General features: G+C 69.1%; 110 protein-coding genes, 3 tRNA genes and 1 pseudogene (2 of these 114 running past the window's edge). 55 read left to right on the top strand and 59 right to left on the bottom strand.

The genetic code is table 11. From position 1 onward, the window contains the following. The 4 genes from Q9R19_RS09555 to Q9R19_RS09540 form a co-directional block, all read left to right on the top strand. Window positions 1-860, top strand: partial view of a DNA topoisomerase IB gene (locus Q9R19_RS09555; protein WP_311256154.1) — the 3' portion only. The gene continues 121 nt to the left of window position 1, outside the view; the window shows 860 of its 981 coding nt (coding positions 122-981); its start codon lies beyond the left edge, outside the window; the stop codon is at window positions 858-860. An 85-nt stretch (window positions 861-945) separates the two neighbouring features. Further along, the gene (locus Q9R19_RS09550; protein ID WP_311256153.1) at window positions 946-1167 is read left to right on the top strand and encodes a hypothetical protein; all 222 of its coding nucleotides are present in this window, start codon (window positions 946-948) and stop codon (window positions 1165-1167) included. After that, window positions 1154-2494, top strand: coding sequence for a Vms1/Ankzf1 family peptidyl-tRNA hydrolase (locus Q9R19_RS09545; RefSeq protein ID WP_311256530.1), 1341 nt, complete (start codon window positions 1154-1156; stop codon window positions 2492-2494). The genes Q9R19_RS09550 and Q9R19_RS09545 overlap by 14 nt, the downstream gene beginning before the upstream one ends. 45 nt (window positions 2495-2539) lie before the next feature. After that, complete coding sequence (locus Q9R19_RS09540) at window positions 2540-3379, top strand: alpha/beta hydrolase (protein ID WP_311256152.1); 840 nt, start codon at window positions 2540-2542, stop codon at window positions 3377-3379. A 15-nt stretch (window positions 3380-3394) separates the two neighbouring features. Here the strand turns inward: Q9R19_RS09540 and Q9R19_RS09535 are convergent, their stop codons facing one another. Continuing rightward, window positions 3395-3574, bottom strand: coding sequence for a hypothetical protein (locus tag Q9R19_RS09535; RefSeq protein WP_311256151.1), 180 nt, complete (start codon window positions 3572-3574; stop codon window positions 3395-3397). 37 nt (window positions 3575-3611) lie between these two features. Between Q9R19_RS09535 and Q9R19_RS09530 the strand changes: the two genes are divergently transcribed. Together Q9R19_RS09530 and Q9R19_RS09525 are read left to right on the top strand one after the other, a co-directional pair. Further along, the gene (locus Q9R19_RS09530; protein ID WP_311256150.1) at window positions 3612-4532 is read left to right on the top strand and encodes a DnaJ domain-containing protein; all 921 of its coding nucleotides are present in this window, start codon (window positions 3612-3614) and stop codon (window positions 4530-4532) included. Window positions 4533-4577: 45 nt separating this feature from the next. Further along, the gene (locus Q9R19_RS09525; protein ID WP_311256149.1) at window positions 4578-5237 is read left to right on the top strand and encodes a histidine phosphatase family protein; all 660 of its coding nucleotides are present in this window, start codon (window positions 4578-4580) and stop codon (window positions 5235-5237) included. On the opposite strand, the gene Q9R19_RS09520 is transcribed toward Q9R19_RS09525, so the two are convergent. The 4 genes from Q9R19_RS09520 to Q9R19_RS09505 all read right to left on the bottom strand — a co-directional run bounded on the left by Q9R19_RS09520 (window position 5198) and on the right by Q9R19_RS09505 (window position 9266). After that, on the bottom strand, window positions 5198-6649 hold the full coding sequence (locus tag Q9R19_RS09520) for an MFS transporter (RefSeq protein ID WP_311256148.1): 1452 nt from the start codon (window positions 6647-6649) through the stop codon (window positions 5198-5200). The genes Q9R19_RS09525 and Q9R19_RS09520 overlap by 40 nt on opposite strands. Window positions 6650-6651: 2 nt before the next feature. Then, the gene (locus Q9R19_RS09515) at window positions 6652-8157 is read right to left on the bottom strand and encodes a cellulase family glycosylhydrolase (RefSeq protein WP_311256147.1); all 1506 of its coding nucleotides are present in this window, start codon (window positions 8155-8157) and stop codon (window positions 6652-6654) included. Between the two features lie 126 nt (window positions 8158-8283). Further along, window positions 8284-8892 carry a helix-turn-helix domain-containing protein gene (locus Q9R19_RS09510; protein WP_311256146.1) on the bottom strand — a complete coding sequence of 203 codons (609 nt, stop codon included), beginning with the start codon at window positions 8890-8892 and terminating at the stop codon, window positions 8284-8286. A 143-nt stretch (window positions 8893-9035) separates the two neighbouring features. Next, complete coding sequence (locus Q9R19_RS09505) at window positions 9036-9266, bottom strand: hypothetical protein (protein ID WP_311256145.1); 231 nt, start codon at window positions 9264-9266, stop codon at window positions 9036-9038. A gap of 109 nt (window positions 9267-9375) precedes the next feature. Between Q9R19_RS09505 and Q9R19_RS09500 the strand changes: the two genes are divergently transcribed. Next, window positions 9376-10149, top strand: a complete 774-nt coding sequence (locus Q9R19_RS09500; protein WP_311256144.1) for an alpha/beta fold hydrolase — start codon at window positions 9376-9378, stop codon at window positions 10147-10149. On the opposite strand, the gene Q9R19_RS09495 is transcribed toward Q9R19_RS09500, so the two are convergent. Further along, the gene (locus Q9R19_RS09495; RefSeq protein WP_311256143.1) at window positions 10094-10876 is read right to left on the bottom strand and encodes a class I SAM-dependent methyltransferase; all 783 of its coding nucleotides are present in this window, start codon (window positions 10874-10876) and stop codon (window positions 10094-10096) included. The genes Q9R19_RS09500 and Q9R19_RS09495 overlap by 56 nt on opposite strands. A gap of 86 nt (window positions 10877-10962) precedes the next feature. Between Q9R19_RS09495 and Q9R19_RS09490 the strand changes: the two genes are divergently transcribed. After that, window positions 10963-11355 carry a cupredoxin domain-containing protein gene (locus Q9R19_RS09490; protein ID WP_311256142.1) on the top strand — a complete coding sequence of 131 codons (393 nt, stop codon included), beginning with the start codon at window positions 10963-10965 and terminating at the stop codon, window positions 11353-11355. A gap of 51 nt (window positions 11356-11406) precedes the next feature. Here Q9R19_RS09490 and Q9R19_RS09485 read toward each other — a convergent pair whose 3' ends face one another. Together Q9R19_RS09485 and dnaB are read right to left on the bottom strand one after the other, a co-directional pair. Next, window positions 11407-12447, bottom strand: coding sequence for a beta-propeller fold lactonase family protein (locus tag Q9R19_RS09485; RefSeq protein WP_311256141.1), 1041 nt, complete (start codon window positions 12445-12447; stop codon window positions 11407-11409). Window positions 12448-12515: 68 nt separating this feature from the next. Next, complete coding sequence (gene dnaB, locus Q9R19_RS09480) at window positions 12516-13904, bottom strand: replicative DNA helicase (RefSeq protein WP_311256140.1); 1389 nt, start codon at window positions 13902-13904, stop codon at window positions 12516-12518. Between the two features lie 496 nt (window positions 13905-14400). Between dnaB and Q9R19_RS09475 the strand changes: the two genes are divergently transcribed. The 3 genes from Q9R19_RS09475 to Q9R19_RS09465 all read left to right on the top strand — a co-directional run bounded on the left by Q9R19_RS09475 (window position 14401) and on the right by Q9R19_RS09465 (window position 19090). After that, the gene (locus Q9R19_RS09475) at window positions 14401-15564 is read left to right on the top strand and encodes a hypothetical protein (protein WP_311256139.1); all 1164 of its coding nucleotides are present in this window, start codon (window positions 14401-14403) and stop codon (window positions 15562-15564) included. Between the two features lie 505 nt (window positions 15565-16069). Further along, window positions 16070-17341: a hypothetical protein gene (locus Q9R19_RS09470; RefSeq protein ID WP_311256138.1), complete on the top strand. Its 1272-nt coding sequence runs from the start codon at window positions 16070-16072 to the stop codon at window positions 17339-17341. Window positions 17342-17428: 87 nt separating this feature from the next. Then, window positions 17429-19090: a chaplin family protein gene (locus Q9R19_RS09465; RefSeq protein ID WP_311256137.1), complete on the top strand. Its 1662-nt coding sequence runs from the start codon at window positions 17429-17431 to the stop codon at window positions 19088-19090. 181 nt (window positions 19091-19271) lie between these two features. On the opposite strand, the gene rplI is transcribed toward Q9R19_RS09465, so the two are convergent. The 4 genes from rplI to rpsF all read right to left on the bottom strand — a co-directional run bounded on the left by rplI (window position 19272) and on the right by rpsF (window position 20991). Further along, on the bottom strand, window positions 19272-19724 hold the full coding sequence (rplI, locus tag Q9R19_RS09460) for a 50S ribosomal protein L9 (protein ID WP_311256136.1): 453 nt from the start codon (window positions 19722-19724) through the stop codon (window positions 19272-19274). Between the two features lie 11 nt (window positions 19725-19735). Further along, window positions 19736-19990, bottom strand: a complete 255-nt coding sequence (gene rpsR, locus Q9R19_RS09455) for a 30S ribosomal protein S18 (protein WP_071641238.1) — start codon at window positions 19988-19990, stop codon at window positions 19736-19738. Window positions 19991-20104: 114 nt separating this feature from the next. Continuing rightward, entirely contained in the window at window positions 20105-20617 is a 513-nt protein-coding gene (locus Q9R19_RS09450) for a single-stranded DNA-binding protein (protein ID WP_311256135.1), read from the bottom strand. 5 nt (window positions 20618-20622) lie between these two features. Next, on the bottom strand, window positions 20623-20991 hold the full coding sequence (gene rpsF, locus Q9R19_RS09445) for a 30S ribosomal protein S6 (RefSeq protein WP_311256134.1): 369 nt from the start codon (window positions 20989-20991) through the stop codon (window positions 20623-20625). Window positions 20992-21147: 156 nt separating this feature from the next. Here rpsF and Q9R19_RS09440 point away from each other — a divergent pair, with 156 nt between their 5' ends. Next, a complete protein-coding gene (locus Q9R19_RS09440; RefSeq protein WP_311256133.1) occupies window positions 21148-22152 on the top strand; it encodes a hypothetical protein in 1005 nt (334 codons plus the stop codon). Then, a complete protein-coding gene (locus tag Q9R19_RS09435) occupies window positions 22149-23348 on the top strand; it encodes a hypothetical protein (RefSeq protein ID WP_311256132.1) in 1200 nt (399 codons plus the stop codon). The genes Q9R19_RS09440 and Q9R19_RS09435 overlap by 4 nt, the downstream gene beginning before the upstream one ends. Window positions 23349-23456: 108 nt before the next feature. On the opposite strand, the gene Q9R19_RS09430 is transcribed toward Q9R19_RS09435, so the two are convergent. The 6 genes from Q9R19_RS09430 to Q9R19_RS09405 form a co-directional block, all read right to left on the bottom strand. After that, complete coding sequence (locus Q9R19_RS09430; RefSeq protein WP_311256529.1) at window positions 23457-25187, bottom strand: ABC transporter ATP-binding protein; 1731 nt, start codon at window positions 25185-25187, stop codon at window positions 23457-23459. A 20-nt stretch (window positions 25188-25207) separates the two neighbouring features. Next, window positions 25208-26212, bottom strand: a complete 1005-nt coding sequence (locus Q9R19_RS09425; protein WP_311256528.1) for an ABC transporter permease — start codon at window positions 26210-26212, stop codon at window positions 25208-25210. 28 nt (window positions 26213-26240) lie between these two features. Continuing rightward, the gene (locus Q9R19_RS09420; protein WP_311256131.1) at window positions 26241-27317 is read right to left on the bottom strand and encodes an ABC transporter permease; all 1077 of its coding nucleotides are present in this window, start codon (window positions 27315-27317) and stop codon (window positions 26241-26243) included. A gap of 86 nt (window positions 27318-27403) precedes the next feature. After that, window positions 27404-29032 (bottom strand): ABC transporter substrate-binding protein, encoded by a 1629-nt coding sequence (locus Q9R19_RS09415; RefSeq protein WP_311256130.1) that lies wholly within the window; start codon window positions 29030-29032, stop codon window positions 27404-27406. 162 nt (window positions 29033-29194) lie between these two features. Continuing rightward, window positions 29195-30622, bottom strand: coding sequence for a CCA tRNA nucleotidyltransferase (locus tag Q9R19_RS09410; protein WP_311256129.1), 1428 nt, complete (start codon window positions 30620-30622; stop codon window positions 29195-29197). Window positions 30623-30655: 33 nt separating this feature from the next. Continuing rightward, window positions 30656-31261, bottom strand: coding sequence for a TetR/AcrR family transcriptional regulator (locus tag Q9R19_RS09405; protein ID WP_311256127.1), 606 nt, complete (start codon window positions 31259-31261; stop codon window positions 30656-30658). Between the two features lie 76 nt (window positions 31262-31337). Between Q9R19_RS09405 and Q9R19_RS09400 the strand changes: the two genes are divergently transcribed. After that, window positions 31338-32609, top strand: coding sequence for an NAD(P)/FAD-dependent oxidoreductase (locus Q9R19_RS09400; protein ID WP_311256126.1), 1272 nt, complete (start codon window positions 31338-31340; stop codon window positions 32607-32609). 22 nt (window positions 32610-32631) lie between these two features. On the opposite strand, the gene Q9R19_RS09395 is transcribed toward Q9R19_RS09400, so the two are convergent. Next, on the bottom strand, window positions 32632-33690 hold the full coding sequence (locus tag Q9R19_RS09395) for an LLM class flavin-dependent oxidoreductase (RefSeq protein ID WP_311256125.1): 1059 nt from the start codon (window positions 33688-33690) through the stop codon (window positions 32632-32634). A gap of 28 nt (window positions 33691-33718) precedes the next feature. Beyond that, window positions 33719-35350, bottom strand: a complete 1632-nt coding sequence (locus Q9R19_RS09390) for a methyltransferase (RefSeq protein WP_311256124.1) — start codon at window positions 35348-35350, stop codon at window positions 33719-33721. A 55-nt stretch (window positions 35351-35405) separates the two neighbouring features. On the opposite strand from Q9R19_RS09390, the gene Q9R19_RS09385 reads away from it, so the two are divergent. From Q9R19_RS09385 to trxA, 4 genes are all read left to right on the top strand, one after another. After that, window positions 35406-37586, top strand: a complete 2181-nt coding sequence (locus Q9R19_RS09385) for a DUF6049 family protein (protein ID WP_311256123.1) — start codon at window positions 35406-35408, stop codon at window positions 37584-37586. Next, complete coding sequence (gene murJ, locus Q9R19_RS09380) at window positions 37583-39196, top strand: murein biosynthesis integral membrane protein MurJ (protein WP_311256122.1); 1614 nt, start codon at window positions 37583-37585, stop codon at window positions 39194-39196. The genes Q9R19_RS09385 and murJ overlap by 4 nt, the downstream gene beginning before the upstream one ends. A 107-nt stretch (window positions 39197-39303) precedes the next feature. After that, window positions 39304-40278: a thioredoxin-disulfide reductase gene (gene trxB / locus Q9R19_RS09375; RefSeq protein WP_311256121.1), complete on the top strand. Its 975-nt coding sequence runs from the start codon at window positions 39304-39306 to the stop codon at window positions 40276-40278. 63 nt (window positions 40279-40341) lie between these two features. After that, window positions 40342-40665, top strand: a complete 324-nt coding sequence (trxA, locus tag Q9R19_RS09370; RefSeq protein WP_311256120.1) for a thioredoxin — start codon at window positions 40342-40344, stop codon at window positions 40663-40665. Between the two features lie 156 nt (window positions 40666-40821). Here the strand turns inward: trxA and Q9R19_RS09365 are convergent. From Q9R19_RS09365 to rpmH, 11 genes and pseudogenes are all read right to left on the bottom strand, one after another. After that, window positions 40822-41337 (bottom strand): annotated as a pseudogene (locus Q9R19_RS09365) (GrpB family protein). A gap of 14 nt (window positions 41338-41351) precedes the next feature. Continuing rightward, complete coding sequence (locus Q9R19_RS09360) at window positions 41352-41684, bottom strand: tryptophan synthase subunit alpha (protein WP_311256119.1); 333 nt, start codon at window positions 41682-41684, stop codon at window positions 41352-41354. Window positions 41685-42114: 430 nt separating this feature from the next. Further along, window positions 42115-43095, bottom strand: a complete 981-nt coding sequence (locus Q9R19_RS09355) for a ParB/RepB/Spo0J family partition protein (protein ID WP_311256118.1) — start codon at window positions 43093-43095, stop codon at window positions 42115-42117. Next, on the bottom strand, window positions 43095-44027 hold the full coding sequence (locus tag Q9R19_RS09350; RefSeq protein ID WP_311256117.1) for a ParA family protein: 933 nt from the start codon (window positions 44025-44027) through the stop codon (window positions 43095-43097). Before Q9R19_RS09350 ends, Q9R19_RS09355 begins: the two co-directional genes overlap by 1 nt. Before the next feature lie 225 nt (window positions 44028-44252). Further along, window positions 44253-44555, bottom strand: coding sequence for a GIY-YIG nuclease family protein (locus Q9R19_RS09345; RefSeq protein ID WP_311256116.1), 303 nt, complete (start codon window positions 44553-44555; stop codon window positions 44253-44255). 272 nt (window positions 44556-44827) lie between these two features. Continuing rightward, window positions 44828-45460: a 16S rRNA (guanine(527)-N(7))-methyltransferase RsmG gene (gene rsmG / locus Q9R19_RS09340; protein WP_311256115.1), complete on the bottom strand. Its 633-nt coding sequence runs from the start codon at window positions 45458-45460 to the stop codon at window positions 44828-44830. 194 nt (window positions 45461-45654) lie between these two features. After that, a complete protein-coding gene (locus tag Q9R19_RS09335) occupies window positions 45655-46146 on the bottom strand; it encodes a R3H domain-containing nucleic acid-binding protein (RefSeq protein WP_311256114.1) in 492 nt (163 codons plus the stop codon). Further along, complete coding sequence (gene yidC / locus Q9R19_RS09330) at window positions 46143-47222, bottom strand: membrane protein insertase YidC (protein WP_311256113.1); 1080 nt, start codon at window positions 47220-47222, stop codon at window positions 46143-46145. The genes Q9R19_RS09335 and yidC overlap by 4 nt, the downstream gene beginning before the upstream one ends. 3 nt (window positions 47223-47225) lie before the next feature. Continuing rightward, the gene (gene yidD / locus Q9R19_RS09325) at window positions 47226-47576 is read right to left on the bottom strand and encodes a membrane protein insertion efficiency factor YidD (RefSeq protein ID WP_311256112.1); all 351 of its coding nucleotides are present in this window, start codon (window positions 47574-47576) and stop codon (window positions 47226-47228) included. Beyond that, window positions 47573-47923, bottom strand: a complete 351-nt coding sequence (gene rnpA / locus Q9R19_RS09320) for a ribonuclease P protein component (protein WP_311256111.1) — start codon at window positions 47921-47923, stop codon at window positions 47573-47575. Before rnpA ends, yidD begins: the two co-directional genes overlap by 4 nt. A gap of 21 nt (window positions 47924-47944) precedes the next feature. Then, window positions 47945-48082, bottom strand: a complete 138-nt coding sequence (rpmH, locus tag Q9R19_RS09315; RefSeq protein ID WP_045250217.1) for a 50S ribosomal protein L34 — start codon at window positions 48080-48082, stop codon at window positions 47945-47947. Window positions 48083-48399: 317 nt separating this feature from the next. Between rpmH and dnaA the strand changes: the two genes are divergently transcribed. The 8 genes from dnaA to Q9R19_RS09275 all read left to right on the top strand — a co-directional run bounded on the left by dnaA (window position 48400) and on the right by Q9R19_RS09275 (window position 59091). After that, the gene (gene dnaA, locus Q9R19_RS09310) at window positions 48400-49788 is read left to right on the top strand and encodes a chromosomal replication initiator protein DnaA (RefSeq protein ID WP_311256110.1); all 1389 of its coding nucleotides are present in this window, start codon (window positions 48400-48402) and stop codon (window positions 49786-49788) included. A 410-nt stretch (window positions 49789-50198) separates the two neighbouring features. Beyond that, the gene (dnaN, locus tag Q9R19_RS09305) at window positions 50199-51341 is read left to right on the top strand and encodes a DNA polymerase III subunit beta (protein WP_311256109.1); all 1143 of its coding nucleotides are present in this window, start codon (window positions 50199-50201) and stop codon (window positions 51339-51341) included. A 3-nt stretch (window positions 51342-51344) separates the two neighbouring features. Continuing rightward, entirely contained in the window at window positions 51345-52010 is a 666-nt protein-coding gene (locus Q9R19_RS09300; protein ID WP_311256108.1) for an HAD family hydrolase, read from the top strand. Window positions 52011-52109: 99 nt separating this feature from the next. Continuing rightward, complete coding sequence (recF, locus tag Q9R19_RS09295; protein WP_311256107.1) at window positions 52110-53297, top strand: DNA replication/repair protein RecF; 1188 nt, start codon at window positions 52110-52112, stop codon at window positions 53295-53297. Further along, window positions 53290-53775, top strand: a complete 486-nt coding sequence (locus tag Q9R19_RS09290) for a DciA family protein (RefSeq protein WP_311256106.1) — start codon at window positions 53290-53292, stop codon at window positions 53773-53775. The genes recF and Q9R19_RS09290 overlap by 8 nt, the downstream gene beginning before the upstream one ends. Before the next feature lie 117 nt (window positions 53776-53892). Beyond that, on the top strand, window positions 53893-55959 hold the full coding sequence (gene gyrB, locus Q9R19_RS09285) for a DNA topoisomerase (ATP-hydrolyzing) subunit B (RefSeq protein WP_311256105.1): 2067 nt from the start codon (window positions 53893-53895) through the stop codon (window positions 55957-55959). 146 nt (window positions 55960-56105) lie between these two features. Next, entirely contained in the window at window positions 56106-58667 is a 2562-nt protein-coding gene (gene gyrA, locus Q9R19_RS09280) for a DNA gyrase subunit A (RefSeq protein WP_311256104.1), read from the top strand. Window positions 58668-58686: 19 nt separating this feature from the next. Continuing rightward, window positions 58687-59091 (top strand): DUF3566 domain-containing protein, encoded by a 405-nt coding sequence (locus Q9R19_RS09275; protein WP_311256103.1) that lies wholly within the window; start codon window positions 58687-58689, stop codon window positions 59089-59091. A gap of 187 nt (window positions 59092-59278) precedes the next feature. Here the strand turns inward: Q9R19_RS09275 and Q9R19_RS09270 are convergent, their stop codons facing one another. Next, window positions 59279-60001, bottom strand: coding sequence for a VIT family protein (locus tag Q9R19_RS09270; protein WP_311256102.1), 723 nt, complete (start codon window positions 59999-60001; stop codon window positions 59279-59281). A 118-nt stretch (window positions 60002-60119) separates the two neighbouring features. Here Q9R19_RS09270 and Q9R19_RS09265 point away from each other — a divergent pair, with 118 nt between their 5' ends. The 6 genes from Q9R19_RS09265 to Q9R19_RS09240 all read left to right on the top strand — a co-directional run bounded on the left by Q9R19_RS09265 (window position 60120) and on the right by Q9R19_RS09240 (window position 63857). Continuing rightward, window positions 60120-61478, top strand: coding sequence for a sensor histidine kinase (locus Q9R19_RS09265; RefSeq protein WP_311256101.1), 1359 nt, complete (start codon window positions 60120-60122; stop codon window positions 61476-61478). A gap of 106 nt (window positions 61479-61584) precedes the next feature. Further along, window positions 61585-62301: a response regulator transcription factor gene (locus Q9R19_RS09260; protein WP_311256100.1), complete on the top strand. Its 717-nt coding sequence runs from the start codon at window positions 61585-61587 to the stop codon at window positions 62299-62301. Next, complete coding sequence (locus tag Q9R19_RS09255; protein ID WP_311256099.1) at window positions 62298-63107, top strand: DUF4097 family beta strand repeat-containing protein; 810 nt, start codon at window positions 62298-62300, stop codon at window positions 63105-63107. Before Q9R19_RS09260 ends, Q9R19_RS09255 begins: the two co-directional genes overlap by 4 nt. 80 nt (window positions 63108-63187) lie before the next feature. Beyond that, window positions 63188-63261: transfer RNA gene (locus Q9R19_RS09250), tRNA-Ile, on the top strand. A 38-nt stretch (window positions 63262-63299) separates the two neighbouring features. After that, window positions 63300-63372, top strand: a tRNA-Ala gene (locus tag Q9R19_RS09245). A 140-nt stretch (window positions 63373-63512) separates the two neighbouring features. Then, window positions 63513-63857 carry a TfoX/Sxy family protein gene (locus Q9R19_RS09240; RefSeq protein ID WP_311256098.1) on the top strand — a complete coding sequence of 115 codons (345 nt, stop codon included), beginning with the start codon at window positions 63513-63515 and terminating at the stop codon, window positions 63855-63857. Between the two features lie 146 nt (window positions 63858-64003). On the opposite strand, the gene Q9R19_RS09235 is transcribed toward Q9R19_RS09240, so the two are convergent. Both Q9R19_RS09235 and Q9R19_RS09230 read right to left on the bottom strand, forming a co-directional pair. Then, window positions 64004-64309: a hypothetical protein gene (locus tag Q9R19_RS09235; RefSeq protein ID WP_311256097.1), complete on the bottom strand. Its 306-nt coding sequence runs from the start codon at window positions 64307-64309 to the stop codon at window positions 64004-64006. A gap of 199 nt (window positions 64310-64508) precedes the next feature. Beyond that, window positions 64509-65099 (bottom strand): hypothetical protein, encoded by a 591-nt coding sequence (locus tag Q9R19_RS09230; protein WP_311256096.1) that lies wholly within the window; start codon window positions 65097-65099, stop codon window positions 64509-64511. A 170-nt stretch (window positions 65100-65269) separates the two neighbouring features. On the opposite strand from Q9R19_RS09230, the gene Q9R19_RS09225 reads away from it, so the two are divergent. Further along, a complete protein-coding gene (locus tag Q9R19_RS09225; protein WP_311256095.1) occupies window positions 65270-65851 on the top strand; it encodes a hypothetical protein in 582 nt (193 codons plus the stop codon). Between the two features lie 351 nt (window positions 65852-66202). On the opposite strand, the gene Q9R19_RS09220 is transcribed toward Q9R19_RS09225, so the two are convergent. Then, window positions 66203-66802 carry a hypothetical protein gene (locus Q9R19_RS09220; RefSeq protein ID WP_311256094.1) on the bottom strand — a complete coding sequence of 200 codons (600 nt, stop codon included), beginning with the start codon at window positions 66800-66802 and terminating at the stop codon, window positions 66203-66205. A 171-nt stretch (window positions 66803-66973) separates the two neighbouring features. On the opposite strand from Q9R19_RS09220, the gene Q9R19_RS09215 reads away from it, so the two are divergent. Next, window positions 66974-67552, top strand: a complete 579-nt coding sequence (locus Q9R19_RS09215) for a hypothetical protein (RefSeq protein ID WP_311256093.1) — start codon at window positions 66974-66976, stop codon at window positions 67550-67552. 40 nt (window positions 67553-67592) lie between these two features. On the opposite strand, the gene Q9R19_RS09210 is transcribed toward Q9R19_RS09215, so the two are convergent. Then, the gene (locus Q9R19_RS09210; protein ID WP_311256092.1) at window positions 67593-68174 is read right to left on the bottom strand and encodes a TetR/AcrR family transcriptional regulator; all 582 of its coding nucleotides are present in this window, start codon (window positions 68172-68174) and stop codon (window positions 67593-67595) included. A gap of 95 nt (window positions 68175-68269) precedes the next feature. Here Q9R19_RS09210 and Q9R19_RS09205 point away from each other — a divergent pair, with 95 nt between their 5' ends. Beyond that, window positions 68270-68983: an SDR family oxidoreductase gene (locus Q9R19_RS09205; protein WP_311256091.1), complete on the top strand. Its 714-nt coding sequence runs from the start codon at window positions 68270-68272 to the stop codon at window positions 68981-68983. A 62-nt stretch (window positions 68984-69045) separates the two neighbouring features. Then, entirely contained in the window at window positions 69046-70176 is a 1131-nt protein-coding gene (locus tag Q9R19_RS09200) for an aminotransferase class V-fold PLP-dependent enzyme (RefSeq protein ID WP_311256090.1), read from the top strand. Window positions 70177-70187: 11 nt separating this feature from the next. Here Q9R19_RS09200 and Q9R19_RS09195 read toward each other — a convergent pair whose 3' ends face one another. Further along, complete coding sequence (locus Q9R19_RS09195; protein WP_311256089.1) at window positions 70188-71339, bottom strand: ROK family transcriptional regulator; 1152 nt, start codon at window positions 71337-71339, stop codon at window positions 70188-70190. A gap of 209 nt (window positions 71340-71548) precedes the next feature. Between Q9R19_RS09195 and Q9R19_RS09190 the strand changes: the two genes are divergently transcribed. The 4 genes from Q9R19_RS09190 (at window position 71549) to Q9R19_RS09175 (ending at window position 75958) form a co-directional block, all read left to right on the top strand. Then, window positions 71549-72832, top strand: coding sequence for an extracellular solute-binding protein (locus Q9R19_RS09190; RefSeq protein ID WP_311256088.1), 1284 nt, complete (start codon window positions 71549-71551; stop codon window positions 72830-72832). Window positions 72833-72915: 83 nt separating this feature from the next. Further along, window positions 72916-73830, top strand: coding sequence for a sugar ABC transporter permease (locus Q9R19_RS09185; RefSeq protein WP_311256087.1), 915 nt, complete (start codon window positions 72916-72918; stop codon window positions 73828-73830). Then, on the top strand, window positions 73830-74753 hold the full coding sequence (locus tag Q9R19_RS09180; RefSeq protein WP_311256086.1) for a carbohydrate ABC transporter permease: 924 nt from the start codon (window positions 73830-73832) through the stop codon (window positions 74751-74753). Before Q9R19_RS09185 ends, Q9R19_RS09180 begins: the two co-directional genes overlap by 1 nt. Further along, window positions 74750-75958 carry a family 20 glycosylhydrolase gene (locus tag Q9R19_RS09175; RefSeq protein ID WP_311256085.1) on the top strand — a complete coding sequence of 403 codons (1209 nt, stop codon included), beginning with the start codon at window positions 74750-74752 and terminating at the stop codon, window positions 75956-75958. The genes Q9R19_RS09180 and Q9R19_RS09175 overlap by 4 nt, the downstream gene beginning before the upstream one ends. Window positions 75959-76007: 49 nt before the next feature. On the opposite strand, the gene Q9R19_RS09170 is transcribed toward Q9R19_RS09175, so the two are convergent. Further along, window positions 76008-76598, bottom strand: a complete 591-nt coding sequence (locus Q9R19_RS09170) for a histidine phosphatase family protein (protein ID WP_311256084.1) — start codon at window positions 76596-76598, stop codon at window positions 76008-76010. 85 nt (window positions 76599-76683) lie between these two features. After that, window positions 76684-77139: a hypothetical protein gene (locus Q9R19_RS09165; protein WP_311256083.1), complete on the bottom strand. Its 456-nt coding sequence runs from the start codon at window positions 77137-77139 to the stop codon at window positions 76684-76686. Window positions 77140-77247: 108 nt separating this feature from the next. Between Q9R19_RS09165 and Q9R19_RS09160 the strand changes: the two genes are divergently transcribed. Continuing rightward, window positions 77248-77670 (top strand): NUDIX domain-containing protein, encoded by a 423-nt coding sequence (locus Q9R19_RS09160; protein WP_311256082.1) that lies wholly within the window; start codon window positions 77248-77250, stop codon window positions 77668-77670. 14 nt (window positions 77671-77684) lie between these two features. Here the strand turns inward: Q9R19_RS09160 and Q9R19_RS09155 are convergent, their stop codons facing one another. Together Q9R19_RS09155 and Q9R19_RS09150 are read right to left on the bottom strand one after the other, a co-directional pair. Next, window positions 77685-78167 carry a YbaK/EbsC family protein gene (locus Q9R19_RS09155; protein WP_311256081.1) on the bottom strand — a complete coding sequence of 161 codons (483 nt, stop codon included), beginning with the start codon at window positions 78165-78167 and terminating at the stop codon, window positions 77685-77687. 2 nt (window positions 78168-78169) lie between these two features. Further along, a complete protein-coding gene (locus tag Q9R19_RS09150; protein ID WP_311256080.1) occupies window positions 78170-78664 on the bottom strand; it encodes a DNA helicase in 495 nt (164 codons plus the stop codon). 138 nt (window positions 78665-78802) lie between these two features. Here Q9R19_RS09150 and Q9R19_RS09145 point away from each other — a divergent pair, with 138 nt between their 5' ends. Both Q9R19_RS09145 and Q9R19_RS09140 read left to right on the top strand, forming a co-directional pair. Then, the gene (locus tag Q9R19_RS09145; RefSeq protein WP_311256079.1) at window positions 78803-79360 is read left to right on the top strand and encodes a peptidylprolyl isomerase; all 558 of its coding nucleotides are present in this window, start codon (window positions 78803-78805) and stop codon (window positions 79358-79360) included. A gap of 18 nt (window positions 79361-79378) precedes the next feature. Then, window positions 79379-80266: a rhomboid family intramembrane serine protease gene (locus Q9R19_RS09140; RefSeq protein ID WP_311256078.1), complete on the top strand. Its 888-nt coding sequence runs from the start codon at window positions 79379-79381 to the stop codon at window positions 80264-80266. Window positions 80267-80413: 147 nt separating this feature from the next. On the opposite strand, the gene Q9R19_RS09135 is transcribed toward Q9R19_RS09140, so the two are convergent. After that, window positions 80414-80656, bottom strand: coding sequence for a cell division protein CrgA (locus Q9R19_RS09135; RefSeq protein WP_311256077.1), 243 nt, complete (start codon window positions 80654-80656; stop codon window positions 80414-80416). 36 nt (window positions 80657-80692) lie between these two features. Between Q9R19_RS09135 and Q9R19_RS09130 the strand changes: the two genes are divergently transcribed. From Q9R19_RS09130 to Q9R19_RS09120, 3 genes are read left to right on the top strand one after another with little or no spacing between them, the layout of a single operon-like run. Continuing rightward, the gene (locus tag Q9R19_RS09130) at window positions 80693-81478 is read left to right on the top strand and encodes a class E sortase (RefSeq protein ID WP_311256076.1); all 786 of its coding nucleotides are present in this window, start codon (window positions 80693-80695) and stop codon (window positions 81476-81478) included. 11 nt (window positions 81479-81489) lie between these two features. Beyond that, window positions 81490-81645 (top strand): hypothetical protein, encoded by a 156-nt coding sequence (locus tag Q9R19_RS09125; RefSeq protein ID WP_311256075.1) that lies wholly within the window; start codon window positions 81490-81492, stop codon window positions 81643-81645. After that, a complete protein-coding gene (locus tag Q9R19_RS09120) occupies window positions 81642-82265 on the top strand; it encodes an aminodeoxychorismate/anthranilate synthase component II (RefSeq protein WP_311256074.1) in 624 nt (207 codons plus the stop codon). The genes Q9R19_RS09125 and Q9R19_RS09120 overlap by 4 nt, the downstream gene beginning before the upstream one ends. Window positions 82266-82290: 25 nt before the next feature. On the opposite strand, the gene pknB is transcribed toward Q9R19_RS09120, so the two are convergent. The 7 genes from pknB to Q9R19_RS09085 are packed head-to-tail and all read right to left on the bottom strand — an operon-like array spanning window position 82291 to window position 91196. Further along, window positions 82291-84024: a Stk1 family PASTA domain-containing Ser/Thr kinase gene (gene pknB, locus Q9R19_RS09115; RefSeq protein ID WP_311256073.1), complete on the bottom strand. Its 1734-nt coding sequence runs from the start codon at window positions 84022-84024 to the stop codon at window positions 82291-82293. Between the two features lie 41 nt (window positions 84025-84065). Next, window positions 84066-85829, bottom strand: coding sequence for a protein kinase domain-containing protein (locus Q9R19_RS09110; protein WP_311256072.1), 1764 nt, complete (start codon window positions 85827-85829; stop codon window positions 84066-84068). Then, window positions 85826-87280, bottom strand: a complete 1455-nt coding sequence (locus tag Q9R19_RS09105; protein WP_311256071.1) for a penicillin-binding transpeptidase domain-containing protein — start codon at window positions 87278-87280, stop codon at window positions 85826-85828. Before Q9R19_RS09105 ends, Q9R19_RS09110 begins: the two co-directional genes overlap by 4 nt. A gap of 30 nt (window positions 87281-87310) precedes the next feature. Continuing rightward, window positions 87311-88693 (bottom strand): FtsW/RodA/SpoVE family cell cycle protein, encoded by a 1383-nt coding sequence (locus Q9R19_RS09100; RefSeq protein ID WP_311256070.1) that lies wholly within the window; start codon window positions 88691-88693, stop codon window positions 87311-87313. After that, on the bottom strand, window positions 88690-90003 hold the full coding sequence (locus Q9R19_RS09095; RefSeq protein ID WP_311256069.1) for a protein phosphatase 2C domain-containing protein: 1314 nt from the start codon (window positions 90001-90003) through the stop codon (window positions 88690-88692). The genes Q9R19_RS09100 and Q9R19_RS09095 overlap by 4 nt, the downstream gene beginning before the upstream one ends. A gap of 15 nt (window positions 90004-90018) precedes the next feature. After that, window positions 90019-90507, bottom strand: a complete 489-nt coding sequence (locus Q9R19_RS09090; protein ID WP_311256068.1) for an FHA domain-containing protein — start codon at window positions 90505-90507, stop codon at window positions 90019-90021. Next, window positions 90504-91196: a DUF3662 and FHA domain-containing protein gene (locus tag Q9R19_RS09085; RefSeq protein WP_311256067.1), complete on the bottom strand. Its 693-nt coding sequence runs from the start codon at window positions 91194-91196 to the stop codon at window positions 90504-90506. Before Q9R19_RS09085 ends, Q9R19_RS09090 begins: the two co-directional genes overlap by 4 nt. A 300-nt stretch (window positions 91197-91496) precedes the next feature. On the opposite strand from Q9R19_RS09085, the gene Q9R19_RS09080 reads away from it, so the two are divergent. The 3 genes from Q9R19_RS09080 to trpS all read left to right on the top strand — a co-directional run bounded on the left by Q9R19_RS09080 (window position 91497) and on the right by trpS (window position 94803). Further along, a tRNA-Leu gene (locus tag Q9R19_RS09080) sits at window positions 91497-91580 on the top strand. A gap of 278 nt (window positions 91581-91858) precedes the next feature. After that, window positions 91859-93556 carry an ATP-binding protein gene (locus Q9R19_RS09075; RefSeq protein ID WP_311256066.1) on the top strand — a complete coding sequence of 566 codons (1698 nt, stop codon included), beginning with the start codon at window positions 91859-91861 and terminating at the stop codon, window positions 93554-93556. Window positions 93557-93750: 194 nt separating this feature from the next. After that, on the top strand, window positions 93751-94803 hold the full coding sequence (gene trpS / locus Q9R19_RS09070; protein ID WP_311256065.1) for a tryptophan--tRNA ligase: 1053 nt from the start codon (window positions 93751-93753) through the stop codon (window positions 94801-94803). A 23-nt stretch (window positions 94804-94826) separates the two neighbouring features. On the opposite strand, the gene Q9R19_RS09065 is transcribed toward trpS, so the two are convergent. The 4 genes from Q9R19_RS09065 to Q9R19_RS09050 all read right to left on the bottom strand — a co-directional run bounded on the left by Q9R19_RS09065 (window position 94827) and on the right by Q9R19_RS09050 (window position 98723). Beyond that, a complete protein-coding gene (locus tag Q9R19_RS09065) occupies window positions 94827-95888 on the bottom strand; it encodes a YbdK family carboxylate-amine ligase (protein WP_311256064.1) in 1062 nt (353 codons plus the stop codon). A 92-nt stretch (window positions 95889-95980) separates the two neighbouring features. Next, window positions 95981-96154 (bottom strand): CsbD family protein, encoded by a 174-nt coding sequence (locus tag Q9R19_RS09060; protein WP_311256063.1) that lies wholly within the window; start codon window positions 96152-96154, stop codon window positions 95981-95983. Window positions 96155-96369: 215 nt separating this feature from the next. Further along, window positions 96370-97758, bottom strand: coding sequence for a hypothetical protein (locus tag Q9R19_RS09055; RefSeq protein ID WP_311256062.1), 1389 nt, complete (start codon window positions 97756-97758; stop codon window positions 96370-96372). Continuing rightward, window positions 97755-98723 (bottom strand): hypothetical protein, encoded by a 969-nt coding sequence (locus Q9R19_RS09050; protein ID WP_311256061.1) that lies wholly within the window; start codon window positions 98721-98723, stop codon window positions 97755-97757. Before Q9R19_RS09050 ends, Q9R19_RS09055 begins: the two co-directional genes overlap by 4 nt. 328 nt (window positions 98724-99051) lie before the next feature. Between Q9R19_RS09050 and Q9R19_RS09045 the strand changes: the two genes are divergently transcribed. Then, window positions 99052-99258: a cold-shock protein gene (locus Q9R19_RS09045; RefSeq protein ID WP_311256060.1), complete on the top strand. Its 207-nt coding sequence runs from the start codon at window positions 99052-99054 to the stop codon at window positions 99256-99258. A 125-nt stretch (window positions 99259-99383) separates the two neighbouring features. On the opposite strand, the gene Q9R19_RS09040 is transcribed toward Q9R19_RS09045, so the two are convergent. The 5 genes from Q9R19_RS09040 to Q9R19_RS09020 all read right to left on the bottom strand — a co-directional run bounded on the left by Q9R19_RS09040 (window position 99384) and on the right by Q9R19_RS09020 (window position 103967). Further along, window positions 99384-100706: a hypothetical protein gene (locus Q9R19_RS09040; RefSeq protein WP_311256059.1), complete on the bottom strand. Its 1323-nt coding sequence runs from the start codon at window positions 100704-100706 to the stop codon at window positions 99384-99386. A gap of 46 nt (window positions 100707-100752) precedes the next feature. Continuing rightward, window positions 100753-101220: a hypothetical protein gene (locus Q9R19_RS09035; RefSeq protein WP_311256058.1), complete on the bottom strand. Its 468-nt coding sequence runs from the start codon at window positions 101218-101220 to the stop codon at window positions 100753-100755. 114 nt (window positions 101221-101334) lie between these two features. Then, window positions 101335-101997, bottom strand: coding sequence for an HAD hydrolase-like protein (locus Q9R19_RS09030; RefSeq protein ID WP_311256057.1), 663 nt, complete (start codon window positions 101995-101997; stop codon window positions 101335-101337). A 41-nt stretch (window positions 101998-102038) separates the two neighbouring features. After that, entirely contained in the window at window positions 102039-102734 is a 696-nt protein-coding gene (gene nucS, locus Q9R19_RS09025; RefSeq protein ID WP_311256056.1) for an endonuclease NucS, read from the bottom strand. A 9-nt stretch (window positions 102735-102743) separates the two neighbouring features. Then, the gene (locus Q9R19_RS09020; RefSeq protein ID WP_311256054.1) at window positions 102744-103967 is read right to left on the bottom strand and encodes an MFS transporter; all 1224 of its coding nucleotides are present in this window, start codon (window positions 103965-103967) and stop codon (window positions 102744-102746) included. Window positions 103968-104025: 58 nt separating this feature from the next. On the opposite strand from Q9R19_RS09020, the gene Q9R19_RS09015 reads away from it, so the two are divergent. Then, the gene (locus Q9R19_RS09015; protein ID WP_311256053.1) at window positions 104026-105096 is read left to right on the top strand and encodes a LacI family DNA-binding transcriptional regulator; all 1071 of its coding nucleotides are present in this window, start codon (window positions 104026-104028) and stop codon (window positions 105094-105096) included. Window positions 105097-105235: 139 nt separating this feature from the next. Here the strand turns inward: Q9R19_RS09015 and Q9R19_RS09010 are convergent, their stop codons facing one another. Beyond that, window positions 105236-106846 (bottom strand): hypothetical protein, encoded by a 1611-nt coding sequence (locus Q9R19_RS09010; protein WP_311256052.1) that lies wholly within the window; start codon window positions 106844-106846, stop codon window positions 105236-105238. Between the two features lie 273 nt (window positions 106847-107119). Between Q9R19_RS09010 and Q9R19_RS09005 the strand changes: the two genes are divergently transcribed. The 4 genes in view from Q9R19_RS09005 to Q9R19_RS08990 are tightly spaced (each overlapping or abutting the next) and all read left to right on the top strand, a layout consistent with a single transcriptional unit that may run on beyond the window. Next, entirely contained in the window at window positions 107120-110074 is a 2955-nt protein-coding gene (locus Q9R19_RS09005; protein ID WP_311256051.1) for a Na+/H+ antiporter subunit A, read from the top strand. Further along, entirely contained in the window at window positions 110074-110661 is a 588-nt protein-coding gene (locus Q9R19_RS09000; RefSeq protein WP_311256050.1) for a Na(+)/H(+) antiporter subunit C, read from the top strand. The genes Q9R19_RS09005 and Q9R19_RS09000 overlap by 1 nt, the downstream gene beginning before the upstream one ends. Beyond that, on the top strand, window positions 110658-112211 hold the full coding sequence (locus tag Q9R19_RS08995) for a Na+/H+ antiporter subunit D (protein ID WP_311256049.1): 1554 nt from the start codon (window positions 110658-110660) through the stop codon (window positions 112209-112211). Before Q9R19_RS09000 ends, Q9R19_RS08995 begins: the two co-directional genes overlap by 4 nt. Then, on the top strand, window positions 112208-112305 hold the start of the coding sequence (locus Q9R19_RS08990; RefSeq protein ID WP_311256048.1) for a Na+/H+ antiporter subunit E. 508 nt of this gene lie beyond the right edge of the window; only the first 98 of its 606 coding nucleotides appear in the window; its start codon is at window positions 112208-112210; the stop codon falls past the right edge of the window. Before Q9R19_RS08995 ends, Q9R19_RS08990 begins: the two co-directional genes overlap by 4 nt.

Below are 112305 nucleotides of genomic sequence, written 5' to 3'. Positions count from 1 at the left end.
GGCTGCGCTCGCTGGCCGTTCCCCCGGCGTGGCGCGACGTCTGGCTCAGCCCGCACGAGAACGGGCACATTCTCGCCACCGGCCTCGATGACGCGGGCCGCCGCCAGTACATCTACCACCCCGCCTGGCACGAGCGGATGGCCAGGGAGAAGTTCGATCGGATGCTGCAGCTGGCCGCCGTGATGCCGGGCGTGCGCGGCGGCGTGACCCGCGACCTCCGCCAGGACGGCTTCGGGCGGCCGCGGGTGCTCGCCGGCGCGTTCCGGATGCTGGACAGCGCCCTGCTGCGCGTCGGCTCGGAGCAGTACGCCCGGGAGCACGGCAGCATCGGCCTGGCCACGCTGCGGGGCTCGCACGCGCATGTCCGCGAAGGGCGCACCGTCGAGCTCGCGTTCCCCGGCAAGAGCGGTCAGCCATGGCAGTCGCGGATCGACGACCCCGACCTCGCCGATCTGATCGCCGGCCTCAAGCGCCGCGGCGGGCGCTCCCTGCTGCTGAGCTGGCAGGACGATGGCGCCTGGCATCCGCTGCGCCCCGCCGACATCAACGACGACGTCCGCGACCGCACCGGCGGCGACTTCACCGCGAAGGACTTCCGCACCCTGCACGGCACGATCTCGGCGGCGGTGGAGCTGGCGCGGATCGGCCCGCGCGATGCGGCGAATGCACGCCGCCGGGCCGTGTCGGCCGCCATCAGGAATACGGCGTCGATCCTGGGCAACACGCCCGCCGTGGCACGCTCCGGTTACGTCGACCCGCGTGTGCTGGATCTGTACGACGACGGGATCGTGGTGGATCCGAAGCGCCGGGTCGAACCGCAGCTGATCGAGCTGCTGTCGCCGGGCGCGTCCTCGCGGTGAAGCGGCCGACGCCGGGATGTCAACCCGGTGTGCGTTCCCCGGCCCGCCTCCTAGCGTCGGTCGGACACCGATGAAGGAGGAGACGATGAGCGACGCACAGCGCGGCAGCACGACGCACGGGCCGAACCTCGACGATCAGCTCGAGCAGGAGTCCCGGGGGATGGTGCAGGGCCATGGCGCCCCGCACGCCGAGCCGTTCCGGGAGACCGAGCCCCTTCCCGATGACACCGATGCGCCGGAGGTGCAGCAGGCTTTCGAGCGCGAGGACCCCGAGGACGAGGCCGGTGACGACGATGAACTCGCTTGAACTGAGCGGATTGGACCTGCACGAAGCACTCAGTCGTCCCGACGCCTGGACGACCGTGTACGCCGATGGCCCGCAGGGCGACCCGCCGCCCGCCGTGGAGAGCAGAATGCGGTCGCTGCGCGACCGGATGCAGCAGGCGGGAGTGCCGGAGGAGGACGCGGATGCCGTGATCGCCGCACTCTCCGAGGACACCGGCGTGCCCGCCCCGTCGGCGCGCTGGCTGCTCGTGCGCGGCGGCCTGGTGGTGGCCGACGAGGCGTTCGCCGCCCCGCGTCGCGGACCCGAGCGCGTCACGCACGGCGGCTTCCCCGCGATCGTCCCGCTGCTGCGGCATCGCGCCGGCAACCCCCTGATCCTGGTCGTGGCGACCGGAAAGGACGGCGCCGAGATCACCCTCGAGCGCCTCGGCCGGTCGGAGCCGGAGCACGTCGAGCAGGTGGAGGGCGACGAGCATCCGATCACCAAGGCCAATCCCGGCGGCTGGTCGCAGGCGCGCTATCAGCGCAGCGTCGAGGAGGTGTGGCTGCGCAACCAGACCGAGATCGGCGAGATCGTGGACGAGATCGCGCGCACGCGCGGGCCGGAGCACATCTTCGTCACCGGCGACGCGCACGCGCGCGGCCTGCTGCTCGAGGCGATCGGCGCGGACACGCTGGAGCTCGTGGTGGAGGTGGACGTCATCACCAGGGCTGCCGGTGCGGATGACGGCGCGCTGACCGCGGCGATCGACGAGACCGTCGCGGCCGCGCACGATCAGCGCGTCGCCTCCGTCCGCGATCGCGCCGCCGAACGCGACGGCGAGCTCGGCGCATCCGGCACGGGCGCGGTCGTCGCCGCACTGCAGCAGGCGCAGGTCGAGACGCTGCTGCTGGACGAGCGCATGACGGATGCCGAGACCTCGCTGCTCGCGCTGCCGGAGACCCCGTGGGTGGCGGCGACGCCCGCCGACTCCTACGACGCCGGCCCCGGCACTCCGGTCGCCGCGGCGGAGGGGCTCGTGCGCGCGGCGGTGCTCACCGACGCGGATGTGCTGTTCATCGAGGACGAGCCCGACGAGGGCGAGCCCCGTCCCGACGACGCGCCCGAGGCGCCGCTCGCCGTGCTGCGGTGGTCGTCGGCACCCGATGACGGGGCGTCCGGTGACGGGGCGTCCGGTGACGGGACATCCGGTTCCCGGCCGGCCGACTCGGACAACGCCGACGGGCATCCGAGCCAGGCCGAGGGAGAGGATCCCGATGAGGCCGGCGGGCATCGCGATCCGCATCTGGAGGGGCATCCCTCGCAGGCCGAAGGCGAGGAGCGCGACGCGGACGGCGACGAGCGGTGAGCCGGTCCGCGCCGCGCGGCCTGCGCGCAGGAGCATGATGGAGGGGTGACCGACACCCTCTCCTCGTTGCGCAACCTGCCCGCCGCGCAGTTCGTCGAGGTCGGCGACGGCGTCGCGCTGGCCACGTACACGTGGGGCGATCCGGACGCCCCGGTCGTGCTGCTCGTGCACGGGTTCGCCTCGAGCACCGCCGACACCTGGCTGCACACCGGGTGGGTGCGGATGCTGGAGCGCGAGGGCTACCGGGTGCTGGGCGTGGACCAGCGCGGTCACGGCGGCAGTCAGAAGCCGCACGACGCAGCGGGCTACCCCGTGGCGAACCTGGCTCGCGACATCGAGGCGGTGCTCGACACGCATCTGGTCGACGAAGCGCTGTACGCCGGTTACTCTCTGGGCGCGCGCGTGGGCTGGCAGGTGCTGCAGGATCTCGGCGACCGCATTCCGCGCGCCGTGCTCGGCGGCGTGCCCGACGGCATCCCGCTGGACCGTCTCGACACGGATCAGGTGCTGGCGTACGCGCGGGACGGCGTTCCGGTCACCGACCCTGCCACGCAGAGCTACATCCGGCTCGCCGAGCGCGTCCCGGGCAACGATCTGTACGCGCTGCTGGCACTGGCCGAGGGCATGCGCGCCTCGCGCTCGATCGACCCCGATCCGGCGCAGGCGCCGCAGCAGCCGGTGCTGTTCGCGACCGGCTCCGAGGATGCTGTGATGCCGGGCTCACGCCGCCTGGCGCAGGCGACACCGCGGTCGAGCTTCTTCACCATCCCCGGCCGGCACCACTTCAACGCCCTCGGGTCGAAGGCCTTCCGTCTGGCCGCGCTGGAGTTCCTGCGCGGGGAAAAGTCCTTCGTCGGACTCACGACCCCGGAGGCGGGTCGCTGAGCTGTCGAAGCGTCGTCAGTCGCGCGCCTCGCGGGTGAGCGCGCGGATGCCGAAGTAGACGAGAACCGCGACCACCGCGACGAGCACGAGCTTGACGACCACCCACAGCAGCGAGAACAGGGCGGTCACCAGCCACCACGCGATGACGATGGCGATGATGGCGCCGAGGATGCTCCAGATCGTGCTCTTGGTCATGGCTCCAGCGTAGTCAGGTCGCCTGACCGTCTAACGTGTGAACGTGACGTTCGAGGGGCCACTGGCAGCATCCGCCTACGAGGTGCTGGGCGTTTCGGCCGTCGCCGACGACGATGAGCTGCGGAGGGCCTACCGGCTGCGGCTGCGCGAGACGCACCCCGACACGGGCGGCGAGGCCGCGCTGTTCATCCAGGTGCAGCGGGCGTGGGAGCACGTCGGCACGCCCGAGGGCCGGGCGGCGTACGACCGCGGGCGCGCCGAGGTGTCGTGGGCGGCGCCATCGGCATCCGCTCCCCCGGCCGGAACGCGGCCGCGCACGAAGTCGTACGGCCGGGCCGGCGGGTGGCGTCGCCTGCGCTACCTGCGGATGCTGACCGACCACCTCGAGCGCACGGTGACCACCCGCGAGGCCTACGATCCCGCCGTCGTGCGGTCGGCGCCGTGGGAGGCGCGGCGGATGCTGGCCGCCGCGCTGGCCGAAGAGAGCACGGCAGCCGCGATCGCCGAGCTGGGCATCGGCTTCACGGCATGGCACGACGTGGTGGCAGGAGCGGATGCCGCGCAGAAGCTCGACCACGCGGTGCTCGGCCCGCGCGGGCTGTACGGCCTCGCGTCGGACGACTTCGGTGGCGCGGTGCGGTTCCGGCAGGGGGAGGTCATCGGGCGCTCCGTCGGCGACGCGACTCCCGTGGCCGAGCTGCTCGCCCGCATCCGCTCGCTCTCGCGGGCGGCGCGCGTGCGCTTCGCCGGGGCGATCCTGATCCTCCCCGACGACGACCTCGACGAGGCGGTCACCGTGCTGGGTGCGGTGCGCGGCGTACCCGTGGCGGTGGTGCGCCGCAGCGCGCTGCGACCGGTGCTGCGCTCCGGCATTGCGGGCGCTCGTCCTCTCGGGATGACCGAGGCCTTCGACGTGCGCACCCGACTGGCGCAGGCGGTGCGCGTGCTCGTGCCGTGAGCGACGGAGAACATTCCGGTGCGGAGGCCGGAGTACGGTGAGCGTGTGGATGCAGAAACCGACCCGCTCCCCGATCGCCCCGCACCCGACAGCCCGCGGGGAAAGCTCGTGCTGCTGCGGCACGGCGAGACGGAGTGGTCGCGCACCGGAAGGCACACCGGTCTCACCGACATCCCGCTGACCGCGCACGGCGAGGAGCTGGCCCGCGCCGCGGGCGAGCTCGTGCGCGGCTACGACTTCCGGCTCATCCTCAGCTCGCCGTTGCAGCGGGCCCGCCGCACCGCCGAGCTGGCGGGACTGGATGCCGACATCGATCCGCTGCTGGTCGAATGGGACTACGGCGGCTACGAGGGGCGCACGACGAAGGACATCCGTGCCGAGCTCGGCTACAACTGGACGGCGTTCGCGCACGGGGTGATCCGCGGGGCCACTCCGGGCGAGACCGTCGAAGAGGTCGCGGCCCGGGCATCCCGGGTGCTCACCCGCGTGCTGCCGGCGATGGCGCACGGCGACGTCGCCCTGATCGCACACGGCCATTATCTGCGCATCCTCACCGCCGTGTTCCTGCGGCAGGCGCCGCGGTTCGCGGCATCCATCTCACTGGATGCCGGGTCGGCGTCCGTGCTCGGGTTCGCACGCGAGCAGCCGGCGATCCTGGCCTGGAATCACGGTCCGGAGCTGCCGCTGGCGCCGTCCGAGTCGTAGACCGGCCGGCCGCCGTCGACGACCACGATCGGCGCGGCGAGCGGCGCCTCCGGCGAGCGCCGCGAGCGCGAGTACTCGCTCAGATCCGCCTCGACTGTCCGGCTGTAGGGCAGGAAGGCCAGCGCCACCGCGCCCAGCAGCACGAAGATGATCGGCACCCCGGCCGTCGCGAAGCGGATGCCGAACTGCGCCGCCTCGGTCTGCACCTGGGCGTTCTGGTCGTAGCCGAACGCCGAGATGAGCCAGAGGAACAGGGCGGTCTGCGTGCCGATCAGCGGCGCGGAGAGGATGGCGCGCAGAGCGGTGAACGAACCGGTCTTGCGCGTGCCGGTGAGGCGCTCGTTCTCGTCGATCAGGGCGGCCTCCAGCGGTGCGCCGGCCGTCATCATGATCTGCCTGCCGCTCATCAGCACGACGTAGCACAGCAGCACCTGCCACCATTCGGTCACGAGGAACAGCGCGCCCAGCCCCACCACGTAGGGCAGCATGCCCACGTACACACTGGTGCGGCTGCCGATCCGCTTGATCATCCGCGCGTACAGCGGCAGCAGCACGAGCACCACGATCATCGAGCCCATGTCGGTGATGGTCGCCTCGGTGCCCGAACTGCGGATCACGTGATCCATGAAGTACAGGAAGGCGGTGAAGTACATCCCCATCGGGGCCGTCGCCGTGATCCCGTAGCAGAACCACGCCCAGAACGAGCGCATCCGCAGGATCGATGCCGCGTCGCTGCGCAGCTGGCGCAGCGACGCGTGCTCGTCGCCGGCGTCGCCCTTCTCGTACAGCTCGGGCGGGTCCTTCAGCTTCACGAGCGGGATCACGTAGATCACGGCATTGACGAGCACGACGCCCATCAGCATCACGGCCATCGTGGTGTGCTCGGTGATCGCATCACCGACCAGCAGCTGGGTCGCCACGACCGTCGCCACGGCCGAGCAGGCGTTGCCGATCCAGGTCTTGCCCACCTCCACGTCGATGCGATCCTCGCGCGACGGCGCCGCGAGGTAGATGTAACTGGTGGCCGAGATCAGGTAGAAGGTCGAGGCGATGTCGAACAGGAACAGCTGGGTGAGGAACACCAGGAAGGTCGTGGTCTGCGGCCAGTCAGGGCTCGCCCAGGCCATCGCGACCAGACCGAACAGCATGAACGGCACGGTGACCCGCATCACGCGCAGGAACTTGCCCTTGCCGGGGCGGTAGCGGATCTTGTCGAGGATGACGCCGAACACGGGATCGTTGAGCACGTTCCAGATGTTGAAGGCGAGATACACCCAGCCGACGTACTCCGGTGAGAGCCCGATCACGTCGGTGTAGAACTTCACGTACACGTTGTGGATGACCACGGACGACATCCACGTGGCCGGAAGCGGCGTCGACAGCAGAGCCTTCTGCCGGAACGTGAGCGCCATGGTCACTCCACGGTGATCTCGAAGTCGCCCGACCCGGCGTCGAGCAGGATCCACTGCCCGTGCCGTCGCACCTCGACGGTGGCGCCGTCACGACGGGCGGTGGCCTCGCCGCGCGGCGCGAAGAACACCGACGGGGCCTCGAGGTCGGCTCCGCGCCAGCTGGCGGTGAGCACGCCGTCGTCGACGCGCCACTGCGCGGCATCGCCCGCGAAGGCGAGCGGGCGCGGGCGGGTCAGCGCGCGCGCCGCCTCGGAGTCGGCGAAACCGGGCTGCCAGCACCAGTACGTCCACGACCAGCCGTGTGCGTCGAACAGGTCCTGCAGGAACCGCGCGTGCCCGGCCACGCCCTCACCCAGGTCGAGCGCACCCCATTCGCCGACGATCACGGGCACACCGAGGCGCGTGGCGGTCTCGGCATGACGGGCGAAGATCGTGCCGGCGCGGGTGTCACTGGACAGCGCGATCGCCGGGGTGTCGACCGTGAGATCGTAGCCGTGCGGCGAATACGCCCAGTTGGCGTCGTCGAGCGGCGGCTGTCCCGACGGGATGCCGAGGTTGGCGAAGTAGTCGTGCTCGCGCAGGATCATGCCGAGGGTGTCGTGCTCGCGCACCGCCTGCGACACCCGCATCATCAGCGGAGCGACGAAGTCCTGCTCGAACCGGGCGACCAGCGGATGGATGAGGTCGCCGATGCCGCGGTGCACACGCTCGTCGTCGAGTCGGCCCAGCTGGGCGAACTTGGCGGCGGGGTCGGCGAAGTCGGCGAACACCTGCTCGGCGTCCTGCCCTGTGATCTGCGCGAAGGCGCCGATCAGCGCGGCGAAGATCTGCGGGGCGGGGCTTCCCGGTGCGGGCTCGTTGAGCAGGTCGTAACCGATGAGGGCCGGATGCCGGTGCAGACGCTGCGCGACGTGCGACCACATCGCGGCGAACCTGTCCTGCAGGCCGATCCCGCCCGGGCCCGCGGCGTTCGCCCAGAAGCGGTCGAGCGCCTCGTGCACGGCGGGGCTGGACAGATAGGCGTCACTCCACAGCTCGGTGGCGGCATAGGGCTGATCGGTCAGGGTCGCCCAGTCGGGCGCACCGTCGCCGAATCTCTGCGAGTACAGGTCCTGATGCGCGTCGAGCACGGCGACCATGCCGAACGCGTGGATGAGGTCCAGCTGCTCCGAGATCCAGTCCAGGTAGGCCTCGTCGTACTCCCCCGGGCGGGGTTCGACGGCCGACCAGATCACGCCGAGCCGGATCAGCGAGAACCCGCGCCGGGCGAGATCGGCGATGTCGTCGCGGGTCCAGTCGCCGGCGAAGCCGCGCTCCGCATACGATCCGGTGGGCTCCTGGCCACCCTTGGCGACGAGGTTGATCCCGTGGAAGACGCGGTGGCGGCCGAAGGCGTCGCGCAGCACGGATCCGTCCGCGCTGATCGCATGACCGCCCTCCGTGCGAACGCGGTGAGCGCCCACGGCGTCTTCCACGGCGTCGCCGGACTGTGACTGGTTGTGCTTCATTGCTCTCCCGGTGCGAACGTCGCTGTCGGCACATCGAACTGGGACGGACGTCCCACTTCGATGACCGTATCGCGCCGGTAGCCGGCGATCAAGCACACCGCTCCCCGGCCGCCGCTGCGCGCGCGCTCAGCCGCCGCTGCCCTCGGGATCCCGCTCGGCCAGTGCGGCGACAGCGTCGGCCGCGGCGACGACGGCGGCATCGAGTGCGGCGTCGTCACGCGTGACGAGCCAGTTGAGCGTGAGACCGTCCGAGAGCACCAGCAGCAGGCGTGCCACAGTCGGCAGCGGCACGGACCAGCGGATGCCGGTGCGCTCGGTCACCAGGGTGAGCGATGAGAGCACGATGCGGATGTACTGGTCGTACAGCTCCTGCGCGAGCGCCGGCCGGGTGCGCAGCGCGTACTGCGTGAGCTCGAGCATGGCCTGTTCGTGCGCCGGATCGGCGCGCAGGTGCTCGGCGTAACCGCGCAGAGCCGCCGTCAGCAGCTCCACGAGCGACTTGCCCTCGGGCTGGGCGGGCGCGATCGCCTTCTCCTCCCGCGCGAGCACGTCGATGATCAGCCGGTCGATCAGCTCGTCACGCGATTCGAACGCGTAGTGGAAGCTCGCCAGCGACATCCCGGCTTCGGCGACGATGGCGCGGGTCGACGCGGCATGGATCCCGCGTGCCGCGATCACGCGCAGCGCCGCCGCGACGAGCTCACTGCGACGGACCTCTACCGGGGTTCTGGGCATCTCTCCTCCGTCGGGTGGCAGCCGCTCCCGATGCGCACGATCAGCATCGACCACACAGTACTCCGTCGGCCGGCACCGTCCGGTGCCGCGGACGGAGGGCTGAGCGCGGTGCCGGCCGCTCACCGGCATCCGCTCACCCGGCCTCAGAGACGCTGTCGTGTTCTGTCGCGGTCGCGCTGTCGACCGCCGCCGAGGAAGCGGTGTCCGTATGCCCACCAGCCGCCGACGAGCATGCTGAAGACCACCCCGACGACCAGCAGCCACTGCGGGACTCCGGTCAGACCGTAGACCACCCAGATGATCGCGGCGAGCAGTGACGCGACCAGACCGATCGACGTGGCCGGGTCGGGCTGGGATGAGTTCTCCGTGTTCATGACGCACCTCCTGGTTCACGATTGTCCTCGGCGCGAGGCGCCGGTGACCATGACGCGTGTCACCGGTCCCGGATCCCGAGGTGTCGGCGGCTGGTGGTTGGATGACGTCATGGAGATCGCCACCTCAGCAGACGGAACCCTCATCGCCTTCACCGCCCTCGGGCAGGGGCGCACGATCGTGATCGTGAACGGTGCGCTGTCGACGGCCGCCGATGCCGTGCCGCTGGCCCAGGCACTGGCGGATGCCGGTTTCCGGGCGATCACGTGGGATCGACGAGCGCGCGGCGCCAGCGGAGACCGGCCCGGATCGGGCCCCGACGATGAGGCCGCCGACCTCGACGCCGTCATCGATGCGGCGGGCGGAGCGGATGCCGTGCTCGGCCACTCCTCGGGAGCGGTGCTCGCACTGCACGCCGCCACACGGGGCGTGCCGACCGGGGCGCTGTTCCTCTCCGAGCCGCCGATCGACTTCGACGGCTCGGGGTTCGGCGGCGAGCTGCCGGAGAAGCTGCAGGCGCTGGTCGACGCGGGTAGGCCGGAAGAGGCGATCGCCGCGTTCCAGCTGGATGCCGTCGGGCTGCCGGCCGCGATGGTCGCGGCCGGGCGCGAGAGCGGCCAGCTCGCCGCGCTCGCACCCCTGGGCCAGTCGACGGTGTACGACGCGCGGCTGACTCTGCGACTGCGGCAGCCGACTGCCGCCCTGTTCGACATCGCTCAGCCGGTCACGGTGCTGCGAGGCGCGCAGACCTTCCCGTTCCTGATCGGGGCGGCCGATCGACTTGCGGCGGAGACGCCCGGAGCCGAGCTCGTGATCGTCGCCGAGTCGGTCATGCACCGCCTCGATCCCGCGGCGACGGCGAGGGTGATCGCGGAGCGGCTCTGAGCGGAGCGGGTCTGAGCGCGGAGCGGGTCTGAGCGCCGCTCTGCCGTCCGATCCACGTCACCAGCGTCGAGCCGAGGGTGTACGTCTCGCCGTCGCGCTGCTCTTCGACCAGAGCGGGGCGGGTGCCGTGGCTGACGGTCTGCAGGTCGGGGAACGCGTCGGCCACGAGCGTGTCGACGTCCTGCGTGCTCAGTGCGCTCTCCAGCAGGGCGGGACGGCGTTCGCCCTGCGCGTCGACCTCGTAGCGATCGGCCACGATTCCGAGAGCGACGACGCCGCCGGGCGCCAGTGCCGACCGGATCCGCGCGAACAGGCCGCCGATGGCTGCAGTTCCCGGCAGGTGCTCCACGGCCGAGAACGCGAAGATCAGGTCGGCGGGCTGCTCGAAGGTCACATCGGCCAGGTCGGCCCGCTGCACGTGCAGCGTCCTGGAGCCCGAGGCGGGGGTCAGCGCTCTCAGCCGCTCGACCGCGGAGTCGAGCAGATCGATGGCGTGCACCTGGGAGCCGTCGGGGAGCCGCTCCAGCAGCGGCACGACGTGCCGGCCGATCCCTGCGCCGAGGTCGTAGGCGACGACGGGCCGGTCGTCGGCGACCAGCGCGATCGCCTCGTGGATGAGCGGATGCGGCCGCGCCAGCCAGGTTCCCTCGTCGCCGAGCGACGCGTTCGCGTAGAGCTCGTCGTGGTAGCGGATGGTCTCTCGGCGCGCGTCGTGGAAGTCGGGCATCCACCCTCCTCGGATCGGCGGAACGGGCTTCTGATCGATTCTGCCCTCTCAGCGAGCCTGCCGGCGGGATCGCCGATGATGGACTCATGGCCCTCTCCGCGCGCATCGTCCGTCGTCCGCTCGTCGCGCTGGCGGGCGCGACCGCCGCGCTGCTCGTCCTCGCGGCGTGCTCGTCGGCGCCGGATGTCACGCCGACCGGCGAGACCACCGAGGTGGCCGTGTCGGTGGAGGGGATGCGGTTCGTCCCCGACACGATCGAGGTTCCCGTCGGGAACAAGCTGGTCATCGAGTTCACGAACACCGGCGACATGGTGCACGATCTGGTGCTCGCCGACGGCTCGAGCACGGACCACCTCGCTCCCGGCGCGAGCGAGACGATCGATGCCGGAGTGATCGGCGCCGACATGGACGGCTGGTGCTCGGTGAGCAATCATCGCGCCCAGGGGATGGTGCTGAAGGTGAAGGCCGTCACGCCGTAGCATCCCGGCATCCGCTCCCGCGCCGGTCATCGTTCCGACCGGCGGCCTCGGTCAGACGAACCGGACCCAGTTGGCGCCGCGGCCGGTCTCGGTGCGCTGGAGCAGGTCGAGGCGATCGCCCTGCACCGCGTACAGCGACACCGTCGTCGACCTCTCGCCGGCCGCGACGAGGTGAGCGCCATCGGGACTCAGGGCGAAGCCGCGCGGCTGCGGCTCGGTGACCTCGAACCGCCCCGCAGCCGAGACCGAGCCGTCCACGGCGAGCGCGAGCGCACCGAGGGTGCTCTCCGTGCGTTCGGATGCCCAGAGCCGGCGCTCGTGGTCGCCGAAGTGCAGATCCGCGCCCCAGATGAAGTGGTTCGCGCGGGGGTCGGCGCCGAAGACGCTGCGACCCAGACCGGTCGCCGTGTCATAGGCGGTCGCGGAATCGCGCAGGCTGAGCGTGCCCGTCTTCGTGTCGCGAGCGAAGTGCAGCACCTCTGCGGTGAACTCGGTCAGGACGTACACGGCATCCTGCGCCGCATTGAGCACGAGGTGCCGCGGGCCGCTGCCGCGGGGCGCCGCGACGGCCGGCGGGTCCAACGGCGTCAGCTGCAGATCCTCGTCAACGGCGTACTGCGCGACGAGGTCGTCGCCCAGCGAGACGAAGTACGCGAAGCGGCCGTCGTCGCTGGGCAGCACCGAGTGCAGGTTGGCGTACTCGATGCGCGACACCGCGGCTCCGATCACGCCGTCGACGACCGGGCAGCTGACCCCGTACCCGCCGCCGTAGGAGGCGCCGAGCAGGCCCGTGCCGTCGGGCGTGAGGGCGAGGTAGGTCATCCCTCCGTCGGGCAGGTCCAGGCGGGTGAGCGGAGTGAGCTCGCCGCTCTCGCGATCGAGCGAGAGCGTCTGGATGCCGGCCGGCAGGCCGGAATCGCTGCCCTTCACGGCCGCGTGCACGAGACCTCGCGTGGAGTCGACGGCGAAGGTCGAGCACCCGGGGAGCCCGGGTGTCACGGCAAGGCGCTCAAGCCGGCCTTCGGCCAGTCGGAAGGTCGAGATGCTGCCGTCTGCGGAGTTGGCGACGAGAACGAGAGGCGAGTCGGTCACGTCTCGATGCTATGCCGATCACGGCCGGGGAATCATCTTGCCGGCGTGGTGACCGCGGTGAGCGGGACTCAGTTGAAGCCGCCGCCGCCGCCGAAGTCGCCGGGCGCCATGTCCTTGAAGCGGGAGTAGTGACCCTGGAAGGCGACGGTGATGGTGGCGGTGGGGCCGTTGCGGTGCTTGGCGACGATCAGGTCGGCCTCGCCGGGGCGGATGTCCTTGTCGTAGGCCGCTTCGCGGTGCAGCAGGATCACCATGTCGGCATCCTGCTCGATCGATCCCGACTCGCGCAGGTCGCTGATCGCCGGCTTCTTGTCGGAACGCTGCTCGGCGCCACGGTTCAGCTGGCTCAGCGCGATCACCGGCACCTGCAGCTCCTTGGCGAGCAGCTTGAGCGCACGCGAGAACTCCGAGACCTCCTGCTGACGCGACTCCACGCGCTTTCCGCTGGTCATCAGCTGCAGGTAGTCGATGACCACCATCTTCAACCCGGCGCGCTGCTTGAGGCGCCGACACTTGGCGCGGATCTCCACGAGGGTCATGTTCGGACTGTCGTCGATGTACAGCGGGGCGTCGTTGATGCGCCCTCGGGTCGCCGCGACCGTGGTCCAGTCGCGCGGGTCGAGCGTTCCCTTGCGCATGTTCTGCAGCGGGATCGCTCCCTCGGCGCTGAGCAGGCGCATCGCGATCTCGCTCTTGCCCATCTCGAGGGAGAAGAAGATCGACGGCTCGTTGTGGGATATGGAAGCAGCCCTAGCAAAATCCAGAGCCAGCGTCGATTTGCCCATAGCCGGCCTGGCGGCCACGACGATCATCTGGCCGCCGTGCAGGCCGTTGGTCAGCTCGTCGAGTTCGCGGAAGCCGGTCGGGATGCCCGTGAGAGAGCCATCGCGGCCATTGGCGGCCTCGATCTCCTCGACGGCCGCATCCACGGCGATCGTGAGTGGCACGTAATCTTCGGCGGTCTCGGACCCGGTGACCGAGTAGATCTCGGCCTGAGCGTTGTTGACGATGTCGGTGGCGTCACCCTCGCCGGAGTAGCCCAGCTGCACGATGCGGGTGCCGGCATCGACCAGGCGCCGCAGAATCGCTCGCTCCGAGACGATGCTCGCGTAGTAGCCGGCGTTGGCCGCCGTGGGCACGATCGAGGTGAGCGTGTGCAGGTAATCGGCGCCGCCGGCCCGGCCCAGCTCGCCGGTCTTGATCAGCTCGTCGGTGACCGCCACCACATCCGTGGGCTCGCCGTGCGAGTACAGCGACAGGATCGCCTCGAAGATGAGCTCGTGCTTGGGCACGTAGAAATCGGCGCCCTTGAGGCTCTCGATCACATCGGCGACGGCGTCCTTCGAGAGCAGCATGCCGCCCAGCGCGCTCTGCTCGGCGAGCAGGTCGTGCGGAGGGGTCCGCTCGGCGGGGCGTGAACCGCCCAGACGCTCGTCAGAGATATCCGCGATCGACAACCCGTGCTCCTCCTCCGTCGCGCGGTTGAAGCCCTGACGCGACCCACGACCGGAGGCTGTCTCCGTTCGCTGAACCCAGCGAATCACGAGCCTCGGACATCCGGTCTCCCCCAAGGTAGAAGCCGCGTTATCCCCATGCAACAGGCCCTGTGGATAACTATGTGGAGAGGGTGCGGACAACTCGGGAGTGTCTGTGCAGAACGGCTGTGGACAACTCGGTGGAGAGTACGAATCCTGACCCCATAAACGCCGCTGGACCTGGTGTTTCTGTATTCACACCCCTGTGGATGGGATTCGACCTCAAGCGAAGATTTAAGGTTTGCCGCCGTCGGCGCACGTGTGCAGAACCTGGGGAAAGTCAAGTCCGAATCGTGGCCGCGTCCCACCTCTGTGCGCGCCCCGCCCTCATGTGGACATCCGGCCGCGCACAGGGTATCGTCACAGCGATCGTCCGGCGCGTGATGCTGCTCGCCGCACGATCTGGGGAAGGAAGTCCGTGCGGTTCGCATCTGCCGATCACCGCAGCGCCCGGATGTGGTTGCTGTGCGGGTTCGGCATGCTCGTCTGGGCCGTGCTCACGGTGCTCTTCAGCGGAGCGGCGGCGCACGCCGACTCCGACGCGCACCGGCCCGCCGGATCGCACTCATCGCACGCCACGAGCGCGCATGCCTCGTCGGGCCACGCGGATGCCGCCAAGCGAGCGTCACAGAAGGCCCAGCACGAGACGCGCACCCCCGGGGCTGTCCCGGCCACGACGCGCTCCCACCAGAAGCCACGCGAACGTGCCCAGCAGCACCTGCCGGAGCGCACCGAACGGGCCGCCGCGAGCGCCCGGCACCGCGCCGCTCCGGCGCAGAAGACGAGCCACCCCAGCGCGATCGCACGCACCACGGCTCAGGTGAAGGCGGCGGCCGCGCAGCACAGCACCGCGCCGGCCCGGGAGCACAGCCGTGCGGCCGTCCGCGAGCAAGGCCGCTCCACCGCGGCGTCGCACTCCGCCTCCGTCGCCACCCAGCTGCTCCGCGTCGTGCGGAACGAGACGCGCAGCCATCCCGCGCACGCCGGCGCCCACCGTCACGCGTTCGCCCACCAGCACGCGTTCAGCCACCAGCGCGCGGTCAGCCACCAGCGCGCGTTCAGCCACCAGCGCGCATTCGCCCGCCAGGACTCGCATCGCCCGACCGACCGCGCTCATCGCGGTGAGCACCGCGGTCACGGCTGGAAGCACCACGACCACGACTGGAAGCATGCGTCGCACGCGCGCACGGCCTCCGCTGCCTTCACGCACGACAGGGCGCAGCACGCGGCATCCGATGACGCCACTGCTCCCCGCGCGCAGCAGCGCGCCGTCGGCATCCCGGCGACTGTCGTGAAGCCGACGGCGATGGCACTGCCGACGCAGACCGTCGTAGCGCCGCCTGCTGCGGGCGCACCCGATGACTCGAGCACCGGGCACCTCATCCTGCTGCCGCAGCAGCTGCATCCCGCGTCGCCGGACGCGGCCTCCTCGGGGGCCGGTTCGGGAGGTAGCGGCGGGATGCTGCCCGGTGAGGTGGTGCTGAACGGCTGGCGCGATGAGGTCCTGCTAGCCACAGCGCGACCCGATCACGAGATCGCGCCCTCGGGCCCGGCGGAGAGCACAGACGTCTCCCCCGACTGACTCGATGAGTTCGGCGCCACTGACGGCGGCCACTCATCGCGGCGGTGCACAGCCGACCGCGCACGTGCGCTCACGCGCATCCGCAATCGAGTTCGAGTTCGGTCAGGAGACCTGATCATGCGCTTCACCGCGCCACCCCGCGCCCTCGGCGACGAAAGCCCGACGCCCACGGCCTGATGACTTCCGTCGGCCTCATGTCGTCTTCGGGGGAAGACGACGCTCCGACGGATCGGATGCCGAAGCGCGCATCGTGACGACTCCCAGCGTCCCGCGCGCGCAGGCGTCCCTGCGGCATCGTGGGGATCCCCTCCCTCACGGTTCCGCACTCCGAGCGGTCTCCGGCCCTTCCTGCGCCGGCCGCTCGAGGCGGGTGCCTCTCTCCCTCAAGGGAGGCACCCGCCCTTCCTTCCGCCTGCACGTGCCCTGGACACGGCCGTGCCGAAGGAGTAGGTTCGCAAGCAAGGCGGAACACGCCCGGACGTGAGCTTTCTGAGGGGGAGGCAGCGTGCACGATGAAGTGATCCCACGCCGTGCCACGGCAGTGCTCCTCTGGGGCGCGCTCGCGGTGCTCGGCTGGGCGCTTCTGAGCCTGTTCTCATCTGCGGGCACGGCGCACGCCGACGACCAGTCTGACTCGCCGCTCTCCTCGCTCACGCAGTTGGTCAAGACGACGGTGGCTCCCGTCACGGATGCCGTCAAGCCCGTCACCGAGATCACGAAGACGGTGGCGGATGCCGCGAAGACCGTGACGGATGCTGTCGAGCCCGCCACGGAGGCGCTCAAGCCCGTGACCACGACCCTGAAGCCCATCACGGATGCCGTCAAGCCCGTCACCAAGGTCGTCACGCCGGTCACGGATGCCGCGAAGCCGATCGTGCGCGATGTGCGCGAGGTCGCAGGGAACGTGGTCGCGCCCGTGGCGAAGGCCGTCGCCGATCCTGTCGCGCAGGTGGTTCCCCGGGTCGTCGGCAGCGTGACCGAGACGGTCGCCGCCGTGCCGGTGGTGGGCGCGCCGGTCGCGAAGGTGCTCGACGATGCATCCGACCTGGTGCAGCCGGTGACGACCCCGATCACGGACGTGCTGCAGAACGATCCGGTGTCCGCGATCGTGGATCCCGTGCTCGACATCGTGGAGACAGTCCCCGTGGTCGGAGAGGTCGTCGACGACCTGGATGTCCCCGGCATCCTCGACAGCGTCACCGGCACCGTCGACGACACGACGGGAACCATCGGCGACACCGTGTCGCAGACTGTGCCGCCGCTCGTCGACGCGATCTCACCGAGCATTCCGGCCGCCCCGGGAACTCCGGGCGCGACGCCCGGCCCCAGCCCTGCGCCGGACCTCGTGCCTGGCGCCGCAGCCGATCCGCAGAGTGATCCTGCCGCCGCAGGCGAGTCCGAAGCCGCCACAGACACTGCATCCGTCACCGCGACGGCGTCGGCGATGGATGCTGAAGACGCAGCGTCCGCGTCGATCGCGGCATTCCTGCGGGCGTCCGCGGCGCTGCAGACGGTCACCACGGCATCCGCCGCCGCATCGCCCGGATCCGAGGCGCCCGCTGCTCCCGGCGATCCGGGAGGCCCGCTGCCGGACGCGGCGCTCATCCCGGCGCCGGCATCCACGACCACGGGGTCGGGGCACGATTCCCCCGGCGCGCACGCCACCCCGAACACCCCACTTCACGTCTCGCATCTCGCTTCCGGGCTCGCCGGCCCGTGGGGCGACGATGCGCTCCCGCCGTCGCCAGCGGCGGCATCCGACGTCTCCCCTGACTGACCTCGGTCTGCGTCGCCTCGCACGACGACACGATCGCGCTGCCCGGCAGCGCTTCCACAGACCACGCATTCAGTCAGGAGCTGCATCATGCACACGTTCATCAAGCGCGCCCTGTGGGGCACGCTCATCGCCGGCGGGGTCACCCTGCTCGGCGCGACGGCCGCCAACGCGGCCGAGACCGGAGGCGACGGCGGAGCCGCCTCCGGAACCCAGGTGGTCGCACCGATCTCGGCGCCGATCACCATCGCCGGCAACGCACTGTCGCTGCTGGGCACCTCCTCCGCCCAGGCACCGGCGACTCCCGCCGGGACGACGCAGCAGGCCCCCGCCGCGCACACGTCCGGCACGGACGGCGCCGCCAGTGGAACGCAGGCGGTCGTCACGGTGAACGCGCCGGTCACCGTGAAGGATGTCGCGCTCGGCATCCTCGGCAAGGCCAAGACGCAGGCGGCTGCGGCCCCGGCGCCCGAGGCCGCGACGAAGGCCGCGCCGGCACCCGCACCCGCACCCCCGGTGCAGACGTCGGGGGTCGACGGACTGCTCGCAGGCACCCAGGCTCTGCTCGCGGTGAACGCGCCGGTGACGGTGGCGGACAACGCGATCGCGGTGCTCGGCGACAGCGCGTCGGCGAGTTCCGCGGCGGCGCCGGCACCGGCGGCATCCGACGCCGACGCATCCACCGCGACGTCCGCCAGCACGTCAGGCGACGACTCCGCGGCGAGCGGAACACAGGTCGTCGCGCCCGTGACCGCGCCCGTGAACGTCGCGGGCAACGCCATCGGTGTGCTCGGCGACGCCGACAGCTCCACGAGCACGGCATCCACCGGCTCGAGCACGGCGTCCGCGCCCGCTCCGGCTGCGACGACGGACGGCGCCGACGCGCTGGCCGGCGGCACTCAGGTGGTCGCACCCGTCACCGCACCGGTGTCGGCCACGGGGAACGCCATCGGTGTGCTCGGCGACGCCACGGTGGACAGCAGTGGCGGGACGGTCATGGGCGCGATGCCCACCGCATCCGGCACCGACGCGACCACCGGCGGCTCTGACGGGCTGCTGAGCGGGTCGCAGGTGGTGGCGCCCGTCACCGCGCCGGTCACGGCCACCGGCAATGCCGTCGGCCTGGTCGGGGACGCCGCCGTCACCGGCTCCACGGGCTCGGCCTCGGCGGGCACCGTGCCGAGCACGCTTCCCCTCGGAATCGTGACCGACGGCGTGGGCTCGCTGCTGGGCGGTACGCAGGTGGCTGCACCGGTCGCTCTGCCGATCACGATCGGCGGCAACGCGATCGGAATCGTCGGCGACGCGACCGTCACCGACCCCGCACCCGGCACCGATCCTGGAACCGACCCCGGAACGGACCCCGGCACCGACCCGGGAACCGACCCCGGCACCGACCCCGGGACTGACCCCGGGACCGATCCGGGCACTGACCCGGGAACCGACCCCGGGACTGACCCCGGAACCGACCCCGGAACCGACCCCGGGACTGACCCCGGGACCGATCCGGGCACCGATCCGGGAACCGACCCCGGGACTGACCCCGGCACCGACCCCGGCACCGACCCCGGCACCACACCGGTGATCAACCAGGACACCCCGCGTCCGAGCACGCAGGCACACGCGGCGACGACGGGCGGTGACATGCTCGCCTCGACCGGAGGGACGGGCGGCGCACCACTGCTCGCCGCGCTCGCGCTCCTGCTGCTGGGCGCCGGGTTCGGGCTGCTGCGCCGCTCCCACGCGGCGTGAGCAGCAGCGATCGGCCGTGAAGGCCGTTCGCACACCGGCGGGCCGCGGGCAGCGTCCGCCCGGCGGGCGCCCGTAGACGGGAGGAACGGGCGCCCGCATCACCCCAGAGAAGAAGGATGCCCCGCTCTCCGAGGAGAACGGGGCATCCTTCGACGGGTTCAGCGCCCGTCGGGGTCACGCATCACTTCGCGGCGACCACCTGAAGGGTGATCACTGCGGTGACGTCGTCGTGCAGGCGAACGGTCGCCTCGTGCTCGCCGGTCGACTTGATCGGCGCGGCGAAGTGCACCTTGCGCTTGTCGATCGAGCCGATGCCCGCAGCCGCGACCGCGTCAGCCACGTCAGCGGTCTTCACCGAGCCGAACAGACGGCCTTCGCCGCCGGCCTTGACCGTCAGGCGCACCTTGTTGGCCTCCAGCTTGGCCTTGAGGTCGTTGGCCTCGTCCAGGTCGTGGATCTGGCGCGCCTTGCGAGCGGCCTGGATCGACTCGACCTGCTTGGCACCGCCACGGGTCCACGCCGTAGCGAAGCCCTGGGGGATGAGGTAGTTGCGGGCGTACCCGTTCTTGACCTCGACCACGTCACCGGCGCTTCCGAGCCCGGCGACCTCGTTCGTGAGAATCAGCTTTGCCATGTCGGTACCCCTCAGCGGCCAGCGCCGGCGTAGGGCAGGAGAGCCATCTCGCGAGCGTTCTTGATCGCCTTGGCGATCAGACGCTGCTCCTGCACGGAGACACCGGTGATACGACGGGCGCGGATCTTGCCGCGCTCCGAGATGAACTTGCGAAGCGTCGCGACATCCTTGTAGTCGATGACGCCCACGCGGATCGACTTCGCGGGAGCGGTGGGCTTGCCACCCTTCCGCGGCTTGCGGCGATCGCCGCTCGACTTTCCAGCCATGAGTTTTCCTTAGTAAGAAGAATGAATATTGGGTTTCGACTCGGGCTAGCGCCCTCGCTCAACCTTGAGTCGATCTCGCGTCAAGGTCGCTGCGCGACCGTGACCCGAGCCGACTCAGAACGGGGTGTCGTCGCCGAAGCTGCCGGGCGTGCTCCAGGCGTCAGCGCTCGACGAACCGGGCGTCGACCACGGCTCCTCCGAGACCTGCTGCTGCGGACGGGACTGCTGCCCGCCGCCCTGGAAGTTTCCGCCACCGCCGTTGGATGCGGCCCGCGTGACCTGTGCCGTCGCGTAGCGCAGCGACGGACCGATCTCGTCAACCTCCAGCTCGATGGCTGTGCGGTTGTTGCCCTCGCGGTCCTGGTAGGAGCGCTGACGCAGGCGGCCCTGCGCGATGACGCGCATGCCCTTGGTCAGCGAACCCGCCACGTGCTCGGCGAACTCCCGCCACACCGATGCGCGGAGGAACAGCGCTTCGCCGTCCTTCCACTCGTTGGCCTGACGGTCGAACGTGCGCGGGGTCGATGCGATGGTGAAGTTCGCCACGGGCAGGCCATTCTGCGTGTACCGCAGCTCGGGATCCGCCGTGAGGTTGCCCACCACGGTGATGACGGTTTCGCCGGCCATGATGCTTACGCCTTCGCTGCCGTCTTGAGCTTGCGGGCGGCCTTCTCGGCGGCGCGCTTGGCCTCGGCTGCGACCATGGCCTGAGCCTCTTCGGCGCGCAGGACCTTGGTGCGGAAGACGAGCTCGCTCAGCTTCAGCTGACGGTCGAGCTCCTGGGTGGCCTCGCTCGTCGCGGTGAAGTTGACGACGGCGTAGATGCCCTCGTTCTTCTTGTTGATCTCATAGGCGAAACGGCGCTTGCCCCACACGTCGACGTTGTCGATCGAGCCACCATCGTTGGTGATGACCTTCAGGAACTTGTCGAGGTTGGGGGCAACCTGGCGCTCGTCCAGCTCGGGGGTCAGAATGACCATGAGCTCGTACTGGTGCGTCACTTACCCACCTCCTTCGGACTAGAACGGCTCCCGGGACTTTCCCGGAAGCAGGAGGGTGTGTTGCGCGTTCTCTTCCCGGTTGCTGAGCTTGTCGAAGCATCCGCCCGGGCAGACAACCACAGCAGTCTACCGGATCGGAGCGGGTAGCGTTGACGCATGGAGTGGATCGCCGACCCGTCCCCGGGTGACTGGCTGCGCGAGCGGCTGGACGACGAGTACGCGACCATGCACTGCGTCGTGCCGCGCAGGTTCCCGGCGTACGCGCGGGTGTTCCACCCGGCATCCGTCCGTTCGCTGCCGGGACGCGCCGTGCCCACCCGTGCCGAGTACGAGCGGATGTCGCAGGCGGAGCACGCCGCGTTGTACGGAGCGTTCATCGACGAGCCGACCACCTGGTCCCGCACCGCCGACGCGTTCGGCACGCGCCTGCATCCGCTGGCTCAGTGGCAGAGTCTGGTGCGCACGCCCTCCGGCGAGGACTGGCGCGACCGCCACGCACCCGACGGCCGCGAGTTCAGTTCGCCCGAGGAGGGGGCGATGCCGCCCGAGCTGCTCGCGGCGGTCGCCAGGCACCTGGTCGCGCACACCGGCACCCCGGATGCCGGGTTCGCCGCGCTCTGGGAGGGCCGGGGCGGTCTGCTCGGGCACGTCGGCCCCACACCGTCGCGCACGTTCTTCGGGTGGCGCGACGGCGAGGCCTGGTCGGAGGGAGCGGATGCCGAGCCCGATCCCCGCCACCAGGAGATGCTGCAGCGCAGCATCCACCATCCCTTCGAGGACGCCTTCCGAAAGCCGACCTGGCAGCCCGGCATCCTCTCGCGCGAGATCTCGGAGGGCCCGCGGCTGCAGCTGCCCGGCCGCGACCACGTGCTGTTCTCGGCGCCGACGCGCGCGTTCGCCGATCCGGGGTGGATCCTGCACGCGCCGTGGCGCGACGTGGTGGCCGAGGAGCACGGGTTCGCGCCGTCGGCGCAGCATCCGAGCCTGATCTGGCCCGAGGATCGCGCCTGGGTGGTGGTGAGCGAGATCGACTACGACTCGACCATCGTCGGCGGGTCCGCCGACCTGATCCGCGCGATCTGCGACGACCCCGCCATCGAGGCGCTGCCCGTGCCCGAGAACGCCGACCTGACCTGGACCGCCGACGAGGTGAATCGATGACCAACCCGCCACCGCCGCAGACCTACCCGTTCGACACGCGCCCGCTCACGGCGCCGGTGGATCCGCGTGCGGTCAACGAGTTCTGGCGCGGCATCCGTTCCCGCTTCAGCACGCCCACCGGCACGATCATCGCGTGGGTGATCACGGGCATCGTCGGGGCGATGTTCATCGTTCCGCTGTTCGGAGTCGTCGCCTTCGGCCTGGCCGGCGGCCACGCCGGCTTCGCACTGATCCCCCTGGTGGTCATCGCCCTGGTCGCAGGCGTCGGCGTGCCGGTCGGCATCGCGACGATGCGACGCCGGCGCACGGACGCCTACCGGATCGCCCAGTTCGCAGGCGCGAACGGCATGGTCTACGAGCATCAAGTCGACAATCCTCCGCTGCCCGGCATGATCTTCAACAACGGCGACAGCCGGCAGGCCAGCTCGCTGGTGCGCGGCTACTCCCCGCGGTTCGTGGAGTTCGCCAACTACCGGTACACGACCGGCTCGGGCAAGAACCGCAGCACCCACCACTGGGGGTACGTCGCGGTCAAGCTCGACGTGCCGCTGCCGAACATCGTGCTCGACGCATTGGGCAACAACACACTGGGCAGCAATCTGCCCGCGCGCTTCTCCCGCGACCAGCGGCTCTCGCTCGAGGGCGACTTCGACCGGTACTTCTCGCTGTACTGCCCGCGCGGGTACGAGGCGGACGCCCTGTACCTGTTCACCCCCGACATCATGGCGCGCTTCATCGACCACGCCGCCCAGCTGGATGTCGAGATCGTGGACGACTGGATGTTCCTGTACATGCAGCGGTCGGCGTCGACCACGGATGCCGCGACCTGGGCGTGGCTGTTCGGCACGGTCGGGGCACTGATGACGAAGTTCGACCAGTGGGCGCGCTGGCGCGACGACCGGCTGCGCGCCGCACAGGCATCCGCTCCTGCGCTGCAACCCGGAATGCCTGCGCCGACTCCCACGACCGGGCCCCTGAGCCCGTCGACGGGCGCCGTCCCGCAGCAGAGCGGCGCCGGACCGCTGCCCTTCGCCCCGCCCGCGGGGATGCTCGCCCCGCCCCCGGGTGTCGCCCTGCAGGGGCGCCGGCTCAAGAGGGGCGTCTCGTGGGTGACGATCGTGATCATCGCGGTCGTGGTGGGCTTCATGGTGCTGCCGCAGCTGCTGGGCGTGCTGGGCTTCGTCTTCTTCCGCTGACGCCGGATGCTCAGGGCGTCGCGCGCGCGAGCCCGAACTCGGCGCCGCGGCCCGGCCCGACCCGACCCGGGCGGATGCCGGAGGAGCGGATGCCGGAGGAGCGGCCCGCTAGTGCCGCCGGACCGCCTCCCACTGGGCACGTCGCTCGGCCTGCGCCACGGGATCGGGCACCGGCAGCGCCGCCAGCAGCTCGCGAGTGTAGGGATCACGGGGATCGCCGAGCACCTGGGCGGTGGTGCCCTGCTCCTTGATCCGGCCCTGCTGCAGCACGATGATCCGGTCCGAGACCGCGTCGATCACCGCCAGGTCGTGGCTGATGAACAGCGACGCGAAGCCCAGCTCGGCCTGCAGCTGCACGAACAGCTCCAGCACCGTCGCCTGCACCGAGACGTCCAGCGCGCTGGTCGGCTCGTCGGCGATCAGCAGCCTGGGGTCCAGCGCGAGCGCGCGGGCCAGCGAGGCGCGCTGGCGCTGACCGCCGGAGAGCTCGTGCGGATAGCGGTCGCCGAAGTTCGCGGGCAGCCGCACCGCGTCGAGCAGCTCGTTCACCCGCGGGCGGGCCGCCTGCAGGCCGGATGCCCGCCCGTGCACGATCAGCGGCTCGGCGATGCACTCGGCGATCGACAGCAGCGGATTGAAGCTGGTCGCCGGATCCTGGAACACGAATCCGATCTGCGGGCGCAGCGGCGTGAGCGTTCGGCTCTTCACGCCCCGCATCTCCTGACCCAGCACCGTCAGCGAGCCGCCCAGCACCGTGGTCAGGCCCACGACCGCGCGTCCGATGGTGGTCTTGCCCGAGCCGGACTCGCCGACCAGACCGACCACCTCGCCGGGACCGACGTGGAAGTCGACGCCCTTCACCGCCACCACCGCGTTGCGGCCGAACCGGCCCGGGTAGCCGATCTCGGCGCCGGATGCCACGATCAGCGAGCCGTCGGGAGCGGCAGGAGCGGTGCGCGGCGTTTCGTCTCGCTGCGCCCGCTCAGCGATCGGGGCGGAGGTACCAGTCGCCGTCGCGGCGGGAGCGGATGCCGACTTGCCCTGGCCCACGTGCGGCACCGCCGCCAGCAGCTTGCGCGTGTACTCCTCGCGCGGGCTCGCGAACAGCTCGCGCACCGGCGCCTGCTCCACGATGTCTCCCTGGTACATCACCACCACGCGGTCGGCGAGATCGGCGACCACGCCCATGTTGTGCGTGATCAGCACGATGGTCGCACCGAACTCGTCGCGGCAGATGCGCAGCAGCTGCAGGATCTCGGCCTGCACCGTCACGTCGAGCGCGGTGGTCGGCTCATCGGCGATGATCAGCCCGGCATCCAGCACCAGCGCCATCGCGATGACGATGCGCTGCTTCTGCCCGCCGGAGAACTGGTGCGGGTAGTCGTCCACGCGGTGCTCTGGATCGGGAATGCCCACCCGCCGCATGATGTCGATCGCGCGCTCTCGGGCCGCTTTGCGCGACACCTTCGCGTGCGCCCGCAGCCCCTCGGCGATCTGCCAGCCCACGGTGTAGACCGGGTTCAGCGCCGTGGACGGCTCCTGGAACACCATCGCGGCGTCGCGGCCGCGCATCGCGCGCAGCTGCGCGTGCCCGGCGTGCACGATGTCGGTCTCGTCGCCCTGGCGGCCGCGCACGATCACGGCGCCCGACGTGGTCGCGGTCTCGGGCAGCAGTCCGAGCAGCGTGTTCGCGGTGACGGTCTTGCCCGAGCCGGACTCCCCGACGATGGCGAGCACCTCGCCCGCGTGCGCGGACAGCGAGATGCCCTTGACCGCCTCGACCGGCTCGTCGTCGGTCGCGAACGTCACCCGCAGATCGCGGACCTCGGCCACCGGCATCCGGTTCTCCTCTGCGATGCTCACTTCGCCTCCCTCCGCTCTGCACGCACCCTCTTGCGGCCACCGGCGCGGCGGCGCAGCCGCAGCCGCGGGTCGGCCAGGTCGTTCAGGCTCTCGCCCACCAGGGTGACGCCCAGCACGACCAGCACGATCGCCAGGCCCGGGAACACGCTGGTCCACCAGATGCCGCTGGTCACGTCCTGCACCGCGCGGTTCAGGTCGTAGCCCCACTCGGCGGCGGCGGTCGCCTCGATGCCGAAGCCCAGGAAGCCCAGGCCGGCGAGGGTGAGCAGGGCCTCGGACGCGTTGAGCGTGATGATCACCGGCAGCGAGCGGGTGGAGTTGCGCAGCACGTGGCGCAGCAGGATGCGGGTGGTGGGCACCCCGATCACCTTGGCGGAGTCGACGAACGGCTCCGCCCGCACGCGCACCACCTCCGAGCGCACCACGCGGAAGTACTGCGGCACGAACACCACGGTGATCGCGATGGCTGTCGCCATGATGCCGCCGGCCAGCGTGGACTGTCCGCGGCTGATCACGATCGACATCACGATCGCCAGCAGCAGCGACGGGAAGGCGTAGATCGCGTCGGCGATCACGACCAGGATGCGGTCCAGCCAGCCGCCGAAGTATCCCGAGATCAGACCCAGCGCGATGCCGATGAAGATCGAGCACGCGATGGCGGCGATGATCACCAGCAGAGCGGTCTGCGCTCCCCACAGCACGCGGGAGAGCACGTCGAAGCCCGAGACCGTGGTGCCGAGCAGGTTGAGCGCGTTCGGCGCCTGCTGCGTGCCGAACGAGGTGCCGTCGGCGGTCTGCTGCTGCGCCCAGCTGTACGGGGCGAGCAGCGGCGCCAGCGCGGCGATCACGACGAACACGACCGTGATCGCCAGGCCCGTCACCAGCATGCCGCGCTGCAGGCCCACGCTCTGACGCAGCTCCTTGATCACCGGTACCCGTTCGCTCCAGTGCTTGCGGCGCGGGGCGGCCGCGGCGAGCGCAGCGGTCTGCGGGGTGGGCATCTCGTCGTGCGTGTCGGGGATGGTCATCTCAGTACCTCACCCTCGGGTCGATGAACGCGGCGATGATGTCGACGAGGAAGTTCGTCACGGCCACCACCACGGCGATCATCACGACGATGCCCTGCACGGCGACGAAGTCGCGTGCCTTCAGGTACTCGGCGAGCATGAAGCCGATGCCCTTCCACTCGAAGGTGGTCTCGGTGAGCACCGCGCCGGCCAGCAGCAGCGCGATCTGCATGCCCATCACGGTGATGATCGGGATGAGCGCGGGCCGGTACGCGTGCTTGGTGATCAGCCGGTACTCGCTCACGCCGCGGGAGCGCCCCGACGTGACGTACTGCTGACCGAGCGTGCCGATCACGTTGGTGCGGATAAGCCGCAGGAACACGCCGGCGGTGAGCAGGCCGAGCGCGACCGCGGGGAGGATCGCGTGCTGCAGCACGTCGGCGATGGCGGCGCCGTTGCCCAGCCGGATCGCGTCGAGCAGGTAGATGCCGGTGGGGGTGTCGATACCGGCCATCAGCAGCTCGGTGCGGGTGCTGCCCCGGCCCGAGACCGGCAGCACGCCGAGCCAGACCGAGAAGATCAGCTTGAGCAGCAGCCCTGCGAAGAAGATCGGCGTCGCGTAGGCGAGGATCGCCATCACGCGCAGGGTGGCGTCCTGCCAGCGGTCGCGGCGGTAGGCGGCGATCAGACCCAGCGGGATGCTGATCAGCAGCGCCACGATGAGCGCGTAGATCGCGAGCTCGAGGGTGGCGGAGCCGTACTGCAGCAGGATCTCGATGACCGGCCGCCGGTCGGTGATCGTGGTGCCGAAGTCACCGCGGAACACGGAGCCGAGGTACTCGAGGTACTGCACGATCAGGGGCCGATCGTAGCCGGCGTCGTGGATGCGCTCCTGCAGCTGCGCGGCCGGGAGCCGGCCGCCGAGAGCCGCCGTGATGGGATCGCCGGTGATCCGCATCAGGAAGAAGACGGTGCTCACCAGGATGAACACGGTGGGGATGATCAGCACCAGCCTGATCAGGATGTAGCGCCACAGCCCGCCGCCTTTTGAGCGGCTTCGGGGCTGGACAGGGGCGAGGACAGCGCCGTCGACGGCCATTGGGGGTACTACCTAACTGTTGCGTTCTTCGGGGCGAGCGCATTCGGGGGTGCTGCGCTGGGCAGCACCCCCGAATGCGGAACGCGTTACTTCTTCAGCGGCGCGTAGCGGAACTTGAACGACGCGTCGAGCGTGGTGCCCTGAACGTCCTTGCCCACGACCGCGACCTGCTTGCCCTGCAGGATCGGCAGCGTGGAGAGGTCCTTCGCGACCATCTCCTGGATCTGGCCGATCTGGTCCAGGCGCTTGTCGGCGTCGGTCTCGGTCTGCTCCTTGACGATGGCGTCGTTCACCGCCGCGTTGTCGTAGTGGTTGCCCAGGAAGTTCTCCTTAAGGAAGAACGGCGACAGGTAGTTGTCGGCATCCGAGTAGTCCGGGAACCAGCCCAGCTGGTACAGCGGGTACACGTCCTTGGTGCGGTCGTCCGAGTACTGCACCCACTCGGTCTGCTGCAGGTCGACCTTGAACAGGCCGCCCTGCTCGAGCTGGGTCTTGTACGCGGCGTACTCGTCACCCGAGGACGGGCCGTAGTGGTCGCCGTTGTACTGCAGCTTCAGCGTGACCGGGGTGGTGACACCGGCATCCGCCAGCGTCTTGGTGGCCTTGTCGACGTCGGGTGCGCCGCTGCCGTCGCCGTACATGTCCTTCAGCGGCTCGGTGGCGCCGGGCATGCCCTGCGGCACGTACGAGTACAGCGGCGCGAAGGTGTCCTTGTAGACGTTCTTCGCCACCGCCTCGCGGTCGATCAGGTCGGCCATCGCCTGACGGACAGCGAGCGCCTTGGCCGGGTCGGCCTCGGCGGTCTTGGCACCGAACGGCATCGTGTCGAAGTTGAACACGATGTAGCGGATCTCTCCACCGGGACCGTCGACGACCTGCACCTTGTCGTTACCCTTGAGGTCCTCGACGTCGGTGGCCGACAGGCTGCGGAACGCCACGTCGATGTCGCCGTTGCCGATCGCGAGCTTCAGGTTGGAGGCGTCGGCGTAGTACTTGGTCTGCACGCCGCTGTTCTCGGCGGCACCGAGCACGCCCTTGTAGTCAGGGTTCGGCTTGTACGAGACCAGCTCGTTCACCTTGTACGAGTCGATCGTGTACTGACCGGCGAACGCGTCGCCGTCGACGATGGTGTCATCGGGCGTCACGGCGTCGGCGTCGAAGACCTCCTCGTCGATGATGGGCGCCGCAGGGCTGGAGAGGATCAGCGGCCAGATCTGGTCGTTGCCGGCCTTGAGCGTGAAGACCACCGTGGTGTCGTCGGGTGCCGCCACCGAGGCGAGGTTGCCGAGCAGCGAGGCCGGACCCTGCGGGTCGTTGATCTTGACCATGCGGTCGAAGCTGAACTTCACGTCGCTGGAGGTGAGCTCGTGGCCGTTGGCGAACTTCAGGCCCGACTTGAGCTTGACCGTGTACTCGGTCGGCGAGGTGAAGTCGGCCGATTCGGCGATGTCGGGGGTGACCTCGGCGGTGCCGTACTTGCTGTTCATCAGGAACGGGTAGATCTGGTTCATCACCGCGAACGAGCCGTTGTCGTACGAGCCCGCCGGGTCGAGCGAAACGATCTTGTCGGTGGTGCCGACGATGATGTCGCCACCCTTGGCATCGCCGTCGTCCCCGTTCCCGCCGCCGGTGCTGGTGGCGCAGCCGGAGAGTACGAGCGCCGAGACGCCGAGAGCGCCGATGGCAAGGCCGAGTCGGCCCCTAGTGATCTTCATTGAATAACCTGCCCTGGTCATGTTCGGGACGCCGTGCGTGGTCGGCACGGTTCGCGCTTCAATCTAGTCACCGGCATGAAGATACCCAACCGAGCGGTCAGGATCGTGACGAGACCGACACACGCGCTCTTCGACGGGCTCCGGCTCAGGGACCCAGGCGGGTCAGCCGCGGGCGGCCCACCACTCGCGCAGGCGCCGCTCGGCGGCATCCGCTCCGATCACGCCCTCGTCCAGCCGCAGGTCGAGCAGGAACCGGTACGCCTCGCCGACCTCGCGTCCTGGCGCGATGCCGAGGATGCGCTGGATGTCGTTGCCGTCGAGCTCGGGACGGATGCTGTCCAGCTCCTCCCGCTCGCGCAGCTCGGCGATGCGGCGCTCGATGTCGTCGTAGGCGGCGGCCAGGCGCGTGGCCTTGCGCTTGTTGCGCGTGGTGACGTCGGCGCGCACCAGGATGTGCAGCCGCTCGACCAGGTCGCCGGCGTCGCGCACGTAGCGGCGCACTGCGCTGTCGGTCCACGCCCCCTCGGCGTAGCCGAAGAAGCGCAGGTGCAGCTCGATCAGCTTCGCCACGGCATCCGTCGTCTCGCCGTCGAAGCGCAGCGCCTGCAGCCGCTTGCGCGCCATGCGCGCACCGACCACGTCGTGGTGATGGAAGGTCACTCCCCCGCCGGGCTCGAGCTTGCGGGTGCGGGGTTTGCCGATGTCGTGCAGCAGTGCCGCGAGCCGCAGCGGCACGTCGGGCGCGGGGCCCGGGTTGCGCGCGTGCTCCAGCTCGATGGCCTGCCGCACCACCGTGAGCGAGTGCTCGTAGACGTCCTTGTGGTGGTGGTGCTCGTCCACCTCGAGCCGCAGCGCGCTGACCTCGGGCAGGAACTGCTCGATCAGCCCGGTGTCGACCAGCACGCGCAGACCGCGCACCGGATCGTCGGTCTGCATCAGCCGGATCAGCTCGCTCTGCACCCGCTCGGGGCTGACGATGCCCAGCGTCTCGCGCAGCTGCTCGATGGCGGCCCGCGTGCCGTCCTCGACGGAGAAGCCCAGCTGCGAGCTGAACCGCGCCGCCCGCAGCATCCGCAGCGGATCGTCGCCGAAGCTGACCGCCGGGTCGATCGGGGTGCGCAGCACTCCGGCGATGAGATCCTCGACACCCCCGGTCGGGTCGATCAGCTTGGTGGCCGGCACCTGCAGCGCCATCGCGTTGACGGTGAAGTCGCGGCGCAGCAGATCGCCGTCGATGCTGTCGCCGAACTCGACGACCGGCTTGCGGGTGACGCCGTCGTAGCTGTCGGCGCGATAGGTGGTGATCTCCACCTGTTCACCGTGCACGCGGGCGCCGATCGTGCCGAAGGCGCGGCCGATGTCCCAGTGCGCGGATGCCAGCGGCTTCACGATCGCCAGGGTCTGGTCGGGCCGCGCGTTCGTGGTGAAGTCGAGATCGTGCGTCTCGCGGCCCAGCAGGGCGTCGCGCACCGGCCCGCCGACCACGGCCAGCTCGAAGCCCGCGGCCTGGAACGCCTCGCCGAGGATGCGGACGACGGGATGCGCGGCGAGCGCACCGAGTCGGGACAGACCCTCGGCCATATTGAGCATGGGTTCCAGGTTACCGGGCGCGATCCCGGCCTCTCAGCCCTGCGCGGCGAGCATCGCGCGCAGCAGGATGCCCGGGGCGGATGCCGGGGTCCGAGCCGCGGCGGGCTCGCTGAGCGCCCACTCGTCCAGACCGCGCAGCATCCCGAACGCGGCCGCCGCGAGCGCCTCGGCGGGCAGATCGTCGCGGACCGCGCCGGAGCGGATGCCGACCTGCAGCACCTCGCCCACCCAGGTGCGGACGGTCTCGAGCAGCCGGGTGCGGGCATCCGCTCCCCCCGTCGCCGGCAGGTAGAAGATGCTGCCTAGCAGCGCGAGGGCGCGGTCGGATGCGGCGAGCGCGCCGAGGTCGTCCAGCACCCGATCCGCCTGTGGCCAGAACTCATCCCCCGCGAAGGCGCCCGGCGCCGGCGGTCTCCAGCGCGCTCGCACGTCGGCGATCAGAGTCTGGACGACGGCGTCGAGCAGCTCGGCCTTCGAGCCGACCGCGTGGTAGAAGGAGCTCTTGCTGATCCCGGCGGCGCGGATGATGCGATTGAGCGAAGCGCCCTCGAAGCCGGCGGACGCGAACTCCGCGACGGTCGCCTCGATGAGGGCGTCGCGATGGGGGCCGGTCAGCTGCGGGCCGGTGAGCTCGGTCATGCCCCGATTCTATTGGACCGGATGGTCCAGAGCGGCGTACACTCGACACTGGACCGCCTGGTCCACGAGGAGGATCATGATCACCGACACCCCGCTCACCGCCCAGCTCGAGGCGCAGCGCGACGACCGCCTGCGGGTGCTGATCGTCGGCGCCGGCATCGCCGGCATCACGCTCGCCCAGCTGCTGCGCCGCGACGGGCTGCATCCGGTGCTCATCGACCGGATGCCCGTCTTCGACCACCCCGGCTACATGCTCGCGCTCATGCCCACCGTGGATCAGGCGTTCATCGACCTGGGCGTGCACGAGCGGTACCGCGCCGCCGGCACCCCGATGGACCGCTACTCGTTCCGCTCCCACCGCGGCAAGGTGCTGCGCACTGACTCGATGAAAGAGCTGCTGAGCGTCTACGGCGACTACAACGGCATCTCCCGCGGTGCGCTGATCGACGTGCTCACCGAGAGCGGGTGCCCGGCCACCCTCGGCACCACCGTGCGCGCCGTGTCCGACGGCGTCGCGCACTTCGTCGATCACGAGGGCCGGGACGCGGGCGAGGCGCCGTTCGATCTGGTGGTCGGCGCCGACGGCATCCACTCCCGCATGCGCGACGTGCTCGGCGCCGGGCCGCTCGACGTCGTCGACACCGGCTGGTCGGGCTGGGTCGCGTGGGCCGACGAACTCGGCGACGCCGATCTGGGCGAGGAGCTGTGGGGTGACGGGTTCTTCCTGGGCGTGTACCCGGTCAAGGGCAGGGTGGGCGTGTTCCTGGGCGGGCCGGATGCCGCGCTCGAGGTCGGGCCGCAGCGATTCGCGGCATCCGTGCGGCAGGCCCTCGACCAGCTCGGCCCGCGACTGGAGGCCGCCGTCGCGGCGGTGGAGAGCGATCCCGACCCGTACCTGTGGCACCTCGACGACGCACGCACGGCGCGGTGGGTGCTGCCGAACGACAGCGCTCGGAGCGGGACGCAGAGCATCCTGCTCGGCGACGCCGCGGCGGGCTTCCTGCCCACCGCCGGGATCGGCGCCGGCATGGCGATCGAGTCGGCCTGGATGCTGGGGCGCATGCTCAAGAGCGCGGATCGCGACTCCCTGGCACCGATCCTGCGGGCGTGGGAGCGCGTGGAGCGGCCGCGCGTGGAGTCCGCTCAGGCGAACTCGCGGATGCTGGCGAAGCTGATGTTCCGGCGCGGGCGGTTCACCGCCTGGCTGCGCGAGACCATCATGCGCACGCTGAGCGTGCGCGCTGCGCTGGGCCCGATCGTGAAGCTGGTCGCCGGGCGGCCGGATCCGGATGCCGTGGCCCGCACGGCCCTGGCATCCGAGGAGTCCGCCGCCGCCGGCGGCGCCTGACGCGCAGCGCCGCCCGCCGGAGTCAGATGACGGCGTCGCCCTGCACGGGGCCCTCGGTGTTCGCCTTCCAGCCGAGAGCGGGGGCGACGTGCTCGGCGAACGCCTGCAGCACGTGCAGGTTGTACTCCGGCCCCAGCTGGTTCGGGATGGTGAGCATGAGGGTGTCGGCGCTCATCACGGCCTCGTCGGCCTTCAGCTGCTCGATGAGCACGTCGGGCTCGGCCGCGTAGGTCTTGCCGAACGTGGAGCGGTAGCCGTCGATGATGCCGATCTGGTCGTCGCTGTCCTGCGAGCGCAGCCCGAAGTACGCGCGGTCGCGGTCGCTGACCAGCGGGAACACGCTGCGGCTCACCGAGACGCGCGGGCTGCCGGTGTGCCCGGCCTCTTTGTAGGCGGCGCGGAACAGGTCGATCTGCTCGCGCTGCAGCTCGTGGAACGGCTGGCCGGTGGCCTCGGTGAGCAGGGTGGAGCTCATCAGGTTCAGCCCCATGCGTCCGGTGGTCTCGGCGGTCGCGCGGGAGCCCGCGCCCCACCAGATGTGGTCACGGAGCGTGGGCGACTGCGGCTCGATCGCCAGGTAGTGGCCGGCGCCGACCATGCGCGGATCGCCGGGGGCGATGCGCTCCCCCTCGATGATGCGCAGGAACAGGTCGAACTTCTCGCGGGCCATCACGCTGCCGCGCTCGGGATCCTCCTCGTCGCGGAAGCCGAAGGTCTCGTAGCCGCGCAGCGCGGTCTCGGGTGACCCGCGGCTGACGCCGAGCGCGACCCGGCCGTCGGCGATCAGGTCGAGCGCCGCGGCCTCCTCGGCGAACTGGAACGGGTTCTCGTAGCGCATGTCGACCACGCCCGTGCCGACCTCGATGCGCCGGGTGCGCGCCGCCATCGCCGTCAGCAGCGGGATGGGGGATGCCGCCTGTCGCGCCCAGTGATGCACCCGCACGTACGCGCCGTTCACGCCGATCTCGTCGGCGCCCTCGGCGAGCTCGATCGTCTGGTGGAGCATGTCGCCGGCGGTGCGCGTGAGCGAACCCGGCACATCCGCGTAGTGCCCGAACGACAGGAATCCGAAAGCCTTCATGCTCCATGCAACGGCATGAATCAGGACGCTATTCCGCGGGGAGCAGCATGCCGTCGAGCACGAGCCGGCGGATGCGGGGCTGCAGGTCGCCCCAGAGGTCGGACAGCGGCACCTGGAGGATGTCGGCGAGCGCCTGCACGATCTGCATGACGGTCAGCTCGCCGTCGCAGGCGCCGACGAGACCGGCGAGCGCCGGATCGACGGCGATCGTGCGGGCGAAGCCCCCGCCCTGCCGCAGCTCGATGACGCTCGGGTCGTCGCTGCCGGGCAGGTGGTGGCGGGCTTCGGTGACGTCCGCCGCGACGACCAGGCGGTCCGGGATGCCGGCGGCCAGGGCGTCGTGCGCGGCCAGGCCCGCCTGAAGGGCCCGGCCGAGATCGGAGACGGGCTGCGTGAGGGTCTCGAAGCGGCGCAGCGGCCCTTCGACGGGCTCAGGGACCCAGGGGGTGGCGTCGCCCGAATGGGTCGCTGAGCCGGGCCCGCGCGCCCCGGAGGCTCCGAGCGGCGCGAAGCGACGGCTGGAGTGGGGCGTAGGGAGCGAAGCGTCGGCGGGACGCCGCAGCAGGATGTACCCGAAGCCGACGGCCGACACGCCGCGGGCCTCGAAGTCGTCGAGCCAGGCGGTCAGCAGCTCGCTGAACGCGGCATCCCGCGGCAGGGTGCCGCCGTCGCGGATCCACAGCTCCGCGTAGCCGAGCGGACTGAGCTGCTCGCGCTGGATCACCCAGGCATCCAGCGCGTCGTCGACCCACGACCGCACCCGGTCGAGTCCGGCCGTCCCGTCTCGGGACTCCCAGTTGCCCAGCAGCTGCGCGACGCCGCCGGGAGCGAGATGCCCGGGCGCCTCGCGCAGGAAACGCTCGACCAGCGCGTCGCCGATCAGCCCGCCGTCGCGGTACTCGTACTCGGGGACACCGGCGACCCGCGGCGTGATCACGAACGGCGGGTTGGACACGATCAGATCGAACGCCTCGCCCGCCACCGGCTCGAACATGCTCCCCAGCCGGAACTCCACATTGTTCACGCCGTTCAGCTGCGCGTTCAGCCGGGCGAACGCGAGGGCGCGCTCCGAGATGTCGGTCGCGATCACCCGTCCGGCGTGCCGCGACACCAGGAGCGCCTGGATGCCGCATCCGGTGCCCAGGTCCAGCGCGCGCTCGACGGATGCCGGGATCACCAGCTCGGCGAGCGTGCGCGATGCCCCGCCGACGCCCAGCACGTGGTCGCCGGGAAGCGACGTGCCCAGCGCGATCTCGTCGAGGTCGCTGGCGATCCACCATTCGCCGACGCCATCGGCATCCACGAAGGACTGCGGACGGATGATCGCCGACGGGCGCACCACGGCGCCGTCGGCGACCGCCAGCCCCAGCCGCTCCAGGCCCTCCGAGCCGACGCGGGGCAGCGCCCGCTCCACCGCGGCGAGCGGCTGCGGCATGCCGAGCACCCACAACCGGCCCAGCGTGGCCAGCGGGTCGTCGCGGCCCTCGATCGCCCGCAGGATCGGCTCGCGCAGACCGCGAGCCAGCGCGTCGTCCGGTTCCTCGCCCCACAGCCGCCGCAGCGGCTCGGAGCGCAGATCCGCGGCATCCAGGTCAGCGGCGAGCGCCTGCGCGAGAACGACGTCGGGGCGGGGATGGGCACGATCCGGCACGGCCGTCACTCTACGCGCCTTCAGGGTTACCCGTGCGGGCCCCTCTAGAATCGGGGCATCGACCGTGCCCGTCCGTGCCCGGGCCGACCCCGACACCATGACCGCGACCTCCCCCCGCACCGGCTTCCGTCCGCGCGTGCACCGGCTGCTGAGCCGACTCGCCGCGGTGCTCGTCGTCGGCGCGGTGCTGAGCGGGGCGGGGCTGCCGGGCGGGGCGCAGCCGGCATCCGCCGCCGAGGGCGACGATGCGCCGCCGGCGGCCGTGGTCACGCTGGGACTGTCGATCGGCACCGCCTCGCGCATCGAGCCGGCGGGCCCCATGGTGGGCACCGTCACCGTGCGCAACGACACCGAGAACACCCTGAGCGCGGGCACCGTGACCGTCGAGGTCGACCCCACCCCCCTTCGGGACGGCGCCGCGCTCGACGCCTGGTTCGACGACGGAGCAGTCGCCGGCACGTTTCGCGCCGTCTCGACCGAGCCGTCTCCCGAGGTCGCCGCCGGCGACAGCGCGGCCGTCAGCACCGTCGCGGATGCCGAGGAGCTGGGCGGACTGGCGCCGGGCGTGTATCCGGTGCGGGCACGCCTGACCGGCGCCACCACGGACGACGCGGACGGCACCTCGTGGACGGTGACCACGACGTCGGTGGTGGTCGTCTCGCCCGCGAGCGCGCAGACCGTCGGCGTGCTGGTGCCGATCACGGCCACGCCCGAGGGCGGCGCGCTGCTGACCGCCGACGAGCTTGCCGATCTCACGGCACCGGACGGCATGCTCACCGGTCAGCTGGATGCCGTCACCGACACGTCCGCGATCCTCGCTGTGGACCCCGCGATCCCCGCGGCCATCCGCGTGCTCGGCTCGAGCGCACCGGCCGGCGCCGTCGCCTGGCTGCAGCGACTGCAGGGGCTCCCGAACGACACCTTCGCCCTGCAGCTCGCCGACGCCGACCCCGCCACCCAGTCGCATGCCGGGCAGGAGACGCTGCTGACGGCGCCGGACCTCACCACACTGCTCGACGCGGCGGACTTCCCGACGCCCGCTCCCGAGCCCACGCCCACCGGCACGTCGACGCCGGCCCCGCAGCTGCCGGACAACACCGCGCTCACCACTCTCCTGGGTGCGCAGACCGGCATCCTCTGGCCCCGCGGCGACGTCACCGCCGCCGACCTGAGCGCCTTCGACGGCTACCTCGGCATGCCGGCCACCACGATCCTGCCCTCCAGCTCGCTGTCCGGCACCACCGCGGCGCGGGCGGAGGTGGACGGCCACGGCATCCTGGTGACGGATGCCGCAGCATCCGCCCGCCTGTCCGCCGCCGCGCAGCTGACCGATCCCGCCGCCATCGACCGCGACATCGCGGCGGCGGCGGGCCACCTGTACTTCACCTCGCGCGAGTCGGCCACTGCGCTGGTGGGACTGAGCCGCTCCGAGACCCGCTCGCCCGTGGCGCTGCGCTCACTGCTCAGCGCGTTCGGCACTCCGGGCGTCGGTCTCGCCGGCCTGCGCGCGGCCCCCGCGGCATCCGCCGGCCTGAAGACGACGGCCGGAGCGGTTCGGCCGGCCGCGCTGAAGACCATGCTGGCCGATGAGCGGCGACTGCAGGATTTCTCGTCCATCCTCGACGACCCCGATCAGCTGCTCGCCCCGGAGCGGATCCGGCTGATGCGCACGATCGCCGTGGGGTTGAGCGACGACGCGTTCACGACGGCCGTCCGCGAGCGCGCGGAGCACGTTCGCACGCTGCTCGGCTCGGTGACGATCCAGCGTCCCAAGCCCGTGCAGCTGATCGCCGCCTCCGCACCGCTGCCGGTATGGGTGCGCAACGACCTGCCGTGGCCCGTGCAGCTGTCGCTGCACAGCGAGCCCTCCGACCCGCGCCTGGACATCCAGTCGATCACCCGGGTCGAGGCGGCCGGAGCCGGCAGCACCCGCGTGGACGTACCGATCTCGGCCCGCGTCGCCAGCGGCGAGGTGCAGGTGGAGTTCCGCCTGACCAGCCCGACCGGCGTGCAGGTCGGCACGACCGAGACCGCCGAGGTCACCCTGCGCGCCGACTGGGAGACCATCGGGCTCAGCATCCTGGGCGGCGTGATCGCGCTGCTGCTCGTCTTCGGCCTGATCCGGACCGTGCGTCGCAAGCGGCGGGACGGAGCGGATGCCGGCCGGACGGATGCTGGCCGGACGGATGCCGGCCTGGCGGGCCGGGCGGATGCCGGCCTGGCGAGCACGGAGGAGCAGGAATGAGCAGTCTCGGACGCGCCAGCGCCATCCTCGGTGCCGGAACGCTGGTCTCCCGCGTCACCGGGCTGGTGCGCACGATCGTGCTGCTGGCCGCGACCGGCTCGGTCGGCCGGGCCAGTGATGCGTTCAGCACCGCGAACCAGCTGCCCAACAACGTCTTCACCATCATCCAGACCGGCATCCTGACGGCGGTGATCATTCCGCAGATCGTGCGGTCGGTCAGCCACAAGGACGGCGGTCAGGCGTTCATCTCCAAGCTGTTCACGCTCGGCACCGTCGTCTTCCTCGCCGCGACCGGGGTGGCGATGGTGCTGGCCCCGTGGCTGGTCAACTTCTACGCCAAGGGCTACACCCCCGACCAGCTCGCGCTCGGAACCGCGTTCGCGTACTGGTGCCTGCCGCAGATCTTCTTCTACGGCCTCTACGCCCTCATCGGCGAGACGCTCAACGCCAAGCGCGTGTTCGGTCCGTACACCTGGGCGCCGATCGCGAACAACGTGATCTCGATCGTCGGCTTCATCGTGTTCATGGCACTGTTCGGCGACAACCGCAACCGGGTCGAGCAGTGGGATCCGGGGATGATCGCGGTCATGGGCGGCACCGCCACCCTGGGCATCGCCGTACAGGCCGCGCTGCTGCTGCTGGCCTGGCGACGCACCGGACTGCACCTGCGGCCCGACTTCCGCTGGAAGGGCGTCGGGCTGGGGCAGGTCGGCAGGCTCGCCGGCTGGACGTTCGCCATGGTCATCGCCGGACAGCTGGCCGGCTGGGCTCAGGCGACGATCGTCTCCGAGGCATCCGGAAAGCATCCCGCCGGCACCATCATGATGGCCGCCTGGCTGGTGTTCATGCTCCCCTACTCCATCTTCGCGGTCTCCATCGGGACGCCCTACTTCACGCAGATCGCGGAGCACGCCGCCGAGGACAGGCACGACCGGGTGCGCGGCGACGTGGCGCGCAGCATCCGCGCCATCAGCCTGTTCATCGTCATCTCCACGGTGGCTCTGGCCGTGGCATCCGTTCCGGCGACCCGCATCTTCACCGAGAACGGCGCCTACGCCGAGCAGTCCGCCCCCGTGCTGATCTGCTACCTGGTGGGGCTGCTGCCGCTGTCACTGCTGTTCATCGTGCAGCGCACCTTCTACGCCTACGGCGACACCCGCACGCCGTTCTGGTTCACCGTCATCCAGTGCTCGCTGATCGTCGTCTCCGCCCTGGTGGCACCGCTGCTGGTATCGCTGGACCAGCTGGCTGCGTCCATCGCGCTGGGGCAGTCCCTCGCCGGCATCGTGCAGACGGTGATCGCCGTCGTGCTGCTGCGTCGGCGGCTGGGCGGGCTGGAGCTCGCGTCCACGCTGCTCTCGCTCGGCCGGTTCGTGCTCGCCGCCGTTCCGGCCGGCCTGGCGGGCTGGGCCGTGTACCTGCTGATCGGCGGCGCCGACGGCTGGGCCGTCGCGTCCGAAGGGATGGCAGGGCGTCTGCTCGGCGCGGTCGGCACCGGGGTGGTCGGCGGATCGGCGTTCGTCGTCTACCTGGTCGCCCTCGTCCTGATGCGAGCGCCCGAGCTCAGCGTCGTGCGCGGGCTCGTCGCGCGGTTCCTGCCGACGCGCTGAGGCGGCCACCGGCCCCAGCGCGCGGAATGTCACGCGGTTACCATGGGTTGAAGCAATCGTGGCGGTTTCCAGCGTGCCGTGGCACGCCCGCCCGCAGAGGAGAGCACATGCGTCAGGTCATCATCATCGGCTCCGGCCCCGCCGGATTCAGCGCCGCCATCTACGCGGCTCGCGCCAACCTGGAGCCGCTGCTGATCGCCAGCTCGGTCGAGGTGGGCGGAGAGCTGACCAAGACCACCGACGTGGAGAACTTCCCGGGCTTCCCCGAGGGCATCCAGGGCCCCGACCTGATGGTCAAGCTGCAGGAGCAGGCCGAGAAGTTCGGCACCGAGGTCGTCTACGACGACGTCGTCTCGCTCGACGTGGACGGCCCCGTCAAGAAGGTCGTGCTGGGCACGGGGGCCGAGCACGAGGCATCCGCCATCATCTACGCGACCGGATCCGCCTACCGCAAGCTGAACATCGAGGGTGAGGAGCGCCTGTCCGGGCACGGCGTGTCCTGGTGCGCCACCTGCGACGGCTTCTTCTTCCGCGAGAAGACGATCGCCGTGGTCGGCGGCGGCGACTCGGCCATGGAAGAGGCCACGTTCCTGACCCGGTTCGCGTCGAAGGTGTACGTGATCCACCGCAAGGACACGCTGCGCGCCTCGAAGATCATGCAGGAGCGCGCCTTCGCGAACGAGAAGATCGAGTTCATCTGGAACAGCGAGGTCGACGAGATCCTGGGCGAGTTCGAGACGAGCGGCGTGCGGCTGCGCTCGGTGACCGACGGCTCCACCCGTGAGCTCGACGTGCAGGGCGTGTTCGTCGCGATCGGCAACGACCCGCGCACCCACCTCGTGCACGACAAGCTGGAGCTCACCCCGGAGGGCACGATCTGGGTCGACGGCCGCTCCTCACGCACCTCGGTGCCGGGGATCTTCGCGGCCGGCGACGTCATCGACCCGACCTACCGCCAGGCCGCCACCGCCGCGGGCTCAGGTGTGGTCGCCGCGCTCGACGTGGAGCACTTCCTCGCCTCGCTCGAGGACGCGTCGGTCGAGGTGCCGGCCGCCGAGGCCGCCGAGGTCATCGTCGGCTGACCTGCCGGGAACACTTTCCCGTCATCCGATGTTCTATCGGATGACATCCATCAAAGGAGAATCATGACTGCCAAGGCAACCACCGAGGCGACCTGGGAGCAGGACGTCCTTCAGGCCGACGGACCCGTGCTCGTCGATTTCTGGGCTGCATGGTGCGGGCCGTGTCGCATGGTCGCGCCGGTGCTCGACGAGATCCAGGCTGAGAATCCCGACAAGATCACCATTCTCAAGCTGAACGTCGACGAGAACCCCAACCTCGCGATGCAGTACCAGATCACCTCGATCCCGGCGATGAAGGTGTTCCAGGGCGGCGAGGTGAAGAACACCATCATCGGCGCGCAGCCGAAGTTCGTGCTGGAGCGCGAACTCTCCGGCTTCCTCGGCTGAGCTGGCGCTGAGTCGGGCGTCCTGGGCCGCTGAGCCTGTCGAAGCGCGCCCCGGCCCGCTGAGCCGCACCTTCCTGGGTCGCTGAGCCCGTCGAAGCGAAAGCCCGTCACCTCATCAGGTGGCGGGCTTTGCTCGTGGGCGGACGCCGCCGGGCTCCTACTTGTCGTACACAGCGACGGAGGGCAGACCTCGAGCGGCCCGCGCCCGGTCCATGATCTGCTGGATGATCGCGGTCTTACCGTCGTTGTAGCTGCGGCGATCGACGGCATCCCGCGCGGCATCCACCTTCGCCCGCCGGTACCGCTCGGCGTCCTCTGAATGCGCGCGCAGTCAGTCGCGCAGCACGCGCTGATGGGCATCGGACCACTGGTTCGGCGTGAAGAAGTGCGCGATGCGGAGCCGCTTTCCGTCGCGTTCGAAGAGCATGACGGGGTGGGTGCGAACACTGCTCCCCCGGCGCCAGCCGGCGCGCTCCAGGCTGGGTCTGTGGTGGTCGAAGTCCGCGTGGTCGGCGATGCGTACGGCGACGTCGACGATCGGTTTGGCGGTCATTCCCGGAATCGCCGTGGAGCCGATGTGCTCGATGAGCCACCTCGGATCGCCGGAGGACCGCAGGGAGTCGGCTGCCGCTTCGAACTGCTGCGGCCAGGTCGGGTCGTAGTCGACGAGCATTCGTCCCCGTTTCGTCAGGAGGCGTCCGCGATGGTGGGGTCCCAGCGTCGGATGCGCTGCTCCCCCAGCATCCCCCACACAGTGTTCGTGAGCTCGGGGTATTCCAGCGCGATCTGACGGAGCACCCGGTAGTGACGGGCGGCGTTCGGTCGTACGCCGTCGTTGGCCTTGATGTTCTCGGCGCGCAGCAGGTAGACGACAAGCTCGTCGATGCTGGGCAGATCGTCCATGAACTCCCACGGATCCTCGCCGGCCCGAAGCCGCTCCTGGATGAGCACCGCCAGTTCGTCGGATGCCTCGGCGCGCAGCACCTCGAGACTCGCGCGGCGTGGGATCGACTCGGTCATGGATTCCAGCCTACGCACCGTCCGACTACCCCGGGTGTTTCACGTGAAACGATCATTGAGCGAGGAGCGAACCTCCTCCGGTCATTGAGCGAGGAGCGAAGCGACGAGACGAAATGCCCGCCTCCTCCCCGGTCATTGAGCGAGGAGCGAAGCGACGAGTCGAAATGCCCGGCGTCCAGCGCGCCCACGTTTCGACTCGCTCCGCTCGCTCAACGACCGAAGGTGCCCCGACGAGACGAAATGCCCGAACCGTCCAGTGCATCCACGTTTCGACTCGCTCCGCTCGCTCAACGACCGAACCCCCTTCCGGTCATTGAGCGAGGAGCGAAGCGACGAGACGAAATGCCCGGCGTCCAGCGCATCCACGTTTCGACTCGCTCCGCTCGCTCAACGACCGATTGCCCGCCGTTTCACGTGAAACACTCGTGGGTCAGCGGGCTCCGTAACCGTCCTCGCCGAGTTCCGCGAGTATGCGGTTCAGATCTTGGATCGACGCGAATTCGATCTTGACCTGGCCTTTCCGGGTTCCCAGCGAGATCTGCACCCGGGTGTTCAACCGATCGCCGAGCTTGGCGGACATCTCGTCCAGGTAGGCCCGTCGCGCGCCGGCCTGCGGCTTGGACCGGCTTCCCGTTGCGGCGGGAATGGCCTTCGCCGCCGCCTCGGTGGCACGAACCGACAGATCCTCGTTCACGACCTTGTCGGCCAGGAGCTGCATCTTCTCGGGATCATCGACAGAGAGGATGGCGCGTGCATGGCCAGCCGAGAGCACACCCGCGGCGACCCGCTGCTGCACAGGAACGGGCAGTCGCAGCAGTCGAATGGTGTTGCTGATCTGCGGACGCGAGCGGCCGATGCGAGCGGCGAGCTCTTCCTGCGTGATGCCGAAGTCCTCGAGCAGCTGCTGATACGCCGACGCTTCTTCGAGGGGATTCAGCTCGGATCGGTGCAGGTTCTCGAGCAGAGCATCCCGCAGCAGATCCTCGTCCGCGGTCTCCCGCACGATCGCAGGGATCGCGGTCAGTCCCGCCTCGCGGGCGGCGCGGGTTCGCCGCTCCCCCATGATCAGCTCGTACGCGCCGTCGGCGTTCCGGCGAACGACCACGGGCTGAAGCACGCCGAACTCGCGCACGCTGTGCACCAGCTCGGCCAGGTGCTCCTCGTCGAAGTGCGTGCGCGGCTGGCGCGGGTTCGGAACGATGCTGTGGGGATCGACCTGGATCAGCTGGATGCCGGGGATCTCGGCGAGCTCTGCTGCGCTCGGAGCAGCACTCCCGGGCGCGCCGACGTCAGCGGCGTCCGCCTGCGCCTTCGAGGCACCGGGGAAGAACACGTCCACTGGCCGCTCTGCCTGATCCGCGGTGGGGATGAGAGCGCCGATTCCCCGACCCAGTCCGGTGCGCTTTGCCATCATTGCTCCTTGTTCTGCGAGGTTCGTTCGCCTCGCTGTGCGATCTCCACTGCGGCTTCGCGATATGCGATGGCACCAGCGGATGTGCCGTCGTAGCTGATGACCGTCTGCCCGAAGCTCGGAGCTTCGGACACGCGCACGGAGCGCGGGATGACGGCGTCGAGCACCTGCTCCGGAAAGTGATTGCGCACCTCATCCGACACCTGCTGCGCCAGACGCGTGCGCGCGTCGAACATCGTCAGCAGAATCGTGGAGAGGTGCAGCTCCGGATTGAGGTGCTTCTGGATCATCTGGATGTTCCCGAGAAGCTGGCTCAGGCCCTCCAGGGCGTAGTACTCCGCCTGAATCGGAATGAGAACCTCGGATGCCGCCGTGAAGGCGTTGATGGTGAGCAACCCGAGCGATGGCGGGCAGTCGATGATCACGAAGTCCATGTGATGATCCCGCAGGTACGCCTCGAGAGCTCGACGCAGCCGGAATTCGCGTGCGACCTGTGAGACCAGTTCGATCTCAGCTCCGGCGAGGTGGATCGTACTCGGCGCGCAGAACAGGTTCTCGTGTTCGGGGCTGGCCTGCACGATCTCCGCGATCGGCAGATCATCGATCAGCACGTCGTAGATGCTCGAGGTGTCCGCGGTATGCGGGATGCCCAGCGCTGTCGACGCATTGCCCTGCGGGTCCAGGTCGATCACGAGGACCTTCGCGCCGAGGCCGGCGAGAGCGGATGCCAGATTGACGGCTGACGTCGTCTTTCCCACGCCGCCCTTCTGATTCGAGATCGTGAAGACTCTGGTGGGTCCGGTGAAGGCGACGTCGACCGTGCTGAGAGCCTTCCGACGGGTGGAGAGGTCGGCGAGTTCCCTCGCGAGCGGCGTATCCACCCCGAAATCCTGGTTCGGCGATGCGCTGTCGGATGGTTTCACGTGAAACATCGACTCCTTTCGGGACCGTCTACCACTCTAATCGAGACCACCCCCACTCCTTGAGCGACGAGGGAGCGAACCGCATCGGGGGGTGCGTTTCGACTCGCTCCGCTCGCTCAACGACCGGACATTGAGCGAGGAGCGAAGCGACGAGACGAAATGCCCCACGCCCGCGGAGGCGCGTTTCGACTCGCTGCGCTCGCTCAACGACCGGGGAGAACGCGACACGCTCGCTCAACGACCGGGGGCATGGAGGGCGCGCTCGCGAGCACTCCAGCCTCTGATCGCATCGAAGCCTCCTTCGATGAACGCCTGCCGCTTCGCGTGACTCCAGCCCTGGATGCGCTTCTCCAGCCCGAACGCCTCGTCAATACGCTCGAACTCGGCGAACCACGCGAGCTCCACCGGTAGACGGCAGGCGGTATAGGCGCTGCCGAGGCCCTGGCAGTGGGTCTCGAATCTGGTGTCGAGATCGATCGTGCTGCCGGCGTAGAACGTCCCGTCGGCGCAGCGGAGGATGTAGGTGTACGCGGTCATTCGGGAAGAGTAGCCGCCGGGCGAGACGTCGAGGAGCCTTCGTCCCACGACCTGGGGATGTTTCACGTGAAACGGAACATGTGGAAACGAGTCACGGGCGTTTCGACTCGCTACGCTCGCTCAACGACCGGGGGGAAGTGCGACGCGCTCGCTCAACGACCGGACATTGAGCGAGGAGCGCCAGCGACGAGACGAAATGCCGCACGCCCGGACAGGGGCGTTTCGTCTCGCTGCGCTCGCTCAACGACCGGGGGGAAGTGCGCTGCGCTCGCTCAACGACCGGAGCGAACGCGGGCGCGGAACACGCGGGTGGACTCAGCGAGCACGCCCTCCCCCAGCACCTCGACGGAGACGTCTGTGACCTTGTGCTTCTTCAGCACCTTCTGCGCAGCAGAGATCTCGGCCTCGACGTTCTGCCCCTTCAGGAAGATCAGCTCACCAGCATCCTTTGCCAGGGGCGCCGTAATCGGCACCAACGTGCGCAGCGCACTCACCGCCCGGGCGGTGACCACATCGAACTCCAGCCCGACGTCCTCGGCGCGCGCACGCATCACCCGCACGTTGTCCAGACCCAGAGCGTCCACCTGCTCGTTCAGCCAGGTGACCCGCCGCTCCATCGGCTCGATCAGAGTCCACTGCACGTCCGGCCGAGCGATCGCCAGCACAAGGCCCGGGAGGCCGGCCCCGGAACCGACATCCGCAACCGCACCATGGAACAGCGGCGCGGCGATCGCGGAGTTCAGAATGTGACGCGTCCACAGACGCGAGAGCTCCTGCGGACCGATCAGTCCGCGCAGTTCTCCCTCGGCTGCGAGAGATGCCGTGAATCGACGTGCGACGTCGATGCGGTCTCCGAAGAGGAGAGCGGCGGACGCGGGTTCGGCCTCGAGGGGCGAGTCAGACACGGTGCTCCTTCGGGAGGGTGGGGGTCTTCATTTCGTCTCGCTTCGCTCGCTCAATGACCGGGGAACGCCGCTCGTTCAATGACCGGGGCGGAGTGGCGTGGGGCATTTCGTCTCGCTTCGCTGGCTCAATGACCGGGGAACGCCGCTCGCTCAATGACCGGGACGTTTCACGTGAAACATCCACCGCCACGGACTCAGCGGGAGATCACGGTGTGGCGATCCGCACCCTCGCCATAGGACTCCGAGACGAGCCCGCGCTCCGACACGATGTCATGCACCAGCTTGCGCTCATACGACGACATCGAGGGCAGCGACGCCTGCGACGCTCCCCCGTCGAGCTTGGCGACCGCGGCATCCACCAGCTGCTCCAGCTGCCGGCGACGCGTGTCACGCGACCCTCCGATATCCAGGATCATGCGCGAGAAGCTGCCGGTCCTGCTCTGCACGGCCAGCCGGGTCAGCTCCTGCAGCGCCTGAACGGTCTCGGGCGAAGACACCAGCGACAGGGCATCACCCTCCGCCTCCACCGACACATACGCGCGGCCCTGACGCACATCCAGGTTCAGGTCGCCGTCGATGTCGGCGATGTCCAGCAGCTCCTCCAGGAAGTCCGCCGCGATGTCGCCTTCGCGCTCGAGCTCTTCGACGGTGGACTCGGCGGATGACTTCAGCTCATCGGTCGTCACGAGTTCGGCCCCTTCTTCTTCGCACGCTTCTTACTCATCGGCTGCTCGCGCTTGGGCGCCTGCTGCTTGGCGCGCTCCGCCTCTTCGAGCAGTCGCTGCTGCTCGGCCTCGTACACGGCCAGCGGAACGATCTTGCCGTCCGAGTTGACCGCCTTGCCGCGGCGGGCCAGGCGCTCCTCACGGGCACGGGCGGCATCCGAACCCGGCGTCGGCATCTCGCGGATGACGAGGAACTGCTGCCCCATGGTCCACAGGTTCGACACGAACCAGTACAGCACCACGCCCAGCGGGAAGAACACACCCGAGAAGATGAAGCCCAGCGGCAGCACGTAGAGCATGATCTTCTGCATCTGGTACGCCTGGCCGGTCTTGGCCTCGGGCGACAGGTTCTTCGAGATGATCTGCAGCTGCGTGTAGAACTGCGACACGATCATCAGCACCACCAGCACCACCAGGATGGTGACGGTGGCTCCCCAGCCCTCGGGCTTCGTCTCCACCGCGGTGCGCAGATCGATGTGCAGCGGGGCGACGCCGAACAGCGTCGCATCGTAGAACTGCTTGGTCAGATCGGCGTGCAGCAGACCCACACCGCCTATGCCCGCCTGAGCGTGGGCGGCGACGTCACGCAGCGTGTAGAACATTCCGAGCAGGAACGGCATCTGCACCAGCATCGGCAGACAGGACGACACCGGCGTGGTGCCGTGCTTCTTGTACAGCGCCATGGTCTCGCGGCTCATGGCCTCACGCGAGAGCTGATCCCGCTTGCCCTTGTACTTCTCCTGCACCTTCTTCAGCTGAGGAGCGATCTCCATCATCTTGCGCTGGCTCTTGATCTGCTTCACGAACAGCGGGAAGACCGCCGCGCGGATCACCACCACCAGGCCGACGATGGACAGCACCCAGGTCAGTCCGGCGGCTTCGGGAAGTCCGACGGTCGTGAACAGCCAGTGCCACGCCACCAGGATGGTCTCGACGATCCACTTGAAGGGCCACAGCAGCGCGCTGAACAGATCGAAACCACCCCCGTCGCCGGCTGCCGGGCTGGGGGTGCTTGCGAGCAGAAGGTCAAGACCCACTGTTCAGTCCTTTCGAGCGGGTACGACGAATCCGTGCGGAGTCAGTTCGTAGCGGAAGTGAGCGTGCGGGCGGACGTCGTCGACGCCGCCCTTGCTCCACGGGTTGCATCGCAGGATGCGCCAGGCGGAGAGAACCGCTCCCCGCACGGCGCCGTGCTGCTGCACCGCACCTACAGCGTAAGCCGAACACGACGGGTAGTAGCGGCAGACGTCTCCATACAGCGGCGAGATCACCGCGCGGTAGACGACCAGGCACGCGAGAACGGCGTTGCGCGGCAGCACCAGGATGCCGCGGAGCAGATCGGATGCCCGGAATCGGGCCGTTCCGAAGGCATAGGACGGCAGGGCGCTCATGCGCGTGCCGATCCGGGCAGGACTCGGTCGAGGCAGCGTGCCACGTCGGCTCGCAGCTCGGAGAAGTCCGCGGATGCCGAAGCAGGAAGGGCACGGATGACGACATCCGTGCCCTCGGGAACCGTCTGGAGGAACTCCGCGCACACGGCCTTCAGGCGGCGGCGAACGGTGTTCCGAACCACGGCGGTTCCTACCTGCTTGCTGATGATGAACCCGAACCGGGGTGCCCTGGCGCTGGCGGACGGCAGTGCCGAGGTCACCAGCCGAGGCCCTCCGCAGCGCCTTCCCCGGCGGACCACCTGTCGGTAGTCGACGCCGCGCGTCAGGCGATTCGGCCGGGCGAGCACGGCGGATCCGGGTGGAAGGGCTTACGCCGAGAGCTCAGCACGGCCCTTCGAGCGGCGTGCCGAGAGGATGGCGCGGCCGGCGCGGGTGCGCATGCGGGCGCGGAAGCCGTGCTTCTTGGCACGACGGCGGTTGTTGGGCTGGAAGGTGCGCTTGCTCATGGAATCACTCCGGGACTGGTGTCACCGGGCTTTTTCATCCGGAGACAGGGGGTACTGCCAAAAGGCATAAGTCAACCGATTAAGGGTACGACCTGCCGCCGCGCGGGGCAAATCCACCGCCGGAGCCCTGTTCACCGCCCGCCAGTTGCGCACACCCATTATCCACAACTGTGAACATCTCCCCGGATCACGACACACCCGCGTGTTTCCGCGGACGGCTTGCTGTTCCGACCGCCGGTGACTACCGTGGCATCCGATGTTATCCACAGGGGCAGATCCTGCTTCGAGTGCCCTTCCACGACTTCGCCCGGAGCGTCATGACCACTGAAGCCCAGCCCGATGTGCCGATCTGGTCGACGCTGCGCGACCGCCTCGCCGAGGACGAGCGCGTCTCGCCGCAGCTGCACGGGTTCCTGAGCCTGGTCGTGCCGGCCGGCGTGATGGGCGGGGTGCTGTACCTCGACGTGCCGAACGACCTGACCGCCGCGCAGATCAACAAGCGGCTGCGCATTCCGCTGATGGAGGCGCTCTCGGCCATCGGCGACGAGGTCACCTCGTACCGCACGGTGGTGAACCACGAGCTCGCGGATCAGCCGACCATGCCGATCGTCGTGCCCGACTTCGAGGCGCCCGAGCCGATCCGCACCGAGACCCTCGACGCTCCCACACCCCTGCGGCACGAGTCGCGGCTGAACCCGAAGTACACCTTCGACAATTTCGTGATCGGGCAGTCCAACCGCTTCGCGCACGCCGCGGCCGTCGCCGTGGCCGAAGCCCCGGCCAAGGCGTACAACCCGCTGTTCATCTACGGCGACTCGGGGCTGGGCAAGACGCACCTGCTGCACGCGATCGGCGACTACGCGCAATCGCTGTACGCAGGGGTGAAGGTGCGCTACGTCTCCAGCGAGGAGTTCACGAACGACTTCATCAACTCGATCGCGAACAACCGCGGCGCCGCTTTCCAGAGCCGGTACCGCGAGGTCGACATCCTGATGATCGACGACATCCAGTTCCTGCAGGGTCGCGCCGAGACGCAGGAGGCGTTCTTCCACACCTTCAACCAGCTGCACGATCACAACAAGCAGGTCGTGATCACCAGCGATGTGGCGCCCAAGCTGCTCACCGGCTTCGAGGACCGCATGCGCAGCCGCTTCGAGTGGGGCCTGATCACCGACGTGCAGGCGCCCGACCTCGAGACGCGCATCGCGATCCTTCGCAAGAAGGCGCAGAGCGAGTCGCTGCACATCCCCGACGAGGTGCTCGAGTACATCGCGACGGTGGTCTCCTCCAACATCCGCGAGCTGGAGGGCGCCCTCATCCGCGTCTCGGCGTTCGCGAGCCTGAACCGCTCGGCGCTGGACATCTCCCTGGCCCAGACCGTGCTGCGCGACATCGTCGACACCACCGAGGACAACGTGATCTCGCCGACGGACATCATCACGTCGACGGCCGCCTACTTCAAGCTCACGGTCGATGACCTGTACGGTTCGAGCCGGTCGCAGCAGATCGCAGTCGCACGGCAGATCGCGATGTACCTGTGCCGTGAGCGCACCAGCCTGTCGCTGCCGAAGATCGGCCAGCTGTTCGGCAACCGCGATCACACCACCGTCATGTACGCGTGCAAGAAGATCAGCGAGCTCATGAAGGAGCGCCGTTCGATCTACAACCAGGTCACCGAGATCACCACGCAGATCAGCCGGCGCTGACACCCCGACACGCCTGCCCTCGCGCGGATCGCGCCGGTTGTCCGCAGGGGGTGTGGATAACTTGTGGAGACTTCGGCTTCCGGATGCCTCCGAGCAGACCCGTCTGTGGATAACCGCTCACGTCCTCAGAACCGCTCACACCCCGGAAACCCCCGGATTCCTCAGGGACTCCACAACTCACAGCGATGTAGTTTCCTACTCTCCGCTGATATCCACCGACTTATCCACAGAATCCACAGCTGTTAACACCGTTAAGAGATCAATCTCAGTGAAGGGCTCCCCGATCACCAGACGGATGTGGACGAACAGCCCGGCCGGCGCAGACCACGGGTAGCGAGGTCTGCGCCCGGTGCGACTAGCATGGGATCGCCTGCAGTGGGCCCACTGCGAAGTACAACGAGGGAGCGCCCGTGAGGTTCCAGGTCAACCGCGATGTGTTCAGCGAGGCTGTGTCCTTCGTCGTCAAGCTGCTGCCGCAGCGCAATCCGCAGCCGATCCTCGCAGGTGTGCTGATCGAGGCATCCGATTCCGGACTCACCCTGTCGGCTTTCGACTACGAGGCGTCCGCTCGCACCACGATCGAGGCGACCGTCGACGAACCCGGCACCATCCTCGTGCACGGCCGCCTGCTCTCCGACATCGCCAGCCGCCTGCCGAACGCTCCGATCGAGATCGCCGTCGAGGAGGACGGCGGCATCGCGGTCACCTGCGGCTCCGCCCGCTTCACCTTGGCGGCCATGCCGGTCGAGGAGTACCCGTCGATCCCCGAGGTCACCGGTTCCACCGGGGTCGTCCCGGCAGAGGAGTTCGGCACCGCGATCGCGCAGGTCGCCTTCGCGGCATCCCGTGACGACGTCACCCCGGTGCTCACCGGCGTGCAGCTCGAGGTCTCGGGAACGAGCCTGAGCCTGGTGGCCACCGACCGCTACCGCGTCTCGCTGCGCGACGTCCCGTGGGACGGCGACGGCGCTGAGCAGACCGCCCTGGTGCCGGCCCGCACGCTCACCGAGGTCGGCAAGACGTTCGCGCACGCCGGCAACATCGAGATCGCCTTCTCGGGCGCGGGCGACCGCGAGATCATCGCGTTCACCGCCGGCAACAAGACAGTCACCTCGCTGCTGATCAAGGGCAACTTCCCGCCGGTGCGTCGCCTGTTCCCCGAGCAGACCGACCACTACGCCGTGGTGAACACCGGCGAGCTGATCGAGGCGGTCCGCCGCGTGGCGCTGGTGCTCGACCGGTCGGCGCCGCTGCGGTTCACGTTCGGTCCCGACGGGGTGACGATGGATGCCTCGGGCAGTGAGCAGGCACGGGCGTCCGAGTCTGTCGATGCGCACCTGAACGGTGGCGACGAGGTGACCCTGGGCCTGAATCCGCAGTACCTCCTCGAGGCGCTCGGCGCGGTCAAGAGCGAGTTCACCCGCGTCACGTTCACCTCGAGCGACAACGCCAACAAGCTCAGCCCGGTGCTGGTGACCAGCCAGACCTCGGTCGATCAGGCCGGCCTCGACTCGTTCAAGTACCTGCTCCAGCCCAACCTGCTGCTGCGCTGAGCCATGGCGTACCGGGGCGTGCTGCTGGACTTCTACGGCACGCTCGTCGACGAGGACGACCCGGTCATCGCCGGGATCGTCGGCCGGATCGAGCGCCGTCATCCGGGATCGGATGCCGGCGGCTCCTGGTCTCGCGCGTTCTCGGATGCCGTGGGCGCGGCGCACCGTGATGCCTTCCGCACGCAGCGCGATATCGCCGTCTCCTCGCTGGCGGCGACGCTGCGCGAGCTCGGATCGTCCCTCGATCCGGAGGAGCTGCTCCAGGAGCAGTTCGCGTACTGGCGCGCACCGGCCGTGCGTCCGGATGCGGTGGCGTTCCTCACCACGTTGGAGCTTCCCGTCTGCGTGATCTCCAACATCGACCGCGAGGACCTTGACGCGGCGCTCGAGCACACTGGTCTTCCGCTCGCGAATGTCGTGGCGAGCGACGACATCCGCTCCTACAAACCGCGCGCCGAGCTGTTCGAGGAAGGGCTGCGGATGCTGGCGCTGCCCGCTTCCGAGGTCCTGCACGTCGGCGATTCCGTCAGCTCCGACATTGGCGGCGCGAATGCTCTGGGCATCGACGTGGCATGGGTCAACACCCACAGCCGGGATCTGCCGCAGACGATGTCGGTGGTTCAGGAATGCCGCGAGCTCACCGAGCTGCTCCCCCTGCTGACCCGGTAGATCCCGGTGATGCCAGCGCGGGTCTGTCGCCTGTACTGAGCGAGCGTCAGCGAGACGACGTGAGGCACCGCGTCCGACCCCGCGGGTAGGCTGATCGTCGTGATTGTGGAGCACCTGAACCTGGGCGATTTCCGCAATTACGCGACGGCTGATCTCGCGCTGCATCCGGGCCCGAACGTGCTGGTCGGCAGCAACGGCCAGGGCAAGACGAACCTGGCCGAGGCGATCGTCTTCCTGGCGACTCTCGGCTCGCATCGGGTGTCGTCGGATGCCCCCATGGTGCGCGACGGCGCCGAGTTCGCCGTGGTCCGCGCACGTCTCGCGCACGGTGAGCGCAAGGTGCTCGTCGAGGTGCAACTGAACCGGCAGGGGTCGAACAAGGCGCGCATCAACGGGTCGCCGTCCAAGACCAACGAGCTCCCCCGCTATGCGCACGTCGTGCTGTTCGCTCCCGAGGATCTGCAGATCGTGCGCGGCGACCCGTCCTCGCGCCGGCGGTTCGCCGACCAGCTGCTCATCCAGCGCACCCCGCGGCTGGCGGGAGTGATCGCCGACTACGAGCGCGTGCTGCGACAGCGCACGGCGCTGCTGAAATCCGCTCGCGCGCGTGGCGTGCGCGGCGAGGGCCTGTCCACGCTGGATGTCTGGGACGACAAGCTCGTCGCACTCGGCTCCGAGATCATCCACGCGCGTCTGCGGCTGGCATCCGATCTGCAGGGCCCGCTCACCGACGCCTACACCGCGATCGCCGGTGCCGACCATCGTCCGCAGCTCGACTGGGCGCTCTCGGTGCGCGGCGGAGATCCCGAGGAGGGCCTGGATGCCGATGGGGAAGACGGCTCACTGAGCCCGTCGGAGAGTCGCGCCAGACTCGAGGAGCAGTTCCGCACTGCGCTGCAGGCCAAGCGCGCCAAGGAGCTCGAGCGCGGCCTCACCCTGGTCGGGCCGCACCGCGACGACCTGATCCTGCGCGTGCGCGACCTGCCGGTGAAGGGGTACGCCTCGCACGGCGAGTCGTGGTCGGTCGCGCTGGCGCTGCGCCTGGCATCCGCCGAACTGCTGCGCACCGAGTCGCCGGCCGGCGACCCGGTGCTGATCCTGGACGACGTCTTCGCCGAGCTGGATGCCGACCGGCGCCAGCGCCTCGCGGCGCTGACCGCCGGCTACGAGCAGGTGATCGTCACGGCCGCGGTCGAGGCCGACATCCCCGGGGCGCTGCACCGGCACGTGGTGCGGATCCACGCCGGGACCATCAGCGACGAGCGCGAGGAGGCAGAGGATGCGTGATCCGCAGCCTCCCGAGACCGTCGCCACCTACCTGCGGCTGCGCGGGCTGAAGCCGAGCGCGAAGAACTGGAAGCGCCGCAAGCGCATCGATGTCGACGACGACAACGCCCCGTTCAGCAAGGGCCGCGATCCCGGCACCATCGGCGACGTGCTGTCGAAGTTCACGAAGGACTCCGGCTGGGAGAAGAACCTCGCCGCCGAGGATCTGGTGCGGCAGTGGGCCGAGCTGGCCGGCGCCGACACGGCCAAGCACTCGGAGCCGGTCTCGCTGGAGCGCGGGGTGCTCACCGTGAAGTGCGATTCCACGGCGTGGGCGAAGAATCTGCAGTTCATGCGCGGCGTGATCATGACCGAGATCGCGAACCGGTATCCGGATGCCGGGGTCGAGAACATCCGGTTCATCGGACCGGACGTGCCGTCGTGGAAATGGGGACCGCGGGTCGTGCCGGGACGGGGCCCACGAGACACCTACGGGTAGGGCATCACGAAGGGGGGCTCAAGCGCTCAGAATGCACCACACGGCGTTTGAGCGCCATGTGGCCTCTCGAAACCCGCTAGAATGGACGGGTACGTTCGATGTGGAGACCATGTTCTGATGACGCCTGAAACCCCTGCCGACGACAACGGCGCTTCGACCAGCTCAGCGACCCGAGGGGGGGAGAATCAGCAGTCGAACAGGGTCTCCAGCGACTACGGTGCCGACCAGATCCAGATCCTCGAGGGGCTCGAGGCGGTGCGCAAGCGCCCCGGCATGTACATCGGCTCGACCGGTCCGCGCGGTCTTCACCACCTGGTGTACGAGATCGTCGACAACTCCGTCGATGAGGCCCTCGCCGGCTACGCCGACAACATCGAGGTGACCATCCTCGCCGACGGCGCCGTGCGCGTGGTCGACAACGGCCGCGGCATCCCGGTCGATCCGCACTCCTCCGACCCGACCAAGTCGACGGTCGAGGTGGTGCTGACGATCCTGCACGCGGGCGGCAAGTTCGGCGGCGGCGCCTACGCCGTCTCCGGCGGTCTGCACGGCGTCGGCTCGTCGGTGGTGAACGCGCTCTCCACCCGCTTCGACGTCGAGGTCAAGCAGAAGGGCTTCGTGTGGCGGCACAGCTTCGCCGAGGGCGGCGTCCCGCAGCAGCAGCTCATCAAGGGCGAGGAGACCTCTGACACCGGCACGAGCATCACCTTCTGGCCGGACCCCGAGATCTTCACCGAGACGATCGAGTTCGACTACGAGACGCTGCGCACGCGCTTCCAGCAGATGGCGTTCCTGAACAAGGGTCTGCGCATCGCGCTGCGGGACGAGCGCCCGGCATCCGCCTACGACGTCGACACCGACGACGGCACCAGCGTCACCACGCAGCCGTCGGACGTGTTCCTGTACGAGCGCGGACTCGTCGACTACGTCGAGTACCTGAACAAGGTGCGCAAGGCCGAGGTCGTGAACGACGAGATCATCGATTTCGAGGCCGAGGACAAGGATCGCAAGATCTCACTCGAGCTGGCCATGCAGTGGACCACCTCGTACACCGAGAACGTGTTCACGTACGCCAACACGATCAACACGCACGAGGGCGGCACGCACGAGGAGGGATTCCGTGCGGCGCTGACCAGCCTGGTCAACCGTTACGCGCGGGCGAACAACCTGCTCAAGGAGAAGGACGACAACCTCTCCGGTGATGACGTGCGCGAGGGTCTCACCGCGGTCATCTCGATCAAGCTCGGCGAGCCGCAGTTCGAGGGCCAGACCAAGACCAAGCTGGGCAACACCGAGGCGAAGACGTTCGTGCAGAAGATCGTGAACGATCAGCTGGGCGACTGGTTCGACCGCAACCCGCAGCAGGCGAAGAACATCATCCGCAAGGCGATCGATGCCGCCACCGCACGCCTGGCCGCGCGCAAGGCGCGCGAGACCGCGCGGCGCAAGAGCGTGTTCGAGTCGGCCGCGATGCCCGACAAGCTGAAGGACTGCACCAGCAAGGATCCGTCGATCAGCGAGATCTTCCTGGTGGAGGGCGACTCGGCCGGCGGCTCCGCGGTGCAGGGCCGCGACCCGCACACCCAGGCGATCCTGGCGCTCCGAGGCAAGATCCTCAACGTCGAGCGCGCGAGGCTGGACAAGGCGCTGGCCAACAAAGAGGTCCAGGCGATGATCCAGGCTTTCGGCACGGGCATCGGCGAGGACTTCGACATGGCCAAGGCGCGGTACCACAAGATCGTGCTGATGGCGGATGCCGATGTCGACGGCCAGCACATCACGACGCTGCTGCTGACGCTGCTGTTCCGCTACATGCGCGGGCTGATCGAGGCGGGTTTCGTGTACCTGGCGATGCCGCCGCTGTACCGCCTGAAGTGGACGAACGCCCCGCACGAGTACGTGTACTCGGATGCCGAGCGCGACGCACTGCAGGCGCACGGGCTGGCCAACGGCAAGCGCCTGCCCAAGGAGGGCATCCAGCGCTACAAGGGCCTCGGCGAGATGAACGCCAAGGAGCTGTGGGAGACCACCATGGATCACACCACGCGCACCCTGCGCCAGATCACCATCGACGATGCCGCCGCGGCGGACGAGATCTTCAGCGTGCTGATGGGTGAGGACGTCGAGTCCCGGCGCACCTTCATCCAGCGCAACGCCAAGGACGTCCGCTTCCTCGACATTTAAACCACCCCAAGCGCTTCATCGACAGGGAGGGTGACTGGATGTCCTCGGAATGAGCATCGGGAGGGGCCCGCGAAGCGGGAGGGAACCCGCTCTGCGAATGAAGATGACATCCAGTCACCCGGCACCAAGCACAAAGAGAAGAACACATGACTGACGAAGAACGCCCCGAGCCGGCCCACGAGCACGGCCGCATCGACCAGGTCGACCTGCAGTCCGAGATGCAGCGCAGCTACCTCGATTACGCGATGGCCGTCATCGTCGGGCGCGCGCTCCCGGATGTGCGCGACGGCCTCAAGCCCGTGCACCGCCGGGTGATCTACGGCATGTACGACGGCGGGTTCCGGCCCGACAAGTCGTTCTCCAAGTGCGCGCGCGTGGTCGGCGAGGTGATGGGTCAGTACCACCCGCACGGCGACACCGCGATCTACGACACTCTCGTGCGGCTGGTGCAGCCGTGGTCGCTGCGCTACCCGCTCGCGCTCGGGCAGGGCAACTTCGGCTCCCCCGGCAACATGGGCGCGGCGGCCCCCCGATACACCGAGACCAAGATGGCCCCGCTCGCGCTCGAGATGGTGCGCGACATCGAAGAGGAGACCGTCGACTTCTCGCCGAACTACGACGGCCGCACCGAGGAGCCCGACGTCCTGCCGTCGCGCTTCCCGAACCTGCTGGTCAACGGCTCGATCGGGATCGCGGTCGGCATGGCCACCAACATCCCGCCGCACAACCTGCGCGAGGTCTCCGCCGCGGCGTTGTGGGCGCTGGAGAACCGCGACCTGCCGCGCGAGGAGCTGCTGGACGGCCTGATCCAGCGCATTCCCGGCCCTGACTTCCCCACCGGCGCGCAGATCCTCGGCACCAAGGGCATCCACGAGGCGTACCGCACCGGCCGCGGCTCCATCAAGATGCGCGCGGTGGTCGACGTCGAGGAGATCCAGGGCCGCACGTGCCTGGTCATCACCGAGCTGCCGTACCAGGTCAACCCCGACAACCTCGCGGTGAAGATCGGCGAACTGGCCCGCGACGGCAAGATCACGGGCATCGCCGACATCCGCGACGAGTCCTCGGACCGCACCGGTCAGCGCCTGGTGATCGTGCTCAAGCGCGACGCAGTGGCCAAGGTGGTGCTGAACAACCTGTACAAGCACACCCAGCTGCAGGAGAACTTCGGCGCGAACATGCTCGCGATCGTCGACGGCGTGCCGCGCACGCTGGCTCTCGACGGCTTCATCACGCACTGGCTCGACCACCAGCTCGACGTCATCGTTCGGCGCACCGGGTTCCGGCTGCGCAAGGCGCAGGCGCGGATGCACATCCTGCAGGGGTACCTCAAGGCGCTGGATGCCCTGGACGAGGTCATCGCGCTGATCCGCCGCTCCCCCACCGTCGACGAGGCGCGCGAGGGTCTGAAGACCCTGCTGGACATCGACGACGATCAGGCGCAGGCGATCCTCGACATGCAGCTGCGTCGGCTGGCGGCGCTGGAGCGCCAGAAGATCATCGACGAGGCCACCGAGCTCGAGGCGAAGATCGTCGACTACAAAGACATCATCGCCACCGAGGCGCGTCAGCGCGACATCGTGCGCACCGAGCTCACCGAGATCGTCGACCGCTTCGGCGACGAGCGCCGCACGCACATCCTGCACGGCTTCGACGGCGACATGTCGATGGAGGACCTCATCCCCGTCGAGGAGATGGTCGTCACCGTCACCCGCGAGGGGTACATCAAGCGCACCCGCAGCGACAACTACCGCTCGCAGCACCGCGGCGGCAAGGGCGTGAAGGGCGCGCAGCTGCGCGCCGACGACCTGGTGGAGCACTTCTTCGTCACGACCACGCACCACTGGCTGCTCGTGTTCACCGACATGGGGCGCGTGTACCGCACCAAGACGTACGAGGTGCCCGAGGCCGGCCGCGACGCCAAGGGCCAGCACGTCGCGAACCTGCTGGCGCTGCAGCCCGACGAGAAGATCGCCCAGGTGCTGGCGATCAGCGATTACCAGGCGAAGGACTACCTGGTGCTCGCCACCCGCGGCGGACTGGTGAAGAAGACCCGCCTGGGCGACTACGACACCAACCGCCAGGGCGGCGTGATCGCCATCCGCATGCGCGAGGGCGACGAGCTGGTCAGCGCCAAGCTGGTCAACGCCGACGAGGACATCCTGCTCATCAGCGCGAAGGGCATGTCGGTGCGCTTCCACGCCACCGACGAGGCGCTGCGGCCGATGGGGCGCGCGACCGAGGGCGTGCGCGGCATGAAGTTCAAGGACGACGAGGACTGCCTGCTGTCGGCATCCGTCGTCGCCGACGATTCCTACGTGTTCACCGTCACCGACGGCGGGTACGCCAAGCGCACCTCGGTATCCGAGTACAAGGTGCAGAAGCGCGGTGGAACCGGCATCAAGGTGGCCAAGCTGAGCGACGAGCGGGGCGTTCTCGCGGGCGGTCTGATCGTGGACGAGGACGACGAGGTCTTGGTGGTTCTGTCCAGCGGCAAGGTGGTACGCTCTGCCGTGGCCGAGGTGCCTGCGAAGGGCCGCGACACCATGGGAGTCGTGTTCGCCCGGATGACGGGCGATGACCGCATCCTCGCCGTGGCGCGCAACAGTGAGCGCGCGATGGACGACGAGGACGAGGCGGATGCTGAGACCTCAGAGTCCCCGGCCCCGGACACCCAGACCCCCGACGCTGAGACACCCGAAGCCTGACCCCGAAGAGAGCTGAGCAATGAGCACAGTCGCAGACAAGCTGGCGAAGAAGTCCACGCGCAAGACGAGTGGCAAGCAGGTGCGGCTGCGCCTGGTCTACGTCGACTTCTGGTCTGCGGTGAAGCTGTCGTTCCTGGGAGCGGTGGCGCTGGCGATCGTCACGATGGTGTCGTTCTTCCTCATCTTCACCGTGCTGCAGGCGACGGGTGTGCTCACGCAGACCAGCGAGATCCTGGATTCGGTCACCGACGGCGCGGTCGATCTGCAGAGCCTGATCGGCCTGCCGCAGGTGATGGCGTTCGGTGCGGTCGTGTCGATCCTGAACCTGATCGTGTTCACCGTGCTCGGCGCGGTCGTCGCCGGCATCTACAACCTCGCGGTGAAGGTGACCGGCGGCCTGCTCGTCGGCTTCATGTCCAACTGAGGTGGGGTCGGGTGCGGGGACATTCCCTGCGCTCGCAGAGCGGGTGCCCCTCCCGCTTCGCGGGTCCCTCCCCGATGCTCGCTCCGGGAACGTCCCCGCACCCTTCGGGGTAGCGGGATGAGGAGAAGGCGGATGCTTCGCATCCGCCTTCTCCTTTTTCAACAAGTCCTGCGTGCGGACCCCAGCGCTACACGATTCCGGTGGTGCCTAGGAGGGTGCCGATCAGCCAGGTGGCCAGCAGCGCCAGCGCGCCGCCGATGATGAGGCGCGTTATGGCGCGGGCGGGAGAGGCGCCGCCGACCTTCGCGGAGATGGTGCCGGTGGCAGCGAGCGCGATGAGCACGGCGACGAAGGTGACGGGCACGCGCCACTCGGGGGGCGGCAGCAGAATGGCCAGCAGCGGGAGCAGCGCGCCGATCGTGAACGAGATCGCCGACGAGATCGCCGCGTGCCAAGGATTGACCAGATCGTTCTGATCGATGCCGAGCTCCACCTCCAGGTGCGCCGCGAGAGCGTCGTGCGCGGTCAGCTCGACCGCGACCTGCTGGGCGGTCTGCTCGCTGAGACCTCGGTCCCGATAAAGCTGGGCGAGCTCGGCCAGCTCCTCGTCGGGCATGGTGCGCAGCTCTTCGCGCTCCTTGTGGATCAGCGCCTGCTCGGTGTCGCGCTGACTGCTCACCGAGACGTACTCGCCGAGCGCCATCGAGATCGCGCCACCGACCAGGCCGGCGAGGCCCGCGATCAACAGCGCTGAGTTGTCGGTCGTCGCCCCCGCGACACCGACCACCAGCGACGCCACCGAGACGATGCCGTCGTTGGCGCCGAGCACCCCGGCACGCAGCCAATTGAGCTTCTGACTGATACCCGCACCGTGTGGTTCAGCGGGGTGAATGGCATCGGATGCGGTCATGCAGACAGTGAATCATCTCCGTGCCGTGAGCGGGGGGATGCACGGTAGGGAAAACCCGAATCGGGGTCTCCGGCTGCCCCCGTGTCGCCGACCCGCGCGGAACCGTAGCGTGGATGCCATGACCACGAATCCGACACCCCCGCCGCCGGGGTCTGCGACTCCCGGCTCCGTCGAGGCGCCGTTCGCCCCACCCGCCGCACCGGCGCCGCCCGCGGGCACGACACGAGTCCGCGAGGACAAGCCGCCGGTGCGGCTCGCCCTCACGATCCTGCAGCTCGCGGCGCTCGGCGCGCTCGGCGCGGCGGTGCTCGGCATCCTCACGGCGATGCTCGGTGTCGGGATCGGGATGCTGTTCCTCGTCGGGATCGGCGTCTTCGTGCTCATCGCGCTGGTGTACGCGCTGTACGGCGTGGCGTGGTTCGAGGTGCGTCGCGTGAGCGAGCTCTACGGCGCGGACCTGCCCGACCTGCGCTGGCGTGCGCGCATGCATCCGGGATTCCTCGGGTGGCTGCGCAACGTCGGCCGGCAGTCCGTCGACGGTCGCATGTGGCGGGCGCTGCTCAACTTCATCCTCGCGTGCACGGCCGGCGCGCTCGTGCTGCGCCTGTTCTGGGGCATGATCCGCTCGGTGTTCACGGCGCTCGCCCCGCTCACCGGGCAGACCGACGCCGAGTGGCCGTTCAGCTTCTCGGTCAGCGCCGCCTGGGCACCGGTGATCGGCATCCTCGGAGTGCTCGCCGCGGCCGCCGGCATCGTCGGTCTCGCGCTGCTGCACCGCCTGCTCAGCCGCACCCTGGTCGTGCCCAGCCGCGAGGCGGAACTGAGCGCCCAGGTGCGCACCACCAGCGCGCAGCGTGCCGGCGCCGTCCGCGCCGCCGACCTCGAGCGCACCCGCATCGAGCGCGACCTGCACGACGGCGTCCAGCCGCGGCTGGTCTCGGTGGGCATGACGCTGGGTCTCGCCCAGCAGAAGATCGACTCCGATCCGGCCGCCGCGAAGGCGCTGATCGGCGAGGCGCACACCTCCACCAAGGCCGCGATCACTGAGCTGCGCCAGCTGGCGCGCGGCATCCACACCTCCGTGCTCGACGACCGCGGGCTGGATGCGGCGCTGTCGGCGCTGGCCGGCCGCTCGCACATCCCCGTGCAGCTGGACGTGCGCATCGAGCCCGGTATCACCGGGAGCGGTGCCGGATGCCGGGATGCCGAGGCCGCGGTGTACTTCGCGATCGCGGAGTCGCTGACCAACGCCGCCAAGCACTCCCGCGCCAGCGAATGCCGCGTGGTGGTGCGCAGTCGCGACGGCGGCCTGTGGGCGCGCGTGGAGGACAACGGCATGGGCGGTGCGCAGGTGCAGCCGGGTGGCGGCCTGGACGGCATCACCAACCGCATCCTCGCCGCGGGCGGCACGTTCCGCCTCGACAGTCCTGCCGGCGGCCCCACCAGCCTGGAGGTGACGGTGCCATGCGCGTCCTGATCCCTTTCCCGGTCGTTGAGCGATCGAAGCGAGACGAAACGCAGAGTGGCTTCCCGGTCGTTGAGCGAGCGGAGCGAGACGAAACGCAGATCCTGGAGGTCTCCCCATGCGCATCCTGATCTGCGAGGACTCCGTCCTCCTCCGCGAGGGTCTCGTGCGTCTGCTCGACGACGCCGGCCACGAGGTGGTCGCCGCTCTTCCCGACACGGACGGGCTCATGGACGCGGTCACCGAGCAGGTGCCCGACCTGTGCATCCTGGATGTGCGACTGCCGCCGACGTTCACCGACGAGGGCATCCGCGCGGCCTTGGCGATCCGAGCGGCGCACCCGGCGCTTCCCCTGCTCGTGCTCTCGCAGTACGTCGAGGAGCGCTACGCGAGCGATCTGATCGCCGCGCAGAGCGGATCGATGCAGTCCGGATCGGTCCAGGGCGGTGCGCTGGGCTACCTGCTGAAGGACCGGGTCGCCGATGTCGCCGAGTTCATCGAGTCGGTGCAGCGCATCGCATCCGGTGCCACCGTGCTCGACCCCGAGGTGGTGGCGCAGCTGCTCACGCGACGCAACCGCGACGACCGGATGCTGAGCCTGACCGAGCGGGAGCGCACCGTGCTCGCCCTGATCGCCGAGGGCAAGTCCAACGGCGCCATCGCCGGTCTGCTGTTCCTCAGCGAGGCCAGCATCGAGAAGCACATCACCGCCATCTTCCAGAAGCTCGGTCTCGAGCCGGAGGACGGCAACCGGCGGGTGCTGGCAGCACTTGCGCACATCGAGAACACCGGCATCCCGGATGCCGGAAGCGACAACCAGGGAGGCGTGCGATGAACGGCACGAAGAAGAGCGTCGGCGCGATCACCGTGCTGCTGGCGGTGTGCGGTGGCGTGGTGCTGGTCGGCACCGGCGCGGCGGCGACGATCGGCGGCGTGCAGCAGGCGACGGCGACGCCCGGCGGCAGCACCCAGGCGGATGCGCGTGGGGTCACCTCGCTCGACCTGGAGGTGGATGCAGCCGATGTGACGGTGGAGTTCCGCGACGACATCACCTCGGCGCAGCTGCGGATCGAGAAGGGAACGGAACGGGACTGGTCGCTCACCCGCGACCGGGACGAGCTGATCGTGCGCGGTCCGGGAAACGGCTTCGACTGGTTCCGGCCGAGCTGGCTGCGCGGCGACCAGCGGGCAACCCTCGAACTGCCTGCGTCGCTGCACGGCATCGACGCCGATCTCACCCTGCAGGCGGGATCGCTGCGGGTGGACGGCGAGTTCGGCGAGCTCGATCTGGACCTGAATGCCGGATCGCTCACGGTGGGAGGGTCGGCGACCGAGCTGGATGCCGAGGTCAACGCCGGCCGCGCCGACATCGTCCTGCGCGACGTGCGCACAGCGGAGTACACCGTGAACGCGGGCCGGATCACGTCTGAGCTGCGTGCTGTGCCGGACGAGGTCTCCATCGACGTGTCGGCCGGGCGGCTCGATCTCACGGTGCCCGATACCACCTACGCGGTGCGGCATTCCCAGGCCGCCGGTTCGCTGAACAGCGACCTGTCGCAGGACCCGTCCAGCAGCCACCGCATCCAGGTCGATGTGTCGGCCGGATCGGTCACTCTCGAGCCCGGCGACCGCGCGGAATGAGCGGTCGGGGCCGTCCTGTTCCCAGGTCGACCCCGATTCGCTTTTCACCCTCAGCATCCGGTAAAGTCTTGGAGGTTGACGGGGCTATAGCTCAGGCGGTTAGAGCGCTTCACTGATAATGAAGAGGTCCCAGGTTCAAGTCCTGGTAGCCCCACTCCGTTCGCGGAGATCCCGCGGTGTCCACGCCGTTCCGGGGCCTTAGCTCAGTTGGTAGAGCGCCTGCTTTGCAAGCAGGATGTCAGGAGTTCGAATCTCCTAGGCTCCACACTTACAGCATCCCACCATCCGGAAAAGCGGAGACGTCCGCGGCGAGTCGCCTCGGAAACACCCGCGACACGCCGGTGCGCGCGCATCTCGTCTGTGTTTTCCGACAGCCGGGCATCGCGATTCACGTATCCTTCCGGCATGACTCCATCGCAGGAAGAACTGGTCGAGCGCATCCGCGAGCTGATCGCCGACCAGCCGGTGCAGCGCGAGGTGTCGATGTTCGGCGGACGCTGCATCATGATCAACGACAAGATGATCGTCGGCGCGCAGAAGGACGGCGGGCTGCTGGTGCGGGTCGACGCTGAACAGCACGACGAACTCGTGCTGCGGTCCGGGGCGAGGCAGGCGACGATGGGCCCGGGCCGTGAGATGGGTCCGGGATGGATCACCGTGGACGCGGAGGAGCTGGATGCTGATCAGCTGGCGTCCTGGATCGATGTCGCGCTGGACTACAACGCGGTCGTTACAGGCGTCAGCCGCTGAGCCCGCCCACGGCCAGCGGGCAACGGAGACGGCTCCGGCGTGAAGGCAAGTCTCGATCCGAAGTGATCCGCGAGGCGCTGGCCTCAGCGTGAAAGTTCACCCCAGTCCACAGTCACTGAATCGCCTCCTCGCGGGAGCCTCCGAGATCATCCACCGGTCCCGCATGCGGAAGGCCAGGACCGTCTGGCGCTTGGCACGGTTGGCTGCAGCATTGCCGGGCATGCCCGCAGAGCGCGCCCAGTCTGCAAGCGGGATGATCCGCGGCTCGTGATCAGCGCGATGCGCTTGTGCACCGACTCGAGAAGAAGCAGCGCGAGCAGGCGCGTCATACCCTCATGGTTGTCGTGCTTCGAGTACTGCTCCAGCAGCGGATAGTAGTCGACGTGGCGATTGCGCGCCCGAACGATGACCGGTGGGAGACCGAGATCCTGCAACTGCTTGTTGACCAGCATCCGGACGATTTGTCCATTGCCGTCGACGAACGGATGCCTACGATGGCAGCCAACTCCATGACATCGAGCTGTCTACCGGCCCAGGGACGCGTTACAGCTAACAGTGGTTACGGTTCCTCGGGAACAGCGAGTGCGGGTAGTTGTGGAGGATAACTAGACATGGAAGCCCGACCTGATATCAGGTCGGGGTCCGCGTGTATTAGTTGTGGACAACGACCACTTCAAGGTACGGGTCGTTCTGTGCGTCCACCCACGGCTGAACCTGCGCAAGAACAGCCTCGGCCGAGCCTCCCTGAATGCCAATCGGGAATCCTTTAGCGTACGAACCGGCCGCCCATGTCGTGATGTTCTGCCCAGCGTCATTAGAGGTTTGGACCTGCCGGACTACAACGATTGTCTTGCCTGTAGCAGTCGCCTGGTCAATCATGCTCTGTGTTACGCTGCCTACGTCGTTCGGAACGCTTCCCATCTCCTGAACGACTTCTTCCTTGACGGCCGGGGGAAGAGGCTGCTTCACGTCGATGATGACGTATGAACCGTCCGACTTCTCGTAGGGGCGTAGCGTTCCACGCTGACCGTTGAGCTGCTTCGCTTCCGCCGCCGTCAGAGGGTCACCAGGCTCGCCAGTGATCTCCTCCGGAATCTGCGTCTCCTCCGGCGCAGGCGTCGGCTCCGCCTTCCGAGACTGCTTCGGTGACTCTGCGGTGTTCAGGGCCAGCGCAGAGCAACCCGTAATGAGCGTGATGGTCACCAGCGGGACAGCGAGCAGGGCAGTGAGATTCTTGGGCACATCCCCAAGCTAGCGGCGGGCTGCGTGCGGAGTGAGCAGTTGCCGGTTGCGACACGCGCTCCTCGCCCGTCGAGGCGGTAGCTGCCCCGCAGAGGCGATTCGCGATCAGCTCACGGAGCTGTCTCGTGAACCGGGCGATGGCTCAAGAGGTCCGCGGCTATGCTTCGGCTATGACTGCGCGTTTTCCTGTCTTGATCGGCTTCGTTGTGGCGGTGCTGCTGGTGACGGGGTGCGCGCCTGAGTCCGGTGGCGCCGCATCGGTTTCAGCTCCCTCGCCGACCGCTTCGGTGTCGGAGGAGGTCGCTGCGCAGCCGATCAGCGGCCAGCCCGGTGACCCGCTGACGGCGGCGGAGGCGAAGCAGCTCAATGGTCAGATCGGGACGTTGCGGCCGTATGAGATGAACGACGGGTCATTCGTGATCATCGATGTGAAGCAGCCGTTGCCACAGGCCGTGAAACAGGAGGTCGCTGAGAGCCTCAGAGGGACGAGCAATTCTGACCTCGGCAACTATTTCGACGAGATCTTGCGCCAGGAGGGCTTGACGGGCAAGACCGTGATCTCCGTTCGAAAGATCCATGCTGGTGACGGCAACGGAAGCGATGTTTTCGCCTGGATGCCCAGTACTTCTGCACATGGGTTTCCGCTCGGAATCATGGCGAGTTCGGCCGAGTCCGTGGTTTCTGAAGTGCGGCCGTGGGTTGATGCGCAGAACGATCCCGCGCAACTCGAGATCATCGTTGTGAACGACTGAATGAAGCGCATGCCTCGCTCGTCGATGCTCGGCGGCAGCTTCGCGGTGGACGGTATCCATGTCCTCTGGCCGCGCCTGGTCGCGAAGCGCATCAATGAGGTTCCTTCGCAGGACATCGACATCGATGCGGTGCATGCTCGGCTCTCTCGGCTCTCTCGGCTCTCTCGGCGCGCACCGGACGCAGGACGCCTGCGGTGAGCGGCAGACTGACGCGGCGTGTCGTCGAGATCCGTCGCGCAAGTGCAGCCGTGGGTGACGTGCGCGGACGCCGCGACTAGCGCTGACCAGTGCACATCCCGTGGCCAGTTCTGTTCAGGCGAACCGGTTCTGCGACAAGAGCGCAGGACGGCGTCAGCCGTTCACCACGACGATTTCGAACTGGGCGGGGTCTCGCTGCGAGTTCACCCAAGGCTGGATCTGCGAAACGACCGCGCCAGAAGATTCCCCCGTCACTCCTATGGGGAACCCAGACGCGTAAGAGACAGCATGCCAGCCGAAGAAGTTGCCGCCATAAGCAGAGCTGTAATGAATCTGCCGCACCATGACGATGGTCTTGCCCGTCAAAGTCTCGCGGTCGAGCGCACCAAGGGCGTTGCCTGTCTCATTGCCGACGCTGCCCAGGCGTTCGGCGACCTCCTGCTTCACCATCTCGGGCAGCGGCTGCTTCACGTCGATGAGGACGAATGACCCGTCCTTCATCTCGTACGGGCGCAATGTGCCGATCTGACCGTTGAGCTGCTTCGCCTCCGCAGCCGTCAGCGGATCACCGGGCTGGCCGGTGATCTCGTCCGGGATCTGCGTCTCTTCGGGCGTCGGTGCCGGTGACGTCTGAGGGTGCGTCGCCGTGCTCTTCGCCGAGTCTGCGGAGTCCGAGGTCTCAGCAGAGCAGCCCGTGATGAGCGTGACAGTCACCAGCGGGACAGCGAGCAGGGCAGTGAGATTCTTGGGCACATCCCCAAGCTAGCGGCGGGCTGCGTGCGGAGTGAGCAGTTGCCGGTTGCGACACGCGCCCCTCACCCGTCGACGCGGTAGCTGCCCCGCAGAGGCGATTCGCGATCAGGTCACGGAGTTTCTCGTGAACCGGGCGATGGCCTGAGAGAGGTCCGCGGCTATGCTTCGACTATGACTGCGCGTTTTCCCGTCTTGATCGGCTTCGTTGTGGCGGTGCTGCTGGTGACGGGGTGCGCGCCTGAGTCCGGTGGCGCCGCATCGGTTTCAGCTCCCTCGCCGACCGCTTCGGTGTCGGAGGAGGTCGCTGCGCAGCCGATCAGCGGCCAGCCCGGTGACCCGCTGACGGCGGCGGAGGCGAAGCAGCTCAATGGTCAGATCGGGACGTTGCGGCCGTATGAGATGAACGACGGGTCATTCGTGATCATCGATGTGAAGCAGCCGTTGCCACAGGCCGTGAAACAGGAAGCGGCGGAGAAGATCGGCAGATCCAGCAGTACCGATCTGGGGAGTTTCTTCGCTGAGACAGACCGTCAGTCCGCGGCGACAGGGAAGACGCTCATCGTGGTGCGCTACATGAACGCCTCCGATGCATATGGCAACTACTCGACGGCGTGGAGAGCCAGCTCGGCAGCAGCCGGATTCCCCGGCGGTTCTGGCGGCAGTGCCGAAGAGGTCGCTGCCCGCGCTCAGGTGTGGGCGAACGGGCAGAGCGACCCGGCGTCTTTCGAGATCATCACTGTCCTGAACTGAGCTTCTGCGGCGAGCACCAGCGAAGGCTCGATCTCAACGCTCAGCGCCCGCCGTCGGCGACGACGCCGTCGATGATCAGCGCGAACATGCGTCGCAGCTGCGCGCGCTCGGCCGGATCGCCGGCGACCACCAGCGCTCCGGCGAGCAGCGCGCCCAGGTCGGCGGCATCGACGTCGTCTTTGAGTGTGCCGGCGCGCGCCCCGGCATCCAGAAAATCGCGCAGGATGCTGACCAGCTCCGCGCGCATCTGACTGCCGGTGATGCGACCGGATGCCATGAAGGCGGCCAGCGCGTCGTGCATGCCGTGCTTGGTGGCCGCCCAGTCGGCGAGCAGCTCCGTCCACTGCCGCAGCGCCTGGACGGGCGGATGCGCCGCCAGCAGTTCCTCCGCCCCGGAGCGAAGCCGATCGATCTGGTCGCGGTAGACCTCTTCGATCAGATCCTCCCTGGTCGCGAAGTGCCGGTACAGGGTGCCGCTGCCCACTCCGGCTCGCCGGGCGATCGAGTCCATGGAGACCGGCCCCTCGGCGGTCGAGAACGCCTCGGTCGCCGCGGCCACCAGCCGCGCCCGATTGCGCTGGGCGTCGGCCCGGGGCGAGTGCGGATGCTGTGCTGCGGACATGCCTACCAGTATAACCGGGGAGATCTCCGGTTATACTGGTAGCACGAACCGGAGACCTCCCCGGTTGCATCCCGAACCTCGAGAAGGAGATCCTCATGCCCGCATCCCTGATCATCGGCGGAACCAGTGGCATCGGCCGCGCCACAGCCCTGCTCCTCGCCCGGCGGGGGCATCGCGTCGCCGTCACCGGACGAAACCCCGACTCGCTCGCGGCCGTCCGTCGGGAACTGCCCGACGACGCGCTCGTCCTCAGCTCGGATGCGCGCTCACTGGCTCAGACCGAGGCGACACTGGATGCCGTCCGCGACGGCTTCGGATCGCTGGACGCCCTTTTCCTGAACGCCGGTAACAGCCGGCCCGCACCGATCGAGGCCGTCACCGAGGAGGCGTTCGACGACCAGATCGCCCTGAACTTCAAAGGCCTCTACTTCACACTGCAGAAGGCGCTGCCGCTGCTGAACGACGGGGCGTCGGTGATCCTCACCGTCGGCGCGGGAGTGAGCCGCGGCATCAGCGGCGGGTCGCTGACCTCGGCGGCTCGTGGAGCGCTGCTGGCGATGATGCCCTCGCTCGTGCTCGAGCTCGCACCCAGGAGCATCCGCATCAACGCCGTCAGTCCGGGAGCGATCGACACGCCCATCTGGAGCGGCCTCGGCGCATCCGAGCAGATGCGCGCCGCGCTGACTGCGCAGATCCCGTTCGGTCGCTTCGGCACCCCCGATGAGGTCGCCGAGACGGTGGCGTTCCTCGCCTCCGACGCCTCCGCCTACATCACCGGTCAGGAGATCACGGTCGCCGGCGGCTGGTGACCCGGCTGGTGACCCGGCGGCCGGACTTACCGAAACCACTCACCCGATGCCAGTCTGGAGGCATGAGCCTTCCCCACGACGACATCGACCCCGACGGCCTGCTGGAGTACTCGGTGGTCTTCACCGACCGCTCGCTCAACCACATGTCGGCGCGTTTCGTCGGCATCATGCAGCAGACACTCGACATCCTGTGCCAGACGTACGGCGCCGACAGCGCCGTGGTCATCAACGGCGGTGGCAGCTACGCGATGGAATCCGTCGCCCGGCACCTGGCCACCGGCAGGAAGGCGGTCGTCGTGCGCAACGGCCTGTTCTCGTACCGCTGGTCGCAGATCCTCGAGGCCGGATCCATCGCATCCGCCGTCACCGTCTGCCAGGCTCGGCCCGACAGCGACGACGCGCAGGCGGCGTGGAGTCCCGCACCGATCGACGAGGTGACCGCCGCCATCCGCGCCGGGCGTCCGGAGGTGGTGTTCGCCCCGCACGTCGAGACCGCCGCCGGCATCCTGCTCCCCGACGACTACGTGCGCGCGCTCGCCGAGGCCGTGCACGAGGTGGGCGGTGTGCTGGTGCTGGACTGCATCGCCTCCGGCGCGATGTGGGTCGACATGCGCGACCTCGGCGTCGACGTGCTGCTCAGCGCTCCGCAGAAGGGCTGGAGCGGATCGCCCGGCGTCGGCTTCGTGATGCTGAGCGAGCGGGGGAGGGATGCCGTGGCATCCGGCACGCCCACCAGCTTCGCCCTCGACCTGAACCGGTGGCTGGTCATCTCGGACGGCTACCGCGACGGGAAGGCCGGCTACCACGCCACCATGCCCACCGACACGATCGCCGCGAACCTGGAGCGGATGCTCGAGACGCGCGACCGCGGACTCGAGAACCTGCGGGCGGCACAGGTCGAACTGGGCACGCGCGTGCGCGGACTGCTCGCCGAGCGCAGACTGCCCTCGGTCGCGGCATCCCCCTTCGCCGCACCCAGCGTGGTGGTCGTGCACACCACCGACGAGCGCCTGCGCACCGGCGCTGCCCTCAAGGAGCAGGGGCTGCAGGTCGCCGCCGGCGTGCCGCTGCACTGCGACGAGCCCGACTCGTTCTCCACGTTCCGGCTGGGACTGTTCGGGCTCGACAAGCTCGGTGACGTGGACGGCACGGTCGCCCGGCTGCAGGCCGCGCTCGACGCGATGGGCGTCTGAGCCGCGACCGGTCAGATCCCGGTGGCCCGGGTGACGACCTCGTCGATCGCGCGCAAGGACTCTATGCCCGCCCGCGCCGTCGCCGCGGGCATGTCATCCAGCTCGGCGGGCACGATGCGCAGGCTCTTGCCGATCAGCGGCAGCGTGCGCTCGCGCACGATCGCGGCCACGTCGTCCACGAACGACGGCACCGATCTCGGAACCTCGCCGCTGAGCACGAGCAGCTCGGGGTCGATGATGTGGCAGGTGCTCACCAGCATCCGGCCCAGGATGTCGGCCGCGCGGGCCGCGATCGTCACGGCGGCGGCGTCGCCTCCGGCCACGAGCTCGCGGAATCCGGCCCAGTCGTGCGTGCGCTCGGTGCCCGTGCTCAGGTCGCGCAGCAGGGCCGGCACCGAGACGTACTGCATCAGGCATCCGGAGTTGCCGCACGTGCACACGGGGCCGTTCCAGTCGTAGACGGCGTGCCCGAGCTCACCCGAGCCGCCGCGCGCGCCGGACTGGATGATGCCCTCCACGACATGGCCCGAGGTCACGCCGTAGCTCACGTCGACGTACAGCACGTCGGTGTGCGCGGCGCCCGCGCCCCAGAGGCATTCGGCCAGGCCCTCCAGGCGCGCGGTGTTCTGCGTGTGCACGGGCACGCCGAACCGCTCGGCGAAGTACTGCTTCGGGTTCACGCCGTACCAGCGACTGGACGCCCACTGCGAGTAGACATCGCCCGTGCGGGCGTCCATCTGGGTGTCCACGGCCAGGTGCAGCGCGCACAGCCCCTGCTCGCCTCCGGCCCCGGCGAGCAGGTCGGCCACCAGTGCTGCACCGGCCGCCAGGCGATCGGATGCCGACGCGTCGGACGGATTGGTCAGCGTGCGCTCTGTGAGCAGCCGGCCGTCGAGCGTCGACACCGCCACCGTGCAGGTGTCGACCAGGAACATGACCGAGGCAAGCACGCCGAGACGCGGCGTCGTGCCGATCAGGTTCTTCAGCGGACCGGATGCCGTGTCGGTCACCTCGACCCAGCCGTCTTCGCTGAGCCGGTTGGCCAGGTTCGTGACGGTCGCACGGGTGACGCCCAGGGCCCGGGCGAGATCGGCGCGGTAGGCCGGACCGTCGACGACGAGCGCACGCAGCATGCGCTGCGCATTCGTGGTCAGAGTCGTCACTCAACATCTCCTTCGGTGCAACTTCGAGCGTATCGTGTGCAGGTGGCGCCAGCGTAGACGATGAAACCGAAGATTTCTGTTTAGAATCTTGACACTCTGGCCGAGCGCGTGCATCCTATAGACGGCTCACAATCCTCAATGCCGAGAACCCTGTACACACCGCTCCACACGGCAGTGAGCCGAAGGGGCGCGATTCCATCGGAGGGATCATGAAGTTTCGCACCATCCTGGCGGGGGCCGCAGCAGCGTCCGTCGTCCTGACGCTCACCGCCTGCAGCTCGAGCACGCCGGACACCACCGCGAACGGTGACGGCGGGGCCGAGGCCGGCACCGTTCGCATGTGGGTCATGGAGGGATCGCTGAGCGAGGAGTCGCAGAAGTACCTCACCGAGGAGTTCGCCAAGCAGAATCCCGGCAGCGAGCTGAAGATCGAGGTGCAGCAGTGGGACGGCATCGTCTCGAAGCTGCAGACCTCGCTCGCCTCCAAGAACGAGAGCCCCGATCTCGTCGAGATCGGCAACACCCAGACGACGACCTTCACGACAGTCGGCGCCTTCGCCGATGTCACCGACCTGAAGCAGAAGCTCGGCGGCGACGACCTGATCCCCTCGTTCGTCGACGCTTCGACGGTCGACGGCAAGATCTACGCCTACCCGTTCTACGCGGGTGCCCGCGGTGTCTACTACCGCACCGACCTGTTCGAGGCGGCCGGCATCGAGGTGCCCCGCACCATCGGCGAGTTCGACGACGCCGTGGTGGCGCTGCAGAAGGCCAACCCCGAGGCCGTCGAGGACTTCTCCGGCATGTACCTCGCCGCAGTCGACGTGCACGGTGTCGGCTCGTACCTGTTCGCGCACGGCTTCGAGTACGCGAAGAAGGACGGCGACAAGTGGGTCGGTCAGGCCTCGTCGTCCGAGTCGATCGCCGCTCTCGAGGCGCTGCAGAAGACCTTCACCGAGGGCACGACCTACGCCCTCGACTCGCAGGCCGGCCAGAAGGCGTTCGAGCGCTACTTCAACGAGAGCACCACGGGCGTGCTGATCGGCACCGGCAACATCGGCACCAAGATCGACCAGAAGCTCTGGGACGAGAAGAAGGTCGGCGTGATGGCGATCCCGTCCGACGAGGCCGGCGTCCCCGGTGCGACCTTCGCGGGCGGCTCGAACATCGGCCTCGCCGCGAACGCGCAGCAGCCCGAGCTGGCCAAGAAGGCCCTCGAGACCATCTTCAGCGAGGGCTTCCAGACCCGACTCGCCGAAGAGGGCTGGGTGCCGGGCAACACCGCCTACTCGGATGCCGTCTCGGGCCCGTTCGGCGAGATCGCCGGTGACATCATCACCAACTCCAAGCTCACCCCGAACAGCCCTGAGTGGGGTGTGACCTTCGGCGGCGCGCAGCTGACCGAGTTCTTCACCCGCATCGCGAAGGGTGAAGACGTCGTCGCCGTGGCGAAGGCCTTCGACGAGCAGCTCGACGCCGCTCTGAACAAGTGAGCTGAGAGCCGCTCAAGACGATGACGCAGATGACAGCCCGACCCACTCGGACGTCTGACCGACGTTCGCTGTGGAGCCAGCCGATGAGTCGCGCCGTGCGCAGTGGTCGCCGCCGACTCGCTCCGTGGATGCTCCTCGCCCCGGCGAGCATCATGGTCCTGGTCGCACTCGGATACCCCCTCGTCCGACAGCTGATCATGTCCTTCCAGGAGTTCGGCCTCGCACAGCAGTTCGGGAAGCCGGCTGAGTGGGTCGGGCTGTCGAACTACGCCTCCATCGTCAGCGATCCGTACTTCTGGAGCGTCTTCCTGAAGTCGGTGCTGTTCTGCGCGGTCACGGCCGGCGTGACCATGGTGCTCGGCGTGGCGTTCGCCGTGCTCATGCTGCGGCTGAACACCCTGGTGCGCACCATCCTCAACACGACGCTCATCGTCGTGTGGGCGATGCCGGCACTGGCATCGCTGACCGTCTGGCAGTGGCTGGTCGACCCGCGCTCGGGTCTGCTCAACTACGTGCTCACCTCGATCGGACTCGACGGCTTCAAGAACTTCCACTGGCTCGGCGAGAACTTCTGGACCTTCTACCTGATCGCCTCGGCCGTCATCGTCTGGGCCTCGCTGCCGCTGGTCGCCATCACCATCTATGCGGCCCTCGCACAGGTGCCCGGCGATGTGCTCGAGGCGGCGCAGATCGACGGCGCGTCCAACCTCCAGCAGATCCGCCGGATCATGTTGCCGATGATCGGGCCGGTCATCTCGCTCATCGGCGTGCTGCAGGTCATCTGGGATCTGCGCGTCTTCACCCAGATCTACGTGCTGCAGCAGTCCGGCGGCATCGCGAGCGAGACCAACCTGCTCGGCACCTACGTGTACGAGACCGGCATCGCCAAGGGCGACTACGGCGTGGCATCCGCTCTCGCCATGGTCATCCTCATCCTCACCCTGATCCTCACCGGCCGCTATCTGCAGATGCTCTACCGCCAGGGAGGCATGGACTGATGACCACGACGCAGCTCCTCACCCGTCCGCACACGCGAGCCGACCGCACAGAGGCTGTGATTCGGGCCCGCAGGGCGCAGCGCGCGGCGAAGCGCAAGCAGTTCCTCGCGAACCCGCTGGCGAACCTCGGCGGCATCCTGCTCGCCCTCGTGTGGCTCATCCCCGTCTACTGGATGGTCAACTCGGCCTTCCAGTCGGAGTCCGAGCTGATGGCCTGGCCGCCGCACCTGCTGCCGCAGCACTTCACGTGGGACAACTTCGTCACGGCGTTCACCAATCCGAATGTCCTGCCCGCGCTCGGCGCCTCGCTGACCGCCGGTGCGCTCACCGTGATCTTCGCCTCGGGCGCGGCGCTGCTGGCATCCTTCGCGCTGTCCCGCTTCCGCTTCCGCGGCCGCACGATGATGATCATCGCCATCCTCGTCGTGCAGATGATCCCCGCCGAGGCGCTGTTCATCTCGCAGTACCGGATGCTGGACGGCTGGGGCCTGCTGAACTCCGTCATCGGCCTCTCGGTGCTCTACATCGGCACCATCGTGCCGTTCGTGGCCTGGATGATGCGCGGCTTCGTCGACGGCATCCCGATCGAGCTGGAAGAGGCGGCGATGGTCGACGGATGCTCGCGCGTCGGGGCCTTCCGCCGGGTGACTCTGCCGCTGCTGCTGCCCGGCATCATCTCGACGTCGGTGTTCGGGTTCCTCTTCGCCTGGAACGAGTACACCCTCGCGCTGATCGTGCTCTCGAAGGACTCGGCGGTCACGCTGCCGATCTGGCTGCAGTCCTTCCAGCAGGGGCTGAAGGCCACTGACTGGGGTGCGGTGATGGCCGGTGCCACGCTGATCGCGATCCCGGTGATCATCATCTTCGTGCTCGTGCAGAACAAGATCTCCAAGGGCATGGTGGCAGGAGCGGTGAAGGGATGAGTCCGCAGCTGCTCCCCGAGGTCGGCGTCGGCCCCGTCCCCGGGCGATCATCGCGCTTCGAATGGCGCGGTCTGCTGATCGACTCCGCGCGCACCCGGTACCCGGTGCCCGTTCTCAAGCGCGTGGTGGAACTCGCATCCCGCTACGGCTTCAACCGGCTGCACTGGCACCTGACCGACGACCAGGGCTGGCGGTTCGAGGTCCCCGAGTACCCGCTGCTCACCGCACAGGCGGCGCATCTGCCGCGCGGGCGCTTCGACGACTACGACTCCCTGGCCGGCGACAGCCGCGAGCGCGCGCTGGCCGAGCAGGACGAGCGCTGGACCAACGGCTTCTACACCGACGACGAGATCGCCGAGCTGGTCGCGCACGCCGACGAGCACGGCATCCTGATCGTGCCCGAGGTCGACGTGCCCGGGCACATGACGGCCGCGATCGGCGCCTACCCGGGGCTCGGCAGGCCGGCCGGCCTGTCTCTTCCCGGGGGGTCGATGCGCGAGCACATGTGGTGGCCGGCGCGCGACGACCTGCTGTGGCCCACGGACGAGGCGCGTGACTTCGTGCAGGCGATCATGCGGCGCGTCGCGGAGCTGTTCCCCGGGCCGTACGTGCACATCGGCGGTGACGAGTGCGCCTTCCAGCAGTGGGCATCCGATCCGCGCATCGGCGAGTGGATGCGCCTGCGCGGCGCCTCGGAGGTGAAGCAGCTGCAGGGCTGGTTCATGGATGTCGCCGCGCAGACTCTGCGGAAGAGCGGCAAGCAGGTCGCGGTGTGGGACGAGGCGTGCGACCTGTGGGACGATCCGGATGCGCTGGTGATCGCGTGGGACGAGGCCCGCGGCATGGAGCGCATCGCCCGCGCCTCGCAGCGCTTCGTGCTGGCCGACGCGCGCACCCTCTACCTGAATCGCGTCGACCCCGACGCCGTGCCTGCGCAGAAGGGCATGATCCCCGGCATCACCGTGTGCGACATCCTGACAGCCGACTGGCCCGAGCTGCGCGACGAGCGCTGCATCGGGATCCAGGCGGGCGTCTGGTCGGAGTTCGTGCTCGACGGTGATGACCTGCTCTCGATGCTGTTCCCCCGTCTGCTCGCCGTCGCCGAGCGGCTGTGGAGCAGTGAGGTCGATGCCACGGTCTCGGCGGAGCGGGTCGCACGGGAGTACGCCGCACTGCGGGAGGCGGGCGTCCTGCGGGACGTCTGAGCCGCCCGCTCGCCCCGCGGTCGTCTCGCCCGGCGTCGCCCGGCTCGCGTCAGGCCGCGCCGTCGGGCTGCAGGTCTCGCAGGTGCGCGGTGTCGTTGACGCGCAGCACGGCGATCTCGCCGTTCGCGCGCCGCTGGAACTCCGTGACGCCCGTGTTGTCGATTGGCAGCCGCATCCACGCGTCGGGCGCCGCGTTCAGCGCCCGGGCGACGAATCCGCCGACGACGAACGCGTGCGTGACGACCACGAGAGTCCCCGGCGCGTCGGCCTCGAGCATCCCCGAGACCTCCTGCCATGCGGCAGCGATGCCCGCGCCGTCCTCGTCCCGCTCATCCGCGGGGGTGTCGTCCAGCCACTCGCGGCGGTGCGCGGGGTAGTCGCCCCAGCGATCTGCGGAGGGGAAGGGCGTGCGGTCGTCGAGGTACGGCACCGCCTCCGCGATCACGCCGATGCGCTCGGCGATCGCCTGTGCCGTGCGGCGCGCTCGCAGCCGGGGACCGCACAGCACCCGAGAGACATCGTCGAGCGCAAGGCGGTCCGCCAGGGCCTGCGCCTGCCGTGCTCCCCGCTCGGAGAGCCCGGGGTCGCTCGTGTCGTGGCCGTCGGCCTCGGCGTGCCGGATGACGAGGAGTCTGTTCATGGTCGGCATGCTCTCACATCGGCCTGGAGACGCCGGGCGGCTCCTGTCGGCGATGACGCGGCGGGCTGACGACAGGCCGCGGACTTCACGAGACGGCGCGGCGGACCAGATCGGAGAAGAAGGCGATCTCCTTCTCGCCGAGAGCGGTCACCGCGAACGACGTGGCCCACGCCGCTCCGTCGTCCAGGTTCGCGGCCTGCTCGAACTCGAACGTGGAGTAGCGCACCTTGAACTTGGAGCTCGGCTTGTAGAAGCACACCACCTTGCCGGCCTCGTTCGCATACGCGGGCATGCCGTAGTACGTGCGCGGGGTCAGCTGGGGCGCCACCTCGGAGACCAGCTCGTGCAGCCGCTGGCCCAGTTCGCGGTCGCGGTCGGGCATGTCGGCCAACTTGGCCCGCACCTCGGCCTCGCCCTCGCGGCGCACCTCAGCCGGGTCCTTCTTCGCCTTCGATCGCGCTGCGCGCTTCTCGCTGGCCGCCGCCTTCATCGCTGCGCGTTCCTCCGCCGAGAAGTTCGCGGTCTCTCCTGCCTTCGCCATGCTGGCCTCCTTCGTGTGATCCCAGACTAGGAGCGGCGCCGGCGGGGGCGCTTCTCGATTCCTGATCGGATGCCGGGATGCCGGGATGCCGCGCGCTACTGTGAGTGCATGGATCTGCGCGTGGCCGCCTACGCCGTCGTCACCGACGAAGACGACCGTGTCCTGCTGGCCCGCTGGACCGAGGGCCGTCGCATGGCGTGGACCATGCCCGGGGGAGGCCTGGAGCCGGGTGAGGATCCCGAGCTCGCCGTGCGCCGCGAGCTGCGCGAGGAGACCGGGTTCCGCATCGAGACGACCGCGCTGCTCGGCATCCACTCCCGGGTCATCCCCGGGTCGCAGCGCGTGCACAAGCGGACGGACCCGCTGCACACGATCCGCATCGTCTACCGGGCGCGGATCACCGGCGGCATCCTGCGCTTCGAGCAGAACGGCTCCACCGACATGGCGGCGTGGTTCACCCTCGCCGAGATCAACGAACTGCAGCGCGTGAAGCTCGTCGACATCGCGCTGCGCATGGCCGGCATCCTCTGAGGGGTGTCGCAGACTCAGTCGCGCGGGCTCTCGGGCACCGAGATGTCCGCGACGGTGGCGCCGTAGGCGCGGATCAGGTCATCAGCATCCACGAACAGACTGTAGCCGTGCGTGCCCGCGCCCATCGCGATGCGGCGCCCGACGATGGACTCGTCGGCGTAGATCGGCCAGTCGGTGGCGCTGCCGATCGGAACGATCGTGCCACGCTCGTACCCGGTCGCTGCCAGCGCCAGCTCTGGCTCGGGCAGGCGCAGCTTGTTCACGCCGACGACCGCACGCAGCTTGGGCCACGAGATCGACCGCCCGCCGGGCACCAGGGCGAATAAGTAGGAGCCGTCCGACCGTTTGACCACCAGCGTCTTGACGATGTCGGACGGCTGCAGGCCGAGCAGCTCGGCTGCCTCATGCAGGCTGCGCGCAGCAGGACGCTCGCGGATCTCGATCTCGAGTCCGCGAGCGGATGCTGCGGCCCGAACCCGCTCGTGCGGGTCGGCCATGCTCAGGCGTTCGGCGTCGACAGCGGGTCGTCGGCGACCCAGAGCTCGTCGTCGGCGCGCAGCGCCTGCCAGGCGGCCACGACCACGCCGATCGCGGCTGCGGCACCCAGCACCAGGGCGACGACCGAGCCGAGACCCATGCCCTTCTTCTGCGGCGCCGGCGCGACGCGATGCACCAGGCCGCTGCGCTTGGCGTTGGCGACATCCCAGGCCGAGAGCGCCGTGCCGACGACGCCGCCCACGATCGGGACGACCTTGTCGTCGACGACGTGCTTGCCGATCTTCATGCCGCGGTCGACGGCCGGCGCGACCCTGCGGTTGTACGCGTCCTGCACCACCGGTGCGACCTGCTCGCGGTTGAAGTGGCCCAGCTGGCGGCCCGCCTCGCGGGCGATGTCCGCCGCATGGCCGACGAGCACCTGCTGCGCCTCCCACAGCTGTCCTGCATCATCCTGAAGCTTGCGCAGTTCCTTCTTGCGCTTGCGGCTGAGGTTCACGTTGCTCTCCCGTCGGTCGGAGTCCGTTCGTCAGCCATCTTGCCATGCGTGGCTGTATGCGGGCAGGGATCTGGCGCTGAGGGCGAACATCTGCGATCATGCCGACCGCATCGCGGCCGCCTCTGCGAGAATATGACCATGCCTCATGCTTCTCACGTCGCAACCCTGCACACCAACCACGGTGACATCGTCATCAACCTGTTCGGCGATCACGCACCGAACACGGTCGCGAACTTCGTCGGCCTGGCCGACGGCTCCAAGGAGTGGACGCACCCCGCCACCGGCAAGCCCGGCGAGGGCCCGCTCTACAAGGACGTCATCTTCCACCGCATCATCCCCAACTTCATGATCCAGGGCGGAGACCCGCTCGGTCAGGGCGTCGGCGGACCCGGCTACAACTTCAACGACGAGATCCACCCCGAGCTCGATTTCACCAAGCCGTACATCCTGGCCATGGCCAACGCCGGCCTGCGACGCAACGCGATCACCGGCAAGCCCGAGGGCACCAACGGCTCGCAGTTCTTCATCACCACCGACCCGACGCCGTGGCTGCAGGGCAAGCACACCATCTTCGGCGAGGTCGCCGATGACGCCTCCAAGGCCGTCGTCGACGCGATCTCCGCGGTGCGCACCGGCCCCGGCGACCGCCCGGTGGAGGACGTCGTGCTGCAGTCGATCGACATCGCCAAGGCCTGAGAGCACGGGCCGATCCGGATGACGACCCCAGAGTTCGCGAGCAATCGAGACAACTTCTGCTACCGGCATCCGGGTCGGCAGAGCTTCGTGCTCTGCCAGCGCTGCATGCGCACCATCTGCCCGGAATGCCAGACCCAGGGCCCGGTCGGGGTGATCTGCCCCGAGTGCATGAAGGAGCAGCGCAAGGCGCAGACTCCCGCGCAGAAGCGCGCGAATCGTCGCTGGGGCGGAGGTCCGGTCGCGGTCGCCGCGCGCAGCGGCAAGCCGGTCGTGACCTACGTGCTGCTCGCCATCACCACCGCGATCGGACTGCTGCAGCTGATCCCCGGCATCGGCAACGCGATCGGGAACGAGCTGCTGTTCGCAGCCGCGTACCTCTACCCCGACCTCTCGGGAGCGCCGTTCGAGCCCTGGCGTCTGCTCACCGTGCTCTTCGTGCACGGCGGCTTCCTGCACCTGGCGCTGAACATGCTGGCGCTGTGGATGCTGGGGCAGACGCTCGAGCCGATGCTGGGCCGCTGGCGCTACCTCGCGCTGTACCTGATCAGCGGTCTGGGCGGCTCGGTCGCCGTGGCGCTGCTGGCGCCGGGAGCGCCCACGGTCGGGGCATCCGGTGCCCTGTTCGGCCTGATGGTCTCACTGCTGATCATCGGTCGGCACCTGGGCGCCAACGTCACCGGCATCCTGGTGGTGCTGGCGATCAACTTCGCCTACGGCCTGTTCGTCGGGGGCATCTCGTGGCAGGCGCATCTGGGCGGCCTGGTGGTCGGCGCGATCGTCGCGCTGATCTATGTGCGCACCCGCCGCCGCGAGCAGCGCGCCTGGCAGATCGCGCTGCTGATCGCGCTCGCCGCAGTGCTGCTCGTGGTCGTCGCCGTCGTGCCGCCGATCCTGCTCACGTCCTGATCGGACCCCGTCGACTGGACTCCGCCCCGCCTGTGAATAACACAGGTGTAATTCTCCCCACCTGTGGAAAGACCTGTGGATAACCTTCTGCGGGGACGACTGAGGCCCCTCGCGATGCGAGGGGCCTCACGGGTTCTCACGCCGGCGTCAGCGCCAGCGGGTGGTCATCAGGAAGCCGATCAGTGCGATCGCCAGGCCGATGCCGAGGTTCCAGCCGTCCAGCCCCGGGATCGGGTACAGCGATCCTGAGATGTAGTACACCAGGATCCAGGCGAGTCCCAGCAGCATGAAGCCCACCATCACGGGCTTGAACCAGACGGCGTTGGGTGCAGCGTCGTCGCTGCCCTCCGGGCGGTCGACGGGCTCTTCGGGAACGCGAGATCGTGCCATGGGTTCAGTCTAGCCGGGACGAATAGACTTCCCATCATGCATGCCGCCGCGCCGACCCGTCGCACCCTGCGCCAGGCGCATCGCGCGCGTGCCACATTCACCAGCGTGCTCGGCGAGGTGCTGCTCACCGCCGGCGTGATCGTCTTCCTGTTCGTGGCATGGCAGATGTGGGTGGGCGACATCATCATCAACGCCCAGAAGAACGCCGAGGGCGCGGCCACCATCCAGGAATGGGCGCACTCGCCGGCGCCCGAGCCACCGCCCCTGGTCGAGGATCCGGACAGCGGGACCACCTACTACGCGCCGCCGGTGCTGCCGCATCCGGCCGACGGTGAGCGCTTCGCGATCATGCGCATTCCCCGCTTCGGAGCCGACTACGCCAAGGACATCGCCGGCGGAACGACCCGCGCGGGCACGCTGGACCACATCGGCATCGGCCTGTACACGCAGTCGCGGATGCCCGGCGAGGTCGGCAACTTCTCGCTCGCCGGGCACCGCACCACCTGGGGCAAGCCGTTCAACCAGCTCGACAAGCTCAAGCTGAACGACGCGATCGTCGTGGAGACTCCCGGCGGCTGGTACACCTACCGGTTCCGCACGCTCGAGTACGTCAAGCCCACCGCGATCGACGTGCTCGACGACGTGCCGCAGATGCCGGAGCAGCAGACCGGTGAGCGGTACATCACCATGACCGCCTGCTCGCCGCTGTACTCCCTGGCCGAGCGCATCGTCGCCTACGGCGTGTTCGAGGGCTTCCAGCCGCGCGCCGAGGGCCCGCCGGCATCCCTCGCCCCCGTCACGCCCGCCTCACCGTCCCTGTAAGGAGCACACCGATGTACGCAGCCCTGTGGCGCCTGCTGCCCGGCCCGTGGTGGGTTCGCCTGATCATTCTCCTGGCCCTGCTCGCGGCCGTGCTCTACGCGCTGTTCTTCTTCGTCTTCCCCTGGGTGAGCCCGCTCATCACGCCCGCAGAGGTCGACATGGGATGAGCGTGCGGGTGCTCGTCGTGGACAACCACGACAGTTTCGTGCACACCCTGATCGGCTACCTGCGCGAGCTCGGCGCCACCGTGACGCTGGTGGAGGCGGATGCCCTGGATGCCGGCGACCTGCACGGGACGGGGGGATCGACCCGCCTGGCCGCCCACGACGCGGTGATGATCTCCCCCGGCCCCGGCAGACCCGCCGACGCCGGCGCGTCGCTCGCCGTCGTGCGCGCGGCGGCGGACGCGCGGACGCCGCTGCTGGGCGTGTGCCTGGGGCATCAGGCGATCGGCGAGGCGTTCGGCGCCGTGGTCGCCAGAGCCCCCGAGCTGATGCACGGGATGGTCTCGCAGGTCGTGCACGACGGGTCGGCGCTGTTCCACGGCATCCGCTCCCCGTTCGCCGCCGGGCGCTACCACTCGCTCGCCCTCGTCGAGGAGACGCTGCCGAGCGCGCTCCGCGTCACGGCGCGCGCCGAGAACGGCACGGTGATGGCGATCGCGCACGACCGGCTGCCCATCGTCGGGGTGCAGTTCCACCCCGAGAGCGTGCTGACCGAGGACGGGCACCGGCTGCTGGGCAACTGGCTGGCGAGCGTGCCCTCGGCGGGCGCGTCCGGACGGTAGGCGCCGCCGGGTCAGGCGCCGCCGGTCAGTCGGCAGCGGCAGTGCAGTAGCTCAGGCCGACGGTGGAGAGGATCTTCACCTCACCCGGCGCGACCGACATCGACAGCACCGTGTCGGGGAACTGACCCTCGGCGCAGGTGCCCAGCTCAGTCGGGTTCACGGTGAGGCCCAGTTCCTCGAGCTGCTCGGTGGCGGCATCCATCGGCCACTTGGTCATGTTCTTCACTGTGACCATGCCGTTGGCGACCACGAGGTTCACCGCGGCCGCCGGCGCCACCTGCGCGCCCGCGTTCGGATCGGCGCTGAGCACCGTTCCCGCCTGCGCGCGCGGGTCGTTCTCCTGCCTCACCGTGCCCAGCACCAGCCCGGCGTCGGCGAGGGCCTTCTCGGCGTCGGCCTGCGAGAGCCCCTCGAGCACGGGCACCTCGACGGTGTCGGCACCGGTGGACACGTAGACGATGATCGATTCGCCCTTCGACACCTTCGCCCCCGTGCCCGGCAGCGTGCGGATCACCTGATCCGCCGCGAAGTCCGCGCTGGACTCGTGCCGGACGTCGGGCACCAGCTCGGCGTCCTCCAGCTCGGCCGTCGCCCGATCGACGGGCGCGCCCACCAGGTTCGGCACGGTCACCGATGCGGTCGGCGTGGACGGCGGTCGCAACGACAGGCTCACCACCCAGAACAGCACCGAGATCAGCAGCACGGCCAGCAGCGCGACACCCGCCCAGATCCAGGCCACCGGAGGGCCCGACTGCGTGCGGGTCATCGTGGTGTCCGTGCTCAGCTGTCGCAGCGAGCGAGCCGTCTCCTGCGCCTGGCGGGGGCTGGCGCCGTACAGCTCGCTGGTGAGTGCGCCGATCTGCTTCTTCGACGGCGCATCGCCCGAGACGGCGTTCTGCAGCGCGGTGCGGAACGACGCGGCATCCGGAAAGCGCTGGTACGGATCCTTGGCCAGGGCGCGCAGCACCACGGCATCCAGCGCCCGCGGCAGCTCCTCGTCGAGCTCCGACGGGGGCACGGGCGTCTCACTGACGTGCTGGTAGGCGACCGCGACCGGCGAGTCGCCGCGGAAGGGCTGGCGCCCGGTGAGCATCTCGTACAGCACCACCCCGGTGGAGTACAAGTCGGTGCGGGAGTCCACCCCCTCGCCCTTCGCCTGCTCCGGCGAGAAGTACGCGGCCGTTCCGATGATCTGGGTCGTCTCGGCGACCGTCGACGAGGAGTCCGAGACGGCGCGGGCGATGCCGAAGTCCATGACCTTGACGGTGCCGTTGTCGGTGATCATCACGTTGCCGGGCTTGATGTCGCGATGCACGACTCCGGCGCGATGCGAGTACTCGAGCGCCTCGAGGATGCCGTCCGCGTAGCGGATCGCATCCTCGACCGACAGTGCTCCGGCGGCGATGACGTCCTTGAGCAGCGTGCCGCGCACGAGCTCCATCACGATGTACGGCTCGCGACCCGGCTGAGCTGCTGAGCCCGTCTCCTGGGGCCCGGAGTGGGGCGTGGGGATCGAAGGATCGCCCGCGTCGAACACGCGCACGATCGAGGGATGCGACATGCGCGAGGCGGCCTGCGCCTCGAGGCGGAACCGCGTGCGGAACGTCATGTCACGCGCGAGCTCGGGATCGAGGATCTTGATCGCGACCTCACGGCCCAGCGTCAGGTCGTAACCGCGATGCACCTGGGCCATGCCGCCGTGGCCGATCACCTCATCGACACGGTAGCGGTCAGCGAGGATGCGCGGCTCTGTCGTCACGTCCCGTCTCCCCCTGATGCGTGTAGAAGTCTCCTGTCAGATTACCCTTCGGAACCTGACTGATCGGCGGGAGGCGGCGTGGCATCCCCGTCGGGCTGCGGCGAGGCCGGCTGGATGGTCGTCGAGGTGCCCGACGGCGACATCCCGGATGCCCGGTCACCGCAGTACGCCTGGTAGGTGGCGGTGACCGTCTTGCCGGCGGTGCCCTCGTCGACGACGATCACGGCCGAGCCGGTGCCGGGCTCGAAGTTCGCGACGTCCTTGGCAGGATCCTTGAACTTCGCGTTGGTGAGCTTCACCTCGTACGCGGTGAGGGCATCGGTGCCCGACGGGCAGACGTAGCCGGTCCAGTTGATCGTCGCCTCGGCGCCCTCGGTCACCGTTCCGGGCACGGTCGGTGCAGACTCCGGCTCGGGGATCGGCGTCTGCTCGTCGTAGTACTTGACGTGGATCGTCGACCCGGGCTGCTGGTTGCCGCCGTCGATGACCTCGTAGATGCGGCCGGCCTGCTCCTCGGTCTCGGCAGGGTTGCCCGCCGTGCAGTCGATGAGCAGCTCGTGCTGCTTGAGCGCGTCGGTCGCCGCGTCGCAGGTCATGCCCGTGAGGTTCAGCGCGTCCACGTTCACCGGCTCGGGGGTCGGCGTCTGGCTGGGCGTGTCGGAGGGGGTCGGCTCCTGGCTGGCGGAGGACGGCGGAGTCTTCTCGGGCGTCTTCGCATCCTGGTTGAGCAGCAGGCCCAGCAGCGTGCCGCCCAGTGCGATCACCAGCAGGGCGATCAGCGCCACCAGCGGCCACGTCCACGGGCTGCGCTTGCGCTTGGGCTGCTGCTGCTCGGCCGCCGCCTGCTCGGTGGGCAGCTGTGCGGTGGTCGGCATGATGCGAGTGGCGGAGCCGTCATCCATCCCGGTGAGGATGCGCGTCGCGTCATCGGCATCCGCCACTCCCGCACCGGCGATGGCCGGAACGGCGATCGCGGCGGAGTTCAGGTCACCGCGGCGCAGCGCCTGCGCGGCGCGCGACACGGTCGCGGCGGACGAGGGGCGCTCCCCGGGCTTCTTGGCGATCATCGCCATCACCAGGTTCTGCACCGGCTGCGGCACGGTGGCCGGCAGCGGCGGCGGCTGCTCGTTGATCTGCGCCATCGCGATGGCCACCTGCGACTCGCCGGTGAACGGACGCTTGCCCGCCAGGCACTCGTAGGCCACGATGCCCAGCGAGTACACGTCGGTCGCGGGGGATGCCGCGTGGCCCGAGGCCTGCTCGGGCGACAGGTACTGCACCGTGCCCATCACCTGTCCGGTGGCGGTGAGCGGCACCTGGTCGGCGATGCGGGCGATGCCGAAGTCGGTGATCTTCACGCGGCCGTCGGGGGTGATCAGCAGGTTTCCGGGCTTGATGTCGCGGTGCACCAGGCCGGCGGCGTGCGCGGCCTGCAGAGCGGATGCCGTCTGAGCGACGATGTCGAGGGTCTTGTCGGCGCTCAGTGCGCCGTCGCGCTCGAGGATGGTCGACAGCGCCTCGCCGGGCACCAGCTCCATCACCAGGTAGGCCGATCCGTTCTCCTCGCCGTAGTCGAAGACGCTGGCGATGCCCTCGTGGTTGACGAGCGCGGCGTGGCGGGCCTCGGCGCGGAAGCGCTCCAGGAAGCCCGGATCGCCCATGTACTCGTCCTTGAGGATCTTGATCGCCACGGTGCGCCCGATGACGTGGTCCGTCGCCTCCCAGACCTCACCCATGCCGCCGATCGCGATCCGCGACTGCAGCTCGTAGCGACCACCGAACGACACACCCTGCGTCGGCCTCATCTGCCCAGCACCGCCTCTATGACTTTCTTCGCAATCGGAGCGGCAATACCGTTGCCGGAGCCCGACTGTCCTCTTCCACCGCCGTCTTCGACGACGACCGCCACCGCAACCTTCGGATTCTCCGCCGGTGCGAAGCCTGTGAACCACAACGTGTGCGGCTTGTCCTCGATCTGCGCCGTGCCCGTCTTCCCGGCGACATCGACGCCGTCTATTCTTGCACCCGTCGCCGCGCCGGAACTGACGCCCTTCACCATGGCGTCGGTCAGCGCGTCGGCCTGCTCGGCACTCAGCGACTGCTCGAACGCCTCATCCGTGTACTTCTGCCACGGGGCGAAGTCGTCGGCGATCACGGCATCCACCATCCGCGGCTTCATGACCGCGCCGTCGTTCGCGATCCCGGCGGAGACCATCGCCATCTGCAGCGGGGTGGCGATGACCCTGCCCTGGCCGAAGCCGGTCAGCGCGGTCTGCGCGTCGCCGAGGTCTTCGGGGTATTTCGACGGGGTCGCCTTCAGCGGGATCTCGAACTCGGTGTTGAAGCCGTACTTCTCCGCGGCCTTGAGGATCGCCTCGTCGCCGAGCTCGACCGCGAGCTCGGCCATCGGGATGTTGCAGCTGCGGGTGATCGCCTCGGCGATCGTGGTCGTCTCGCCGGGGCCGCACGTGCCGCGCCACGCGTTGGAGATCGGACTGCTCGTCCCGGGCGGCGTGTAGGTGGCCGGGTTCGGCAGGGTCGATTCCATCGTGTAGTCGCCGGATTCCAGCGCGGCCGAGGCGACGACGAGCTTGAACGTGGAGCCGGGCGGGTTGAGGTTGCCGGCGATCGCGCGGTTGTACAGCGGCTTGGTCGGGTCGGCGACCAGCGCGTCGTGCTCGGCGTTGACGGCCGTCGGGTCGTGCGCCGCCAGCTTGTTCGTGTCGAAGCCGGGAGTGGATGCCATCGCCAGGATGCGCCCGGTGGCCGGCTCGATCGCGACCACGGCGCCCTGCAGACCCTGCAGGGCATCCCAGGCGGCGCGCTGCGCCTTGGCGTTCAGCGTCAGCTGCACGCTCAGGCCCTGCTGCGGCTGACCGGAGACGATCCGCTCGATCTCGGAGACGAGCGAGTTGTTGCTGGTGCCGGAGAGCTCGGAGTTCAGCGCGTGCTCGATGCCGGTCGACGACTGCAGCGCCGGGTTGAAGTAGCCCGTCACGGGCGCCCACATCGCGGCATCCTTGTACACCCGCTGGTACTGGTACTTGTCGTCCGTCGGCACCGAGGTGGCGATCGCCGAGCCGCCCACCAGGATCGAGCCACGCTGGATCTGATAGCTGTCCAGTCGGGTGCGGGTGTTGGCCGGATTCTCGGCCAGGTTGTCGGCATCCACCACCTGGATCCAGCTGGAGGCGACGAACAGCGAGAGGAACATCGCGAGCACGACGAAGCTCAGCCGGCGCAGTTCCTTGGTCATCCGATCACCACCCTCATCCGATCACGGCCCTCATCCGATGACCACTCTGGGCTGGCGGCGCACGGCGTCGCTGATGCGCAGCAGCAGCGCGACGATGAGCCAGTTGGCCACCAGCGACGATCCGCCGGCGGCGAGGAACGGGGTGGTCAGGCCGGTCAGCGGGATCACGCGGGTCACGCCGCCGACCATGATGAACACCTGCAGCGCCAGCGTGAACGACAGCCCGGTGGCCAGCAGCTTGCCGAAGTCGTCCTGCCCGGCCAGGCCGATGCGCAGCCCGCGGCTGACGAACACCATGTACAGGCACAGGATCGCGAACAGGCCGACGATGCCGAGCTCCTCGCCCAGGCTCGGGATGATGTAGTCGCTGTTGGCGAGCGGGGTGATCTGCGGACGGCCCTGGCCCCACCCGGTGCCGATGAGCCCGCCGTGGGCCAGGCCGAAGATGCCCTCGACCAGCTGGTAGCTGCCGCCTCGAGCGCTGATGATGTCGGGATTGAAGGCATCCAGCCAGTTGGTGAAGCGGCGCTGCACGTACGCGAGCACGCGGGTGGCGAGGAACGCCCCGGCGCCGACGCCCACCAGGCCGATCAGCACCCAGCTGGTCTTGCCTGTGGCCACGTAGAGCATGGCGATGAACATGCCGAAGATCAGCACGCCGGTGCCGAGGTCGTGCTGGGTGACGATGATCAGCAGCGAGATGATCCACACCACCAGCACCGGTCCGAGCTCGCGCATGCGCGGCCAGGTCATGCCCAGGAACCGGCTGCCCACCGAGCTGAGGCTCTCGCGCGTGCGGACCAGGTAGCCGGCGAAGAAGACGGCGAGGCAGATCTTCGCCAGCTCGCCAGGCTGGAAGGAGAAGATCCCCGCGAACGAGACCCACACGTCGGCGGCCGCGCCCTTCACACCCAGACCGGGGACGAACGGCAGGATCAGCAGTAGGATACCGGCCAGGCCGGACAGGTACGTGAAGCGGTACAGCACGCGGTAGTTGCGCAGCGCGATCACCAGCGCGATCACGCCGGCCAGCGAGATCGCCGTCCACGCCAGCTGCTTGTTCGAGAACGCGGCCCAGCCGGTGAGTCCCTTGGCGATGTCGATGCGATAGATCATCGCGATGCCCAGGCCGGTGAAGACGGTGGCGATCGGCAGCACGAACGGGTCCGCGTCGGATGCCACGACGCGCAGCACCACGTGCACGGCGAACACGAGCACGGCCAGGCATCCGCCGATCACGAGGATCATCGGATCGATGGCATCCAGCGCGCCGAACTGCACGAGCGTGAGGGCACCGCCGGCGATGGCGACAGCGAACAGCAGCAGCCAGAACTCCCGGTTGCGCTGCTTCTGCGGCATCCGGATGCGCTTGAGGGCCTTCACCACGCCGGTGTCGGTGGTGACGTCGGTCATGGTGTCGGCACCCCCGTCGATGTCGGCTGGGGCGTCGATGTCGGCGTCGGCTCCGGTGTGGGGATCTGCACGGGGACCGGCGGGAGGGCGCTCACCCGCAGGCGCTCGGTGATGGCCTTGGCATCCGCCAGCGACCGGGCGTTGATGGTGCGCTCGACCGAGGCGCGCTGGTACGAGGGCAGGTCGGCGAGCAGGATGAAGGTGTCCTTCACCTCGGTCGACAGCTTGATCGGCCCGAGATCCTGCTGCACCCCGCGATATATCACCACGCTGTCGTCGTCCGCTCCCACGAAGTAGCGCGTCTGCGTCCAGTTGTAGGCGAGGAAGCCGACTCCGACCAGCACGAGCACGGCCACGACCAGAGCGGCCAGCCAGGCGATGCGCCGGCGGGTGCGGCGGCGCCTGTCCTCTTCGATGATCTCCTCGAAGTAGTCGGAGTCCGGCTCGAAGTGGCTGGGCTCGTTCGCGGCCTGCAGCACCGGGTGCAGCCAGCCGGTGAGCGAGCTGCGCGGTGCGGGCACCGGCAGGTCGGATGGCGTGGACGCGGCGCCGACCACGGTGGGCGTGCCCGAGGAGAGCGGGTGCGCGCCGCCGACGTCGACGAGCACCACCGTGACGTTGTCGGGAGCGCCGCCGTCGAGCGCCTGCTTGAGCAGCGTGTCGGCGGTGCGGCCCGGCGCGAGACCCTGCGCCATGGCCTTGGCGATGTGGGTCTCGTCGACCACGCCGGAGAGCCCGTCGGAGCACAGCAGCCACCGGTCGCCCGGCTGCGTGGGCATGACGAACATGTCCAGGTCGGGTGCGATGTCCATGTCGCTGAGCACTCGCATCAGCACCGAGCGCCGGGGGTGGTAGCGGGCCTCTTCGAGCGTGATGCGGCCGGAGTCGACCAGGCGCTGAACGAATGTGTGGTCGGTGGTGATCTGGGTGAGCGCGTCGTCGCGGTACAGGTAGATGCGCGAATCGCCGATGTGCCCGATGACCGCGTGGTCGTCCACCATCACGATGGCGCTGAGCGTCGTTCCCAGGCCGGCGAGCTCGGGACGCTCCTTCGAGGCGCGGATCAGGTCGGATGCCGCGGTCGTGGCCGCCGCCTGCAGCGAGGCCTGCGCGTCGTCGGTGGAGGCGTACGGGCGGTCCAGGGCCTCCATGCGGCGGATCGCGATGGTCGAGGCGACGTCCCCGCCGGCGTGACCGCCCATGCCGTCCGCGACGACGAACAGGTTGGCTCCGGAGTATCCGGAGTCCTGGTTGTTGGAGCGGACCTTCCCGGTGTGGGAGATCGCGGCGCTCGAGCCCTCGAAGACCATCTGCCGGCTGCGCCCTTACGCTCGCAGCTCGAACGTTGTGGCGCCCACCTTGATGGGGGTGCCGATCTGCACCTGCACCGGCTTGTCGCTCAGCCGCTGCCCGTCGAGGAAGGTGCCGTTGGTCGAGCCGAGGTCCTGCAGCGTCCAGATGTCGCCGCGCTTGGTGAGGCGGGCGTGGTGGCTGGAGGTGTAGTCGTCGCGGATGACCAGGCCCGACTCGCTGGAGCGCCCGATCGAGAGGGAGTCCGCGGTGCCGAGCGGCACGTCCAGGCCCTCCTTCGGGCCCGAGGTGATGACCAGGCGCGTGGCGGCCTTCGCCGCGGGGGAGCTGGGACGCGGCGCCTGATGCACGGGAGCGGCCCCGGCGGACGCCTCGCCGGCGGGCAGCTTGCGCACGCGCACGCCGAACAGGTCGGCGCGCAGCGAGTACACGACCGCGAACACGAAGAACCACAGCAGCACCAGGAAGCCGATGCGCAGGACCAGAAGCACCAGTTCACTCATCGGGCGGCACCCCTCTGGGTCTGTGTCGGGGCCGGCACGACACGGAAGGTCAACTCGGTGCGCCCGATCGTGAAGGTCGCCCCCGGTGCGAGTGCGGCCTCGCGGATCTTCTCGCCCTCGAGCTTGGTGCCGTTGGTGGAGCCCAGGTCGCGCAGCATGGCACGCTCGCCGTCCCAGAGGACTTCCGCATGGCGCCGACTGGAACCGGCGTCCGCGATGGTGATGCCCGCGTCGCTGCCGCGGCCGATGACGGTGCGGGCGCTGTGCAGCGGATGCTGCCTGCCGTCCACCTCGATCACGCCCTGCCAGGTGACGCTGCTCTCCACCGAGGACGAGCTCACGCGCACCGTGCCGGTGGACACGTGCTCGTCGTCCTCGATCGTGATGTGCAGCGGGCCGGAGAAGCTGTAGCCCTGCGTGCGGGCGTGCTTGGTCAGCAGGGCGAAGAGCTCGTCGTTCAGGGCGTGTCCGAGACTCAGCATCCGCTCGTGGTCCTCGGAACTGAGGCGCACGAGATAGTCGCTGGGCGCGATGATGCGCTCGCGGCTGACCACAGCCGCCTTGGTGTCCGCCTCGCGGCGCAGTGCCGAGGCGATCTCCACGGGCTGGATGCCGCTGCGGAAGGTCTTCGCGAAGGCGCTGTTCACAGCGCGTTCGAGACCCTTCTCAAAGCTGTCAAGTAGTCCCACAAGGTTCCTCTGGCATGCCGACCGGTAGGGCCATCGTAGCCAGCCCCGCTGAATATGCGCCTCAGTGGGCGGATTCGCGTTCTGTTCCGCGGTGCTCGCGGAGGCCCAGAACCGGCGAATCGCCCAGAAGAGGAGATCCCGCTGCCGCATCCTCCTGTTCTGAGCCGTCCTCCTTTTCTCGGCGGGCTCCGCGGGGCGGGGCGGCGGCGCAGCGGGGGCCGGATGCCGGGGGATGCCGGTGTGCTGAGCACCCTCGCGCACGTGATAGCCTTTCAAGGTTGAGTTCTCCGGAACACGACTGCGCGAGTGGCGGAATAGGTAGACGCGCTGGCTTCAGGTGCCAGTGCCTGCAAGGGCGTGGGGGTTCAAGTCCCCCCTCGCGCACATTTGTCCTGAGTCGCGACATCGTTTACGAACGAGTCGCGGCTCAGGACTTTCTCGTTGTCTCAGTCGGCCGAGTCGAAGATCTCGGGTTCGAGATCAATAGAGGCTTATCGCCGCCGAAGTTGAGGCCAGCGTCCTCCCTTCCACCTCCGCGCGACATGCTCAGACTGGTCAGTGGAGAGTGGGCTTCACTGACGTAGAGTGACGTTCACTGACGTAGAGTGACGTTCACTGAGGCCAAGTGACGATCAGTGAGCGTCAGTGAGAGGACGTGGACAATGACTGTGACGTTCGACCTCGCGCGTCTGCGTCAGCAGGGCACGGACGATGCCCACATCGAAGTCAAAGCCAGTGCGCGTCGGCTGAGTTCAGATGTCTGGGACAGCGTCAGCGCCTTCGCCAACACCACCGGCGGGCTGATCGTCCTCGGGCTCTCGGAGAGTGAGGGATTCGCTCCCGTCGACGGGTTCGAGATCGATGTCGTCCGGGATCAGTTCGTTGAGGGCATGGGCGACGGTGGCGTTCAAGGCGTCAAGCTGACCAATCCACCCGCGTATGGAATGACCCGCGAAGTGGTGGAGGGCGCCCCGGTGCTGCTGATCACCGTCGCCGCGAACCAGCCCGGCAACAGGCCGTGCTTCGTCACGGCTAAGGGACTTCCTGGGGGCGCGTACAAGCGGATCGACGACAAGGACGTCAAGCTCTCGGCGACCGAGGTGTTCGAGATGCAGTACGAACTGAAGGTCTCGGATGCTGATCGGCAGATAGTCGAGGATGCCGACGAAACCGACCTCGACAGACAGGTGCTCGACGACCTGATCGAACGCCGGAATGACTCGCGCGCACTCCAGGGTGCTCAGACCCGAGAGGAGAAGCTTGCACGCCTGAACGTCGTGGACAAACGTGGAGGTGTGCGTCTGGCAGGGCTTCTCGCGACCGCCATCTATCCTCAGCAGTTCTATCCACGACTTCTCATAGATGTGACCGTCCATCCCGGGAATGAGAAATCACTGCCGGGTGATGACGTGCGGTTCCTCGACCGCGTGGAGTGCACGGGGCGGCTTGCGGATGTTGTCGACGACGCGGTGCGGGCCGTGCTCAGAAATCTACGCACGTATTCGGTCATCGAAGGAGTGAGCCGACGCGAGTTGCCCGAGATACCGACGAATGTGATTCGCGAGGCGATTGCGAATGCAGTACTGCATCGTGAGTACTCGCCCCTGTTCATCGGGCAACCCGTCACCGTGGATATCTTCGCGGACCGGGTGGAGATCACCAACCCTGGTGGGCTGTGGGGTGGAGTCACCCCGGAGAGTCTGGGGGACGGGACTTCCCGGTGCCGGAACCAGATGCTTCTGCCTCTGATGCAGCACATCGCTCCCACAGGAAAGGTGGGCTTTGTCGTCGAAGGGCAGGGAAGCGGAATCCGCCTGATGTTCACTGAGATGGAGGCGCATGCTCTGGCGCGACCCACTTTCAGCGTCGGTCCGGATCAAGTGAAAGTGATTCTGAAGCGGCATGGGGCGGAGATCCCGGAACATCGTGAGTGGCTCCGACAGCTCACTGATCGGGAACTGACACCGTACGAGGACGCTGCGCTGCTGATCGCCCGACGTGATGGACAGGTCTCGGTTGACGGCCTGCGGGACGCCCTTCGGATCGACTCGGATGAAGCTCGTCGGGTACTTTCGCGACTGCGCTCCGAAGGGGTACTCCGCGGTGTCAGGGGCGAAGCATTCGTGCTCGCCGACGGTGCACCGCTCCCCAGCGAAGCCGATGCCGCGCTGATCCGCGGACTGCGAGGATCGGAACCTCAGAGCGTCCACGAGATCGCCGAGTGGAGTGGATCGTCAGTCGGAGCTCTGCGCGCGCGCTTGAGACGGCTCGTCGATGATGGCTGGGTGCAGGCCACGGCACCACCGCAGAGTCGCAATCGAAAGTACGTCGTGCGTGCAGAAGGGTCAAGCCGCGGGTAGCGCGGCCGGTTCAGGTGCGTTGACGAGATGACGGGTGAACCAATACACGTATGCTGGTGCGCATGCGTTCCCTGACCCGTTCCTCGTGGTGGCTGCAGTAGCAGCCGGTTGACGCATGTTCGCGGGCTGCACGGCAGCCCGCGCCCAGGTTCGCGGCATCCTTCGTCGTGCGGCCCTTCTCAGAAGGGCTCATCATGACCGATTCGTACACCGCCACCCGCCACCGGATGCCGGACCTCGAGCGCAGGATCGCCGACGACCCGGCAGGATTCCGCGTTCTCACCGGCGAGCGGCCCACCGGGCGGCTGCACCTCGGCCACCTGTTCGGCACGATCCGCGAACGGGTGCGGCTGCAGTCGCTGGGCGTGGAGACGTTCGTCATCCTCGCCGACTACCAGGTGATCACCGACCGCGACACCGCGGCGAATGTCGGCGATCACGTGCGGGGCGCTGTGCTCGACTACCTGGCCGCCGGCCTCGACCCCGAGCGCACCACGATCTTCGCGCACTCCGCCGTTCCCGCGCTCAACCAGCTGATGCTGCCTTTCCTCAGCCTGGTGAGCGAAGCCGAGCTGCACCGCAACCCCACCGTGAAGGCTGAGCACGCGGCATCCGGCCGGGCCCTGAGCGGCCTGCTGCTGTCGTACCCGGTGCACCAGGCCGCCGACATCCTGTTCTGCAAGGGCAACCTCGTGCCGGTCGGCAAGGACAATCTGCCGCACGTGGAGATCACCCGCACCATCGCGCGCCGCTTCAACGAGCGCTACGGCGCCACCTTCCCCGAACCCGAGGCGATGGTCACCGACACCCCGGAGATCCCCGGCCTGGACGGCCGCAAGATGTCGAAGTCGTACGGCAACGCGATCGCGCTGTCGATGACCGAGGACGAGACGGCGGATGCCATCCGTCGCACCCGCACGGATGCCGATCGCGTGATCACCTACGACCCGCAGCGCCGTCCCGGCGTCTCGGGGCTGCTCTCGACAGCGGCGCTGTGCGTCGGCTCCAGCCCCGAGTCGGTCGCCGAGCAGATCGGCGACCGGGGCAGCGGGGCGCTGAAGGCGTTCACCACGGATGCCGTGAATGCATTCCTCGCGGGGCATAGAAGTCGCCGGGAGAAGATCGCCGCCGATCCGGACGCCGTCGGTCAGGTGCTTGGCGCCGGCAATGCCCGCGCGAACGCCCTCGCCCAAGGGACTCTCGCCGAGGTGCGCGAGCGCATGGGAATGGGCTACGCCAACGCGTGAGACCCGCCAGTGCGTGAGACTCGTCAGTGCACGGAGACGACGTCCGTGAGGCCCTCGACCCCGCGCGTGCCATGGGCGCGCAGTTGACGTTCCGCTCCCGTGCCTTCCGTGCGCATGCGGGCGAGCTGGTCGTCGACGAACTCCGCGTCGCCGAGCTCATCCAGCACGGGTCGGATGCCGCGCAGCATCCGCTCCACGAGAGGCCACGCCCGCTCCGATCCTCCCTCCTGCGTGCTCAGCCGTGCGCGCATGCCGTGCCTGCTCGCAAGCCACAGCGACGCATCGAGCGCGTGCGGGGCCGCCGGGGTCTTCACCACCTCGTCGCTCAGTACGAGCGCGCGGGTGAGCGCGGCGAGCAGCAGGGAGTCCGTCACACTCAGCTGCGCGTCCGCGACGCGGGTCTCCACCGTGTCGTAGCGATCCGACAGACGCACCGCCCACGACACCGAGGAGCGTGCGGGAAGCGCGCCGATCGCGAGGAGCCGGTCGACCGTGCGGTGGTAGTCGTCGGCATCCGCGAACGCGGGTGGCCCCCACGAGACCGGTAGCCGGCGCAGGAGCGTGCTGCGCCAGCTCGCCAGCCCGGCGGCGACGCCGTTCGCGAAGGGCGAGTTCACGCTGAGCGCCAGCAGCAGCGGCAGCCATTCGCGCAGCCGCCGCAGCGCCCGGACGCGCTCCTCGTCGTCCGCCACCTCCACGTGCACGTGCAGGCCGTCGACCACGTGCTCGGCGGCGAGATGCCCGATCAGATCGGCGACGTCGTCGTAGTGCGGCGACGACGTGATCCGCCCCGGCCCGGCCAGCGCGAACGGCGCACCGGTGGCCGCGACCAGCGTGCCGGCGGGAGCGTGTCGGGCGAGCACTGCTCGCATTCGCGTCAGCTGCTCCTGCGCCGAAGCGAGCGTGGGAACGGGCTCGGTCGCGGCCTCGATCTGGCTCGTCATGAATTCGGCGGAGAGCCGGCCGCCGGAAGGCAGCTCGCCCAGCACCGCGGCGTGCATCTGCTCAGCCGAGACCGGCACCAGCGTGGCGGCATCCAGGAGCACGAACTCCTCCTCGACGCCGAAGCGGGCAGTCCGCGGCATCCGCTTCTCCTCTCACGCGGTCTCTGCAGACGAAGGCGGGCACGCGACCGGCCCTGGACCGGCGGCGCACCCGCCTGCGGCTGAAGGAAGGCTTACTTGTCGAAGGCGTCCTTCACGTCGTCGCCGACCTTCTTGGCGTCGGCCTTGACCTGATCCATCTTGCCCTCGGCCTCGAGGCTCTCGTTGTCGGTCGCGTCGCCGATGTTCTCCTTGGCCTTGCCTGCCATCTTCTCGGCGTTGTGCTTGGCGTCGTCCATGATCCCCATGGTCGCCTCCTCTCATCCGCGGGGCGACGAACCGCCCCGGTGAACGCCCAGCATGACCCGGCGGCGTTCCGCGCTCCAGGGGATTGACAGCGGATGCCACCGGTGGTTAGGCACCACCGGATGCGAGAATCCGCCCGTCGCCGTCAACCCGCCGCCCGTCGCCGTCAATCCGCCGCCGGTCGCCGTCAACCCGTCGCCGTCATCCCGGCATCCGCTCACCGCGACGCGAGCCACGCCTGCCACGCCGCCTCGCTGAACCGCGGGTCGTTCATCACCTGGATCAGGCTGCGATCCCACGACCGCGCCCCGTCGAGCGCCAGCTGCCACGGATCGCCGCCGTTCTCGGCCGCGAACAGGTAGTACGAGCCGGCGGCGACGTAGGAGAGCCAGGCGTCATCGCCGTCGAAAGCGGTGTCGGAGAGTGCTGCCGCGCCCTTCGACGCGATCAGATCACGCACGCGCCTGTCCCGCAGCCAGCCGACGTCGGTGAGCCCGGTGCGCAGCTCGATGTACGTGGCGAAGCCCTCGTACACCGCGACCGGCGGGTCGTCGAACGACGTCAGTGGTGCTGCCGCGTAGTGCAGTCCGTGGGCGAACTCGTGGGTGAACGTCGCCAGGCGCTGGTCGGCGCTGAGCGGACCCATCATGACCAGCACGCCCGAGGTGGCGTCGCCCACGGCGATGTCCGCCTCGAACAGGTCCGATCTGCCGACAGGACGGGTGGTGGCGGTCGCATACCCGGAGATCTGCGGGTCGCCCGCGGGAACGTCGTCGCCGAACCGCCAGCGGTCCATCCGATCCTGATGATCGGTGATGCCCGAGACGAAGCCGCTCATCGGCACGGCGCCGCCCAGGTCGGTGATCGTGCGGATGGCGAGCACCGCGGCCCTCTCGGCCGTGTCGACTGTGGCGTCGACGAGCGTCTTCTCGTCGGCCATGCCGTACAGCACCACGTGGTCGCGCTTGGCCACGTGCAGCGGGCCCTCGTCCCACGGCATCGGCGTCTGCGGCTCGAACGACGTGATGCGCATCGCGTCGCCCTCGCCCGTGGTGACGATGTCGTACGAGAATCCCGCGGTCAGCCGGTAGCCGGCATCCTTGTCCCCGCTGCCGCGCAGCGGACGCGACGAGAACGCCAGCTCGGCGCCGAGAAACGCGCCCTCCCCGCCGTCGCTGCCGACGGCGGGCACGATGTACGCGGTCCCCCGTCCGATCAGGGCGGTGTTGTCCCACCACAGCGCGAGCTGCGTGCGCGCCTGTCCCTCGGCGTACGACAGGAAGGCGTCGCGGTCCTTGGCGCGCAGCGCCCTGTTCATCGACGTCCACGCCTGCGGGTAGCGCACCGAGTCGGGCACGTAGTCCGGCAGCCATGCCGCCTGCGGGTCGGGCGAGGCGAAGTCCGCCGCCGGACCCAGGGCCGGCTGCTCGGGCCAGGCGGATGCCGCCCAGCCGCCGCTGAGCACCAGGACGAGCACGGTGAGGGCGACGATGATCGGCGCGGGCCGCACCGGGCGGCGCGACGTTCCCGGGCGCGGCACGGGGAAGGATTGATGTGCGGGCGGTATCGGCGGGGACGACAGCGGCGCGGGCGACTGGTCGCTCATCGCTTCTCAACCGCCTCTCGGATGCCGACCAGGCGCACGGCCTGGCGACCTTCGCCGGTGCTCGCCGCGGCGAGCACGACCACGTAGCGCTCGGCGATCAGGAACTCCGTGAACGGTGCGCGCAATGATCCGAACGCGTTCGTGTCCAGCCGCGTGAGCTCGGGTGGGAGGCTGGCCGGATCGGTGCGGTCGATCGCGGGCAGCACGGCGAGCAGGTCGGCGGTGTCGACCTGCGGGTCGACGACATCCGCTGCATCCGCCCCGTCCGGAAAGCAGCTCGATGCCAGCCGGCCGTCGATGCGGGCGTGATCGGCGAGCTCCTCGAGTGCGCTCGCCGCCGTGTAGCAGGCCAGGCCGTCGGCGTCGCGCGGTTCGGATCGCAGGCTCAGGCGGGATGTCGAGGGCGCGTCGTCCTCGGCATCCGGAACCGTCAGCCCGGCCACGCGCCACGGCCCCACCCGCGACGGCGCCTGTCGCCCGGGGCGCGCCTGCTGGGGCGTGCCGTCACCGTAGTAGAAGGGACGCGTCAGCCACAGCTTCTGGGCGATCGAGGCGGTGCCCTCGGCACCCTGCATCGTGTAGCGGTAGGTGATCGTCGCGATCGCGCTCGCCGTGTCGCTGCGCTCCAGGCTCTCGGCGTCGAAGGTCAGCTCGCCGAGGTCGTACTCCACGGTCAGACGCAGCGCCCGCGCGGTGCCGCGCTCCCCCGCCAGCGGAGCTCCGAGCGGCACCATCCCCTGCAGCATCGGGCCGGCGGCATCCCGCCAGCTCGCATCGATCGCGGTGGCGCCGTCGAGGAAGGCGCGCGCGGTGGCCTCGGCATCCCTGCGAACCCCGTCGCGCACGTGCCCGGGCAGCAGCGCGGCCGTCGCGATCGCGGCGCACGCCAGCACCGCGCACACGATCAGGAGCACGATCGTGCCGCGCGTCCAGGTGCCGGAGCGCGCCGGGCGGGGAAGGGTCATCGAACTCCTCGGCGGGCGGTGATGACAGCAACACTAGGCGCAGTCTCCGGCGGCGCCGGGCGCCGCCGCCGACGCGCACGCCGATTCCAGAATTTGTCCCCCATATGGGGGACAAAGCGGGTCGGAATTGTGTATGCTGAAATCTGACGCACCCTCCGGTCGTCTTCGGCCCCCATCGCTCCCCCCGCGGTGGGGGCCAACCAATTCTCCGGATGCAACATTTCGATCACCATCCGGCTCCCACTGTTGCCCAGCACGGCGGCTGGGATAGCGTTAGCGGCAGTCGGTGCATCCTGCGTCGGCATCGCAACAAGCAGAACGGCAGTAAATGAGCACCCAGGGCACGGTCAAGTGGTTCAACTCGGAGAAGGGCTTCGGCTTCATCTCCCCCGACGACGGAGGCGCTGACGTGTTCGCGCACTACTCCGCAATCCAGTCTTCCGGCTACCGCTCCCTCGACGAGAACCAGCGCGTCGAGTTCGATGTGGCGCAGGGCCCCAAGGGCCTGCAGGCTGAGAACATCCGCCCCATCTGAGGCGAACGCGAAGAACCCCGCCGGGCTGCTCACGCAGTGCGGCGGGGTTCTTCCGCATCCGGGCCCGATCGGCGATCAGGTGATCGCCCTGTCGGGCCCGGATGGCGGTCAGGCGGGCGCGGGGATCAGGCCGAGGCCTTGGCGCCCTTGCGGCTGGCGCGACGCGACCCGTCGGCTGCGGTGTCCGCCGCGGCCTGAGCGGCGGCGGCGGCCTCTTCGGCAGCGCGCGCGGCCAGGAACAGACCCTCGCGGTTCAGGTGGCGCGAGTACCGGGCATCCAGGTAGAGCACCGGCACGTCGCCGGCGGCCTTGATCAGCTCGGGGTACAGCTCCTCCTTGATCGGGCCGGAGCCTCCGCCGTACACGTAGACGACCTCGGTCGACTCGCCCGACTGGCTGAGCGTCTCGCTGAACGCGCGACGGATCTGATCGACCAGGTGCTTCACATCGGGCTCGACCAGCTGCACGGCCCGCTGGTGACGGTTGCGCTGCAGCACCGACGGAGTGGTCTGCAGGAAGTCGGCGAGCTGCTTGCGGCTGGTGAAGCGCAGCTCGGCCTCGTCCTGACGGTCGAGCGCGTTCTCGAGGATGGTGCCGTAGCCCATGTCGAGGGTCGATGCCGCCTCGGCATTGAACCGGGCGTTCGTGAACACCGGGAAGTTCACCGTGCCCTCTCCGACGTCGATGCCGACAGTGTTCTGGGCGGCCACCAGGTCGGCGCCGGTCACACCGGGAAGCATCTCCGGCTCGCGCGAGCGCAGGTCGGTGAGCAGGGCGTTGGCCAGCGGCTCGCCCTTGTCGGAGATCGCGTACTGCGCCGACGCGCCCTCGGCGACCACCTGCACGTCCTCGAACTCCAGGCGCACGCTCACGGGCGTGTTGAAGTTCTTGATCGTCACCAGGTGCACGGCAGAGCCCTTGGCGCCGATGAACTCGCCCGCGTAGCCGTAGCGCCGCGCCACGAACTCGCTGATGGGCAGCGCCAGACCGGTGCGCACGCGCACCCGCAGCTCCTGCTCGGGAAGGGCGTCGTGGGTGCGGACGTAGTCGCGCAGCGCCTTGGTGGCGTAGACGCCGAGCACGAGGATCTTGCTCAGCTGCTGGTCCGCCTTGCTGGCGTGACCGTCGTGCACCTCGAACTCGCTGAACACGGAGCCGCGCACGCTCAGGGCCGACCGGCCGAAGATGCGGCGGTCGCTGTCGGCGACCAGCGGCGAGGAGAAGGATGCGTCGAGGCGGTTGTAGAAGTCCTCCTCGGCGTCGTTCATCGTCTGCAGCGCCTCGGCATCGTCCAGCGGCACCTTGGGCGACTGGCGCGGCGTCGCGACGACCGCGCTGGGCAGGTCGATCCGATCGCGTACACCGGTGTCGGTGTTCAGGATCATGCCCTTGACGTAGCCGTTGCCGACGTCGATGCCGCCGGTCAGATGGATGATGTCCGAGCTCATGGGAAAGCCTTTCGTTCCGGTGGTCGGTTCAATGATGTCAGGTCGGTCACAGACCGAGAAGATCGTCGATGGTCGCGGTGGCGTCCGCGTTCGCGTCGGGTTCGGCCGCCGGGGCGGCCGCGGGGGACTTCGGTGCGGGGGACGTGGATGCGGATGCCGGGGGCGCGGGCGTCCTGGCGGAGGCCTTGGGCTCGGCAGCCTTGGGCTCGGCCGCCTTGGGCTCGGCAGCCTTGGGCTCGGCCGCCTTGGGCTTGACCGCCTTGGGCTCGGATGCCGGGGGAGCGGGCACGGGATCCTCGTCATCCGGCAGATTCTCGGCCACGTACACCGGGTGCGCGGGCGGGCGGACGGGCCGGTTGGCGACGTCCACGAACCCCTCGCGGGCGACGGACTCGCGGATCAGCCGCCGGATCGACTCCGATGCGGAGTACTGCAGGTCGAGCCACTCGACCACCGTCGAGTCGACGACGGGCACGCTGAGCTGCACCTTCCGTGCAGTGGGCGCTTCAGCCACAGCCGACCCTCCGTTCCTCGTCGCTCGAGATGCCGCGATACCCGCATGTTCACGGTACAGTACGCGGCTGCCGGGCATGCTGTCCCCGCCCCGGAATGACGGACATGTCGGCCGTCAGCGCAGGAGCAGAGCGCCCAGCGCGTCGGGATCGGCGACGCGGAAGTCGGCGGCATCCGCCTCGCCCGCGGAACCGAATCCCCAATCCACGAAGATCACCGGGATGCCGTGCTCGGCAGCCCCTTCGACGTCGTGGTGCCGATCCCCCACCAGCACGGGACGGGACGTGTCGACGCCCGCGGCGCGCAGCCGCTCGAGCGCCTGTCCGATCACGAACGACTTGCCGTCCGCCCTGCCCTCGGGAGAGGGCCGAGCGCCGGAGAGAGCGGCGAACGCGTCGATCAGCTCGTAGTGCTCCAGGATGGCGCGCACCTGGTTCTCGGGCTTGGTGCTGGCGGTCGCCTGCGGCACCCCGGCATCCTGAACCCGCCGCAGCAGCTCGGCGACGCCGGGATAGATGTCGACCGACGCGGCATAGCCGTCGCCGGCTGCCAGCTCTCGATAGCGGGCGACGGCCTCGTGCGCCTGCTCCTCGTCCATTCCCGCCCGCTCCTGGAACGACACGTACATCGGCGGACCGATCCAGAGCGACAGCTCGGCGGCATCCGGCTCCGGCAGCCCGTACGACGCGAACACCTGACGAAGCCGCGGCAGGATGCCGGCCGACGCGTCGGCGATCGTGCCGTCGACGTCCCAGAGGATGCAGGAGTAGTGCGCCATGCTTCCCAGCCTACGGGCGCGGCGAGTCCGGAGATGTCCGCTCAGAAGAGGCGGGGGATGCCGGACTCGATGCCCTTCATGTGCTCGTAGTCGAGCACGACGCAGCGGATGCCGCGGTCCTCGGCCAGCACGCGCGCCTGCGGCTTGATCTCCTGCGCGGCGAACACCCCGGTGATGGGCGAGAGGTGCGGGTCGCGACCCAGCAGCTCGAGGTAGCGGGTCAGCTGCTCCACCCCGTCGATATCGCCGCGGCGCTTCACCTCCACCGCGATGGCCGCACCAGCGGCATCCCGGATCATGAGATCCACCGGGCCGATCGCCGTCGGGAACTCGCGACGCACCAGCGTGCCGCCCTCACTGATCAGGTGCACCTGCTCGGCCAGCAGCCGCTGCAGGTCGGCCTCCACGCCGTCCTTCTGCAGTCCGGGATCGATGCCGAGGTCGTGAGCGGAGTCATGGACGATCTCGTAGATCTGCACGCGCAGCGCGTCGCCGGTCTTCCTGTGCGTGACGCGCCACACCTCGACGACGCCCGCGCTCGCCTCCTCCTCGCCCGGCTCCTCGGACACCAGAGTGCATGGAGGGCTCATCCAGTTCAGGGGCTTGTAGCTGCCGCCGTCGGAGTGCACCAGCAGGCTGCCGTCGCCCTTGTGCACCAGCAGGCGCGTGGCGAGGGGCAGGTGGGCATTGAGACGGCCGGTGTAATCGACGGAGCAGCGGGCGATGACGAGACGCACTCGACGAGCCTACTTCGTCACGACGGGTGCGCCTTCGCCCAGCGGCTTCGCCGCGCTCGAGAACAATCCCGACATGACCACCAGTGCCACCAGGATGAACAGCGTGTTCAGCAGCCCGATGTGCTCGCTGATCACGCCCAGCACGGGAGGCCCGCCCAAGAAGGCGACATAGCCGATCGTGGCGGCGGCGCTCACGCGCGCGGCCGCCTTGGCCGGGTCGTCGGCGGCGGCCGACATACCGAGCGGGAAGCCGAGCGACGCGCCGATCCCCCACAGTGCGGCGCCGATCAGAATCAGCGGCAGGTTCGTCCCGAGGATGAAGAGCAGGATGCCGGATGCCGCGGCTGCGGCCAGCACGCGCAGCACCGCCACGCGGCCGAACCGGTCGACCAGCGGCCCGCCGAACAGGCGCACCACGGTCATGCCGATCGAGAAGACGGCCAGTGCGAGAGCGCCCATCCCGGAGGGCTGCTGATGGCCTTCGACCACGCCGAGCGCGATCCAGTCGTTCGCGCCGCCCTCGGCGAAGGACATGCCCAGCATCACCACGCCCAGGGCGTAAGTGCGCGGCTCGCGCCATGCCTCGAGCGCCGTGTGCATGCGCTCGCTCCAGCGCGGCTTCACATCTGGTGCGGGATCGAGAGCGGCCTCGCGCACCGGCACGTGGAAGAAGCACACGATCGAGGCGACCAGGATGATCGCGCTGATCACCCCGGCGTGCGCGGCGACATTCAAGCGCATGCCCGCGGCGAGGGCGCCGACACCGGCCCCGATCACGGTGCCGAAGCTGAAGAAGGCGTGGAACACGGGCAGGATGGTGCGGCCCATCTGCTGCTCGATGGCGGTGGCCTCGACGTTCATCATCACGTCGACCGAACCGTTTCCGAAGCCGAACAGCACCATGCCGGCGATCACCAGCGGGATGGAGCCGAACAGGTCGGCTCCCAGGCCGATCAGGCAGACGCCGGTGCCGAAGGACAGCATCATGATCAGCATCCCGAGCCGCGCACCGGTGCGGGCCATCACCAGCGGACCGGTGGAGATGCCGACGATCGACGAGATGCCCATCCCGAGCAGCAGCAGACCGATCTGCGCCTTGTCGATGCCGAGCGACTGCGCGATGTCGGGCACGCGCGACGCCCACGTCGCGACCGACAGGCCGCTGGCCAGGAAGATCGCGAAGATCGCCGCGCGCCAGCGCACGAACTGCGAATGACTGAGCGCGGTGTCCATCACACCAGTGTATCGAATCGATTCGATTAGTCGCGTCAGGGCGCGTTATCCTCGGATCATGAGCAGCACCGCACGCCGCGCGACCATCGCCGACGTTGCCCGTGAGGCCGGAGTCTCGACGTCGACGGCATCCGTCGTGTTCAGCGGCAAGGTCAACGTGGCCGACGCCACGCGCGAGCGAGTGCTCGCCGCGGCTGCGGCGCTCGGCTACGCGGGCCCCGATCCGCGCGCGGCGTCGCTGCGCACGGGGCGCAGCGGAATCGTCGGGATCGTGCTCGGCGGGGAGCTGCGACACGCGTTCCTCGACCCCGTCACGACGGCGATGATGGACGGGCTGTCGGACGCCCTCGCGTCGATCAGCACCGGCATCCTGCTGCTGCGCGACGACCCTGAGGGTGAGCAGGCGCCGATCGCCGAGGCTCCAGTGGATGCGGTCGTGCTGATCGGATGCTCGGGCCGCACGCGCGCCGCGCTGGAGACCGTGCGTCAGCGCGGACTGCCGGTGGTGGTGATCGAGGGCGAGGCGGGGAAGGGGATCCCGCAGATCACGCTGGACAATCGCGAGGCCAGCGCCGGCATCGCGAGGTACGTGCGCGAGCTCGGACACACCCGGGTGGCGACGCTCACCCTGCCGCTGGACGCAGGCCGCGAGGTCGGCCCGATCACGCCCGAGCGGATCGCCGCCGCGACGGTGGACGTGACACTCGATCGGCTGGCCGGCTTCCGGGAGGTGTTTCCGGATGCTGCGGGCGTGACGGCCGCGGCGAGCCTGGTGGACGAGGGCATGATCGCCACGCGAGCACTGCTGGTGGATGCCGACGGGGCGCTGCGCGCTGATCGGCCCACTGCGATCGTCGCGCAGAGCGACCTGCTCGCGGTCGGTGCGATCCGCGCGGCCGAGGAACTGGACCTGCGCGTGCCGGAGGATCTCACCGTGGTCGGCTTCGACGGCATCAACGCCGACGGCCTGGGCTCGCTCAAGCTGACGACCGTCGCCCAGCCGGCCGTGGCGAAGGGCCGCGCCGCGGGGGAGCAGGTGGCACGCATGCTCTCCGGCGCCGACGGCCAGTCCGTGCACTTCACGTGCACGTTCCGCGAGGGCGAGACGGCCGCGCCCCCGGCATCCTGACCCCCCGCGCGCCCCGCGCACCCTCCCGTCTATATGTCACAAAGTGCCGCAAAAACCGCCCGGAAACGGTGTTTTGCGCCATATAGACGGAGGAGGAGGTGGAGGAGGAGGTGGAGTGCGGGGCGCGGGGTGCGGGGAGTCAGGAGCGCTGGGGGCCGAGGGGCAGGGGGTGGCTCGCGTAGTCCAGGATGCGGTAGCGGCCGCATCCGATCGTCGCATCCGGCTGCGGGGCATCCGTGAGCTGCCAGGGGACGGTCTGCGCGTCCTCGACCAGGAACGTCACCTCACCCACCGCGAAGTCGGCGCGGTTGACCAGCCAGGCGTAGCCGCGCAGCGTGTGATCGACCTGCACCAGCTGTGCGGGGTCGCGCAGCAGCAGCTTCGGCAGGCGCACGGTCCAGAACTGGCCGGCACCCGTGCGGCCCGACGCGTTCACCCAGTCGACGACGCAGGTCGCGTCGGCATCCGGGGCACCCACCGCGGCCGGGATGCGGGGGAGCGAGAAGGCGGCGCCGAGCACGAGCAGAGCGGATGCCGTGACCGCACCGGCACGACGGATGCCGGGGGAGAGGCGCACGTTCACGGGACGTGCGGCCAGCGCGAGCACCGGAGCGAAGGCGATGGGCTCCAGGTATCGCGCCGCGTGCGTGCCGAGCGCGATCGCGCCGAGCACGACCGCAAGCGGAGCGAACCAGGCATAGGCGGCGATGAGGCGCTCGCCGTCGTTCTGCTCACGTCTTCCGCTGGAGGAACGGATGCTGCGCCGCACCGCCACCGCGAGCAGCAGCCCGATCAAGATGGTGGCCGCAACGCCTCCCGGTGTCGTCCAGCGCGTGAGCACCAGCTCGCCGTAGTAGCCGACGGACTGCATCCACAACTCCGGCTGCGCGTAGCCGGCACCCGTGTTCGTGATCCATGCCGAGAACGGAATGCGAGCGGCGAAGCCTGCTCCCGCGCCGACGACGAGCACTCCGAGCGGCAGCAGCGCGGCCCGGCCCAGCACCGTCGCTCGCAGCGCGAACAGCAGGAGCACGGCGATCGGCGCCACCGCCCAAGCCAGGAACAGCGGGTTGGTCAGGGTCGAGATGGCGACGACGAGTCCGATCGCGGCCAGGATGGCGGTGCCTCGCCGAGTCGTCCCGTCCTCGCACCTGCTGGTCGCCGTCGCTCCCGCTGGTTTCCGCGCCTGAGCAGGGGCGGCGACGCTGAGCAGGGGCGAGGACGAGCGCGCGTCGATCCACCGCCGCACCAGACCGAGCGTCAGCACCGAGCCCACGACGGTCGCCGAGTAGTAGGTGGTCGTGAGCACCAGGGATGCCGGCTCCAGGGCATCCCGAGAGGCGGACGTCTCGGTGATGGCCAGCAGCCCGAACGCAGCCAGGGCCGCGACCGACCAGAACACAGGCCTCCGCCCTGGCAGTCGTCGGCCCGCCGCGAGCCGCACGGCGCCGTACAGTGCCAGCACGTTCACGACAGCGTTCACGGCGAGGACGCCCATGATCGTCACGCCGGGCAGCAGCATCCGCAGCAGCAGGAACACTGTCAGTTCGGGTAGGAACAGCACGCTCGAGAACGCCCAGTCCCAGGGCTGCCCCTCCAGCACCGAACGCGCGGCCAGGGCGACGACCAGTGAGTCGCCGTCGCGGAACAGCAGGTCCGACCGCGCGGTGGACGCGACCTGGGCGACGACGATCACGGCGATCGCGAGCGCCGCGGCCCAGCCCGGAGCCTCTCGCCGTGCGCTTCGCATGGGGTCATGCTCGCATGGCGGCACGCATTTCGTCTCGCTTCGCTCGCTCAATGACCGGGGGGGTGTGGGGGCATTTCGTCTCGCTGCGCTCGCTCAATGGCCGGGCGGGGTGTGCGCGGGGTGTGCGCGGGTGGGGCATTTCGACTCGCTCCGCTCGCTCGAGCACCGGGCGTGCAGGGTGCGCGGGAACCTCCAGCCGATGCGCCCGGTAGAATGGACGAAGAGATTTGCCCGCCTGCGCCGGAAGGCCTCGACGAGCTTGAGGAGCCGCTTATGCTGTTGCTCCTCGCCGTGTTCCTGATCGGGTCACTTCTCCTTCCCGTTCTGGTGCGCTGGCTGGGAACACAGGCGTTCGTAATCGGCGCGCTCGTGCCGGCCGCGGCATTCGTGCACGCCCTGACCCTCACGCCGCAGGTGCTGGCGGCGAAGAGCATTCCCTTCGAGGACTACGACTGGATCCCGCAGCTCGGCCTGCACCTGTCGATGCGCATGGACGTGCTCGGCTGGGTGCTCACGCTCATCGTCACCGGCGTCGGCGCGCTCGTGCTGCTGTACTGCCGCTGGTATTTTCACGACGACGCGTCCGAGGTGGGCCAGTTCGCCGGCGTGCTGCTCGGGTTCGCCGGCGCGATGTACGGACTGGTGCTCACCGACGATCTGATCATGCTGGTGATGTTCTGGGAGGTCACCAGCATCCTCTCCTACCTGCTCATCGGCCACTACCGCCGTCGCGCCGCCAGCCGCCGCGCCGCGCTGCAGGCGCTGCTGGTGACGACGCTGGGCGGGCTGGTGCTGTTCGTCGGCGCGGTGCTGCTGGTGGTGGATGCCGGAACCGCCAGCATCCGCGAGTTGCTGGCCCTCGCCCCGACCGGTCCGATCGTGGATGCCGCGATCGTGATGCTGCTGATCGGTGCGATTTCGAAGTCCGCGCTGTTCCCGTTCCACTTCTGGCTGCCCGGCGCGATGGCGGCGCCGACGCCGGTGAGCGCATACCTGCACGCCGCCGCGATGGTGAAGGCGGGCATCTACCTGATCGCCCGATTCGCGCCGATCTTCGCGCTGTCGGAGCCCTGGCGGCCGATCGTGATCTCGCTGGGTGTGCTGACGATGCTGCTCGGCGGCATCCAGGCGCTGCGCGAGACCGATCTCAAGCGCATCCTCGCGTTCGGCACGGTCAGCCAGCTGGGCTTCTTCGCGGTGGTGGTCGGCTATGGAACGCCCGGCGCAGCTCTCGCCGGGCTGGCGCTCGTGATCGCGCATGCGCTGTTCAAATCGGCGCTGTTCCTGATCGTCGGCGTGATCGATCGTCAGCTCTCCACCCGCGATATCACCGAGCTCTCGGGCGTCGGGCGGCAGGCGCCGGTGATGGCGACCGCCGCGTTCATCTCGATCGCGTCGATGATGGGCGTCGCGCCCACCATCGGCTATGTCGCGAAGGAGTCGACGCTCACCGCGCTGCTCGAGGACGCCCAGCACGGATCGACCTGGGGCTGGGTGGCGCTGGTCGGCGTCACGGTGGGCGCGGTGCTGACCGTGGCCTACGGATGCCGCTTTCTCTGGGGTGCCTTCTGGACCAAGAGGGACGCGCACGGGGCGAATATGCCGCAGACGGCATGGCCCGATCCGCCGGTCGGCTTCCTGGCGTCGCCGATCATCCTGGCCGGGCTCAGCATCGCCGTGGGCATCGGGGCGCCGGCGGTGGATGTCATGCTGCAGGGGTACGCGCGGAGCGTGGACCCGGCCGGCGACGGCACCGACCCCGGGCATCTCTCGCTCTGGCACGGCTTCGAGCCCGCGCTGTTCCTGAGCCTGGGCGCGATCGCGCTGGGCATCGGGGTGTTCGTGCTCAGCATCCGCTCTGGCTGGCACCGCCGCCCGCGCCTGCTGCGCTTCACCGCCGCCGACGTCTACTACCTGACCATGCGCGGCGTCGACCGCCTGTCGGTGCTGACCACCGGTCTCACGCAGCGCGGGTCGCTGCCGCTGTACGTCGGCACGATCTTCGTGGTGCTGCTCGCCGCCGAGGCGACTGCCCTGGTCGGCGCCGCGCCCGAACGACTCGCACTCTCTGCGTGGCACACTCCCGTGCAGCTGGTCGTTGCGCCGGTCATGGCGATCGCCGGCGTCATCGCCGTTCGGGCGCAGAAGCGCTACACCGGCGTGGTGCTCGTGTCCGTGACGGGCCTGGGCATGGTCGTGCTGTTCGCGACCAGCGGCGCCCCCGATCTGGCGCTCACGCAGATCCTGGTGGAGACCGTCACGATGGTCACCTTCGCGCTGGTGCTGCGGCGGCTTCCGTCGCGCATGGGCGAGCACAACGCCTCGGTCGGCCGGGTCCCACGCGCCATCCTGGCGATCGGCGTCGGCGTGACGATGGCGCTGGTGGCGATCGTCGCCACGCAGGCCCGCATCTTCGAGCCCATCTCGGTGGACTTCCCGCAGCTGGCGTACGACCTGGGGCACGGCAAGAACGTGGTCAACGTCGCCCTGGTCGACCTGCGCGGCTGGGACACGATGGGCGAGCTCAGCGTGCTCGTGCTGGCGGCCACCGGCGTGGCATCCCTGGTCTTCATCACGCACCGCGCCGACCTGCTCTCGGCCACTCGTGACCTGCCGCAGACGACACGCCGACGCACCGCACGACGCCCGCTGGTCGAGACCGCCGACGGCCCGCGCTTCCAGACGGCCGAGAACCGCGGCGCACCGCGCGCCTGGCTGGTCAGCGGCCAGCGGCTGAAAGCCGAGGACCGCTCGATCCTGCTCGAGGTGATCGTGCGCGTGCTGTTCCACACGATCATCGTGGTGTCGATCTTCCTGCTGTTCGCCGGCCACAACGGACCAGGCGGCGGCTTCGCCGGGGGTCTGGTCGCGGGCATGGCGCTGGTGATGCGCTACATCGCCGGCGGGCGCTGGGAGCTGGGAGCTGCGGCTCCCACCGACGCCGGACGTCTGCTCGGGCTCGGCCTGATCCTGGCGGTGGGCGCCGCGCTCGCACCCATGTTCTTCGGTATGGCGCCGCTGCAGAGCGCGGTGTGGGAGGCCGAGCTCCCCGTGCTCGGGCATCTGGAGTTCGTCACGTCGACGATCTTCGACATCGGCGTGTACCTGGTGGTGATCGGACTGGTGCTCGACGTGCTGCGCAGCCTGGGCGCCGAGGTCGACCGGCAGGCCGTCGACCGGCGTGCGCGCCCGACGATCGCACGCGACGCCGAAGGGGTGGCGCGCTGATGGACGTGTCTCTCACCCTGATCGTGATCATGGCCGTGCTGTTCGCCGCCGGCGTCTACGCGATGATGGAGCGCAGCCTGACCCGCGTGCTGATCGGCTTCCTGCTGCTGGGCAACGCCACCAACCTGCTGCTGCTGATCGTGATGGGGATGCCGGGCAAGGCGCCGTTCTTCGGCGAGGAGGGCGCCGTCAGCGACCCGCTGCCGCAGGCGCTCACGCTGACGGCGATCGTGATCACCTTCGCGGTCTCGGCGTTCCTGCTCGCGCTCATCTACCGCTCCTGGCAGCTCGGCCAGGCCGACACCGTCGAGGACGACGTCGACGACATCGCGCTGCGTGAACGGAAGGAGGCCGAGGAGGAGCTCTTCGACGACGAGTCGACGCCGGATGAGGAGGAGGCCACCACCGACTTCGTGGGAACCGCCACCTCGCCGATCACCGTGCTGCACATGCGCGACCACGCATCCATCGACGATGACGCCCCGATGGATGTGGCGGATGCCCCGTCGAGCGCCCCTTCGTCTCGCTCCGCTCGCTCAGGAACCGACGACGATGAGGACCCGCAGGACGAGGAGAACCGCTCGTGACCGCGCTCGTCCCGCTCATCGTAATGCTGCCGCTGCTGGGCGCCGCCGTCACGCTCGTGTTCGGCCGCAACCCGCGGCTGCAGATGCTCGTGACCGCCGGCACCCTGGCATCCGTCTCGATCATCGCCGCCGTGCTGCTGGCCTCGGTGGACTCCGCGGGTGTGCCCTTCGCCGTGTCGGTCGGCGGGTGGCCGGTGCCGTTCGGCATCGTGCTCTACGTCGACCGGCTCGCCGCCCTGCTGGTGCTGGTCTCCAGCGTGGTGCTGCTCGCGGTGCTGCTGTTCTCGATCGGCCAGGGCGCGGCGGACGGCGTCGAGGAGACGCCGATCTCGATCTTCAACCCCACCTACCTGATCCTGGCGGCAGGCATCTTCGACGCGTTCATCGCGGGCGACCTGTTCAACCTGTACGTGGGCTTCGAGATCCTGCTGGTGGCCTCATACGTGCTGATCACCCTGGGCAGCACCGAGTCCCGGATCCGCACCGGCGCGGTCTACATCGTCGTCTCGCTGGTCTCGTCCATCCTGTTCCTGGCTGCGATCGCGATGATCTACGGTGCGGTCGGCACGGTGAACATGGCGCAGGTGGCCGAGCGGGTGGCGCAGCTGCCCCCGCAGACGCAGCTGGTGCTGCACCTGATGCTCGTGATCGCCTTCGGCATCAAGGCCGCCGTCTTCCCGGTGTCGTTCTGGCTGCCCGACTCGTATCCGACGGCACCTGCCCCGGTCACCGCGGTGTTCGCGGGACTGCTGACCAAGGTGGGCGTGTACGCGCTGATCCGCACCGAGACGCAGCTCTTCGCCAGCAGCGATATCAACACCCTGCTGCTGATCGTGGCGCTGGCCACGCTGGTGGTGGGAGTGCTCGGCGCGGTCGCGCAGGCCGAGCTCAAGCGCATCCTGTCGTTCACGCTGGTCAGCCACGTCGGGTACATGATCTTCGGTCTGGCGATCGCGACCGAGGCGGCGATCGGCGCGACGGTGTACTACATCGTGCACCACATCGTCGTGCAGACCACGCTGTTCCTGGCGGTCGGGCTGATCGAGCGCAAGGCGGGCAGCACGTCGATCCTGCGTGTGAGCGGCCTGATCAAAGCGGCGCCGCTGCTGGCAGTGCTGTACTTCGTGCCGGCGATCAACCTGGGCGGGCTCCCGCCGTTCTCGGGGTTCATCGGCAAGGTCGCGCTGTTCGAGGCCGCCGCGCAGGTGGGCACTCCGCTGATGATCGTGCTGATCCTGGGCGGCATCCTCACCTCTCTGCTCACGCTGTACGCGCTGATGCGCGCCTGGAACCTCGCGTTCTGGCGTGAGGGCGACGACCTCGCCGACATCGAGGGCCGCGTCGGCTACCTGGGCAACGCGCCGGCGGCCGACGTGCAGACCGAGACGCGGCGCATCCCCGCGATCATGACGGTCGCCACCGCGGGCATGGTCGCGGTGACGATCGCGCTGACGGTGTTCGCCGGGCCGTTGTACGCTCTGTGCGACCGGATCGGCTCGGGTCTGCTGCAGCCGATCACTCTCCAGCAGATCGATGAGGAGGCCGGATGAGTCCTTCGTCGAAACGCGGCCTGCTGCGCGACGTCCTGCTGCAGCTGCCGTTCATGGTGTGGCTGGTGTTGATCTGGATGCTGCTGTGGCACCA

The sequence above is a fragment of the Microbacterium sp. ARD32 genome (assembly GCF_031844385.1).
Classification (GTDB): domain Bacteria; phylum Actinomycetota; class Actinomycetes; order Actinomycetales; family Microbacteriaceae; genus Microbacterium.
Note: the sequence above shows the minus strand (reverse complement) of the source record. Positions and strands in the feature narration are given on the sequence as shown.

Coding starts and splice junctions, on each gene's coding strand:
- Q9R19_RS09550 (WP_311256153.1), top strand. CDS start 946: ATGAGCGACGCACAGCGCGGCAGCACGACGCACGGGCCGAACCTCGAC.
- Q9R19_RS09545 (WP_311256530.1), top strand. CDS start 1,154: ATGAACTCGCTTGAACTGAGCGGATTGGACCTGCACGAAGCACTCAGT.
- Q9R19_RS09535 (WP_311256151.1), bottom strand. CDS start 3,574: ATGACCAAGAGCACGATCTGGAGCATCCTCGGCGCCATCATCGCCATC.
- Q9R19_RS09520 (WP_311256148.1), bottom strand. CDS start 6,649: ATGGCGCTCACGTTCCGGCAGAAGGCTCTGCTGTCGACGCCGCTTCCG.
- Q9R19_RS09515 (WP_311256147.1), bottom strand. CDS start 8,157: ATGAAGCACAACCAGTCACAGTCCGGCGACGCCGTGGAAGACGCCGTG.
- Q9R19_RS09510 (WP_311256146.1), bottom strand. CDS start 8,892: ATGCCCAGAACCCCGGTAGAGGTCCGTCGCAGTGAGCTCGTCGCGGCG.
- Q9R19_RS09505 (WP_311256145.1), bottom strand. CDS start 9,266: ATGAACACGGAGAACTCATCCCAGCCCGACCCGGCCACGTCGATCGGT.
- Q9R19_RS09500 (WP_311256144.1), top strand. CDS start 9,376: ATGGAGATCGCCACCTCAGCAGACGGAACCCTCATCGCCTTCACCGCC.
- Q9R19_RS09495 (WP_311256143.1), bottom strand. CDS start 10,876: ATGCCCGACTTCCACGACGCGCGCCGAGAGACCATCCGCTACCACGAC.
- Q9R19_RS09490 (WP_311256142.1), top strand. CDS start 10,963: ATGGCCCTCTCCGCGCGCATCGTCCGTCGTCCGCTCGTCGCGCTGGCG.
- Q9R19_RS09465 (WP_311256137.1), top strand. CDS start 17,429: ATGCACACGTTCATCAAGCGCGCCCTGTGGGGCACGCTCATCGCCGGC.
- rplI (WP_311256136.1), bottom strand. CDS start 19,724: ATGGCAAAGCTGATTCTCACGAACGAGGTCGCCGGGCTCGGAAGCGCC.
- rpsR (WP_071641238.1), bottom strand. CDS start 19,990: ATGGCTGGAAAGTCGAGCGGCGATCGCCGCAAGCCGCGGAAGGGTGGC.
- Q9R19_RS09450 (WP_311256135.1), bottom strand. CDS start 20,617: ATGGCCGGCGAAACCGTCATCACCGTGGTGGGCAACCTCACGGCGGAT.
- Q9R19_RS09440 (WP_311256133.1), top strand. CDS start 21,148: ATGGAGTGGATCGCCGACCCGTCCCCGGGTGACTGGCTGCGCGAGCGG.
- Q9R19_RS09435 (WP_311256132.1), top strand. CDS start 22,149: ATGACCAACCCGCCACCGCCGCAGACCTACCCGTTCGACACGCGCCCG.
- Q9R19_RS09430 (WP_311256529.1), bottom strand. CDS start 25,187: ATGCCGGTGGCCGAGGTCCGCGATCTGCGGGTGACGTTCGCGACCGAC.
- Q9R19_RS09425 (WP_311256528.1), bottom strand. CDS start 26,212: ATGCCCACCCCGCAGACCGCTGCGCTCGCCGCGGCCGCCCCGCGCCGC.
- Q9R19_RS09420 (WP_311256131.1), bottom strand. CDS start 27,317: ATGGCCGTCGACGGCGCTGTCCTCGCCCCTGTCCAGCCCCGAAGCCGC.
- Q9R19_RS09415 (WP_311256130.1), bottom strand. CDS start 29,032: ATGAAGATCACTAGGGGCCGACTCGGCCTTGCCATCGGCGCTCTCGGC.
- Q9R19_RS09410 (WP_311256129.1), bottom strand. CDS start 30,622: ATGCTCAATATGGCCGAGGGTCTGTCCCGACTCGGTGCGCTCGCCGCG.
- Q9R19_RS09405 (WP_311256127.1), bottom strand. CDS start 31,261: ATGACCGAGCTCACCGGCCCGCAGCTGACCGGCCCCCATCGCGACGCC.
- Q9R19_RS09400 (WP_311256126.1), top strand. CDS start 31,338: ATGATCACCGACACCCCGCTCACCGCCCAGCTCGAGGCGCAGCGCGAC.
- Q9R19_RS09395 (WP_311256125.1), bottom strand. CDS start 33,690: ATGAAGGCTTTCGGATTCCTGTCGTTCGGGCACTACGCGGATGTGCCG.
- murJ (WP_311256122.1), top strand. CDS start 37,583: ATGAGCAGTCTCGGACGCGCCAGCGCCATCCTCGGTGCCGGAACGCTG.
- trxB (WP_311256121.1), top strand. CDS start 39,304: ATGCGTCAGGTCATCATCATCGGCTCCGGCCCCGCCGGATTCAGCGCC.
- trxA (WP_311256120.1), top strand. CDS start 40,342: ATGACTGCCAAGGCAACCACCGAGGCGACCTGGGAGCAGGACGTCCTT.
- Q9R19_RS09360 (WP_311256119.1), bottom strand. CDS start 41,684: ATGACCGAGTCGATCCCACGCCGCGCGAGTCTCGAGGTGCTGCGCGCC.
- Q9R19_RS09355 (WP_311256118.1), bottom strand. CDS start 43,095: ATGGCAAAGCGCACCGGACTGGGTCGGGGAATCGGCGCTCTCATCCCC.
- Q9R19_RS09350 (WP_311256117.1), bottom strand. CDS start 44,027: ATGTTTCACGTGAAACCATCCGACAGCGCATCGCCGAACCAGGATTTC.
- Q9R19_RS09345 (WP_311256116.1), bottom strand. CDS start 44,555: ATGACCGCGTACACCTACATCCTCCGCTGCGCCGACGGGACGTTCTAC.
- yidD (WP_311256112.1), bottom strand. CDS start 47,576: ATGAGCGCCCTGCCGTCCTATGCCTTCGGAACGGCCCGATTCCGGGCA.
- rpmH (WP_045250217.1), bottom strand. CDS start 48,082: ATGAGCAAGCGCACCTTCCAGCCCAACAACCGCCGTCGTGCCAAGAAG.
- dnaA (WP_311256110.1), top strand. CDS start 48,400: ATGACCACTGAAGCCCAGCCCGATGTGCCGATCTGGTCGACGCTGCGC.
- Q9R19_RS09300 (WP_311256108.1), top strand. CDS start 51,345: ATGGCGTACCGGGGCGTGCTGCTGGACTTCTACGGCACGCTCGTCGAC.
- Q9R19_RS09290 (WP_311256106.1), top strand. CDS start 53,290: ATGCGTGATCCGCAGCCTCCCGAGACCGTCGCCACCTACCTGCGGCTG.
- gyrB (WP_311256105.1), top strand. CDS start 53,893: ATGACGCCTGAAACCCCTGCCGACGACAACGGCGCTTCGACCAGCTCA.
- gyrA (WP_311256104.1), top strand. CDS start 56,106: ATGACTGACGAAGAACGCCCCGAGCCGGCCCACGAGCACGGCCGCATC.
- Q9R19_RS09275 (WP_311256103.1), top strand. CDS start 58,687: ATGAGCACAGTCGCAGACAAGCTGGCGAAGAAGTCCACGCGCAAGACG.
- Q9R19_RS09270 (WP_311256102.1), bottom strand. CDS start 60,001: ATGACCGCATCCGATGCCATTCACCCCGCTGAACCACACGGTGCGGGT.
- Q9R19_RS09265 (WP_311256101.1), top strand. CDS start 60,120: ATGACCACGAATCCGACACCCCCGCCGCCGGGGTCTGCGACTCCCGGC.
- Q9R19_RS09260 (WP_311256100.1), top strand. CDS start 61,585: ATGCGCATCCTGATCTGCGAGGACTCCGTCCTCCTCCGCGAGGGTCTC.
- Q9R19_RS09255 (WP_311256099.1), top strand. CDS start 62,298: ATGAACGGCACGAAGAAGAGCGTCGGCGCGATCACCGTGCTGCTGGCG.
- Q9R19_RS09240 (WP_311256098.1), top strand. CDS start 63,513: ATGACTCCATCGCAGGAAGAACTGGTCGAGCGCATCCGCGAGCTGATC.
- Q9R19_RS09235 (WP_311256097.1), bottom strand. CDS start 64,309: ATGCTGGTCAACAAGCAGTTGCAGGATCTCGGTCTCCCACCGGTCATC.
- Q9R19_RS09225 (WP_311256095.1), top strand. CDS start 65,270: ATGACTGCGCGTTTTCCTGTCTTGATCGGCTTCGTTGTGGCGGTGCTG.
- Q9R19_RS09215 (WP_311256093.1), top strand. CDS start 66,974: ATGACTGCGCGTTTTCCCGTCTTGATCGGCTTCGTTGTGGCGGTGCTG.
- Q9R19_RS09210 (WP_311256092.1), bottom strand. CDS start 68,174: ATGTCCGCAGCACAGCATCCGCACTCGCCCCGGGCCGACGCCCAGCGC.
- Q9R19_RS09205 (WP_311256091.1), top strand. CDS start 68,270: ATGCCCGCATCCCTGATCATCGGCGGAACCAGTGGCATCGGCCGCGCC.
- Q9R19_RS09200 (WP_311256090.1), top strand. CDS start 69,046: ATGAGCCTTCCCCACGACGACATCGACCCCGACGGCCTGCTGGAGTAC.
- Q9R19_RS09190 (WP_311256088.1), top strand. CDS start 71,549: ATGAAGTTTCGCACCATCCTGGCGGGGGCCGCAGCAGCGTCCGTCGTC.
- Q9R19_RS09185 (WP_311256087.1), top strand. CDS start 72,916: ATGAGTCGCGCCGTGCGCAGTGGTCGCCGCCGACTCGCTCCGTGGATG.
- Q9R19_RS09180 (WP_311256086.1), top strand. CDS start 73,830: ATGACCACGACGCAGCTCCTCACCCGTCCGCACACGCGAGCCGACCGC.
- Q9R19_RS09175 (WP_311256085.1), top strand. CDS start 74,750: ATGAGTCCGCAGCTGCTCCCCGAGGTCGGCGTCGGCCCCGTCCCCGGG.
- Q9R19_RS09170 (WP_311256084.1), bottom strand. CDS start 76,598: ATGAACAGACTCCTCGTCATCCGGCACGCCGAGGCCGACGGCCACGAC.
- Q9R19_RS09165 (WP_311256083.1), bottom strand. CDS start 77,139: ATGGCGAAGGCAGGAGAGACCGCGAACTTCTCGGCGGAGGAACGCGCA.
- Q9R19_RS09160 (WP_311256082.1), top strand. CDS start 77,248: ATGGATCTGCGCGTGGCCGCCTACGCCGTCGTCACCGACGAAGACGAC.
- Q9R19_RS09155 (WP_311256081.1), bottom strand. CDS start 78,167: ATGGCCGACCCGCACGAGCGGGTTCGGGCCGCAGCATCCGCTCGCGGA.
- Q9R19_RS09145 (WP_311256079.1), top strand. CDS start 78,803: ATGCCTCATGCTTCTCACGTCGCAACCCTGCACACCAACCACGGTGAC.
- Q9R19_RS09140 (WP_311256078.1), top strand. CDS start 79,379: ATGACGACCCCAGAGTTCGCGAGCAATCGAGACAACTTCTGCTACCGG.
- Q9R19_RS09135 (WP_311256077.1), bottom strand. CDS start 80,656: ATGGCACGATCTCGCGTTCCCGAAGAGCCCGTCGACCGCCCGGAGGGC.
- Q9R19_RS09130 (WP_311256076.1), top strand. CDS start 80,693: ATGCATGCCGCCGCGCCGACCCGTCGCACCCTGCGCCAGGCGCATCGC.
- Q9R19_RS09125 (WP_311256075.1), top strand. CDS start 81,490: ATGTACGCAGCCCTGTGGCGCCTGCTGCCCGGCCCGTGGTGGGTTCGC.
- Q9R19_RS09120 (WP_311256074.1), top strand. CDS start 81,642: ATGAGCGTGCGGGTGCTCGTCGTGGACAACCACGACAGTTTCGTGCAC.
- Q9R19_RS09110 (WP_311256072.1), bottom strand. CDS start 85,829: ATGAGGCCGACGCAGGGTGTGTCGTTCGGTGGTCGCTACGAGCTGCAG.
- Q9R19_RS09105 (WP_311256071.1), bottom strand. CDS start 87,280: ATGACCAAGGAACTGCGCCGGCTGAGCTTCGTCGTGCTCGCGATGTTC.
- Q9R19_RS09100 (WP_311256070.1), bottom strand. CDS start 88,693: ATGACCGACGTCACCACCGACACCGGCGTGGTGAAGGCCCTCAAGCGC.
- Q9R19_RS09095 (WP_311256069.1), bottom strand. CDS start 90,003: ATGGTCTTCGAGGGCTCGAGCGCCGCGATCTCCCACACCGGGAAGGTC.
- Q9R19_RS09090 (WP_311256068.1), bottom strand. CDS start 90,507: ATGAGTGAACTGGTGCTTCTGGTCCTGCGCATCGGCTTCCTGGTGCTG.
- Q9R19_RS09075 (WP_311256066.1), top strand. CDS start 91,859: ATGACTGTGACGTTCGACCTCGCGCGTCTGCGTCAGCAGGGCACGGAC.
- trpS (WP_311256065.1), top strand. CDS start 93,751: ATGACCGATTCGTACACCGCCACCCGCCACCGGATGCCGGACCTCGAG.
- Q9R19_RS09065 (WP_311256064.1), bottom strand. CDS start 95,888: ATGCCGCGGACTGCCCGCTTCGGCGTCGAGGAGGAGTTCGTGCTCCTG.
- Q9R19_RS09060 (WP_311256063.1), bottom strand. CDS start 96,154: ATGGGGATCATGGACGACGCCAAGCACAACGCCGAGAAGATGGCAGGC.
- Q9R19_RS09055 (WP_311256062.1), bottom strand. CDS start 97,758: ATGAGCGACCAGTCGCCCGCGCCGCTGTCGTCCCCGCCGATACCGCCC.
- Q9R19_RS09050 (WP_311256061.1), bottom strand. CDS start 98,723: ATGACCCTTCCCCGCCCGGCGCGCTCCGGCACCTGGACGCGCGGCACG.
- Q9R19_RS09045 (WP_311256060.1), top strand. CDS start 99,052: ATGAGCACCCAGGGCACGGTCAAGTGGTTCAACTCGGAGAAGGGCTTC.
- Q9R19_RS09040 (WP_311256059.1), bottom strand. CDS start 100,706: ATGAGCTCGGACATCATCCATCTGACCGGCGGCATCGACGTCGGCAAC.
- Q9R19_RS09030 (WP_311256057.1), bottom strand. CDS start 101,997: ATGGCGCACTACTCCTGCATCCTCTGGGACGTCGACGGCACGATCGCC.
- Q9R19_RS09020 (WP_311256054.1), bottom strand. CDS start 103,967: ATGGACACCGCGCTCAGTCATTCGCAGTTCGTGCGCTGGCGCGCGGCG.
- Q9R19_RS09015 (WP_311256053.1), top strand. CDS start 104,026: ATGAGCAGCACCGCACGCCGCGCGACCATCGCCGACGTTGCCCGTGAG.
- Q9R19_RS09010 (WP_311256052.1), bottom strand. CDS start 106,846: ATGCGAAGCGCACGGCGAGAGGCTCCGGGCTGGGCCGCGGCGCTCGCG.
- Q9R19_RS09005 (WP_311256051.1), top strand. CDS start 107,120: ATGCTGTTGCTCCTCGCCGTGTTCCTGATCGGGTCACTTCTCCTTCCC.
- Q9R19_RS09000 (WP_311256050.1), top strand. CDS start 110,074: ATGGACGTGTCTCTCACCCTGATCGTGATCATGGCCGTGCTGTTCGCC.